The following is a 98,790-nucleotide window of genomic DNA, read 5'->3' as shown; positions in this document are numbered from 1 at the left end:
AAGTTAAGTCCGGCGGTGTCCTACTCTCCCACAGGGTCCCCCCTGCAGTACCATCGGCGCAAAGAGTCTTAGCTTCCGGGTTCGGAATGTGACCGGGCGTTTCCCTCTTGCTATGGCCGCCGAAACAATTAGTGACGTATGTCAAAACTGAATCGAACAACACATCAAGTGTGTGTGTTCGGTTCTCGACCGTACATCGAGAACCACATAGTGGACGCAAGCAGTATTTTTCACGAAACTTCGATACAAAGTTCATGCTCCCACCTCAAGGGTGGGTTTGATTATCAAGTTATCGGCTTATTAGTACCGGTCAGCTCCGAGAGTCGTTAGTCCTCTCTTCCACATCCGGCCTATCAACCCAGTAGTCTAGCTGGGAGCCTCTCGCCCGAAGGCGTGGAAATCTCATCTTGAGGCCGGCTTCCCGCTTAGATGCTTTCAGCGGTTATCCATCCCGAACGTAGCTAATCAGCGGTGCTCCTGGCGGAACAACTGACACACCAGAGGTTCGTCCAACCCGGTCCTCTCGTACTAGGGTCAGATCCTCTCAAATTTCCTGCGCGCGCAGCGGATAGGGACCGAACTGTCTCACGACGTTCTAAACCCAGCTCGCGTACCGCTTTAATGGGCGAACAGCCCAACCCTTGGGACCTACTCCAGCCCCAGGATGCGACGAGCCGACATCGAGGTGCCAAACCATGCCGTCGATATGGACTCTTGGGCAAGATCAGCCTGTTATCCCCGAGGTACCTTTTATCCGTTGAGCGACAGCGCTTCCACAAGCCACTGCCGGATCACTAGTCCCGACTTTCGTCCCTGCTCGACTTGTCAGTCTCACAGTCAAGCTCCCTTGTGCACTTACACTCGACATCTGATTGCCAACCAGATTGAGGGAACCTTTGGGCGCCTCCGTTACTTTTTAGGAGGCAACCGCCCCAGTTAAACTACCCACCAGGCACTGTCCCTGAACCGGATTACGGTTCGAAGTTAGATATCCAATATGACCAGAGTGGTATTTCAACAACGACTCCACCGACACTAGCGTGCCGGCTTCACAGTCTCCCACCTATCCTACACAAGCCACACCGAACACCAATACCAAGCTGTAGTAAAGGTCACGGGGTCTTTCCGTCCTGCTGCGCGTAACGAGCATCTTTACTCGTAGTGCAATTTCGCCGAGTTCGCGGTTGAGACAGCTGGGAAGTCGTTACGCCATTCGTGCAGGTCGGAACTTACCCGACAAGGAATTTCGCTACCTTAGGATGGTTATAGTTACCACCGCCGTTTACTGGGGCTTAAATTCTCAGCTTCGCCTTACGGCTAACCGTTCCTCTTAACCTTCCAGCACCGGGCAGGCGTCAGTCCGTATACATCGTCTTGCGACTTGGCACGGACCTGTGTTTTTAGTAAACAGTCGCTTCCCACTGGTCTCTGCGGCCCTACCACGCTTCCCGGAGTAAATCCGTTGACGTGTCAGGCCCCCCTTCTCCCGAAGTTACGGGGGCATTTTGCCGAGTTCCTTAACCACGATTCTCTCGATCTCCTTGGTATTCTCTACCTGACCACCTGAGTCGGTTTGGGGTACGGGTGACTTGAACCTCGCGTCGATGCTTTTCTTGGCAGCATAGGATCATCGGATCTTGCCCTTGCGGGCTCCCCTTAAGTTCTCAGCCTGTGTGAGAGACGGATTTGCCTATCTCTCGGCCTACAACCTTGGCCTGGGACAACCATCGCCCAGGACCGACTACCTTCCTGCGTCACACCTGTTAATACGCTAACCGCACCAGCATAGGGTCGTGCGCTAGGCCCAGAGTCTCACCCCGAAGGGATCAATCACTGGGATTCAGACACTTAGCATTACTGGATTAGCTTGGGCGGTTCTTCGTCAGTACGGGAATATCAACCCGTTGTCCATCGACTACGCCTGTCGGCCTCGCCTTAGGTCCCGACTTACCCAGGGCGGATTAACCTGGCCCTGGAACCCTTGGTCTTTCGGAGGACGGGTTTCTCACCCGTCTTTCGCTACTCATGCCTGCATTCTCACTCGTGTGGCCTCCACGGCTGGTTTACACCGCCGCTTCGCTGGCCACACGACGCTCTCCTACCCATCAACATGGCTGGACCAACACACTAAATGTGCGGCCTACCTAAAACGTCAATGCCACAACTTCGGTGGCGTGCTTGAGCCCCGTTAAATTGTCGGCGCGGAATCACTTGACCAGTGAGCTATTACGCACTCTTTCAAGGGTGGCTGCTTCTAAGCCAACCTCCTGGTTGTCTGTGCAACTCCACATCCTTTCCCACTTAGCACGCGCTTGGGGACCTTAGTTGGTGGTCTGGGTTGTTTCCCTCTCGACGATGAAGCTTATCCCCCACCGTCTCACTGCTGCGCTCTCACTTACCGGCATTCGGAGTTTGGCTGACGTCAGTAACCTTTTGGGGCCCATTAGCCATCCAGTAGCTCTACCTCCGGTAAGAAACACGCAACGCTGCACCTAAATGCATTTCGGAGAGAACCAGCTATCACGAAGTTTGATTGGCCTTTCACCCCTATCCACAGCTCATCCCCTCAGTTTTCAACCTAAGTGGGTTCGGTCCTCCACGCGCTCTTACACGCGCTTCAACCTGGCCATGGATAGATCACTTCGCTTCGGGTCTAGGACATGCGACTGAATCGCCCTATTCAGACTCGCTTTCGCTACGGCTACCCCACACGGGTTAACCTCGCCACATATCGCTAACTCGCAGGCTCATTCTTCAAAAGGCACGCTGTCACCCCTACAAGGAGGCTCCAACGGTTTGTAAGCAAACGGTTTCAGGTACTATTTCACTCCCCTCCCGGGGTACTTTTCACCTTTCCCTCACGGTACTTGTTCGCTATCGGTCATCTGGGAGTATTTAGGCTTATCAGGTGGTCCTGACAGATTCACACGGGATTTCTCGGGCCCCGTGATACTTGGGATACTTCTCGCGCCATCACGTCATTTCGACTACGGGGTTCGCACCCTCTCTGACCAGGCTTTCAATCCTGTTCGTCTATAACGCTCTGTAACGCCGTACCAGCGGCAGCCAGTACTGAGAAGTCCCACAACCCCGAACATGCAACCCCTGCCGGGTATCACACATGCTCGGTTTAGCCTGTTCCGATTTCGCTCGCCACTACTGACGGAATCACTGTTGTTTTCTCTTCCTGTGGGTACTGAGATGTTTCACTTCCCCACGTTCCCTCTACCCGCCCTATATATTCAGGCGGGAGTCACCAGGTCGACTTGCGCCGCCTGGCGGGGTTTCCCCATTCGGAAATCCTCGGATCGAAGCTTGTTTATCAGCTCCCCGAGGCTTATCGCAGATTACTACGTCCTTCTTCGGCTCCAGATGCCAAGGCATCCACCGTTTGCTCTTAGAAACTTGCAATCACATGAGTTTGAATCGAATTTATCGTTTCGGAAAAATTGACCAATGAACTCTGAACCGAAGTTCAGAGCTAATTGTTTCTGTGATTTGAACATTAGATGTTCAAATCTAAGATGCTCGCGTCCACTGTGTAGTTCTCAAAGTACGGGCGGTACCCACCCCATCCAGCCACTGATGTGTCTGCTGAACAGGAGAAGGTCCAGAGGTACAGTCCACAACCACTTCCGTGATCATGTTCCGGTCCCTCAGGACCCAACAGCGTGCAACATGCGAACCGTGCCGGCCGGTGCTTTCCTTCCCAAACCAAAGCCTGGGCGTACTCATACCGGATCGAACCGATCCGCATCAATGTCAATGTTCCACCCATGAGCGCCAGCAGGAAACATTTGCTCCTGAACTGACTTGGCACCACTACTGCGTCCTGTAAACAGGGACGCGGGTGCACATGCTCCTTAGAAAGGAGGTGATCCAGCCGCACCTTCCGGTACGGCTACCTTGTTACGACTTAGTCCTAATTACCAATCCCACCTTAGACGGCTCCCTCCCAATAAAGGGTTAGGCCACCGGCGTCGGGTGTTACCGACTTTCATGACTTGACGGGCGGTGTGTACAAGGCCCGGGAACGTATTCACCGCAGCGTTGCTGATCTGCGATTACTAGCGACTCCGACTTCATGAGGTCGAGTTGCAGACCTCAATCCGAACTGGGACCAGCTTTTTGGGATTCGCTCCACCTTACGGTATTGCAGCCCTTTGTACTGGCCATTGTAGCATGCGTGAAGCCCAAGACATAAGGGGCATGATGATTTGACGTCGTCCCCACCTTCCTCCGAGTTGACCCCGGCAGTATCCCATGAGTTCCCACCATTACGTGCTGGCAACATAGAACGAGGGTTGCGCTCGTTGCGGGACTTAACCCAACATCTCACGACACGAGCTGACGACAACCATGCACCACCTGTATACCGACCTTGCGGGGCGACGATCTCTCGCCGTTTCCGGTATATGTCAAGCCTTGGTAAGGTTCTTCGCGTTGCATCGAATTAATCCGCATGCTCCGCCGCTTGTGCGGGCCCCCGTCAATTCCTTTGAGTTTTAGCCTTGCGGCCGTACTCCCCAGGCGGGGAACTTAATGCGTTAGCTGCGACACGGAGACCGTGGAATGGTCCCCACATCTAGTTCCCAACGTTTACGGGGTGGACTACCAGGGTATCTAAGCCTGTTTGCTCCCCACCCTTTCGCTCCTCAGCGTCAGTAACGGCCCAGAGATCTGCCTTCGCCATCGGTGTTCCTCCTGATATCTGCGCATTCCACCGCTACACCAGGAATTCCAATCTCCCCTACCGCACTCTAGTCTGCCCGTACCCACTGCAGGCCCGAGGTTGAGCCTCGGGTTTTCACAGCAGACGCGACAAACCGCCTACGAGCTCTTTACGCCCAATAATTCCGGACAACGCTTGCACCCTACGTATTACCGCGGCTGCTGGCACGTAGTTAGCCGGTGCTTTTTCTGCAGGTACCGTCACTTTCGCTTCTTCCCTGCTAAAAGAGGTTTACAACCCGAAGGCCGTCGTCCCTCACGCGGCGTTGCTGCATCAGGCTTTCGCCCATTGTGCAATATTCCCCACTGCTGCCTCCCGTAGGAGTCTGGGCCGTGTCTCAGTCCCAGTGTGGCCGGTCACCCTCTCAGGCCGGCTACCCGTCGTAGGCTTGGTGAGCCATTACCTCACCAACTACCTGATAGGCCGCGAGTCCATCCTTGACCGAAATTCTTTCCACCAACACTCGATGCCGAGGCTGGTCGTATCCGGTATTAGACGTCGTTTCCAACGCTTATCCCAGAGTCAAGGGCAGGTTACTCACGTGTTACTCACCCGTTCGCCACTAATCCAGAGAGCAAGCTCTCCTTCATCGTTCGACTTGCATGTGTTAAGCACGCCGCCAGCGTTCGTCCTGAGCCAGGATCAAACTCTCCGTAAATGTTTAATCGCACGACACCCGAAAGTGCCGGCACATTATTTGCGGTAACGAACCGGAATAGGTTCAGAAACCGCGAGTTTGAAACTGACAGAACAAATCATTACTGACTTGCTTTGTTGTTTAAATGTTTTCCAAAGGAATCCGTAACCCAACCAGAAAAGGTTGAGTTGCCGGGTATTTGGCATTTGACATTGTGCACGCTGTTGAGTTCTCAAGGATCGGATGCTCCTGCTTTTCACCCTCTCGGGCTGCTCCGCAGGGCAACTTCTCTAACTTACCACTCGAAAAGTTCTTGTCAAATCGGCCGTTTTGCGCTCCGACTAAGAGTCGGCGCACCAAATCGACCGCCTGAATTGCTTCAGCTTGTTCGAGTGGAGGTTGTTAATCCTAAGGCAGTGAACGCCGACACTCAAGAGCGCCTGTTCTTTTACCTGGATTTGGTCCCGCATGAGGCCGGCGAGCTGTTCCGCTCTGCCGCACCTTTGGGGTGACAAGTAAGAACTTTACGTTCGATCCGGACGCCCCGCAAATTCGGGCTGCGGCCCGGGCGTGTCGCGCTGTGCTCGCCCGGAATTCCGCGGATCTCGCGTCGCCCGCGGCTAGCGGACGGCTTGGTCGTCGGTCGCTTCGCCGCGCAGCATCCGCACCCACGCGGCCAGATAGAGAGCCCCGGCGTCGTCGTGGATCAGGGTGCTGTGGTGCCGTACCGGGTATGGCGTCTCGGGCACACCGTCCGCTGGGCGCACATCGACGTGCACGACGTCGTGTCCCTCGCCGTGCAGCCAATCCGCCATGGCGTAGTCGGTTCGTGAATCGCCAAGTGTGCGCCACGACTGCGGCATGCCGGCGCCGTCGGCCTCGAGCAGGGCGAGGAATTTACTCGCGCCGAGGTCCTTGCCGAGTCTCACCGATTCGATGTCGGTCGAGATGATCGTGGGGTCGATCCGGAACGGCGTAGCCCCGGATGCGTCCAGGACGGTGTCGTCTCCCCACTCGTAGCCCAGACCGTGTGCGGTGAGCTGGGCGGCCGCATCGGAATCGAAAGCTTCCCGTCGAGCCGCGAACTCCTCAGCAGAAACATCCATTCGTTGTTCGACGGACACCATGGCCCGCTTGGTCTCATCGAAGAACACGAGGTCGTCATACGATGTCGAAACGAGGTCGCGGATGGCCTCCCCGTATTCCGGCGGGAGGGCCAGCGACCCATCCACGTCGATCTCCCCGAATCCGGCCGGGGTGATGCGGGCGACAACGGCGCCCTTTTCGCAAATGGCCCAGACGCGTGCGTCGCCGCTGAGCCCGCCTGCGATCAGCTGGGGCAGGACTTCGGCGCGAATGAAGGCGTCGGATCGGCCCGTATTGAACGCGATCGGTACCCCGCCGTTGGCCAGTTCGACTAGGTCGCGCGCAATGCTCGGGACCTGGATGCTCCGGGTGATCGGGCTGGCTATCGGGCCATCGACGTCGAGCAGGAGTCCGAGAACAGGAGAAGCATCAGTCACCGCGCCAGTCTACGCGTGATCTTCAGCGGCGATCCGGCCGCGCGAAAAGTGGAAAGCCCCCGCAACCTGAGGCTTCGGGGGCTCTGCGAGCTACGGGGCAGAATCGACGTTGGATTTCGTCGGCCGATAGCCGGCGAGCTCGGCGCGGATGTCGCCCTCTGCGTGTCCGCCCTTCTCCTTGCCGAACGGCAGCACTTTCAGCAGCGGGTGCAGGATCGCCAGAACGGCGAGGCCCCACGCGAGACCGAGGACGGCCGAGCACAGAGTGTTCACGAGCCACGCCAGGAAGCCACCCACTACCGGGATGCCGGCGAAAGGCGTCTCGAGGACGTGGACGATGTCATACGGCGCATGCCAGCCGAGGTCGTACGCTCCCTGCAGCATGATGTGACCACCCACCCACAGCATGGCGATCGTCCCGACAAAGGTGATCGCGGCGAGCACGGCGGGCATCCCCTTCACGAGCAGCGCGCCGAAACGCTGTGAGCCCGCGGAGTCTTTGGTCGTCAGGTGCAGGCCGATGTCGTCCATCTTGACGATGAGCGCGACGGCACCGTACACAAGAATCGTGATCGCAAACGCTACGACGACCAGGATGATCGCTCGGACCCACAGTGACTCATCCGCGACCTCGTTCATCGAGATCACCATGATCTCGCAGGAGAGGATGAAGTCGGTGGTGATGGCGCCTTTGGTCACCTTCGCCTCCGCCTGGGGGCCCCGTTCGACCGCAGGTGCCTTCTCAGCTTCGGAGTGGCCGCGAACCTTGTGCCAGACCTTCTCGGCGCCCTCGTAGCAGAGGTAGGTGCCACCGAGCATGAGGATGAACGGAATGACCGCGGGGATGAAGGCACTGATGAGCAGCAGCGCCGGAAGGATGATCAAGAGTTTGTTCCTGAGCGAGCCCCAGAAGATCCGCTTGATCATCGGCAATTCGCGCGACGGGTCCGCACCTGACACGTACTGCGGGGTGACCGCGGCGTCGTCGATGACCACACCGGCAGCTTTCGCACCCGCCTTGGCGGCTCCGGCGGCGACGTCGTCGATCGAGGCGGCCGCTATGCGGGCCAGGGCTGCGACATCGTCCAGCAGGGCGACGAGACCGCCGCTCACAGAACTCCCCCGCCCTGCTGGAGGGCGGATGGCTGACCGTTGCTGCCTCGCGGATTTGGCATGGTCCGAGTATACGGGCGGCTTCACTGTGCCCAGAACAAAGGCCCCGGCTTCCCAGCGTTACCGGGAGTCGGGGCCTTCTGTTTGGCGGTGGCGGTGGGATTTGAACCCACGGTGCGCTTTAGACGCACACAACTTTTCGAGAGTTGCACCTTCGGCCGCTCGGACACGCCACCGCGGTCGAGTGTAGTTGATCAACGCAGCCTGCGCGAATTGAGGAACTTTCCACCGGTGAAGCCCGTCAGCCCCGGTGTCGGATGCCGCGGATAAGCTCGGTCCATGGCTAAACCGACCTCGACCTTCAAGTGCACCGAGTGCGGCTGGCAGACCCTCAAATGGGCGGGCCGGTGCGGCGAATGCCAGCAGTGGGGCACTGTGGTCGATGTCTCGGTCGAAACCGGGATCGTCCAGCGGGTGACCCCGGCATCGCTCTCCGCTGACCGCTCTGCCAGGCCGATCACGGAGATCACCGAGGCGGATGTCGCGCACTGGCCCACCGGTATCGACGAATTCGACCGTGTGCTTGGCGGGGGCATCGTTCCCGGCGCAGCCATCCTGCTGTCCGGCGAACCCGGTGTCGGTAAGTCGACGCTGCTTCTCGAGGTCGCGGCAAAAGCAGCTCTGGCGAAGTCGCGCGTGCTCTATGTGAGCGCTGAAGAGTCGGTGAACCAGGTCAAGCTCCGAGCGCGACGAACCGGTGCGCTCAGCGACAACCTCTTCCTCGCCGCAGAGACGGACCTCGGCGTGGTGCTCGGCCAGATCGACTCCGTGCAACCGCAGCTTCTCATCGTCGACTCCGTCCAGACGGTGTCCAGTCCGCTGTCTGACGGCATCGCCGGGCAACCTAGCCAGGTTCGCGAAGTTGCCCAGACCCTGATCCGGGTCGCCAAAGAACGCGGCCTGCCCGTGCTTCTCGTCGGGCACGTCACGAAAGACGGCAGCATCGCCGGGCCACGGCTGCTCGAACACCTCGTCGACGTCGTGTGCCAGTTCGAAGGCGACCGGCATACCTCGCTGCGGTTCGTCCGTGCGCTGAAAAACCGCTTCGGCCCAACGGATGAGGTCGGATGCTTCGAGATGACCGGTGACGGCATCGCGGAGGTTCCCGATCCCAGTTCGCTCTTCCTCAGCCGCGGAGCAGCTGTCTCCGGAACCTGCGTCACGGTCTCGATGGAAGGCAAGCGGGCGATTCCGGTCGAAATCCAGGCGCTCGTCCTCGAGACCCCGATGCCCAATCCGCGGCGGGTGACCAACGGTGTCGATTCGTCTCGGGTGGCGATGCTGCTCGCCGTGTTGTCCCAGCGCGCCGGCATCAAACTGCACGACAAGGACGTATACGTGTCGACCGTCGGCGGGGTGAAACTCACCGAACCAGGCGCAGACCTGGCAATCGCCATCGCGATCGCCTCGGCGGCATCCGATTACCCTGTCCCCCACGATTTCGCCGCATTCGGAGAGATTTCCCTCGCGGGTGAAGTGCGCCCGGTCGCCGCCGCGAAGCAGCGCCTGGGCGAAGCCCGGCGCCTGGGGTATCAAACCATTGTCGATGCGTCGGTCGGGAGCATCCGCGAAGCACTGACGTCAGCCAGGAACGCCGCAGGGTCCGCCTTTGACAAGGAACTCGATCGGGCCTTCTGACCGGACGGTTTCTCAGAGCGCGAGCACCCGGAGCAGCTCATCCGGCGTAGCCTGCATGGGATGCGGGCCCGCGATGTCGAAGAAGACGGTCTCGATTTCGCTGCCGTGGGTGCGCAGGAATGTGTGCAGCCAGACGCCGTCCTGAAGGCCGACCGTCGGCGGAAGCGCGGCGGGTTTGTTCGCCGCGTCGGAGAAGAGCAGAAGAGCCAGCCGGCCCGATTCCGGTTGCCGGTAGGTCCAGACCTCGCCGGTGTCGGTGGGTTTGTCGCGCTGGCCGGCCTTGAGAAGCGGCACGATCACGCGGTCGTTGCGCAGCGCAAAAGCGACGGCGGCCATGTCCTGATGCTCGAGCGCCTCCGCGAGTACCTGCGAGCGGAACGACGGCTGCTTCTTTTTTGAGGACATGCTGACTATCATCTCAGCCCTGAAGGATGAACTGCTTGGACTCTTCGCTCACGAATCCACCGACGGCGGTGCTGAGGTGGTACGAGGCACCACCTGCGGGTGCCGCCGGGCGCCCCTCTTCGCACGTCGACGGAGTGGAGCGGGTCCGGTCCCACGCGATCGGCGCGGTCGAGGCGACGACCTGTCCGGCTTCGAGGGTCACCAGGGCGTCAACCGGCTCGACCTGGCAATCCGTCGACGTCCAGTACACCTCGTCGCCGCTCTTGACGGTGAAGACCTGGGCGGCTGTTCCCACGTTGACACCGCAGGCAGCGTCGCTTGTGTTCGTGATCCGCAGCGAGAGTTGCGGAAGTTCACCCGCCGCATAGCTGGGCTTATCGGTGAGCGCTTCGACAAGGATATCGCCCTCTATGCACGCTACTCCTGCACCGGGAGTCGCGGTCGGCGTCGCTGATGCCGTCGACGAAGTTTCGGTTTTGGGCTTCTCCTGCTGGGTGGCGCCGGAGGTCGAGCCGGGCTTCCAGATCACCAGGGCGATGATCGCGATGATGGCGACGAATCCGGCCAGAACCCAGAGTCGCCTGCGCACGTAGACGCTCTTCGGTTCGCGCCCGTTGCGTTCGTTGGTCGACATGGCTTCAGGATATCCAGCCGTCGGATGCCGCAACACGAAGACGCGCGGAGGGTCGCGATTGCGTCCCTCCGCGGGTCGACGTTTCGAAGCCGGGACTCGGCTCAGGAGCTCAGACTCACCTCCAGCCGAACAGCTTCGAGAGCCAGCTGATGACCTTCTTGATGATCTCAACCACTTTCTCAATCGGCGTCGGCGGAGTCGGCTGCTCTGCTGCTGTGACGGTCAGCGGCACGGTGACCGTTGTTCCGGACTCCTGCGCGGTGATCGTCACCGTCTTGGTGCCTGCGCCCTCCGGAACCGTGAACGACACAGTCGCTGCTCCGGCGGAGACTGGGGCGGTCGCCACGACGACTCCGTCGACGGCGGCGGTGACGAGGGTGTTCACCGGGCTGCCGAGCGAGGTCAGGTCGAGCTTCGAGAGGTTCAGCGTCACGGTGCTGCCCTCGGTCACTGGACCGGTCGGAATGCCGGTGACCTGAACCGAACGACGGTCGAAGCTCGGTGAGACGGGGCTGTTGGCGGTGATGTAAGCGATCCAGGCATCCCGGTCAACGAGACCCGAATCGCGGGTGTCGGTGCCCTCGGTGAAGATCCGGAAGTTATCTCCGCCCTGGAGCAGGAAGCTGAACGATCCGATCCGGTACGACGCCGCCGGGTCGATCGGAGCCCCGTTCACCGTGATGCTCGTGATCCTGTCGCCCTGCGCCCTAGCGGGGTCGAAGGTGTACGTCACGTTGTCCGAAAGACCGAGCTGGAGGTAGGAGCGGGTTGGGATGGTTCCGTCGGCGTTGGTCTGCCACTGCTGCTCGAGCATGATCTTGAACTGAGCTCCGGTGAGGGATGTCGTCCACAGGTTGTTAAGGAACGGCAGGACCGCGTTGGCCTCGGCGTAGGTGATGTCACCCGTGTCGATGTCCGCGCGCAGTCCGCCTGGGTTGACGACGCCGATCTCGGCACCGCCGCGGTCGGCTGATGAGAGCGAGTCGACGAGCGCGTTAGCGACGAAGTTGCCGAGCGTCGACTCCGATGCGCGGTCATCCCTGGCTCCGTTGGCGAATGCGGTCGTGATCGGCGCGGTGGCGCTTCCGACAACCTGCTGCCCGATCACGTTCGACTCCGCAATCGCCGCCTTGACGATTCGGTCGACCTCGGCGACGGCCGGGTACGCCGCGATGAGGTCAGCATCGGCCGTCGTGAGCCGGGGGACGTTGCGTGCTTCGTAGTTCGTGACATCGCCGGTCGTCTTGTCCACGGTCAGGACGATCTGGCCGATGTTCGCACCGTAACTGCCCGTCTGCACGATCGGACGGGTTTCGCCGGGAACTCCGGGGATAGGAGCATCCCACACGTACTCCATGTGGGTGTGGCCGGTGAAGATGGCGTCGACCTCGGCGGTCGTCTTCGACACGATGTCGGCGAAGGCGCCGCCTGCGAGGATCGCCTGTTCAAGCGTTGAGCCGTTGGGCAGGCCGGATCCCTCGTGGTACTCCGCCACGAGAACGTCCGCTTCACCGTTCGCCTCGTCGCCGTCCGTCAGCTGGGCTGCGACCCGGTTCACGGCTTCGACGGGGTCGCCGAAGTCGAGGTCCGCAACGCCTGCGGGTGAAACGAGGGTCGGGGTTTCCTGGGTTACGGCTCCGATCACGGCGACGTCGACTCCGTCGACTTCCAAGATCGCGTACTCGTCGAGGGCGGGGGTTGTCGTGCCCTTCTGGTAGACGTTAGCGCCGAGGTACTCGAGTCGGGCGTTCTGCCCCCCGTTGATCACTCGGTCGACGAGGTCGTCATAGCCCCGGTCGAATTCGTGGTTGCCGACGGCACTGGCCGCAAGGGCGAGCGCGTTCAGCACGTCGATGGTGGGCTGGTCCTGAAGGGATGACGAAGCGAACAGCGAGGCGCCGATGTTGTCACCTGCCGAGAGGAACAACGACTGGCCCGGTCCGAACTGTGCCTTAAGCGACTCGATTGTTCCGGCGAACTTCACGGTGTTGGCGTCGATCCGCCCGTGGAAGTCGTTGATGTTCAGCAGGTTGACGGTCGACGTCGTCGCAGCGGCGTCGATCCCGATGATCATCGGGTCGTGGTCGCTCGACCGGTACACGTCCTCGGAGTAGAAGTTCGTCGCGTTGTAGTTGTACCGCGAGTACTCGAGGGCGATCGATTCGACCGAGTTGATGTTCCAGATGTCTGCGCCGGTGACCGAGGCGTCTGCTTCTTCAGACGCGAACACATAGTCGAGTGAACCAACGGCCTTGCCGAACTGGTAGGTGTGCTCACCGGTCTTGGCGCCCTGGCTGACGTAGCCGGCGCTCTCGAGGACGGCGATCGGCGATTCCTTGGCGTACGAGTTGAAGTCTCCGGTGAGGAAGACTCTTTCTGTGCCCAGCTCAGTCTTGAATTGGTCGGCGAAGGCGACAAGCGCTGTGGCCTGGCGAGTGCGGTCACCGGAGTATGCGCCCTCACCGGAGTCGACGTTGTCCCCTGTCGCTCCGCCGTCGCTCTTCGACTTGAAGTGGTTGGCGATGACGAGGAAGGTCTCAGCGTTCGCTGATCCGGCTGGCTTGAACGCCTGCGCGTTGGGCTCCCGGGCGTTCGTGAAGGCCGGCGAATCGAGAAGGATCCGGCTCTCGCCGACGGTGTCGATCGTCGCCGCTTTGAAGATGAAGGCGGTGCGGATTACATCCTCGTCGGCGGGCACTGCTTCCGGTGACGGCACGAACGACCAGACGTCGCTGCCTGCGTCGGCATTGAGAGCGTCGACGAGGACACCGAGGGCGAAGTCGCGATCCTTACCGACGGCGGCGGAGTTCTCGATCTCCTCGAGGGAGACGATGTCCGCGTCAAGCGCGTTGATCGCCGTGACGATCTTCGCCTGCTGGCGGGCGAGGTTTTCGGCGTTCGCCGCACCCCGTACACCGCAACCTGCAGCATCCGAGTTGTTCACCGTGATCGGGTTGCCCGCGCGGTCTGTGTAGTACGTGCATCCGGTGCGATCTGCGCCGGTAGTGGCGAAGTAGTTGAGCACGTTGAAGGTCGCGAGCGAAATGTCGCCGCCGACGTCCTCCGGCGCGGGGGTACGGGTGTTCCCGAACGTGATCGGCTGTACGGTGCCCGCGTTCTCAGCGGTCAGATGCGTGGTGGGCTGGAACTTCCAGTTGTTGTTGCGGTAGTCGAGGATGACCGGCGCCGTGAATGCCACGGGAGCTCCGACCCGCACCGGGGCATCCTGTGACAGGTACGGGAGAGGGAACTTCTTGTTCGCTCCCCCGTTCGCTGTGCTGAGGAAGTTGATCGTGGAGCCGTCGTCGAGGGTGACAAGTTCCGTGTCGAACCGGGTCGCTGCCGCCGCGTTCTCGGGTGTGCCGGGAGCGCCGAGTACCGTCGGATTCACGAGCGGGGTCGTGGATGCGGCCAGCCCGATTTCGCCGTACTGGTTCGTGTTGAAGACGTCGGTGACCGTGAAGTCGCCGGCAGGGGCGATCAGCATTCCCTCGAGACGTTCACGTTCGGCGGCCGTTTTGGGGTAGCCGATCACGGCTGCGACGGGTGCGACGACGCTCGAGGCATCGAGTTGGCTGAGCCCGGCGGCATCGGCGACGGTGATCTGGGTGAGTCCGAAGTACTCGGAGACCGTGCCGGTCACCTGGACGTACTGACCGACTGCGACGGATGCCACGGTGCTCGGCGAGTAGACGAAGAGCGCATCGGATGCCGTCTGTCCGACGCCTGTACCGCCGGTGCCCGGAGTCTGCAGGTAGTAACCGGCGAAGCCGCCGGTTGAGTATGCCGCGGTGACGACGCCGGTTGTGGTGACGGCGGTGCCGGCCTTCGGGCTGGCGTCTCCGGTCCCCTGGATGTCCGCGATCGTCACTGCGCCGGGTCCGGCGGGCGGGTCCACCGGATCGACCGGGTCGACCGGGTCCACGGGGTCGATGGGCGCGGTTCCGGGTGAGTTCTGCGGCGTGATTGCCGCGGAGAGAGTGAAGTCGGCGGAGTTGTTGTTGGTGTCGGCGAACGCGGTGCGGGTGACGCTCTTGACGTCGGTGTTTCCTGCTGGCGATGTGGCCGCTGCCGTTTCGAAGGTGTTCGAGGTGCCGTAGCCGAGCAGGTCGACGACGGCGGGATCCGCGGTGACCGAGCCGGGGGCTGGAGCGATCGCCGCGCTGGACGAGACGAGGGCGAGGGTACCGTTCGTGCCGCTCGGGGTCACGCCGGTTGTGGCGTCCGGGGTCGGAAGGTCCGCACCGGCGGTGCCGTTGCTGTTCATTGCCACGAGGTAGTAGCCCTCAGCCGGGATCGTCCCGGTCAGGGCGCCGACGCCGGTGAACGCCGTTGATGCCCCGGCGGAACGGTACTGCAGCGACCAGCCGCTGATGTCGATGGCGGCATCGGTCGGGTTGTACAGCTCGACGAATTTGTTCTTGAAGGCTGCCCCAGCGCTTCCGCCGGAGAGATACGCCTCATTGATCACCACCCCTGTGCCGTCGACGCTGGCCGAAGCGGGAAGCACCGCGAGAGGCGCGGCCGCGAGACCGACGAGTGATGCGAAGGCGGTGGTACGCCAGAGGCGCTTGGACAGCAACATTGGTCTCCCGAAGTTCATGCGACGGTTGAACGGCGCACCGGCAGTGCGCTCCATTGCGGCACAGGCCGGGGACAGCGGCAGCAACACTCGTAACGCTAGGGCTGCTGCATGACGCCGATTCACCCGAGGGGTAAACAGTTAGTAAAAACTATCCACGCCCAAGTACCCCCACAAGAGTGACAACAAATGAGCAGATTAGAGGCGTTTCAGCATTCGAGAGTTTCCGAGCGTGTTCGGCTTTACTCGAGCGAGGTCGAGGAATTCTGCGACTCCTTCGTCGGAGGAACGCACCATCTCCGAGTAGATTTCCGGGTCGATGACGCCCTCGCCGATCTCGCCGTAGCCATTGCGGGTGAAAAAAGACACCTCGAAGGTCAGGCAGAACAGGCGCGACAGCCCGAGCTCACGGGCATCCGCTTCGAGCCGCTCAAGGAGCGCGCGACCGACTCCCGTGCCGAGCCAGGCGGGAGCGACGGCCAGGGTGCGCACCTCGCCGAGGTCCTCCCACATCACGTGCAGCGCCCCGCAGCCGATGAGCGTTCCGTCGGATGCCTCTGCCACGCGGAATTCCTGAACCGACTCGTAAAAGACGACACGTTCCTTGCCGAGCAGGATGCGCTCGGCCACGAGGGGCTCGATCAGCGTCCGGATAGCGGCGACATCGGAGGTGCGGGCGCGACGGACGGTGTATTCGGGGTGCGACATGAGCGCAAGTTTAGCGAGCGGTACCCTGTGGGTATGCGACTCGGAGTGCTCGATGTGGGCTCAAACACCGTCCACCTGCTGATCGTCGATGCTCACAGCGGAGCGCGCCCCGTTGCCGAAGCGTCGCACAAATCCGTGTTGCGGCTGATGCGATACATCGATTCCGACGGCTCGATCACGGACGAAGGGGTGTCATCGCTCGTCGGGGCGATTCGGGATGCCGCGAGGATCGCGAAGGAGAGCAACCTCGACGAACTGCTCCCCATGGCGACGTCAGCCGTCCGCGAGGCGACGAACGGCCCGGAGGTGCTCGCACTGATCAAACGCGAGACCGGCATCGACCTCCACGTTCTGAGCGGCGAGGAGGAAGCCAGGCTCACCTTCCTCGCGGTCCGCCGCTGGTACGGATGGTCCGCAGGCAACATCCTGCTGTTCGACATCGGCGGTGGTTCGCTGGAGATCGCCCTGGGGAAGGACGAGGAACCCGAGGTCGCGCTCTCGCTCCCCCTCGGCGCCGGACGCTCGACGATCGGGTTCCTGCACAACGACCCGCCGACCGAGGCGCAGCAGAACTCCCTCCGCGACCATGCCAGGAGCGTGCTGGAGGCGGCACGATCCGAGTTTTCAGGACTCGGCAAACCCGGACAGATCGTGGGCTCATCCAAGACGATTCGTTCGCTCGCCCGCCTCGCCGGTTCGGAGACCGACGGTGTCGGCGAGGAGGACCGTCTCACCCTCCGCCGGAACCGTCTCGACGACTGGGTTCCACGGCTCGCCCAGATTCCAGCGGACTCGCGGCCGGCCCTGCCGGGGATCACGACGGATCGGACGTTCCAGATCGTCGCCGGCGGGATCGTCCTGAGCGAGGCGATGGCGGCGTTCAACGTGCGCGAACTCGACGTTTCGCCGTGGGCGACGCGGGAAGGCGTGCTGCTGCGCTACCTCGACCGGCTCGCCTGACCTCTCGAGCGATCTGGTCAACCACGCAGCGTGGCCCGCGCCAGAGGCTGGTTCCCCGACACCGTGCGGATGTCAACACTGCGGATGTCGTCGGCCGGGATGCTCGTTGCCGCCGCAAGTTCGCCCGCGCGCTTTCCGGCTGCCCGCCAGGTGGCGACCGCCGTTTCGGTGCCGTCGGACCTGGTCACCACGAGTGCGTACTGGGGTGACTCGACCGGGCCGCCGGCGGGATCGGTCCAGGAGGTGCCGCCGTATCGGCATTCCCACGCCAGCAGGGTTCCCCACCGCTTCGGCGTCACCGTCAGCTCTGCCGTCAGAGTCCCTGAGGCAAGCGGCGTCATCTCGAGGACGTCCGCTGGGACGCTGCTCGACGGCGTGCTCGATGGTGCGGGGATGGCTTCGTCGACGCGGGAGGCAAAAACCGTCCCGCCCAGAACGATTCCGGCGGTCAGGAGAATTCCGGCGGCGATCACCGCGCCGGCGGCCACCAGCCGCCGCCTCTTTCGACGTTCCGCCCCGACAGCTGTTGCGAGACGCTGCACGGTTGTTGCCTGGTGGGTCCCCTCGCGGAGCGGATCCCCGTCAGAACCGACAGCACGGGCATCCGAAGCCCTCAGAAGTCCCAGGATTCCGGGCATGCCGGCGAGTTCCGCGACAGCGGTCTCACACCGCGTGCAGTCGCTGAGGTGGCGTTCGAACGCGCGTCGGTCCTCCGGGCTCAAAGCACCGAGAACGTACGCGGCGTCCCACTCGCGATACAGGTCATGCGTGCCGGTCACTGGGTCACTCCTCTTTCCTGCAGCGCGAGGCGCATCGCCCGCAACGCGTAGTGCATGCGCGACTTCACCGTTCCGGAGGGAACCCGGAGTTCGCTGGCCGTCTCAGCGACCGAACGTCCCAGATAGTAGGTCTGCACGAGGACCACCCGGTGTTCTTCCGAGAGGGAGCCGAGAGCATCCGATACCAGCCAGGCGTCCAGGACGCCGTCGATCCCGTCCGGGGTGGACCGTTCGGGAAGCGTCCCGGTCGCGAGTTCATGCCGGTGGTGCGCGCTCCGCCGGTCGTCGATGACGAGGTTTCTGGCAACGGTGAACAGCCACGCACGTGCGGAGCCCCTGCTCTGCGAGAGGATTTCCGGATGCTTCCACGCCCGGAACAGCGTCTCCTGCACCACGTCCTCCGCGAGGGCGCTGTCGCCGGTGAGGTGGTAGACGAAGCGAGTCAGCGCACCGGCGTGCTCGTCGTGCAGCGCACGAAGCAGTTCGGTGTGTTCCGTCGACATTGTCGCCTCCGTACTCAACAACGAGGCAGCCGCCCGTTCGGTTCACCGGAGGGCGGCGAGTTCGTCGCGCCACAATCTACTCGGGTTCCCTGCGCGCACCGCAGGGACCGGAAGTGAACCTTTCGCCGCCACGCATCGTGTATCTCACTGAGGGGGAACCCCGTCCCTCTTCCCGCAGATTGGAAGACGAACATGAACAGGAAATTGATCCTCGGACTTGCCGCAGTCAGCCTGAGCATCGTGGGACTGTCCGGATGCGCCTCGAACGCGCCGGCGGCCGACACCCCCGCACCAGCCGAGAGCTCCGAATCAGCGAGCGACGCAGAGCTCGCTGTCGCTGATACGACTCTCGGAGACATCGTTGTGGACGGCGAGGGGATGACGGTGTACATCTTCGACAAGGACACGGCCGACTCCGGCAAGTCCGTCTGCTCGGGCGACTGCCTGGCCGCCTGGCCCCCGGTCGCCACGACGAGCGAGAGCCCAACGGTGGACGGTGTCACCGGCACTATCGGGACGATCACTCGCGATGACGGATCGCTCCAGGTCACGCTCAACGGACTTCCGCTCTACCTGTACGCCCCCGATGAGGCCGCGGGCGATGTCACGGGACAGGGGGTCGGCGGTGTCTGGTGGGTGGTCGGTCCTGACGGCACCAAGATCGACACCGCCGCAGATTCCTCGGGGTACTGACCGGACAGTCGCACTGACTCCTCTGGGTCTGGCTCGACGGAAACCCCCCAGGACGCCGAAAGGCCGGGAGGGGAAACCCTCCCGGCCTTTCGAAACATCCGACCTTACTCGCCCGTGATGGCGAGGTCCGGGGTGACGGAACCCGTGCCGAGTGACCGGCCGGAGTTCAGCCCGGCACCGACCGTTTCACCGCGCGGCTTGGTGTCGAATACGAACTCGCCCTCGGCGAAGTCCACGTGGATGTGGTCTCCGGAGTTGAGTTCGCCGTGCAGGATCTTCTCGCTCAGACGGTCCTCGACCTCGTTCTGCATCGCGCGGCGCAGGGGACGAGCACCGAGCGCGGGGTCGAAGCCGACCTCGATGAGGCGTTCCTTTGCCGCGATGGTCAGGTCGATGGTCATGTCGCGGTCGAGCAGTCGCTGGCTCAGTCGCTTCGTGAACAGGTCGACGATCTGCAGGAGCTCGGGCTTCGACAGCTGCGGGAACACGATCGTGTCATCCACGCGGTTGAGGAACTCGGGCTTGAAGTGCTTCTTGAGCTCCTCGGTGACCTTGGCCTTCATGATCTCGTAGGTGGCTGTCGTGTCGCCTTCGATCTGGAAGCCGACCGGACCACCCGCGATGCCCTTCGAACCGAGGTTCGTGGTCATGATGATCACGGTGTTCTTGAAGTCGACGAGGCGGCCCTGGCCATCCGTCATCCGTCCCTCTTCCAGAATCTGGAGCAGGGAGTTGAAGATGTCGGGGTGTGCCTTCTCGATCTCGTCGAACAGCACGACGCTGAACGGCTTGCGGCGGACCTTCTCGGTGAGCTGCCCGCCCTCTTCGAAGCCGACAAATCCGGGAGGAGCACCGAACAGTCGCGAGACCGTGTGCTTCTCGCCGTACTCGCTCATGTCGAGCGAGATGATGGCGTCTTCGTCGTCGAACAGGAACTCGGCGAGGGCCTTGGCCAGTTCGGTCTTTCCGACACCGGTCGGACCGGCGAAGATGAACGAACCAGACGGACGCTTCGGGTCCTTGAGGCCGGCGCGGGTGCGTCGGATCGTCTTCGACAGGGCCGAAATGGCTTCTTCCTGGCCGATGACGCGCTGGTGCAGCGCCTTCTCCATGAAGACGAGCCGGCTCGACTCCTCTTCGGTGAGCTTGAACACGGGGATGCCGGTCGCCTGGGCCAGCACCTCGGCGATGAGACCTTCGTCCACCGTCGCGGTCGTCTTGACGTCACCCGAGCGCCACTGCTTCTCGAGGCGGAGCCGCTCGCCGAGGAGGTTCTTCTCCTCGTCGCGGAGCGATGCCGCCTTCTCGAAGTCCTGGTCTTCGATCGCCGTCTCCTTGGCGCCGCGGACGACGGAGATTTTCTCGTCGAATTCGCGGAGCTCGGGCGGGCTCGACAGGATCGACAGCCGCAGGCGGGCGCCTGCCTCGTCGATCAGGTCAATGGCCTTGTCCGGGAGGAACCGGTCCGCGACGTAGCGGTCGGCGAGATTCGCCGCCGCCACAAGGGCACCGTCGGTGATGGACACCTTGTGGTGGGCTTCGTAGCGGTCCCGCAGTCCCTTGAGGATGTTGATCGTGTGCGGCAGCGACGGTTCAGCGACCTGGATCGGCTGGAACCGGCGCTCGAGCGCGGCATCCTTCTCGAAGTGCTTGCGGTACTCGTCGATCGTGGTCGCGCCGACGGTCTGCAGTTCGCCACGGGCAAGCAGCGGCTTGAGGATGCTCGCGGCGTCGATCGCGCCTTCGGCGGCTCCCGCACCGACGAGGGTGTGGATCTCGTCAATGAAGACGATGATGTCGCCGCGGGTGCGGATCTCCTTGGTGACCTTCTTGAGTCGCTCTTCGAAGTCACCGCGGTAGCGGCTACCGGCGATGAGCGAGCCGAGGTCGAGGGAGTAGAGCTGCTTGTCTTTCAGCGTCTCAGGAACTTCGCCCTTGACGATCGCCTGCGCGAGCCCTTCGACGACGGCGGTCTTGCCAACGCCGGGCTCACCGATCAGGACCGGGTTGTTCTTCGACCGGCGCGAGAGGATCTGCATGACCCGCTCGATTTCTTTCTCACGACCGATGACCGGGTCGAGCTTGTTGTCACGGGCCGCCTGGGTGAGGTTGCGTCCGAACTGGTCGAGGATCTGGGATCCGCCCTGCGCGGCGGTCTCGGTGGTGTTGCCACCGACCGCGGCAGTCTCCTTGCCCTGGTAACCGCTGAGCAGCTGGATGACCTGCTGGCGGACGCGGTTGAGGTCGGCGCCGAGCTTGACGAGGACCTGCGCTGCGACTCCCTCACCCTCGCGGATGAGGCCGAGCAGGATGTGCTCGGTACCGATGTAGTTGTGGCCGAGCTGGAGTGCTTCGCGAAGCGACAGCTCGAGCACCTTCTTGGCGCGTGGCGTGAAGGGGATGTGGCCGGTCGGCTGCTGCTGGCCCTGGCCGATGATGTCCTGGACCTGCTCGCGGACGGCGTCCAGCGAAATGCCGAGCGACTCGAGAGCCTTGGCGGCAACGCCTTCACCCTCGTGGATGAGGCCGAGCAGAATGTGCTCGGTTCCGATGTAGTTGTGGTTGAGCATCTTGGCCTCTTCCTGGGCCAGGACAACGACGCGACGAGCGCGGTCGGTAAATCTCTCAAACATGTTCGCTCCTTGGGCATCCGGGCAGGGATGGGGACGCCGTTAAAAAGAGCGTAACGACCGTTGCTTCCGATTTGGCCCGTGTTCGCTGTGGGCGCGAAGCGTCGCTCAAGGCGGCGGCCCCTGCTTAGGGAATCATCCGCTTCCGGTGACGCAAAAACCCCGAATAGCGCCCCATTCGGGGCCTTAGCGTCACCGGAGAGCACAATTCGGGCCTTAGCGTCACCAGAAGGCGTCGGCGGGGGCCCTGTGGAAAACCCCGACGGAGAAAGCCGGCGCGTGCCACCATTCGCGGATGAGAACACCGAACCCACTTCTGCCAGAGCTGGGCCCCGTCTTCAAGTTCGCTGATGCCAGAGCACTCGGCGTGGGCCGTCACCGCCTCGCCGGCAACGATCTGAGGCCCCCTTCCGTGCACCCGTGAACCTTCTCGGCGGATCGCCGCTCGACGTCTCGGTGTACGGGCAATCCGGGCTGCCGCGAGGCCGCGGCGTGCGGGGTCACCGCGCTGACCCGCGAACAACGACGACGACAGAGATTGCGGGGCTGCGTGTCGCTTCGGCGGCATCCGTCTGGGCGTCGCTCGGTCTCCTTCCGGTCGAGACACTCGTGATAATCGGCGACTACTTCTGCCGGGTGTGGCGCGAGGGGTTCCTGCGACCGGATGTCGGCCGAGAGCCGCTCACGACTCGGGCGAAACTCGCGGCCGCCCTCGGGGCCGGGCGACGCGTTGGCGCAGCGAAGCTACGCGAGGCGCTCGACCTCATCCGCGAGGACGCGTGGTCACCGATGGAGTCGCTCTGCCGTCTCATCCTCGTCACTGCAGGGCTGCCCGAACCCGTGCTCAACACCGATGTCTACGGTAGAGATGGTGGGTTCCTGGCATGCGTGGATCTCGCGTACCCGCGGTATCGTATCGCCATCGAGTACCAGGGGCAGCTGCACGGGGCGCTCTACGCGAAGGACATCGAGCGACTTGAGGCTCTCCGTCGGGAAGGCTGGATAGTGATTCAGGTTTCGTCGACGCTCATCGGACGACGCGAGGTCCTTGTCGCGCGGGTTCGTGAAGCGCTCGAATCTCGCGGCTGGCGCCCCTGAAGGTTCCAGTGACGCACAAGCACCGAATAGGCCGACATTCGGAGTTCTTGCGTCACCGGAACGACGGTGGGGAAGTCTTGACAGCCGTAACGCTTATCGATAACTTATCGATTGTCATTGTTATCGATAATCGTTAGGAGAGCCGTGCAGCTCGACACCACCGTCCGCCCGACCCGGTCGGACCGCGCTGATCTGTGGACGGTAATCGTCGTGGGCGCCGTCGTCGCCGCGGCGACCATCGGGTTCGCCGTCGTCCGACTCTCGGGGATCCTGCCGAACTCCGCCGTCGAGGTTTTGGTGCCGTTCGTAGACACACCCGCCTCGGTGCCCATCGGACCGGACGGGGCCCTCGTCCCCGTAGCGATCGACCAGGGAGTTCTCACGGTCTCGAACCTGTCAGGCTTCGTCATCGCCTCCCTCGCGCTCGCCGTTCTCATCGACGCGCTCATGGTCCTCACGATCGTCGCGTGTCTGGGCCTTCTCTGCCGCAACCTGATGCGAGGGCGCGCCTTCTCCCGCACGAACAGGCGGCTGGTGATCACGACCTCCGTCGCGATCGTGGTCGGCACAGCACTCGGTGGGCTGTTCCAGACGATCGGGGTGAACGGCGCCTTCGCCGCCGTCGGCTACAGCGGTTACGACAGCGTGGTGGGGACCGCCTCGCTTGCGCCATACTTCGTCGCGACGGCCCTGGCGGCTGTGGCGCTTGCGTTCAAAGCCGGCGAACGACTGCAGCGTGAAGCGGAGGGACTCGTCTGATGGGTGGCGTACTGCTCCTCATCCTCGTCACAGTCGGATGCCTGCTTCTCGTCGGTCTTCTCCTGTTAATTGTGCGCCTGCGGGGGTCAGAGAAATCCGAGCAGGACGTGACCATCCTCCGGCTGGCCGTCGCGGCGGCCTTCCGCATCGGCGAGCGGATGCAACGCGAAACGGCAGGTCGCGTTTAGTGGGCGCCGCAGACGACGAGCCCACCGGCATCCGGTGCCGACTCGACGAGTTGCTTGCCGAACGCTCGATGACGCTGACCGAACTGAGCGAGCGGATCGGCATCAGCATCGTCAACCTGTCGGTGTTGAAGAACAACCGGGCCCGGGCGATCCGGTTCTCGACACTCGTGGCCATTTGCGACGCGCTGGGCTGCGACGTCGGGGAGCTGCTCGAGCGCGATCGCAGCTGACTCGGGCCCTCAGCCCAGCTGGTGGACGGCGAAGCTGACGAAGAACCCGATCGTGGCGATAAGCCCGGTGAACGCCTTGGCGTCGCGAAACGCTTCGGGGATCATCGTGTCGCAGATCATGGCGAGGATGGCTCCGGCGGCGATGGCGGTCACGAACGCGGTTCCTCCGGCCGAAGCATCCTGCAGGAGGACGAACCCGCCGAGCGACGACAACGCGCACGCGACAGCGATACCGATCCACAACCCGAACACGTACCTGGTGCTACGGCCGTCGGCCTTCAGCTCAGCCGTGGAAGCCAGCCCTTCCGGGACATTCGAGATGATGATCGCAAGCAGCACCGGGATGCTGAGCTGGCCGCCCCCTACCATGCTGAGGCCGAGCACAGCGGTCTCGGGAATCCCATCGAGAAGCGCGCCGATGGCGATGCCGGTTCCGGTTCCGGGCGACTGCCCCGAACCGCGCCGGTTCCGCGCGTCCACCAGGTCAAGCAGGAGGTTCGCAGCCACGTAGACGATGGCTCCGGCGAGGAATCCGGTCATCGCGGGCCAGAACCCGCCCTGCTCCGCTGCCTCTTCGACGAGGTCGAACGCGAGGGCCGAGATCAGGACACCGGATCCGAAAGCCATGATCGTTGCGACGACCCGTCGAGGGACACGAACGAACCAGGCGATGATGGCACCGACGAGCAACGCTCCCCCCGCCAGAGCTCCGGCCCCGGCCGCCAGCCATGCTTCCATGCGGCAAGACTATGCCTGCATCGCCCATCCGCCCCCGAACGGGATGCGTTTCTGCTGGCTCCTACTGAAGCGCCGAACTGAGGCGGGCAACGTTGTCGAGGATGGTCGACCGAAGCGGCTGTTTCATCCATTCATCGAGGGTGAGTTCGCGGCTCTTGAGCCGGTACTCGTCTTCGACCGCCCGCATGTCCGACACGAACGAGGCGCCACGAACCATGAGCGACACCTCGAGATTGAGGCCGAATGAGCGCATGTCCATGTTGCTGGACCCGATCACCGCCACGTCGTCATCGATGGTGAAGTGCTTGGCGTGCAGGATGTACGGGGCGGGATAGAGGTAGATACGCACGCCTGCTTTGAGCAGGGCTTCGTAGTACGAGCGTTGCGCGTGGTAGACGAGGGCCTGATCGCCGATTTCCGAGACGAAGAGGTCCACGGGCACGCCCCGCTGCACAGCGGTGGTGATCGCGTACAACATCGACTCGTCAGGCACGAAATACGGGCTGGTGATGACGATGCGCTTCTGGGCGGCGTAGAGCAGCCCGAGGAACAGCCGCAGGTTGTTCTCGCCGTCGAAGCCGGGACCGCTTGGCACGACCTGGCAATCGAGGTCACCGTCGTCGAGGTCGGGATCGGTGACGTCGATCTCTCGACTTACGAGTTCGCCGGTTTCGCTGTACCAGTCGCTGAGGAAGATCGCGTTGATCCCGCCGACCACCGGGCCCTCGACCCGGGCGACCAGTTCCTGCCACTGCAGGCCGCGACGGATGTTGCCTCGCTTGTTGTAACTGCGGTCGATGACGTTCTGGGAACCCATGAACGCAACGTCCCCGTCGACGACGAGGATCTTGCGGTGGTTTCGAAGGTCCGGTCGTTGGAACTTGCCGCGCAAGGGTTGCAGCGGAAGCAGCAGGTGCCATTCGGCACCGGTGGCGTCGAGCCTGCGCCGGGTTCTGCGGTATCCCTTGGTGCGGAGGTTCGCCATGTGATCGAGCAGGATCCTCACGGCGACGCCGCGCTGAACGGCGCGTTCGAGTGCGTCGAAGAACGGTGCGGTCGTCTGGTCACAACTGAGAATGTAGAACTCGACGTGCACGTGATGGTGTGCGGCGTCGATCGCCTCGGTCATGGCGGCGAGGCTTTTGTCGTAATCGCCGAGCAGCCGCGCCTCATTGCCACCGAGCAGCGGCAGGGAGCCAAGGTTACGGTTCAGGCGAACGAGGTTCGTGAACCACAGCGGCAGCCCCGGCTGCAGAACTTGCTTCGGAAGGTTTTCCCCGGCGATCTGGATGAACTCATTGATCTCGGTCTGGATTTCACGCCGCTTTCGCGGAAGCTTCGGGTTCCCGATGAGCAAGAACGCGATGACGCCGACGTAGGGCAAGAAGAAGATCGCGAGAAGCCATGCCATGCCTGCGGTTGGGCGGCGGTTGCGTGGAACGACGATGATCGCGATGACCCGGATGATGAAGTCGATCGTGAAGAAGAGGACGACCCACCAGTCGGCGAACATGATCGCCCAAAGAGCCGCTAGATCCACGCACGGGCTCCTGTCGTCGGGAAAGAACTCCTCCAGCCTATCGGCCTGGAACTGCTAGTTCTCGACGGGCCCGTTCGTCGGCGTGCTCGCTGCAGGCGGCAACCCGAGTCGCGACCGTTCCGCCGCTTCGAGCTCGGAGTAGGCAGCACGCTCGTGGCGATCGGCGCGGATGATGGCGCGCATGATGTACCAGAAGACCACCCCGAGGAGTGCGGTCGGAATGATCGACCAGAGCGCGTTGAGCCAGTAATTGTCCATGACCCTACAAGGATACCCCGGGGCCGCCAGCGGTCATCCCGCCGTGACGATTCCGATCACGCCGGAGATCACCATGTACATTCCCACGCCGGCGACGATCACCCAGATGATGATCCGGTTCGTCGACGGCTTGTTCGGATCCTTCGGGTTCAGTTCTTCCTTGGGCAGATAGTCGTTCATCGTTGAGTTCTCATTTCACCAGGGGGAACAGGATGGTCTCGCGGATGCCGAGTCCGGTAAGGGCCATCATCAGCCGGTCGATGCCCATCCCCATGCCACCGGTCGGGGGCATGCCGTGCTCAAGGGCGCGGAGGAATTCCTCGTCGAGGCGCATCGCTTCGACGTCTCCACCCGCGGCAAGGCGAGCCTGCTCGACGAACCGCTCCCGCTGCACGACGGGATCGACGAGCTCGGAATAGCCGGTGGCGAGTTCGAAACCGCGGATGTACAGGTCCCACTTCTCGACCACGCCGGGGATCGAACGGTGTGCACGCACGAGCGGCGACGTGTCGACCGGGAAGTCCCGCACGAAAGTGGGCCGCACCAGCCGCGATTTGACGAAGTGCTCCCAGAGTTCTTCGATGTACTTGCCGTGGAGCGGGTGCGGCACGACTATGCCCTCCCGGTCGGCCAGTTCCTTGAGCTCCTCGATCGGGGTCTCCGGCGTGATCTCGCGACCGACGGCCTCAGACAGGCTGCCGAACATGGAGATTCGGTCCCACTCTCCTCCGAGGTCGAATTCGGTGCCGTCGGCCCAGGTGACCGTGTGGGAACCAGCGACCGCGAGGGCGGCATCCTGAATCAGGGTCTGGGTGAGATCGGCGATGGAGTTGTAGTCCCCGTACCCCTCGTACGCCTCGAGCATCGCGAACTCGGGGCTGTGGGTGGAGTCTGCGCCTTCGTTGCGGAAGTTGCGGTTGATCTCGAAGACGTGGTCGATACCGCCGACGATGGCGCGCTTGAGGTAGAGCTCGGGCGCGATCCGCAGAAAGAGGTCGGTGTCGAACGCGTTGGAGTGCGTGACGAACGGGCGAGCGGATGCTCCGCCGTGCATGACCTGCAGCATCGGGGTTTCGATTTCGAGGTAGCCACGATCGGTGAAGGTCTTGCGCAGGCTGGCCATGGTCTTCGACCGCTGGATGACGTTCTGCCTCGCCTGTTCACGCGCGATCAGGTCGAGGTAGCGGCTGCGGACACGGCTTTCTTCGCTGAGCTCGTTGTGCAGGTTCGGCAGCGGCAGGATGGCCTTCGACGCAATCGTCCACTCGCGAACCATGACCGACAGTTCTCCGCGGCGGCTCGAGATCACCTCACCCGACACGAACAGGTGGTCGCCGAGGTCGACGAGTTCCTTCCAGAGCGCGAGGGACTCCTCCCCCACCTCGGCGAGAGACACCATGGCCTGGATCCGGCTTCCGTCGCCGGCCTGGAGGCTCGCGAAGCACAGCTTGCCCGTGTTGCGAAGGAACACGATACGGCCGGCGAGGCCGACGACATCGCCCGTCGTTTCGTCGGCTTCGAGCGAGCCGTATTTCTCACGGACGGCCAGAATCGTTGTGGTCACCGGGACGGCCACCGGGTACGCGCCGCCGCCGGCATCCGCGGCCATTTCGATCAGCCGCTCCCTCTTCGCCCGCCGAACGGCCTTCTGCTCGGAGATCTCTTCAGCGGTCGGCTCGGCGGCCTGGTCTGTGGTGGGGGCAGTCATGATAGAAAAACGTCTCCTTGTGGGGTCGTCCCAGCTTACGGTGCCCGGGCTGGGCGCAGGCGCTCAGCCGACCGTGACGGTGCGGTTGTCGATGAGGCGGGTGCTTCCGACCCGGGCGGCGATCAGGACGAGCGCCGTTCCGGTGTGCCCCTCGGCGACGGGGAGGAAGGTGGCAGGGTCGACAACGGCGAGGTAGTCGAGTTCGATCCCCGCTTCACCGGAGATCACCGACTGCGCTGCTGACACGAGCGCGTCGATGCCGCGTTCCCCGCTACGCGCCGCTGCATCGAGCGCGGCGGACAGGGCGAGAGCCGAGCGACGCCCGGCGTCGTCGAGGTACACGTTGCGGCTGGACAGCGCGAGCCCGTCGTCGGCACGGACGGTTGGCACTCCGTGGACCTCGACAGGGAAGTTGAGGTCCCTGGCCATCCGCTTGACGAGGAACAACTGCTGGCCGTCCTTCTCGCCGAACACCGCAGCATCCGGCCCGACGATGTGGAAGAGCTTGGCGACGACGGTGAGCATCCCGTCGAAGTGGCCTGGGCGGGTTCGCCCTTCGAGGTGGGTGCCGATCTCTCCGGCGCTGAGCCGGATGCCGGTCTGGCCGTCGGGGTACATCTCAGCAGCGGTCGGTGCGAAGACGAGCGATACGCCACGCTCGGCGAGCCGGGCGACATCCGCCTCAAGGGTGCGCGGGTAGCTCGCGAGGTCTTCCTGCGGCCCGAACTGCAGCGGGTTCACGAAGATTGAAACGACGACGATGTCGCCGAGTGTGAGGGCGTGGTCGACAAGCGCAAGGTGGCCGTCGTGCAGGGCGCCCATGGTCGGGACGAGGACCACACGTGGATTCGGGTTGCCCGCCTCGGTTGCCGCACGTCTGGCGTCAAGAATTCGAGAACGGATGTCAGCGATACTGTTCGTCACCCACCGATGGTACCGGCCTCCGGAGGCAGGTTCTCGCCCGGCAGGGGCCCAAGGGGGTCAGACGGCAGCCGCCCGGCCTGCTGGAGAGCGTTGTCGACCGACGACCGGACGAGCGATGACAGGTACGCGCCAGGATGCTCCACCCCAATGCCGGAGAGGATGCCTGTCGCCTGCGCGACGATGGACCGTGAGAAGGCTGTCGCTATGTCGATCGCCTCGGCGTATGCGGCTCTGTCCCCTTCGCGCACCAGGACAGGTTCTCCGCCCATCTCGACGACGAGGGCCTGCCCGATCGGCTGCACCGGCGTCGGAGCGGTCACAGCGAACCAGCTCTCGGTGAGCCGGGAGATGTCGATGCTCGTGCCTGTGAAGTCCATCGCCGGGTGGATGGCGAGCGGGATGGCGCCGAGGCGCTGCGCCGGGGCGAGAATGCCGGTGCCGAATCCTGCAGCAGTGTGCATCACCAGTTGCCCGGGGAGCCAGCTCGAGGTGGCGGCGAGGCCCGCAACGAGGGACTCGAGCTCGGTGTCCGGGACGGCGAGGATCACCAGTTCGCTGCGTTCGACGATGCTCGGGATGTCGAGGATCGGCACCGCGGGAAGCATCGCTTCTGCGCGGTCGCGGCTCTTCTCGGATACCGCGCTGATCCCGGTGATGGCATGCCCCGCCCCGGCGAGGGCTGCCCCAAGCACGGGTCCGACCCGACCTGCGCCGATGATGCCGACCCCGAGCCGCCCTGCGCGTGCGCTCACTGCTGGTCTCCCAGGATGGGCGCGCTGATACCGGCTTGCGTCTCAGCCCAGCGATGGCTGTGGTCGGTTCGCGAAGCGGTGACGATGCCGGCGGAGACCTGCTCGAACAGCGCGGCCGCCTCCGTGGTGCCGATGACGGGGAGCGTTGCAGTGATCGGGCCGATCACGGTGTGTGCGCGGGCAGAGGCGACGCGGAGCATCCGTTCGATCGGCCCCTGCGACACGGCGAAGCTCACCATTCGGGCCAGCGGGAGTAAGTCGAGTTTGCGCCAAACGACTCCCTTACGGAAGAAGAGCAGTCCGTCGTGGAGCGTGTAGCCGGTGCGGCGCCAGGCGAACGGGTCCAGCCAGCGGGCACGGCGGGGAGCAAGAACGAACCCGGAGCGCGACGGCTCGCGGATCGCCAGGTCCAGTTCGTCGTGGAGGGCGGCCGATGGCGCCAGTCCGAGCATCAGTTCGACGACGCGCGACACATCGACCAGGGTGCCGACGGGCAGGACCGTCGTGTTTCCTTTGCCCCCGGCGGCGGCTTCAGCCGACAATCCGGCTTTGTTAATCTTCACCTGCCACCAGCCGAACGGCCGCCAGAGGATCGACTGGGACACCTCGATGGCGTGCACTCGCCCTGGCGGGAGCGTGTCGTTGCTCGTGGAGAACAGGCCGAATCCGATTCGGACGCCCGAGGGAGTTCCGGCGATCGAGTATCTCAGCGATTTCGTGATCGTCGACCAGAAGTAGCTGGCGATACCGATCACGCTCGGCACGAACCAGAACAGCGCCCAGATCTGTCCGTTGACGAGCGACACGATCATCGCCGCAACGAGGATGACGACGAAGACGGTCCCCAGGCTGAGCAGCGTGGACCCGATCAACCGGCCGAGCGGAATGCGCACAACGGATTCCGGCGGCGCCGTTCCCGGGTCGAGTTCAGGGGCGAGGAACTCGTTGACGCGCTCGTTGACGAGGTGGCTGAGCGCAGCCTCGTTCTCGATACCGTCTGGGCCGACCGTTGGCGCCGGGGCAAGTCCCTCGCTGGCGAGACGGACGCCCGAGGCGAGTGTGAGCACGTCACGGCGAAGGTCGTCCGCGTCGCGGGAGTAGAGGTACTCCAGCTTGACGCTCGCGTCCGCGCCGGCGACGCTGACTTCCATCTTCGCCGCACCGAACAGGCGCGGCAGGAACGGCCGGGTGATTCCGACCCCCTGGATGCGGTCGAGTTTCGCGTTGCGGTGGGTGCGGAAGAGGATGCCGCTGCGCACCTCGACCGCTTCGTCGGTCACCCGGAAGGTGTGCATCCGCCAGGACAGGTAAAACGCGGCCATCACCACGACGAGGATGACGAAGACCGCGAGCAACGCCAGTCCGATGTAGCCGTGCTCCCAGACGTAGGTGAGCGGGTCGTAGTCGTCAGGGTCGTAGTCGCTCGGACGGGGCAAGAAAAGGTCGACCAGTCGTTCGCGCAGGTTTGCGATGACGAACCCCGTGATCGCGAGGAATGCGATTCCGCCGCGCAGGAGGGGGGTCGCGGCGTGCAGCCGGTGCCATTCGCCGTCGGTCAGGCTTCGCCGGTCGCGAGGCCCGGCATGCTGGCCCACCTCAGGCCGGCCTTCAGGGCCGGGATGCTGGGGCGGAACGTCGTTGCCGGGCGGGAAGGAGGCATCCGCGTGGCCGATCATAGGCCGGTCCGTCTGCTCTCGGCGACGGCGACGAGGTGGTCGCGCAGCTGCTCGGCCTCTTGCTCGGGCAGGCCGGGCAACACGATGGCGCTCGCGGCTGACGCTGTGACGAACTTGAGTTCGGCAAGGCCGAACGCGCGAGCGACCGGTCCGCGGTTGATGTCGATGAGCTGCATCCGCCCGTATGGCACGGCGACCATCCGCGTCCACATGATCCCGCGACGGAACAGCAGGTCGTCTTGCCGGAGCTGGTACCCGATCGAGCGGATGCGACGGGGTGTGAACACAGCGCCGAGAGCGATGGCGACGAGCAGTGCACCCATGACCCACCACTGCCAGGCCTGCTCGAACAACACGGCCCAGAGGATGGCGACGGCGACGACCACCAGGGCGAAGATTGCTGCGCCGATGAGGTCGACGAGGATGTACTTCGGCGACACTCCTCGCCACTGGCCCGGCACTTCGATTCGGCGGGGAATCTCAAGGGAGTCGCCCTGCTCCACCCCTGAATCCGACCCTGAGCCGGGCAGCTCAGGAATCGCGGGGGGAACCTGGTGCGTCATCGTCTTCATCCTTCGGAAGCGTGCAGAGGTGTTCGGCGATCAATCCTGCGGTCGTGAGCACCGCCGCGCCAACGCAGGATGCGATCGCGAGCCACATCGAGCCTATCGCGGGCAACACCGGGCGGGTCGTGAAATACATCACGGCACCGAGCGATGCCCCGGTGAGCAGCGCACCGACCAGGCTCGACGCCTTCGCGAGGACGACGATGCGCGTGGCACGGAAGGGGTCGATGCGGGCGTTCCGTTTGCCCGTGACTGCCCGGCGGATCGGAATTGCGACCCCCACTACGATTGCGGCGACGACCAGCAGCGTGAACGGCATCGTGAGTGGCGGGACGAGCAGGGGTCGACCATACGCCTCGAGGCCGTACTCGAGCAGGAAACCGCCGACGAATCCCAGGGCAGCGAGCCCGATCAACGGCGTTGCGTGCGTACGGTTCACCGGGTGGCCCCGGACTGGTTCTGCAGCGCTTCGAAGAGGCGGGCGACCGGCCCTGCGCCCGGCAGCACGGCACGCGGGTCGAGTTCCAGCCACGGGGCGAGCACGAAAAACCGCTCGGCTGCCCGGGGGTGCGGAAGAACGAGGTCCTCGGTGGCAAGCTCGAGGTCCCCGTATGCGACGATGTCGATGTCGAGGGTGCGGTCTCCCCAGCGTTCCGCGCGCACCCTGCCGAGCTCCGATTCGACAGCCTGGACCGTATAGAGCAATGCGCGCGGAGGAAGCGCCGTCTGCACGAGCGCGACGCCGTTGAGGTAGCGGGGCGCTGACTCGTCTTCTCCGTCAGGCTTCACGGCGACCGACTCGATGAGCGTGGATACCGCAATCACCGTGACCCCGTGACCTTCGAGGGCGGCAATCCCCGCGCGGATGTTCGCTTCACGGTCTCCGAGGTTGCTGCCGAAGGCGAGCACGGTGTCGACGGGCCGAAGCGGCCGGACTGGTGGGTGGATGGGCGGTTTCGGGATCGGGGTCATGACCGGGCGGCCCGTCGCGGGCTGGTTGCCGCGTATCGGAGAACGCTGACGGCGACGTCGTCGAATGGGACCGCGATCGGAGCATCCGGTTTATGAATCGTGACCCGCACGCTTTGCGCTGCCGGATAGGACAGCACGAGGTCGGCGACCCGTTCGGCGACCGTTTCGATGAGGCGGACCGGGTCGGATGCCACGGCGGCCGTGATCCGTTCGGCGAGCTCCCCGTAGTGGATCGTCTGCGTGACGTCGTCGCTGGCCGATGCCTTCTGCAGATCCAAGCCGACGGTCACGTCCACGAGGAAGTCCTGCCCGTTTTCACGTTCGAATTCGTAGACCCCGTGATGGGCCCGCACGCGGAGCCCGGTCAGGGTGATGCTGTCGCCGGTGGTCATAGTGCCCACTCTACGGTTCGCAGCACGCGGCGGCGACGGGAGCCGACGTTCGACCGACTAGACCGCAGAGGCGTCACGCTTGTCGTCGATGTTCTTCACGAGGCGCCAGGCGAGCGGAACGATTGATGCCGCGAGGAGCCACTTCACAACGCCGCCGAGGATGAACGGGTAGAAGCCGAAGGCAAGAAGCGAACCGATGTCGGTCGGCAGGCCCATGGTGCCGAGGATCATGCCCATGTACGGAATTCCGAACAGGAAGGGCACGACGCTTGCGCCGAGGAAGGCGAAGAGCGACAGCACCGGGCGCTTGTCCCAGTTACGCTCAGCCAGCCAGCCGATGAAGGCGGCGGCGGCGATGAATCCGATGATGAAACCGAAGGAGGGCTTGGCGAGGGCGATGAGACCACCGGTGCCACCAGCGAAGATCGGCAGGCCGGCGAGGCCCAGGAGCATGTAGGTGGCGAGCGAAACGGCACCGCGCCAGGCTCCGAGTGAGGCGCCGACGAGCATCACACCGAGCGTCTGCCCCGAGACGGGAACCGGCCACATCGGGATCTCGATGAGGGCTGTTGCGCTCACAACGGCGACACCGGCCAGCATGAGGGCGATGTTGTTGGTGACGCTGCGGGGAACAACCCGGTCGGCCAGGGTCAGTCGTGAAGGGGCAAGCGTTGCGGTCGTCATTCGTTCTCCCGTGTCCGGCACTCGGCCCGCGATTGCGGCACCGCACAACACACTATCCGGAAAAACAGCGCCGCGATGTGTGGCCTCCGCTCAACGCCCGGCGATGAACTGTGAAGGTTTCCTCTAAGCGCAGCGGGGACGTGACGTGCCGCTGAGGCGACCGTGAACCGCGAGCGCAACGGCGGTTGCCCGCACATTGTGCACTCGCAAACCCCAGATACCGGTATCAGCGAGCAGCGCGCTGATCACGGCGGTGGGCAGGTCCCGGTCCGTCATGCTGGCGCCATCCTCGAGGAGGGCTCCGACGAATCGCTTGCGGGACGCGCCAATGAGGAGCGGCAGCCCGATCGACTGCAGTTCGTCCAACCGCGAGAGAATCTCCCAGTTGTGGTCGGATGTCTTGGCGAATCCGAGGCCTGGGTCGAGGATGATCCGCTCGCGGGCAACCCCTGCGGCTTCGACGGCGGCGAGTCGAGCAACCAGCTCGGCGCGGACGTCAGAGACGACATCGTCGTAGTCCGACCGGGAATCCATTTCTGTGCTGTGGCCGCGCCAGTGGCTGAGCAAAAAAAGTGCGCCTGACTCGGCGGCGACCGACGCCATGAGCGGGTCTGCGAGGCCGCCAGACACGTCGTTAATGATCTCCGCCCCCGCCTTGACCGAAGCCCTGGCTGTGTCGGCGTTCATCGTGTCGACGGACAGGCGGATGCCGTCGGCCGAGAGCGCCCGCAGCACCGGAAGGATGCGACGCTGTTCCTCGGCGCTCCCGATGCGCTCGGCTCCCGGCCGGGTCGACTCGCCGCCGACGTCGATGAGATCGGCGCCGTCTGCAACCAGACTCCGGCCGTGGGCGATCGCCGCCGCATGGTCGAGGTATTGACCGCCGTCGCTGAAGGAGTTGGGGGTGACGTTGAGGATGCCCATCACGAGCATCGGGGCTGGAATGCTCTCAGTCATCGACCGGGCCGCCACGGCCGAGCAGCGAAATGATCTCAGCGCGTCGAACCGGATCGGCCAGTTCGCCACGGCTCGCGAGTGTAAGCGTTGACGCCGCCTCCTGGCGCGAACCACGGGCCGAGACACAGCCGTGAACGGCGTCGAGGACGACGAGAACGCCGCGGGCGTCGAGTCCGTGTTCGAGGGTGTTTGCGATCTCCTCGGTGAGCCGCTCCTGGAGCTGTGGCCGGGATGCGAGCGTATCGACGACCCGCGGGATCCGGCCGAGCCCGACGATGCGGTTCCTCGGCAGGTAGGCGACATGGGCGACGCCGAGGAAGGGGAGCAGGTGGTGCTCGCAGATGGAACGGAACGTGATGTCCCGGACGACGACGGCTTCACCCGGTCCGTTGTCGTCGACCGGGACGGCATCCGCCAGGAGGGCGAGCGGGTCCTCGGTGAGCCCGCCGAAGAACTCCTCGTAGGCTTCAGCCACGCGCTCGGGCGTGCGTACGAGCCCGGCCCGGGCCGGATCTTCCCCGATCGCGAGCAGCAATTCCGTGACGGCCCGTTGAATCCTTTTACTGTCCATCCGGGCCCCTTCGGTCTCGCCCAAGGGGCTTATGCCGTTGCCGGTCGCGGGTTCACCTGTGGTGTGCGGGCAACCTTGGAGTCGCTCTCGACGCCGCCGTCTGTGGCTCCTGGGTCGATCGGCGCCTTCGCGAGCGGGACCGCGATCGGGGGATGCTCAGACACGGGGCGTTTGGTGCTCGAGAGCCACTGTGGACGGGGCGGCAGCTTCTTGATGTCGGCGAAGATCTCGGCCAGCTGGTTGTGGTCGAGCGTCTCCTTCTCGAGCAGTTCTGCTGCCAGGCGGTCGAGGATGCTTCGGTTGTCGTTGAGTACCTGCCAGGCCTCGTCGTGGGCCTGTTCGATCAGCACGCGGACCTCGGCGTCGACGGTCTCGGCGATCTGCTCCGAGTAGTCACGCTGGTGACCCATGTCGCGCCCGAGGAAGACCTCTCCGCTCGACTGCCCGAGTTTAATTGCTCCGACATTGGCGCTCATGCCGTACTCGGTGACCATCTTGCGGGCGATGCCCGTTGCCTTCTCGATGTCATTGGAGGCGCCGGTGGTGGGGTCGTGGAAGACCATTTCCTCGGCGACGCGACCACCCATCGCATAGGTCAGCTGGTCGAGCAGTTCGTTCCGCGTGACGGAGTACTTGTCTTCGAGCGGGAGCACCATCGTGTAGCCGAGAGCCCGTCCACGCGGGAGGATGGTGACTTTGGTCACCGGGTCGGTGTTGCGCATCGCCGCTGCGGCGAGGGCGTGGCCACCCTCGTGATACGCGGTGATCAGCTTTTCCTGGTCCTTCATCACCCGACTGCGGCGCTGCGGACCGGCCATCACGCGGTCGACGGCCTCGTCGAGAGCCCTGTTGTCGATGATCTGCGCGTTCGATCGCGCGGTGAGAAGCGCGGCCTCGTTGAGCACGTTGGCCAGGTCGGCGCCTGTGAAGCCCGGGGTTTTGCGGGCGAGCACGTCGAGGTCGACGCTCTCGGCCATCGGCTTGCCCTTGGCGTGTACCTCGAGGATGCGGGTGCGACCCTTGAGGTCTGGGGCGTCGACTCCGATCTGGCGGTCGAAGCGACCGGGACGGAGCAGTGCAGGGTCAAGAATGTCCGGGCGGTTGGTCGCGGCGATCATGATTACGTTCGCCTTGGGGTCGAAGCCGTCCATCTCGACGAGCAGCTGGTTGAGCGTCTGCTCGCGCTCGTCGTGCCCGCCACCCATACCGGCGCCGCGGTGACGCCCGACGGCGTCGATCTCGTCGACGAAGATGATGGCTGGCGAGTTCTCCTTGGCCTGGGTGAACAGGTCACGGACGCGGCTCGCGCCGACACCGACGAACATCTCAACGAAGTCCGAACCGGAGATCGAGTAGAACGGGACGCCGGCTTCACCGGCGACGGCACGGGCGAGGAGCGTCTTTCCTGTCCCGGGAGGGCCGTACAGCAGGACGCCCTTCGGAATGCGTGCGCCGACCGCCTGGAACCGTGCGGGCTCCTTGAGGAAGTCCTTGATCTCTTCAAGTTCTTCGATCGCCTCGTCGCTACCGGCGACATCCGCGAAGGTGACCTTCGGCGACTCCTTGGAGACGAGCTTCGCCTTCGACTTGCCGAACTGCATGACCTTCGATCCGCCGCCCTGCATGCTCGACAGCATGATCCAGAAGAAGACACCGATGAGCAGGAGCGGAAGGAGCAGCCCGAGCGCCGACAACCACCAGCTGGGCTGCGGCACCTTGTCGGTGAACCCGTCGCTCGGCGCGGCCGCATCCACGGCGGCGACGACATCGTCGGCCCGCGCGGTGAGGTAGTAGAACTGCACGGCGGTGCCGTTCTCGCCGTCCGCTTTCGCGAGGGTGAGGTCGGCGCGGTTGTCGCCTTCAGTGAGCGTCACCTCGGTGACCTTGCCGTCCTTGAGGAGCTCGAGACCATGATCGGTCGAGACCTCTCGCATACCGTTCACGTTGAGCAGGCTTGACCCGACCCAGAAAACGATGATGGCGATCAGGATGTAAGGCAGCGGGCCTTTGAAGATGCGCTTAAAGTTCATAGTTCGGATGAGCGGATGCCCAACACCTTTCTGAAGGTACGGCGAAGCGTCTGACGCCCCGTGAAGTCAAGGGTATCGCCAGAACGCTGGACGCGGCCTCTATGTTCGCCGAAGGGGGAACGGGGACGGCTCAGGCGTAAACGTGCGGCGCCAGAACGGCGACGTCGCGCAGGTTGCGGTAACGCTCGTTGAAGTCCAGGCCGTAGCCGACGACGAAGTCGGTCGGGATGTCGAAGCCGACATACTTGCAGTCGATCTCGACCTTCGCGGCCTCCGGTTTGCGGAGCAACGCGCAGACCTCGATGGATGCCGCACCGCGCGAGGCGAAGTTCTCGAGGAGCCAGGACAGCGTGAGTCCCGAGTCGATGATGTCTTCCACGATGAGGACGTGGCGGTCAGTGAGGTCGGAGTCGAGGTCCTTACGGATCTGCACGACACCGCTGGACTTGGTGCCGGCGCCATAGGACGAGACGGCCATCCAGTCGATCGACACATGGCTGGTCAGTGCACGGGAGAGGTCGGCCATGACCATGACCGCGCCCTTGAGAACTCCGACGAGCAGAAGGTCCTTGCCGACGTAGTCGGCGTCGATGCGGGCGGCGAGCTCAACCAGCTTCTCCTGGATCTGCTCCTCTGTGACGAGGACGGTCGTGAGGTCGCGTGAGATTTCGCTCGATTCCATGCGCTTATCTTATCCGCGAGCGGTGAACACCAGCAGCGCGCCCTGGCGCGAGACACGGATGCCTGGGACGTCGATCGGGCCCTGCCCGCGCCAGTCGGTGACCAGTCGCGCGACCTCGAGCGTGTGCCCTCGATCAAGGGACCTGCCGAACTCACTGAACGCCACAAGCCGGATGATCCGGTTGCGGAGCGCAGCCGGATTCGCCGCCAGGGCGCCGACATCCACCGCGATGCCCGCCTCCGCCGGTTCGCAGATCTCCTCGATGATCTCCAGCACCATGTGGTCGAGCGCCTCGGAGTCCTCCCGCAACTGCTCGGCCGTTCGTGCCAGAGCTTCTGCCACACCCGGGCCGAGTTCCCGTTCGAGAACCGGAAGCACCGCATTGCGCACCCGAACCCGGGTGAATCGCGGGTCCGCGTTGTGCGGGTCGGCCCACGCCCGGAGGCCTTCGGCCGCACACGCAGCATGCGTTACCTCCCGGCGGACCTCCAGCAACGGCCGAAGGTACAGACCCGCCACCGGGGACATCCCCCGCAGGCTCGTTGCTCCCGATCCCCTCGCCAGCCCGAGCAGCACGGTCTCGGCCTGGTCGTCAAGGGTGTGCCCGAGGAGGACCCGGCGGGCATCCGTCGACTCGGCTACCTGCGCAATCGCGCCGTACCGGGCGTCGCGAGCTGCGGCTTCAGGGCCGCTCCCCGGAGCGACGTCCACTCTCCTGACTACGACGGGGTCCAGCCCGAGCTGCTCGGCGGCCGCCTTCGCCTGCGCCGCGATGGTCTCGGAGCCTGGCTGGAGGCCGTGGTCGATAATCACGGCGCCGGCCCGGATGCCCATGCGTGGTGCCTCGAAAGCTGTCGCCGCCGCCAGAGCGAGCGAATCGGGCCCGCCGCTCAGGGCAACGAGCACAAGATCGTCCTCGCGCAGGCCCGAGTCTCGGGCAGCCGTGAGCGCGCGGCGCACAGCGACCCGCACGTCTGCGACGGCCGGGGAGAGCGGCGGACGGGCAATCGAACTGTTGTCAGGCATCAAGTAACGTTATTGCAGACTTTCAGACAAAAGAGGAGTACACCTTCATGGCCGGATATGACGTCGTCGTAGAAATCCCCAAGGGCAGCCGCAACAAGTACGAGGTCGACCACGAAACAGGTCGGGTCTACCTGGACCGCGTCCTGTTCACCGCCTTCAGCTACCCCGTGGATTACGGGTACTTCGAAAACACGCTCGGCCTCGACGGTGACCCCGTCGACGCGCTTGTGCTTCTCGAGTACCCCGTTTTCCCGGGCGTCGGAATCAAGGTGCGCCCCGTCGGCGTGCTAAACATGAGCGACGAAGCCGGCTCTGACGCGAAGGTCCTCTGCGTCCAGGAGAAGGACCCGCGCTGGGCGCACATCCAGGACATCACCGACGTTCCGGAGCAGACTCGCCAGGAGTTCGAGCACTTCTTCGCCCGCTACAAGGACCTCGAGCCCAACAAATGGGTGAAGATCGAGGGCTGGGGCGACGCGGCAGAAGCCACAGCGATCGTCGAAGCCGGCATCGTGAAGCTCCGCGAAGAAGGCAGCCACTAGGCATCCGACCGGCATCCGAAAACCCCGCGGCTCTTCGAAGAGCTGCGGGGTTTTCGAGTTCCGGTCAGATCAGAACAGGGAAGGTAGCGAGGATCACCATCCCGGCGACGGCTACAACGATGCCGAGGCCGAGCAGGAACCACCCGGCGCAGGGCGACGTGCTCCGCTGCGACATCGCCGTGAAGAACAAAACCATGGCGAAGAGCACGGTGAGGATTGAGTAGTTGTCGCCGCGATGATTGCTTTGAAGCGCTGCGTCGAACTTCGCGTCGGCGCGATCGGAGGCCGCTGCCGCCTCCTCGGTGCCGGCTGGAACGTACGACGGGTCGCGAAACGGCGATGCCAGTTCCTGCCCGCCGGCTTGCGAGTGGTCGAAAGCGACGGCCAAGTCGGGCGAGAATCGATCGCTGACGTAGTCGGCGAGTGCACTGTCTCCGCGCGCTGTCGCGAGGACCCACTCCGTGTAGATGGCGAGGTCGACCGCCCGGGCGTCCCGCGACGCGCTCGCGAAGTCGACCGACTGGATCCTCGCACCAGAGGCCTGACTGAACTGAATCGACATCTGTCCGCCCCATTTCGAGGACTCGAACCCGCACCATGCGGTGAGTATGGCGGTGACCGCGAGAAGAAACACGATCAGGATTTCTCGCGCCTCGCCCCAGCGCCGCCGTGTCGGTGTGTCGTGGTCAGCCCTTGCCGCCATCGCGCGTCCATTCGTCACGGATTACCACTGCAAACAGGCACACGCTATCGATCCACCACGCCTCGCGAATCATCCGGCCGGGGTGAGCGAAACACCGTCTGCGAGCTCGTTTTGGCAAATCGCGCTCGGACCCGTATGCTTCTTCTCGGTAGTTACGGAGCCTTCACCGGCTCTCGGCCCCATCGTTTAGTGGCCTAGGACGCCGCCCTTTCACGGCGGTAGCACGGGTTCGAATCCCGTTGGGGTCACATAGCTACTACACTCAGTACAAGTAAAAAAGTAAGGCCCTGTAGCGCAGTTGGTTAGCGTGCCGCCCTGTCACGGCGGAGGTCGCGGGTTCAAGTCCCGTCAGGGTCGCTGAGGAGAAGAGCCCTTCCGAAAGGAAGGGTTTTTCACCTTTCGGCGGCGAAAGTTGCCTGGCTCTGTAGCTCAGTTGGTAGAGCGTTCGACTGAAAATCGAAAGGTCACCGGATCGATGCCGGTCGGAGCCACTGGCCCTTTCCCTAGGCTTCTACTGGGGAGAGGGCCTTTTTCTTTGCCCTCAAATGTAGGCCAAAAATGGGCTTAGTCCACTCGTAACTGCACCCCATCGCTAAAAAGCGCCCCCACTCCCCCACTTCGGGCGGCAACCAGGAGCCTTCTAATCTCTTGGTCGCAGGTTCCAATCCTGCCGGGGGCACATATAAACACTGGGAAGTAGCTCCACTGGACAGCTCACGCATAGCAACCCTCACAGCAACGTCACCCGAAAACTGTACATTCGGCCTGTTTAAAGGGAACCCTAAACCCAGTACATGTTTAGGGTTTCCTGTTCACCCAGAAAAGGCCCCGCCCGATCCGAAGATCAGGCGGGGCTAGTCGTAGCTCTCTGACGCTGGTTCCGGGGATGTAGTCCTGCTCGCTCACTCCTTCACCTGCTTACGCAGGTGTTCCATGCCGAGCTCACGGGCCTCGTCGCCAGTAATGTCGCCGGCGATCTGCTTGCGCATGAGATCTCGCAGGTACGGATCCTCGAGGCGGTGCCCGGCGGAACCGTTGATGCCGTCGATGCGGGCCATTTCCGCGTCGATTTCGGCCTCGGTGGGCCGCTTGGGTGGGGTGCTGTTTTCAGCCATGCTGAACCTTTCGTTCGGGGTGTGCGTACGCTGCGTTCCTGCCAAGAACCGTCCGCAGACGAGGAAGAGAATCCCCCGAGGAGCGGATGCTCCCCGGGGGATTCAGTGTTACCGGCACAGGCTCGGGAGCCTGTAGCTCGGGCTAGGCGCGCCGCCCGTTGGCGACGTGGCCCGTACCTCCATCCACCGTTGGTGGACGAGGGGGTTGTTGCGGGGCAGGACGGTTACGGGCAGGGAACCTGTATCCCGACACCATTGCTGTTGACGCCCCAGCAGACGCCGTTGTTGCCGCCACCAGGACCGACCTGGCCTCCGCCGCTTGGCCGCTTGGGTGGGGTGTAACTGCCACCGCCACCGCTGCTGGGGGGTTTGCTGTATCCGCCGCCGCTGCTCTTCTTGGTGCCTCCGCCGGAGGATCCGGAGCTTACGCCACCGGAGTTCTGGCGAGCAGCTTTCTGGCGCGCTGCTTCTTCGGCAGCTTTCCGAGCAGCCTCAGCCTCCGCGGCAACCCGCGCGGCTTCCTTCTCAGCTGCGATGCGTGCGGCTTCGCGTTCGGCCGCGATGCGGGTGGCCTCTTCGGTCTGGAACACGGCGAAGTCGTCAGTCAGCGCGGTGACACTCGCGTCGAGCGTCTTGGCAGCAGTCTTGACCTTCGCCGTCGCGGCCGTGATGGACGCGACGTCCTCACGCGAGGTGCACTCGGTGAGGATCGTGTTGGCCTTGCCGAGGGCAGAACCGCTGTCAGTCACGCCGGCGATGAATTCAGCACCGCTCGGTCGAGCAGGAACGGCTTCGACGGCAGCCACGGCGGTGACGCCTTCGCTTGCCTCAACAGCAGGCACAGCCTCGACGGCTTCGGTTCCGGGATGCTCCGCGTACTTGCGGCTCTTCTCGGCTTCAGCCGGGAGAGTTGTGCTTTCCACGGCCTCGAGCGCGTCGGATGCCGACGCGAAAGATGCCTTCGCGGCCTTGGCCGCCTTGCTGCCGTCCTTCAGGACAGCGACGCACTGGCGGTCGGTCTCTTTGGCGTACGCACTGACCGCGCCCACGGAGACGAGTCCGCCGGCGAGGATCAGCACCGCCGCGATGAGGAAGGCAAGGTGCTTCTTGCCGTACTTCGGCGACGTCGTGTTCTTGGTACTGATCTCGTCAGTCATGGTCATCATCTCCTTCTGGGGATAGTTGGTGGGTGGTTGAGGGGACGTGCTCGTGTTGCTGACTATCGGCCGTTGCCGAAGTCAGGGCAGGTGGACGAGAGGTCAGTGCCGACGCCTTGGGCGCCGGTTTGCCATTCGTAGAACTCACCCGAGTCATCGGCCATGTAGGCGAAGCCGGCTTCGAGCAGACGCGGGTAATAGTGGAGGGTCAGGAAGACTCCGTTCTCGATGCCTGCGTCGTCCGGGTTCTCAGCAAAAAACCGCTTCGCAAAAGCGAGAGTCTGTGCGTATCCGCACTCGTTCTCGGTGGGAGTGACGAGCTTTGTGGTGGCGCTGAGCTCGGCGGTGATCTCACCCGAGTAACCCCTGGTCTCCCGCTCGAATGCTCGGGGTTCGACGAGGAAGGCCCTGGGGTCAATGACCTCGGTGACGGTGACGGCGACGCTGACCTTGGTCGCTCCCCGGAAGGCTTCCTCGGGCGACGAGGTTTGCGTGGGCGCGGTCTCTTCGACGGTCGAACTCGGCGTGAGGCCAGCCTTGGCGCTCGGCTCGGATGCGGCGCAGCCGGCGAGCAGGGTGGTCGCAAGGACCACGATGGTGGCGACGCGCGCCTTCTGTGCAATGTGCATGAGTGTTCAACCGTTCGTGTCTCGGAATGTGCGCGCGTTTTCGAGCGCATTCTCAGTGTTTCGTTGGGCACGCTCGTGCTCGCACACGAGAGGAGGCTCCAAGGGAGCGGATGCTCCCCGGTGGATTCAGCGTTCTGCATCAGTGAAGGGCTCGTGTTGACTATCGGCTATCCACCGAAGCCGGACAGGTGGCCCACAGGCCTGACGAAGCCACCCTCGCCCATGTAGACGACTTCGGGTCGCGATGCGGGCACCTCGTCGTACCCGCGTACCGGCAGCGTTCTCGAGCGGAAGCGGCACGACACGAAGCATCCGGACGGTTGCCCGATGAGTGAGCGGAGAGGCTCAGCCTCCGAAGGCATCAGAGAGCAGCGTCTCCGCGACACTTTGCAGGTCATGGCGCTCTTGGCTACTGCGGATTTCGCATCGGTCACCAGGACATGGTTTATGGGCATGAACCGTCAATTGAATGGTGCCTTCGTCGATGCCGGGTACAGCTAGAGTGCGGCGCACGCTGCTCCTGCGATCACTCAGCGGAAAGATCATCACGTGAGTTCCGGGGACCCGGACGAGCCCCCACGTTTTCCCCACTGGGTGGGGTTGTATGCCCTGCGACCCCACCCTCCCTCCGCCGCGTGACGATTCCTCCGGCACCCTGAGCATCCGGATCACGCAGCCGGCGCTGCCCGGACCCCCTCACCAGCGAGCGCGCGTTTGGAATTCGGTTGCTGCGTTCGCATATCGGGTTGCAGGGTCCCCTTCGTGCAGGGAGCCCGCGACGTGCGCACCGATGCGGCGGCCCCACAGCGCGTACGTGCGAGAAGTGAGGTCTGAGGCGGCATCCAACGAAATCATGGGCGTGTTTGACTGTGCGCAAATGTGACTGGTCTCGATATCGAGCATTCGCGCGTGACTACCCGTGAGAAAGCGCGCAAATGGGGAGAGCGACCGTGCCACATGGAGATTGGCGGCGCTGGTCACGGACACGGATGCGGTGCTCCCTGAGTTCAAGGCGTGCACCAGAGCGGTCATGTCGCGCTGCCAACTGCGGCGAGGGGTCAGGCAGAAAGCATCGGTTGTGGCGAGCATGAGGACGATGGCGTCGTAGCCGTCGAGATTTAGGCCGTCGAGTCGTCTGAGGATCGAGCGAGCCGACGCGGCCGGCTGCGCCGCCACCGTCACCACAACACCGCGCTCAAGGCGTCCGGCAATGTTCCTGGCCAGGTGTCCAGCGAATCCCAGCTGGTGGGTCCGCACGCCGCAACCCGCCGCTGGTCCGTCGCCAATGACAAGGATTCGGACGGGGTGGTTTCCGGCGATGCTGACCTCGGAGGGCCCGGTGGGGTAACGCCACTCGCGTTGGTCCTCCGTTCTGGCTCTGAACCATCCCCAGAAGAGTGGTCCCAGCATTGCCTGCGGATACCGCCGCACCCGATCGGGATCTGACGGATCCCTCCACACTCGTGTTCGCCAGCCAATGGCGGCTCGACAGCCGTCCCTCAACAACCCGGTCACGAAGATTCACTGCAGCCCGCTGCGTCTTCACGGGCAGTGGGCTTCGCAAAATCGTGATCGCGTTTCTTCGCACAGTCGCACTGGACGCGGAAGGTGTGCCCCGAGCCGGCGAGCACGAACACTTCGGCGCGGTGGGTATTTCGGTGGAAACTCATTGTTGCTGGCTTTCAGGCAGGCACCACTTGTGGCGGTGCCGAGTGCTGCGGAACGGCACACTGTGGCCCCGCTCGAAGGGGCCACAGTGCATCGTCGAAGCGGGGCACTTCGACAGCGCTTACTGTATGCGGGGGCACGGCCTGCCCGATATCCGCCCAGCGCCGCGGAGCATCCGATTTGCGGGCGCGATCTCCGCGTTCATTCGCAACAGGTACAACCCCCGCATGCAATCGGACACGGTCGAAATGTTCAGGAGCCGCCGTGTCGCCTCCTCCCGGGATGTCGAACACGCCCGGCAGGTGCTCGGCGAGGTCTTCCTGCCCGTCGACTTCCCGTCGGCGCGGAAATCCGGCAACTTCGACATGCGGCTCAACGCCCTGACGGAGGGCAGGCTCACGTGCGGGCACATGCTGTTTGGGGATGCCCTGCACATCGAGACCGTGCCAGCGCGGTCCTGACGGCTGCCGTCATCGCCGCAGTGTGGTGGACCGTGCTGCTCGCGGTACTCGGCACCGTAGTCCTAGCCGCTAGGACCGCAGTGTTTCGTGCGGGTTCGTCCCGTAGATCTCGCGGTAGTACGACGCGAACTTCGGCATGTGGGCAAATCCCCACCGGTTGGCGATCTCGGCCACGGTGGTGTCTGCCGTGTCCGAGGAGATCAACTCCTGGTGCGCTCCGTCGAGCCTCGCCCTTCTCAGATAGGTCAGCGGCGTCGTCCCCAGTTCCTTCTGGAAGATGTTCTGCAGCCCGCGAGGGCTCAGGCGCGCGGCTGTTGCGATGTCGACGACGGTGATGGCCTCGGGCGCGTGGTCTTCGATGAACTGCAATGCGCGCCGCAGCGACGCGGGTCCGCTATTCAGGCGGCCATCAGCATCCTGCGTTGTTAGACCGAACGCCTCCAGAGCACACGCCAAGAGCACGTCGGTCGCTGACCGCCGGATCACGTCGTTGCGGAACAGTTCATCGTCCGCGATGGCCGTGTCAAGGAATCTTGCCGCAACTGCCCAGTGTTTGGCCGCGTCCGCGGACACCGGCGCGACGAGATCGAACCGGAGCCGAGCGGTTGGGCTGCCCTCCCCGAACGCGATCGCGGCAAGCGCGTCAAGGTCGAGGTATGCCATCGTGAGGTCGAGTCCGACAGAGCTCGACTGCGCGGCCCCAGGCCGCAGCAGGAAGGGACGGGAGGCGTCGATCTCACGGCCGTTGGTTTGTGCCGAGTAGGTTCCCCCGGAGAGCATGCCCACGGCGAGAATGCCGTCGATGTCGACCGCGAAATCCGTCCGAGAACTGATCTGGTAATGGGCGACGCTCGCTCGCTCATCACCGCGGACCTGCTGGCGGAACTGGAACGGCCGATGGCCTTCCACGAGGCGGCCGCGGCGGTAGAAATGCTCGATCAGCGCCTCGGCTTCCGCCGTGTCACTGGTGTGGAAGTCCTCGTCGATTAGCATCCGACTCACCTTTCGGCCACAGGCGGCCCCGGGCCAGCCGCTCCTGAACGCCACGTTTACCAATACGTTACCGGCTCCTCAAACAGCCCCGCGTGGCCTCCAGCCCATGCACAGCCGAATTGCCCCGGTTTTGGGGGTCGTGCGGAATCAGGCTATTTCGTGCGGACGAATGTAGTTTCGAAACAGGCCCTGCTTCGGTGCGGTTGCCGTTCTTCTTCTTCGGGTGAAGACGGGCGGAATGCGGTGGTCCGCGATTATCGGGACCACCCCGAAAGTGTGCCCCTCTTCTTCGGGTAGAGAGGGGCGCGGAAGGAGCGTCATGTATACGCTGACTGGCGAACGCGAACGCTTGCAGTCGGGTGCGCACGAGATGTTTAAGAGCCGGCGCATCGCGTCGGCACAAGGGGTCGAGGAGACCCGACAAGTCCTGTCCGACGTCTTCCTGCCGGTGGAACTCCCCTCCGCCCGCTCAACGAGCACGATCGGCATGGCCCTGAACGGACTGACGGTGGGCGGGACCACGTGCGCCTTTCTGCAGTTTCGGGATGCTGTGCACATCGAGACCGAGCAGGCCGCAAGCTTTCACGTCAACATCCCCACCGCCGGCCGCGCGAGGATGCGGGCGGCCGGTCAGCATCCGGTATTCGGCACATCGCGGACAGCCGCGGTCTTCACGCCGGGAAAACCTGCGGAGCTCCACTTCGGTGAGCGCTTCGCCCTGATCGCACTCATGATCTCGAAAGACCAGCTGCAGCTGGAATTGGGCAACCTGCTCGGTGACCGCGCCGCCCGCCCTCTCGAATTCGAAGGCGAACTGGATCTCACCAGCCGCGGAGGACAGTCGATCCTCCACACCGTCCACCTCATTGACGGCGCAGCATCACGGGCAGACGGCCCGCTCACCCATCCCTTGGCTGCGCAGCAGTTGGAGCGCAGCCTGTTTCAGGCTCTGCTGTTCGCGCAGCCGCACAACTACACGCAGGCGCTGGCTGTGCCGTCACCCGCTGCAGGAAGACTGCCGGTCGCAATGGCGGTGGAGTTGCTGCGCAGTGGCCCCGCTCATCCGTGGACTGTTGCTGAGCTGGCGAGAGAGGTATCAGTCAGTGTCCGCGGCCTGCAGGAAGGATTCCGCCGGACGCTAGATACGACGCCGACGGCATATCTGCGCCGGCTCAGGCTCGAAGCGGTGCGCCGAGACCTGAGCGCGGCTCAGCCAGGCGCGACCAGTGTGACGGATGTCGCTACACGCTGGGGGTTCGTGCACCTGGGCAGATTCTCCGCGGTGTACGCACAAGCTTTCGGGGAGCATCCCTCGACGACCCTGCGTCGCTAGGCGTTGCTCCTGGTCAGATACCCGCGGCTGTCGAAAATCTCCTCGGCCTCCGGCTGCGTATGAACGCAGATAAGCAAGTGTGTGGGCGAGAGGCGGACAGTCAGTTCGTCGAGTTGGCGGTCGAGGTCTTCTCCATGCTCGCCGATGCAACTCGGGTTCGGCTCATTCTTGCGCTTCGCGATGAAGAGCTGTCAGTGAACCACTTGGCGGACATTGTCGACAAATCCCCGGCGGCGGTATCCCAGCACCTGGCGAAACTGCGATTGGCGCGGATCGTCGCGACGCGGCAGGACGGCCAGCGGGTCTTCTATCGGCTCGAGAACGAGCATGCGAGCCGACTTGTCTCTGACGCCATTTTCCAAGCAGAGCACACCCTCGGCGGCACACCACGGCACCACCACCCCACGCGAGAGGTAAGCAAGTGAGCACCCACACCGAGCGGCGCGGTCCGCGCGACCACGACCACGACCACGACTCCGACCCGGGAAGTCACTCCCACCCGACCGGGATCAAGGGGTTCTTCTATGGCCTGTTCGTGCCGCACAGCCACGACGCTGCGAACTCCATCGACGACGCCCTCGAGGCGAGCAAGGAGGGCGTACGGGCGCTGAAGATCAGCCTGGTCATCCTTCTCGCCACCACGGTTCTTCAACTCGGCGTGGTTCTGATCAGCGGCTCCGTTGCACTGCTAGCCGACACTATCCACAACTTCTCCGACGCCCTCACCGCGGTCCCGCTGTGGATTGCGTTCATCCTCGGCCGCCGCGTCGCCACCCGCCGGTACACGTTCGGCTACGGGCGCGCCGAAGATCTGGCCGGCCTTTTCATCGTCGCCGTTATCGCCCTGTCCGCGATTTTGGCGGCATGGCAGTCCATCGACCGCCTCTTCAACCCTCAAGCCCTGCAGAACCTGTGGTGGTTACTCGCCGCCGGGGTGATCGGCTTCATCGGGAACGAGGCCGTCGCGATCTACCGCATTCGCGTCGGGCAGAAGATCGGGTCGGCCGCACTCGTCGCGGACGGCGTCCACGCCCGCACTGACGGATTCACCTCCCTCGCCGTGGTGCTCGGCGCGATCGGCGTCATGCTCGGCTTCCCGCTCGCCGACACGATCATCGGCCTGATCATTTCCGCAGCGATCATCGTCCTCCTGTGGGGCACCGTTCGCAGTATCGGCCGTCGCCTCATGGACGGAATCGAACCGCAACTCGTTGACCGCGCCCAAGCCGCCATCACCGCTTCCGTGGATGTTCTCGCCGTCCAGAAACTGCAACTGCGCTGGGTTGGCCACCGGCTCCAGGGTGCAGCCGTCGTGAAGGTCGCCGACACCACGTTGTCGAACGTTGAGCAGGTGTTACACGAAGCCGAGCACCGACTCACGAAGGCGCTCCCCAACCTGGACGACATGATCATCCGTGCGGTAACCACCGACAGAGTGTCGGTGCCTCATTCACACTGACCCTAGATCGAACCGTTCATTTCGTACACCACAAGCCGCTCGCAAGCCGGACGCCCCAACGCATCAGAACCGAAGTGCGCTACGGTCCCAACCAATAGGAAGTGACTCCCTTGGATAGTGAATGCAGAAGCAGTTGGGAGGCCGATGTCACAACATCACGGCCTCTCAGCTTCCCCTACGCCAGGAGAAGAGAATCAGTCCTAGGAGTTGCGCGCCACTGAGACTGTCGACGAACTCCGCATCTATTCCGCAGATTCAATGGCAGTCCCCGAAAGCGAATGACATCAAAAAGCAGGTTTGATCGGGGGCGATTGAAGCCAGTAGTAGCACGCAGAAACCCTTAGCAGAGCCCTACTCTTACTCGAACAGTCACCGGATCGATGCCGGCCGGAGCCACTGAAACCCCCGTCTAGCTTCTACATGATGGGGGTTGTTTCGTTGCCCCTCCCCGCCTTCGCGGGCCTAAGCACACGTCGACAAGCCGCCTGATTGGGCGGCTTTTTTCATGCCCGAATACGGATGCCAGGATCCGCCCCTTCGGGAATCTGAGGATTTCTCACCCCTCTATCTGGGGGAGGTTTACACCGTTGCGCGCCGTTACTGTCGGTAGTGCACGAAACGTGAGACACCCTCGCCTTTGACGGTACAGATTATCCGACAGGCACTCGCGCGTCCCGGCACACCGTCGGGGCGGCCTGAGGTGTGCTCAGACAGAGACGGAGCCGCCATGCAGCAGGACACACGGGCCCGTGCATCCGTCAGCTTTTCGCATTCGACCGGACGTGGGGTCTCATGACTGAAGTGAAATCGAGAACCCTGTTCCCGGGATTCTTCCGTCAGCACATCAGCGCCGGGCTTGCCCCCGACGTCCGTGAACACACGATGCGGCAGGCATCCGAACGCGTCTGGGCTCGCAACTATCGCATCCGCCTGCGGTTGACGGACGTCGCAACGATCATGTTCGCGGTGACCATCGCCTTTTCCATGAGGTTCGGTATCGAAGCCATCCCGGCGAGCACCCGCATCGAGGACGCTTCGTATCTCCTCATCTCAGCAACCATCGTCGTCGCCTGGCTGGTGGCGCTGATCGCGTTCGGGGTCCACGATTCGCGTGTGATCGGCGTCGGTGCGAGCGAATACAAACGCATCGTCAACGCAAGCGCGACAGCGTTCGGGCTGCTCGCCATCGTCTTCCTCCTCCTCAACGTGGACATCGCCCGCGGTTATTTCCTGCTTGCCCTCCCCCTCGGCACCGTCAGCCTTCTGACGGCGCACTGGCTCTGGCGTCGGTGGCTGGTGTCGCAGCGAACCCTCGACCACTACCTCTGCCGGGCGCTCGTCGTCGGCGAACTCGACGACGTCGGGTACGTCATCCGTCAGATCCAGCAGAAATCCGGCGCGGCATACAACGTCGTGGGGGCAGTCGTCTCCGACAGCGACACCCACACCGTCACAACAGGGCAGAAGCCCGTCCCCGTCCTCGGCTCACGCGACGTTCCCCAGATCGCACGTAACGTCGGAGCCGACACGGTCATCATCGCCGGCAAGCCCAAGGGGGGCGCGAACTTCATCCGCAACCTCGGCTGGCAGCTGGAGGGCACGGCGACGGACCTCGTTCTGGCATCCCAGCTGACGGATGTCGCCGGGCCGCGAATCCACTTCCGCCCGGTTGAGGGACTCCCGCTGATCCACGTGGAGATTCCCCAGTTCGAAGGCGGCAAGCATGTCCTCAAGCGCGCGTTCGACGTCGTCGCCTCTGGCGTCGGCCTTATCGTGCTCGCTCCGATGTTCCTCGCCATCGCGGTGTTCATCAAACTCGAGGATGGCGGCCCCGTCTTCTTCAGGCAGGAACGCGTCGGCCGCAACCAGCGCACGTTCACCATGCTGAAGTTCCGTTCGATGGTGACCACCGCCGAGAGGGACCTGGCGAAGCTTGTCGAGAAGAACCAGGGCAACGGACTGCTCTTCAAAATCAAGGATGACCCACGAGTCACGGCGGTTGGGAGGGTGATTCGCAAATACTCGCTCGACGAGTTCCCCCAGTTGTGGAATGTGCTCATCGGCGAGATGAGCCTCGTCGGGCCACGGCCGCCGCTCCCCCGGGAAGTCGAATCCTACGAGAGCCACGTGCACCGCCGGCTCTACATCAAGCCCGGACTGACGGGCATGTGGCAGGTCAACGGACGGAGCGACCTCAGCTGGGACGAAAGCGTCCGCCTCGACCTCTATTACGTGGAGAACTGGTCGCTGACCGGTGACCTCATGATCGTCTGGCGCACCCTCAGAGTCCTGTTGAAACCCGTGGGAGCGTACTGACATGTCCAACCAGTTTCACCCGCACACCGCACCCGACCGTCCCGGTCGACCGCCGCACATCGCCGACACCGCCGATGTCGACAGCCTCGCCCGCATCGGCGACGGCGCACTGATCTGGCACCTCGCCCAGGTGCGCGAGCATGCCAGGGTCGGCGCCGGTTGCATCCTGGGGCGCGGCTCGTACATCGGCCCCGGTGTCATCCTCGGCGAAAACTGCAAGGTGCAGAACTACGCACTCGTCTACGAGCCCGCCGTCCTCGAAGACGGCGTGTTCATCGGGCCGGCCGCTGTGCTCACCAACGACATGTTCCCGCGGGCGATCACCGCCGATGGCAAACGCAAGGACGCTGACGATTGGGATGCCGTCGGGGTGACGATCCGCACAGGCGCGTCGATCGGGGCGAGAGCCGTCTGCATCGCCCCGGTGACGATCGGCGCCTGGGCTCTCATCGCGGCGGGGGCAGTGGTCACCAGCGACGTTCCCGATTACGCGCTCGTCGTCGGAGTCCCCGCCCGCCGGATCGGCTGGGTCGGCCGCGCGGGCGTTCCCCTCGAGCGCGTCGGCGACGAGCTCTTCCGGTGCCCATCGACCGGGGAGGAATACCATGAACACAACGGCGTGCTCACGGCGGTCCTTCCCGCGTCGGGGGCGCCGGCTCGCTTCCGGTCGGCAGAGAACGTTCCCGAACTGAGAATTCCGTCAGAGGCACGACGATGACGGCGCCTTCCTCGCGTCGCTCAATGGTTGCCATTCTGGCGACGCTCGGACTCGCCCTTGTCATCATCATCGTGGCTTCGGTGCTCAACATACTGCCAGGCGCCGACACCGCCTCGCCGAACCCGGTCTCCGTGTCGCCTCCGGCACCGTCCAATCCGGATGCCGCAACGGGCTCAGAGGCGGGGTCGGGGTCTGAGACGAACGACGACGTAAAGGAGGGCACCGCCCCGGCTCCTGACGCCACGGAGCAGGCCACCGAGGTTCTGCCAGCCCCCGAAGAGACATCACCACTCGGGCTTCCCCCGTCACCCCCGCTGCCCGATCTGGTCACCCTTCCGCTGCCTCCGACGGCGAGCGAAACCGGGGCCCTCGTGGCCGGGTATCCCGCGAACCTCATCCCGCCGACCACGGATGCGACCGTGACCTCCAGCTCTGTGGCATCCGCTGACAACCGGCTCCAGGTGACTCTCGCGGCCAGCACGCCCATGACATCGGACGCTGTGCTCGAGTTCTACAGGGTGGCCTTCGCGGCAAATGACTTCGTCGACAGCGTGGCCCCTGCAGCGAGCGGTTCGAGCGCACTCCTCTTCACCCGAGGGACCGACACCCTGATGCTCACCGTCACGCCGACACCAGGTGGCGGAACCGACTACAGCGTTTTCGGCGCGTTCACGGCGACGAAGTAAGACAGGCGAGGGGGCCAATGTACATTTCGCTGTCCGACCGTAAGCCGGTTGACAAGAACAAGGCGACAAGGCCGACCCGGACGGCGACGACGCGGGTATCTTCCGTCGTCATCGCCCTCGGCATCGTCAGCATGTTCACCGACATCTCTACAGAGTCGGTCTCTGCCATCCTTCCGCTCTACATCACCGGTGTGATCGGGCTGTCGACGGTCGCGTACGGCGTCATTGACGGGTTGTACCAGGGCATCAGCGCCGTCGTGAGAATCGCCGGCGGGTATGCAGCCGACAGGGCGGACCAGCCCAAGTGGGTGGCCTTCTTCGGCTACGGTGTTTCAGCACTGGCCAGGGTCGGGCTGCTTTTCGCAAGCGGTTTTGCCGCACTGAGCGCGGTCATCGCCGTGGACCGGCTGGGTAAAGGGGTACGAACCGCTCCCCGTGACGCCCTCATCACTGCATCCTCGGAACCCGACAACCTGGCCAGGTCGTTCGGCGTCCACCGCATGCTCGATACGATCGGAGCCGCGATCGGCCCGCTCCTCGCCTTCGCCATCCTCTTTTTCATCCCGGACGGCTACAGCACGATCTTCGTTGTTTCGCTCGCGTTCGCGATTCTCGGGGTTCTTCTGCTCGGCATCGTTGTGCCCAATAAGCGACCTCGGGCCGAGCGCGCGACCGCCCATTCCACCCCACGGGCGCGATTCCGCTGGCGCGATCTCAACGACCGCCGGCTGCGCCGGCTCCTGCTCGCGGCAGGCCTGCTCGGACTTGTTACCGTCGGCGACGGATTCATCTACCTCGTCCTGCAGAGTAAGAGCGGTTTCGCGGCCGAATACTTCCCCCTGCTGTATGTCGGAACGAACGTCGCGTTCCTCGCACTCGCCATACCCCTCGGACGCCTGGCAGACCGGTTCGGCCGTGCGCGGATCTTCATCCTCGGTCATATCGCGCTTCTCGCCGCCTACGTCTGCGCAGCGCTTCCGGCAGCGGGCTGGCAGCTGACCGTCGCCTGCCTGGTCCTTCTCGGTACGTTCTACGCCGCGACAGACGGCATCCTTGCCGCGCTCGCGTCGCAGGCCACATCGATCGACACTCTCGCGAGCGGTATCGCTGCCGCGCAGACTTCCGTAGCAGCCGCACGGCTCCTCGCGTCGGTCGGTTTCGGCCTCCTCTGGTATTCAATCGGGCGGGACAGCGCCATGACCGTCGTCGCCGTGGCCCTCGCCGTGCTGATTCCGGTCACCGCGGTCATCCTCGGCGGTCTTATCCGGGCGGGGAAGCCGACATGAACCGGTCGAAGAAATGGCTGGCGCTCGCGCTCATCTCCGTACTCGTACTGGGGGCGGCGATCGCGTACGGCATCACCGCGTACACGAGCTACCAGGCCAGGTCAGCCGAGCCGAGCGAAGTCCGAACGACGACAACGTCGGTGACCAGCACAGACCCGCACATCACCTTCCGCAACACCGCGACGGGGGAGGGCTACGGCAAAGTCGCCACCGTGCCGCTCGATACACCGTCCGCTGCGCGCGCGCTCTCCGACCAGGCGTGCGATCGCGTCTACGCGACCGGTGCCGTGCTGTCCTGCCTTCAAATCAAGCGGGGCGTACCGACCACATTCGCCGCCAGTGTCTTCGACCGAGCGGGGTCGGAACTGGCGTCGTGGCCGCTTCCCGGTATCCCAAGCCGCACACGGCTCTCTGCAGACAGTTCGCTCGTTGCCACCACCTCATTCGTCACCGGTCACTCGTACGCGATCACCGGCTTCTCCACCGAAACCGTGGTCTCACACGTCGACGGCGAAAGCTACGGCAACCTCGAGGATTTCGCCCTGTGGATCGACGGCGAGCGCCTCACCACAGCCGACCGGAACATCTGGGGCGTCACCTTCGGCTCTGACGACAGGACGTTCTATGCGACAGCCGCGTCCGGTGGCCGCACCTGGCTCGTCCTCGGGGATCTTGCCGAGCGCACGCTGACGGCGATCGCCGATAACGCCGAATGTCCATCCCTGTCCCCCGATGGAACACGGGTCGCCTACAAGAAGCGATCCGGCGCTGCGGAAACTCCGCACTGGGGAATCGCCGTCCTGACCCTGGCGACCCACGAGGAAGTCGTGCTCCCGGAACCGAAGAATGTCGACGACCAGGTCGAATGGATGAACGATGAGACAGTACTGTACGGCCTGGCACGCGACGGCGCAGCGGGCGACAGCGATGTGTGGTCGATAGCGGCAGACGGGGCGAGCGCACCTTCTCTTCTCATCGAGCACGCGTGGTCCCCTTCGGTGGTGAACGAATGACGCGCGCGGTGCACGAGGACTCATCGGTGACGCAGCTGGCGTCCCGGGCGTTCCGCTGGAGCTTTCTGAACACCGTCGCTTCGCGCCTCGGCCCGCTGTTCATCGGGATCGCCCTCGCCAGGCTGCTGGGGCCCGAACAGTTTGGAGTCTTCGCGATCGCCATGGTGACGTTGATGGCCGTCCTCAGCTTCAACGAACTCGGTGTAAGCCTTGCGATCATCCGGTGGCGCGACGACCCGGCATCCATCGCGCCGACCACCAACACGATTTCGGTACTCAGCAGTGCCCTGCTGACCGCGGCCGTCGTGATCGGGGCGCCGTGGATCTCCACCACACTCGGTGACGTCCGGGCCACCCCCGTTGTGCAGGTGATGGCCCTGTCGATCGTCATCAACGGCCTAGTTGCAACGCCCGCGGCAATATTGCAGCGCGAGTTCATGCAGAAACAGCGAACCATCGCCGACCAGGTCAAGACCTGGCTCGGAGCCGGTATTTCGTTGACCCTGGCTCTTTTCGGCTGGGGTGCAATGAGCCTCGCGATCGGCCATCTGGTTGCGAGCGTCGTGTTCGCGGTGATGCTGTTGCGCTGGTCGCCGCTGCCCTACCGCTTCGGCTGGAACAAGGCGATCCTCGGCAAACTGTTCCGGTTCGGCATTCCACTCGCCCTGTCGAGCATCGTGCTGTGCGCCTCAGGCTATGCCGACCAGATGATCGTGGGATCGGTTCTCGGCGCACACGCGCTCGGCCTGTACGTGCTGGCGTTCAACCTCGCGAGCTGGCCGGTTTCGATCTTCTCTCATCCCCTCCGAGCGGTTGCCCCGGCTGCGTTCTCGGCGTTGAAGGACGACCCACCACGGATGTCTCGGAACTTCTCCCGAGTGCTCGCGCTCCTCTCCTGTGTCGCCGTACCCGTGTGCCTGGCGCTGAGCGGCGCTGCGGAACCGGTCGTCGGATTCGTGTACGGCGACGCCTGGCAGGCTTCCGCTGACGTACTGCTCTGGCTCGCGGCCCTCGCCGCCCTGCGGATCTGGTTCGAGCTCGCATACGACTACCTGGTCGTCATCGGTAAGTCGGGAAGCGTGCTGGTCATCCAGGCGTGCTCGTTCGCCGTAAGTCTTCCCGTCATGCTGCTCGCGGTTCACCCATTCGGAGAGGCGGGTGTTGCGGCTGCTCAGTTTGCTGTCTCCCTGGCCGTCGTCCTGCCGCTCTATGCAATATCCCTTCACCGGTCCGGTGTCCGAATCAGCGACTCGGCGAAGGCCGTGGCCATCCCCGTCGGCGCCGCGATCCTCGTGTGGCCAGCAGCCTGGGCGTTCGCGCAGTTCATCGCCATCCCCTTCCTGGCAGCCGCGGCAGCAGGACTGCTGGCGGCAGCCATCATCGGCGCGCTGGTCTATCGGCTGCGCGACGACGTCAAGGCCCTCCGCCTATCAGGTCGGGCGAAAGGTGTGACATGAGAATCCTCGTATATCCCCACGATTTGAACATGGGCGGCAGCCAGACGAATGCGATCGAGCTGGCTGCAGCCGTCAAGAGCCTCGGCCACGAGTGCATCATTTTCGGCAGGCCCGGAACACTCCTCGCCCGGATCGAGGAGCTGGGACTCGAGTTCATCGAATCCCCGCCCGTACGGCGCAGACCGTCGATCCGGGTGGCACGCACGATGCGGGACCTGGTTATCGAACGCGGCATCGACGTGATCCACGGCTACGAGTGGCCGCCGGGGCTCGAGGCGCTGATGGCCACATCCCGGCTCCCCCAGGTGGCCGCCGTCTGCACGGTGATGTCGATGGCGGTGGCACCGTTCCTGCCCCGTACACTCCCCCTCGTCGTCGGCACCCCACAAATCTCAGCGAGCGAGCAGGTTGCAGGGAGGCAGCGCCTTCACGTGATCGAGCCCCCGGTCGATCTGGTCCACAATCAAGCGCCTTCTCCCGCCGAACTCGCCTCTTTTCGTTCCCGCTGGAACTTGGATGAGCGGCCGCTCGTGGTCTGTGTCAGCCGACTGGCCAACGAGTTGAAGTCCGAGGGCATCCTCACGGCGATCGACGTCGCTGGAGACTTCGCCGACGTCCAGCCATTTCAACTCCTCATTGTCGGCGACGGGGCCGCTCGAGGAGCGATCCAGGCGGCGGCTGACGAGGTGAACCGCCGGACCCGGGCAAACACAGTCATCGTGACAGGAGAACTGGCCGACCCGCGCGCGGCGTACGCGGCAGCGGACGTCACGCTCGGAATGGGCAGTTCCGCTCTGCGCTCGCTTGCCTTCGGCAAACCGCTTGTCGTGCAAGGAGAGAAAGGTTTCTTTGCCACGCTCGGACCGCAGACCGTCGACACCTTCCGGTGGCAGGGATGGTACGGAGTCGGGCAAAGCTCTCGCGAGGGACGTTCCCGCCTGGCCGCGGAATTGGAACCGCTCCTGGCGGATCCCGCGATGCGACGGGAATTAGGCGCCTTCGGCAGAAACGTGGTGGAGGCGTATTCGCTTGATTCGGCGGCCCGACGACAGGTCGCCGTGTACCGCGACGCCCTGGCAGGTGTGGCTGGTGTGGGCAGGGACGTCCCCGAGGTGGTTCGTTCGGGAGCGTCGTTCAGTCGCTACTACCTCGGTCGACGTATTTCGCGGGTCCTCGGCCGTCAACTATCAGAAGACTTCAACGCGAACCCTGTCGCAGCGACGACGGCCGTGAGTGCCGCAAGCGCCGACGTGTTCCGGTCCGCCGCTCCCGGTTGCCCCGGCCCCCTGGTTTACTTCTCCGGCGCGGACTGGGACGCGATGGCGGGCTCGGACCGACTGCTGGTGGGTGCATTGGCTCGCTCGCACCCGGTCATCTGGATCGACTCTCCACGGTCGATTCGACGATCGCGCGATCAACTCCAGCCTGTGATCATCGCAAAGCCCCACCCGAACATCACGCGCCTCAGCGTTCTCGGTCCGCCCGGCCTCTCCCGCCCAGTGATCCGAGCGGTGGCGCACTGGTGGGCATTGGCTGTCCTGCGCTGGTACCTGAGTCGCGAGCAACTGCAGCCATCGGCTGTCATCGTGTCGTCGCCCGCACCCGTCCTGCCCGCACTGAGAAAGGTTCCGGGAAGGAAGGTGTACTTCGCTACCGACGATTTCGTCGAGGCGGCATCTATCTGGGGTGTCCGTCCGCACTATCTCCGACGGTCACGTGAAGCCAACCTCGGTGCCGCGGATCTCGTGCTCGCGGTGACCCCGGCGCTCGCCCGGCACCTGCAACGTGGCCCCGTCGAGCCATTCTGGTTCCCCAACGGAACCGATGTGGACCACTATCGGGGCATCGACGACGCTGACAGGGCGAAGGACATCCGGCTGGTGTCGCCCATAGCCGGCGTCGTGGGGCAATTCAACGAGCGAACGGACTTCGAGGCGCTCCGGGCTGTCCAGTCGGCCGGCATCAGCCTGCTCCTGGTCGGGCCCGACCGGTTCAGGTCGAAACAAGCCCGTACGAGGTTCCTGAGCCTCGCCGCTCTGCCCGGCGTGCAATGGGTCGGCAAGGTGCCGCGCGACGCCCTGCCCGGGTATCTCCGGTCGATCGATGTCGGACTCACTCCGTACGCTGACACGGCGTTCAACCGGCGGAGCTACCCCCTGAAGACGGTCGAGTATCTCGCGGCGGGTGTTCCTGTGGTGTCAACGGATGTCGCGCCGCTCGACGGCTTCGACCCCCGGTTCGTTTCGGGCGCGTCGACCCCGGAGGGGTTCGTCGAAGCCATCTCGGAGATGCTCGACCGGGCACCTGCCCGTTCTGAAATCCAACAATCGATCGAAGGAAACGGCTGGGACGCACGGGCGTCCCGGTTGCTTGAGTGGCTAGGCGAAACGAGGACGACCGTATGAGCAAGCGAGCACGCAGTTCGAACCCCCATGTTCTGATCATCGTGCAGAACCTGCCAGTGCCGTTGGACCGGAGGGTATGGCTGGAGTGCCAGGCGTTGATCGCCCGCGGCTACCGGGTCAGCGTGATCTGCCCGAAAGGACCAGGCGATCCGTCGCGAGAGCACATCGACGGCGTCGACATCTACAAGTACGCTCCAGCGCGCGAAGCCAAGGGGCTCCTCGGCTTCATCTGGGAATTCGCTTACAGCTGGGTCCGCACCGCCTTGCTCTCCCTGGCGGTGAGGCGGAACGCACGGTTCGACATCCTGCAGGCGTGCAATCCCCCAGACACGTATTGGCTGTTGGCGTTGCTGTGGCGCCCATCAGGGGTTCGGTTTGTTTTCGACCACCACGACCTGAACCCCGAGCTTTTCATCTCACGGTTCGGACAGCCGAGGGGGTTGCTGAAGTCGCTCGAGTATCGCGGTCTGCTCTGGCTCGAACGTCGCACATTCCAAGCCGCGGATCGGATCATCTCGACGAATGAGTCCTACCGGGCCATCGCAATCCGCCGCGGCCACCGTAAGCCAGAGGAGGTGACGGTGGTGCGCAGCGGGCCGGATACGACATCGATGCGCCCGATCTACCCAGAGACCCCCCGAGCCGCCAACGGCATAAACCTGGTTTATCTCGGCATCATGGGCCCACAGGACGGAGTCGACCAGGTCCTTCTCGTCGTCGACGAACTCGTGCATCGCCGCGGACGCACCAACGTGACCGCGACCCTCCTCGGGTTCGGGGACTGCCTGGAGGATTTGAAGAGGCAGTCCACCGAACGTGGCCTCGACAAGCACGTCACATTCACCGGCCGAGTCGACCGGGTGCAGATCGCTGAGCACCTCAGCCGCGCCGACATCGGCCTGTGCCCCGACCTGAAGACCCCGCTCAATGACCTGTCGACCATGAACAAGACGATGGAGTACATGGCGTATGGGCTCCCCGCTGTATCGTTCGACCTGCAGGAGACCCTCGTGTCAGGCGGGGACACCATGCTCTACGTGCCCTCTGGCGACATCACGGCTTTCGCCGATGCGGTGGAGACCCTGATCGACAACCCACAGCTGCGAATGCGGCTTGGGAAGGACGCCCGCACCCGAGTGTCCACCCTCCTGGACTGGCGGCCGCAATCGGCGGCTTACGTCTCGGTCTTCGACGACCTGACCGGTTTACCCACGGTCGCCCCTGAGCTGGCGGCCGCTGACACACGCCCGGTCGCAGACGTCGACCCGCAGGGCCGACGTTACGTCAACGTTGACGACCCAGAGGAGTTCGACCGCTACCTGGTGGAACGCAGCACGAGCGCAGAGCGGAGTACCCGATGATCCCGTACGAACCCACGTCAGACGCCCGCCAGCCGACCCCGTCAATGCCGGCCTCGCCGCTGGCAGACCGCCACGGTCCGCGCGGTGCCCTGCCCGGCTTTCTCGCCATGCACCGCGACGTCCCGGCGCTTGGTGAGGTGCTCGGTTCCCACGCGGGCGTCACGACGACCGCGTGTGGTGACATGAGCCTCGCCTCATGGGGCCTGACCTCGCTGACCATGCAGGATCCGACCTTCGCGCTCTCCCGCGTTGCACGGACCGAACGCGGCGATGTCTCGGGCGCCCGGATCGCGGACGCGATGCGTTCCGACCCTGCCTGGCTGAAAGCTCTGCTCCCTCCATTCGCCGCCGTCCGTGGAGCGGAGACCGGCGTGACGATGGTTGCCGACTCGATGGGCTTCCGGCAGCTCTATCACAGCTCGCCGAACGCGACCGGCCGGCCGGCGCTCTCCACGTCCGCGCTGTTGGCAGGCTGGGCACGCTCCGCCGAACTCGACCATACGGCCGTGGCTGTGCAGTCGCTGCTCGGATGGCAGCTTGGACAGCGGACCCTGTTTCAGGGAATCGACAAACTCGCCCCGGACGCCATCGCGCATCTGGACGCCCGCGGCATCCGCCTCGACATACCGGCGGTCGAACGTGAACCGGAGATCACGCTCGATGAAGCTGTCCCCCTCGTTGCGGCGATGCTGCGTACGTCGCTGAACGCGCTTCTGGACGATCACCCCGACGCAGTCCTGCAGCTGACCGGCGGGCAGGATTCGCGACTCCTTCTCAGCGCCATCCCGATTGCTCGTCGGCGCGGCCTCCGGGCCATGACGCTGGGCGTGCCAGGGAGCGGTGACGTCCTCGTCGCCAGCCAGCTCGCTGAGCGATTCGGGTTGCTGCACGAGGTTCACGGGTTCTCGACCCTCGAGGACTTGAGCAGCGAAGACGCCTGGGGGCTTGTACGGAAGGCGGCCATGCGGCTGGACGGGATGGCTGACCCTGTCGCCCTTGCCGCCCTCGACACAGCCGAGGCCAGTTTTGACCAGGGCGTCAGGATCTCGGGACTCGGTGGGGAGGTAGCGCGTGGCTTCTATTACGTCGGGGCGGTGCGCGAACGCTCCTTCACCCATAAGCATGCCGAACGGCTCGCAGCCTGGCGCATGTTCGCGAACGAGTCAGTGGAACCGGACCTGCTCGACCCGGACTTTTCCGCGTGGGGGCGAGCGGCGGCCAATAGCGAGGTGGCCGCGGTCATGGCCGCGGCAAGCGAGGAGTGGTTCCACGCCACTGATCAGTTGTACCTGCGGCACAGGATGCAACGATGGGCAGGACTTACCGACACGGCAGTCCATGATCGTCGAATCGTCATCAATCCGATGCTTTGCCAGCAGTTTCTCAGTATCGCGTCCCGACTTGCCCCATCGGCGAAGGCGCATTCGCAATTTCTCGCCAGGCTGCAGATGGAACTCGACCCCGAATTAGGACGAATTCCCCTCGAGGGCCGGGGCGCCCCGGCCGCGGCGGCACACCCAGGTCCCTGGCGATCGACAACCGCGGCGTTCGGAACCACCCGCCGCCTCGGCCGAAAAGTGACCCAACGTATCCGGCGACACAACCGCGCCCCGGCCGGGGGTTATCCGCTCGCCCACAAAGTGGTGCAGCATTGGCGCAACCACCCGGAGCTGCTGTCATCGTCGCAGCTCGAGAGCTTCGTCCGGGCGGAGTGGATCGACGGCGTGCTCGCCGGCTCGATCGAACCGCGCCCAAGCTCGGTGGCGTTCCTCGCGAACCTTCTTGTCGCCACCCAGGTCGATGTGCACTGATGTGACGAATGGGGTTGGTGAGAAAAGACGGAGAGCACCGCAATTTGACTTGGCTCGAAGCGTTCGTTCTAATGGGATGGCAACAAGGGTCCCCCTAATGGGGGCCTTCTTCCCGAGGACGGGTGCCTATCCGCCGGATACCCGGCGCGGATCACGAGTGCACACCTCGAAATCACTACGAGTCAGGTTAGCTTTGAATTTATCGAATATTTTGGCGCGCTCATCGGCGCGCAAGAACAGCACACCCGCCCCCGTGCGCTTCGGCACGGTAGGCGCTGCCACCGCGATGCTGGTCGCCGCGTTCCTGGCAGTCGGCCCGCTCTCCGCCTCACCCGCACAGGCGGCCGAAAGCACCATGCTGGGTAGCTCCGCCCCGACCGGCCTGGTTTCGCACTCAGACACCGCCGGTGTCGAGGTCGGCACCAAGTTCAGCGCCGTCAAGGACAGCACGGCCACCGGAATGCGCTTCTTCAAGAACGGCGACACCCTGGGGTCACACAACGGGACCCTATGGTCAGGTTCGGGAACGAAGCTCGCTGGAGCGTCGTTCACGGGCGAGACGTCCACCGGTTGGCAGACGGCCCAGTTTGACCGGCCGGTCGCTTTGAAGGCTGGCCAGAACTACGTTGTCTCGTACTACGCGCCGCGCGGCAAGTACGCGGTGACCTACGGCTCCACGGGAGTGTCGCAAAACGCGAACCTCAAGCTTGCCTCCGGGTCCGGCGTCTACAAGTACGGCAAGTCGTCGACGTTCCCGACCACCAGCTTCCGCAACAGCAACTACTGGGTTGACGTGACCCTTGGTGCGACGACAGCACCTGCGCCAGCACCAGCACCGAGCACTGCCCCGGCTCCCGCCCCGGCTCCCGCTCCGAGCACCGGATTCCCTTCCGCTGACTCGACCGGCGTCCCCGCAGGAACGGCGCTCTCCACGTACACCGGCCCGAGCCGGATCACCACGCCGAACACGGTCATCAACGGCAAGATCGTGAACAGCGACCTGCAGATCGCGACCACCGGCGTCAAGATCACCAATTCGAAGATCAACGGAAGCATCTTCAACAGCGGCTCCGGATCGTTCACCATCAGCGACAGCCAGGTGCACGTCGCGGCTGAAGTTGGAACCGGTATCGGCGACGCACGCTTCACCGCGAGCCGTGTCGAGGTCACCGGCGGTAACCGCTCGATCAACTGCTCGCTCGACTGCATCGTTGAGAACTCGTATCTCCACGGTCAGAACAGTGACTCCAGAGGTCTGGCACACGCATCCGCCGTTCGCATGGGCGCCAACTCCATCATCCGTGGCAACACAATCGCGTGCGATGCAAACCCTGTGGGTGCTGAAGCAGGATGTTCCGCAGCCCTCACCGGCTACGGCGACTTCGCTGCCGTGAAGAACAACACCATCGACGGCAACAAGTTCCTCTCCGAGTCGGGCGGCTTCTGCGCCTACGGCGGATCCTCCACCGGCAAGCCATATTCGGGTCAGACCCGCGACATCCGCTTCACCAACAACGTGTGGGAGCGCGGAGATTCCGGCAAGTGCGGCATCTGGGGACCGATCGTGTCCTTCGATTCCAACGCCCCGGGCAACGTCTGGACCAACAACACCTATGAAGACGGCGCCTCCATCCGGGCCGCAAACTAACGTTGGCTGACTAAGCAACGCGAACAAGCACAGTGCGTCGTGACCGCCCCAGGCGGAAGCGGCGCACTGTGCTTTTCCAGTTAAATAACGTTCTGTCACAGCCGTGGCGGATGTCGTTTCGGGGCCAGCCGCCGACCGGTATCGTGCTTGACACGGGTACTTTTGATCACGTGACCGCACCGGAAGGAACGCCAGGATGCCGAGCGTCATAATCGCCGCGCACAACGAAGAGAATGTGATCGGACAGGCCCTCGACGCGCTCCTCGCCCAGACAACGATCGCACCATTCGAAGTCGTCGTCAGCGCCAACGGCTGCACGGACCGAACCGTGGCCGTCGCCACGCGTCCGGGCGTGACCGTGATCGACCGCAAAGAACCCGGAAAGGCCGGAGCCCTCAACGCGGGCGACCAGGCGGCTGCCACATACCCCAGGATCTACCTCGATGCGGATATCCTCGTACCGCCCGGCGGCGTTGCAGCAATCCTCGAGCCATTCACCCGCTCCCCCGCCCCGCTCGCGGTGGTGCCACGGCGCCGGCTGGACAGAGCTGGCCGGCCCTGGGCCGTCCGAGCGTACCTAGCCATCAACGAACAATTGCCTGCGTTCCAAAACGGCTTGTTCGGCCGTGGGATGATCGCGCTGTCCGAGCAGGGCCGCGGGAGATTCGATACGTTCCCCGCCATGATCGCCGACGACCTGTTCATCGACTCCCTGTTCTCGGACGCCGAGAAAGTGGTGGTGAGCGAGGTCGAGATCGTCGTCGATGCGCCCTTCACGACACGGGACCTGCTTCGACGTCTTGTGCGGGTTCGCCGCGGCAACTCCGAAATGCGCGCGGCCGCCTCTGCCGGGCTGCTCGACGCGCGCGTGCGACCGGCGGACCGGTGGGCTTGGCTTCGCGACGTCGTTATACCGAATCCCCGGCTGCTGCCTGCCGCCATCCCCTACCTGTCGATCACCGTGCTCGCTGCGCTGCTGGCACGGCGTGGAGCGCCTGCGGGCAAAACCTGGGGCCGTGATGAAAGCACGCGTGGGAAGCGACCTTCCGCGGAGAACGAGGCCGCGGCCTGACTTCCTGCGATTTAGGAACTCTGGTTCTCACCTCGGCAGGATGGCTGTGCTCGCGCCCAGCTGTGGCGGACGAAGGGACGGCCGGAACAGAGCCTTCAACGTCCACCACGATCTGCGCTGTCCGAGGATCGCGCGCCGGAGTTCGACCAGCACTGTCAGACCGAAATACAGCCACGCGCGCGCATCGCCCGCTCTTCGGCGATACAGCCGGACCCGGTTGAGCATCAGCATCGTGTGGGTGGCTGCGCTCTCTCCAGAGCCTCCCCCGATATGCATGGCGCCAGCTTTTGGCGTGTACACCGTGGCCCAGCCGAGGTCCCGTGCCCTCAGGCTGAAGTCGGTCTCTTCCGAGTACAGGAAGAAAGATTCGTCAAGGCCGCCGAGTTCATCGAAACACCGGCGGTCGACAAGCAGAATGGCGCCGGTGGCCCAGTCGACCTCGTGCTCACTGACATACCGGCTCGCGTCATCGATGCGCTCCGCAAACAGCGAGAGACCTGTGAAGCTCAGCCCGCCCACCCGCCCGAGCGTTGGTCTTCTCCGCAGGGTCCTCGCAAGCCTGCCATGCTGATCGCGCACGCGCGGGGCGACCACTCCTACCCCTGGTCGACGCAGCGTATGGAACATCTGGGGCACTGACTCAGGGTCGAGTGTGGCGTCGGGGTTCAGGATGAGGATCGCGGATGCCTCGGGTGAGGCGCGGACCGCGCGATTGATTCCAGCCGCATAGCCATCGTTGATTGACCTCACCACCGTGACATCGGATCGGCGCTCCAACAGGTCCACGGTCCCGTCGGTCGAGGCGTTGTCGACGACAACGACGGAGTAGCCGAGGTCGCCCATCGCCTCGGGCAGGCTGTCCAGCAGGGCTGCGATGTGACGGCTGCTGTTGTAGGTGACGACTACAGCGGCGACGTCAAGGGGCGTTGGTGTCATGCGGTGCCTCCGTGGGGCGCGAGATCGGGACTGTCGTGGGTGTGGCGTTGGCGGCGACAGTGCGAACGCTCGCACACAGCCCAAGCAGCAGGAAGAGGATGCCGCCGGCGATCGGGAACGAGAGCCCGTCGAAGAAGGCGAAGAGGACGGCCACGTTGAACATCGATGCGGCGAGCGCGTGGCCGATCAAACGGGAATCCGGGTCGTTAGGGAACTTCGCTCGACCTGCGCTCCATATGGCCGCGACGAACATGCTGCCGAAGGCGAGAACGCCGAGGATACCCAGTTCGATCGCGACGAGGACCCACTGGTTGTCAAAAATGTAATACCGGGGCAGGAAGATGCCGAAGCCCGAGCCGATCAGCGGAGAGGGCTCCATGAAGCCGGGAACCTGCGCGAGCGCATGCGTCCGCGACTGGGTGCTCGGATCGCTGCCTGCGCCGGTGAACAGTGCGACGGTCGTGGAAAGGAGTCCGGGCATCGCCGCGACGATGGAGAAGGCGATGGCGCCGACAACAGCGAGCGCAGCGGGAATGTAGCGCCGGGGAATCACCGGAAGCATGGAGATCACGGCGACGACGAACCCGATGATTGCTGAGCGGGATACGGCAAGTAACGACGAGAAGGCGATCAAGGCGACTGGCAGCCACCACCAGAGTCCCGCGCGTGACCCTTGCGGCCGGAACCCGCGGGAGACCGCTGCGGCGATGACGAGCGGAAGCGCCGCGTTGAGGGCCGTTGCATACTCGAGCGGGTGAACCGCGGTTCCGGATGAGCGAAGCACGCCGGCACGCTGGCCGGGGCCCCCGGTCATGCTCAGCCCGGGGAGCGTCTGGAAGAAGTCGACAATGGCCTGACCAGTGAGGAATTGCAGTAGGCCGAGAGCGGCGAGCAGCCCTGCGCCGATACCGATCCGGCGAACCATGGTCGAGAGCTCGTCCTTCGTGCGGATGCCGTGTACCGCGACGAGGAGCACTCCCGCCCACGAGAGCAGTCGGATGATTGCGGTCACCGCCGGGCTCACCTGATCGTCCGGCTGACCGCGCAGCAGTGCAGCCGCAAAGCTGATGAGGGCAATCACAAGGAACGCCCCGAAAGCGAGCAACACCGGCTGGGAAACGCGCAGCGCCTGGGCGGGGCTCGCCTGAAGCCGGGATACCGCCCACCACACCAGGAGGATCAGTCCCCAGATCAACGACGGCCGCCCCACGCTGCCAAGAGCCGTGATGGTCATCCCCGAAGGGAGCACCAGCAGAAGCACGAGGTACACGGTGAGCATGGTCACCGCGTCGACCTCGCGTCGACCCCGCACGGCGGCGCGCTGGAGCGGGGCTTCAGCGTGCCTGGGGGACGAACTCTTGAGCGTCATGCCGACTCACACCTTGACGGGGGACGGTGTGGCTGGCGCCGATTCTTCGGCCTCCGACGCCTCCGCCAGCGAGGAGTCGTTTGGCTGCCGTGGGCGTTTGCGCCGGGCAGGCGGAGCAGTTTCGGTCCCGTCTGTGCCGGTCGTGTCTGGGTCCGGGGATCCGGGCACAACATTGGAGTCGTCCTGCCCGATCGACGCCTCATCACGCTCCCGCCTGCGCTGGCTGGAGCCGTCGACGATGCTCGCGACGAGCAGGGCCAGTACGGCGACGATGAACCCGACACCGGTGGCCGCCAGGGCTCGGTTGCGCGAGCGCTCGGTGCTTTGTTCGTCGACTGTCACGGGGATCACAGTCATCCGGTTCGCTTCGGGAATGTTCTCCACTTCCTGGAACTCACCGAGTACCGTCGCCGTTCGATCGACGAGCATCGTGAGGACATCCTCCGCGGCGGCGTCGGTGCTCGCTGTCACCGTGATCAGGATGATCGGGCCTGCGGTTGTAGTGTCCCGCACGATACGGACGTCGACTCCTGGGTACTCATCGACCACTTCGTTCAACACGTTCTCGGACCCGATGGCGCGCACGAGCACGTCGGCCGCAGGCGCCAGCCCTCCGAGGTACAGGTACGGGTTCCCGCCCTCTGGAACGCTCGTTTCACCGGGCACCAGCAACTGCGTCGCCGAGCGATCATACTCGGGCGGGACCGCGGCCCACACGCCCGCGGCAATCAATCCAGCGAGGAGAAGCCCGGGGAGCACGATGTACCAGCGCCTCACCAAGCCTAGAACTGTATCGGAAAACTTCATGATTATTACCCCTCATTACGGTGTTTGAACTGTTCCTGATTGCTCCGGCCGGTGTCCGATCGTCTTCTGGGGTCCGATCGTCGCTTCGCGAGTGCGCCGTCGACGGTGACCGATGCCCACGCGGCGACGATGAGCGCCGCGGCGAGCATCGCAACCGCTGCCGCGAGCTGAGCCCTGCGGGATGGCGCGACGTATTCGATCTGGGTAGTGAGCGGAACGACGTACGCAGAAACCCGGTTCTCCGGCGGCACGCCGACGGCGTCCTGCAGGGAGTCGGCTGTCGCCAGCGCCCTGGCCACCAACTTCTCCTGCCGCGACGCGACCCAGTCGGATGTCCGGCCGACGATGTCGATCTGGATCTCCGCTTTGTTGACCGTCGATACCCACTGATTGCCGATGTTCGCCAGCTCCACAAGCGTTCCCTCACGGACGCCGGCGCCGTAGTAGGGAGCATCCGCCTTCGAATAACCTTCGGCCAGTTCGCCGCCATTGGTGTTGAGAGCGACCGCCGCGGCGAACGCGATGACGCTTCGGTCGGTCGTTCCGTTGTCTGGAGAGAGGCTCGTCGTCGTGGGGCGCAGGAGCGAGATGACCGTCTTGGTGGTGTAGATCCCGCCGTCCTGAGCCAGCATCACGGTGGCGATGGCAACACAGACAAGGGCTGCGAACGAGATGTACCAGCGCCGGAGGATGGCGGACCCGATCTCACGGACCGACATCTCACAACACCCGCTCGAGGTTCTCCACGACGTATTCCTGCTGGTCGAGCGTGATGTGCGGGTAGAGGGGAAGAGAAAGCATTGTGTCCGCGGCTTTCTCCGCCACGGGGAAGCTCCCCGCCGAATATCCGAGGTGGGCGAAAGCAGCGGTGAGGTGGACAGGGACGGGGTAATGCACCCCGACGCCGATTCCGGCATCCGTCAATGCTCGCAGGACGCGATCCCTCTCGGCGATGCGGATGACGTAGAGATGCCAGACGTCGATGTTCCCCTCGGCGGTTCTGGGCAACTCGACACCGGGAACGTTCGCCAACAACTCGGCGTAGTTCGCCGCGGCCGCCCTGCGCCGCTGGTTCCAGCGTTCGAGCCGGGACAACTTGGCGTTGAGGACGACGGCCTGCACGGTGTCCAGTCGCGAGTTCATGCCGATGACCTCATGCTGGTATTTGACCGCGCTTCCGTGGGCTCCAAGTAGCCGCACGCGAGCGGCGATCTCAGCACTGTCGGTGGTCACGGCTCCGGCGTCGCCCGCTGCCCCAAGGTTCTTCCCCGGGTAGAAGCTCGTCCCAGCTGCGAGGCCCCATGACCCTGCCGCCCTGGAATGACGCGATGCGCCCTGGGATTGCGCCGCGTCCTCGATGATCACCGCGCCGCTCGAGCGAGCGAGCGGTTCCAGAAGCTCGACCGGCGCCACCTGTCCGAAAAGATGCACGGGAACGATTGCCTGGGTGGCTTCCGTCATGGCCTCAGCCACCCGGGACGGATCGATCAGCAGGTGGGTGGGATCCACGTCGACGAGAACAGGTCGCGCACCGATCCGCGACACGGCTTCAGCCGTCGCTATGAAGGTGTTGGCCGGCAGGATGACCTCCCCGCCCGGGGTCACACCCGATGCGCGGAGAGCGAGTTCAAGAGCATCGGTGCCGTTCGCCACGCCGACGCAGTGCCGGGCACCGACGAGCCGCGCGTAGCCTTCTTCGAACTGTGCGACATCCGGACCGCCGATGAAGGCGGTACTCGCAAAGACCGCTTTGAGCCCAGCCTGCACCTCGTCATCGACCTCGGCTTGTTGGGCCGCCAGGTCGACCAGTGGAATTCTCTGCAGTACTTTCATGATGACCTTTCAGGAGTCGGCGCCGTCGGGGCCACCTGCTGTGCAACCTCGACCTCGGGGGTGGGGTTGGGGGAAGGGAGGCGGCCCGCAGGCACTCCGGCCCAGACCTCGCGTTCGGGAAGCGGGCTGAGAAGGGCCGCCCCCATGCCCAGGACGGCATAAGCTCCGACAGCCACGCGCTGGCGGACAGACGCATTCATGCCGATGTAGGCGCCTCTCCCGATCCGAACATCTCCACCGAGGGCGACGCCGCTCGCGATCGTTGCAAAGTCCTCAATGACATTGCCGTGCGTCAACGTGACGTTGGGCATGACCACGACGTGACTTCCGACGGTGACGTCGGCCGTGAGCACGGTGTTAGCCAGGATGATGGTGCCAGGACCGATAAGGGAGTTGCCGTGATCGCTGACGCTTGGGTCGATAACCGTCGCGTACGAGTCCGTCCCCACGCCGAGGGCCGCGAGGCGCCCAACGATCCTTTCACGGGCAACCCCTGAGCCAACACACACGAGAAGCTTGACGTCTACGTATTCGATCGCCCTTTCGACGCACCCGAGCACTGGCACACCGGTGAAGGAATCAGCGATATCTGCCCAGCCGTCGTCGAGGACGCCGAAGACCGTGTGGGATGTGCCGCTCCGAGTCAGTGTGAGCACCTCACGTGCCAGGCCGCTCGCGCCGATAATCAAGACCTTTTCCATCGGTCAGATCCTGACGGCGGTCGAGAAGCGGCGAATGCGCGTCCCGGCCGCCTCGCGAATGGAGTCGATGACTTGGTCGATTTCGCTGGCCGTCATCTGGTGGAAAACCGGCAGAATGAGCGTGCTGTCGGTGAGCAGTTCGGTCACTGCCAGGTCGGCGTTCCCCGTATCGCGATCCCGGTATGCGGGTTGACGGTGGGATGCCATGATTCCCCGCCGGGCGGAGACCTCGTTCGCCGCGAGGTGCTCAAGCAGTTGTTCGCGCGTGAGCGGGAACTCCAGCGTGACCTCCAGCCAGAGCGACTGGAAATTGCTCGCTCCCCAGGCCGGGTCGCTCACGAGCCGGATCCCGTCGATGTCGCTCAGAGCTTCCGCGTAAGTCGCCGCGATCTCCCGTCGCCGCGCGACGATCTCGGACAGCCGGCCGAGCTGGACGATGCCTACGGCAGCCTGCAGGTCCGTCATCCGGTAGTTGAAGCCGATTTCGTGATACTCCTCCGGTGGCGCGAGCACGGATTCGTGACGGGCACTGGCCGACACGCTCATCGAGTGTTCACGAAGCCTACGGGCCCGGTCCGCCCAGTACTGGTGCGAGCTCGTGAGCATTCCGCCTTCGCCGGTAGTGAGAATCTTGCGAGGATGAAACGACCACGCCGTCAACTCGGCGCCTGCGCCAACGGGAGCCCCGTGGTAGGTGGACCCTGCACCGCACGCGGAGTCTTCGATGACGACGATCCCGCGCGGGTCGCACAGTGCCCGGATCGGGTCGAGGTCGACCGGCATTCCGCCCTGGTCGACCGCGATCACGGCTGTCGTGCGCTCGGTCAGGGCCGCGGCGATGGTGTCGACGGTCACATTTCCCGTTGCGCGATCGACGTCTGCGAACACCGGTCGCGCGCCGACGTAGGTCGGCGCGTTCGCGGTGGCGATGAACGAGAACGAGGGGACCACGACATCGTCCCCGGGGCGGATTCCCGCGACGACGAGCGCCAGGTGCAACGCCGTCGTGCAGTTTGACGTGGCCACGGCGAAGGACGCGTCCATGGCCTCGGCGAACCGCGTTTCGAACTGCGCCACCTGGGGGCCCTGCGCAACCCAGCCGGACTCGATCACTTTTTCGAGGGCAGCTATTTCTTCGGCCCCGAACCAGGGCTTCATCACGTTGATCCTGGACATCAGACCGGCACCTCGGTGGCTTCCCAGTTGCGTTCTTTCACCCGGGTCACCATGTCGTCGAGCGGAGTGGGGCCGTTCTTGAACCACTCCACCAGGTCATCAACGCCGTCGGCGAAGCTCACACGGGGTCTGAACCCGGTCAGCGAGGCCATGAGAGACGGGTCGCCCAACAGCCGGCGTACGTCTCCCGGCCTGGCATCGTCATGGATCGGTTCCAGGTCAGGCCTGCCCGCGGCCCGTGCGACGTCGGCGCACAGGGTGTTCATGCTCACTTCTTCGCCTGAACCAAGGTTGAGCGTTTCACCGGCGATTCCCTCTGCGGATCCGAGAAGCACCAGGGCGGCGGCGGTGTCTGACACGTGCATGAAGTCACGGGTTTGCTCGCCATCACCGAACACGATCGGACGCAGCCCCGCGAGCACTCGAACGATGGTCCGGGGCAGGACTTCGCCGCTGTCGCCCTCGAAGTGACTGCGCGGGCCATACGTGTTGAACGGACGGACGACGACAGTGTCCATCCCGTACGTGCGGAAATGAGCACGCGCGTACGCTTCACCCGCGAGCTTGCTGGCCCCATAGACCGTCTCAGGCCAGGTCGGGTGTCGCTCGTCCATGGGCGCGTACTGGGCGGTGCCGAAGACCTCGCTCGTGCTGACGTAGATGAATCGGTTGACCCCTCGTCCCTTAGCACCCTGAAGCAATTGGAGTGTCCCTTCGGCGTTGACGCTGTGGTTTTCCATCGGCTCGTGAAGACTGTGTCGAACACCGAGGCACGCCAGGTGATAGACGACATCAACATCGCCCAGTGCCGCGTTTCTGGCATCCTCGTCGCGGATGTCGCCCTCGACGAGACGGACACGCGGATCGTCGTCGAGGTGCACGAGATTGGCTCGCGTGCCATTCACGAGGTTGTCGAGCACGACAACGGAATCGGCGCCCGCGGTGAGGAGCTGGTCGACCAGGTGGCTCCCGATGAAGCCCGCTCCCCCGGTGACGAGGACTTTCGCTTCCTGCAGTGTGCTCATCGTGCTGGCTCCATCTGTCGTTCGCTGGGCGAGGGGGATACTGAACTGCCCGACTGGGCCAGGCTCCTGGTTGCTGCTTCGAGGACGGCCAGGACGCGGAGCCCCGCCTCACCGTCGGTGCGTGGCGCACGCCTAGACCGGATGCTCGATGCGAACTCGGCGGCCATGGTCGCCAGGGCTTCACGCTCCGGAAGCGCCGGGGACCAGGTGTCCCCGAGCCGGTAGGAGATGTTCGCGTCGCGTCGGTCTGTGCGGCCTGCGGACTGTTTGCCGAGGTCCACACCCCGGTCATAAACGCTCAGCCGTTGTTGTGGGTTGAGGTCATCCCAAACGAGCGTGCGTTTGCTTCCGCCGATCACCATCTGCCGGATCTTCGTCGGACTGAGCCAGTTGACGTGCACGTGGGCGATCGCCCCGCTCGCCAGGGGAAGCGTCAGGTAGCCGATGCAGGATCTGCCCGCACCGAGCGGGTCGGCTCCCTGGGCCGCAACGGCGGTCGGTCGGAGCCCTCCGGGGAGCACGAAATCGAGGATGGACAAGTCGTGGGGAGCGAGGTCCCAGAACACGTCGACGTCGGGTTGGATGAGGCCGAGGTTGATGCGAACCGAGTCGACGAAGAGGATCTCTCCGAGCGCTCCTTCTGCGATGAGCTCGCGGATTTTGAGAACGGCTGGCGTGTAGCAGTAAGTGTGGTCAGCCATCAGGACTAGACCGCGGGTGGCCGCCTCGAGAACCATGGCGCGGCCGTTGCTCCCGGATTCCGCCAAAGGCTTTTCGACCACCACATGCTTGCCAGCGGCGAGCGCCTGCATCGCGATCGGATAGTGCGTGCGCGCCGGGGTCGCGATCGCGATCGCGTCGAGGTCGTCGGCTGCCAGCAGTTCGGTGAGCGAGGTGATCACCGGAACGTGACCGACCTGGTCGGCCACCCGCTGAGCCCGCTCGAGATCGAGGTCGCAAATCGCGACGAGCTCCCAATCGGGACTGGTCGAGAAGTTGCGCGCCAGGTTGGGTCCCCAGTAGCCGGCGCCGACGACGGCAATACGTAGTCTCTCCAATGTCATGTCGTTTCCCTCGCGGTCGTTGATGATGGGCAGGTCGTCGTGGTCGGAGGAACGTGCATGCGCTCACTGATTTGCTTTGAACAACACGTCGACCCAGTAGTTGGTGTTCACAACGGATGTGGGCGCACCGGTCCCGTAGGTGTAACGACCGCCGACTGCTGTCGTGCTGAGCGGCTGATTGACGATCGGGTCGCGGAGTCCGTTGGCCGTCACCGAGTAGCGACCGACAGGGGCGCGATAGCTCACGACATACGTGGTGCCGGGCTGGATGGCGACGGGATTCGCAAAGACCGCGAACTGCCAGCCGCTTGCACTCTCATTGGTGAAAGTCACCGTGGCCAGGGCCACTCCGTTCGGTCCCCACAGTGTTCCGGTGTGTTGGCCGACGTCCTGGGTTCCCTTGTAGAACCGCACCCCGAGAACGTTGCCTGCGGTCGCGGTGGTGAAGGCCATCCCGAGCTGCACCGGCTTTGAGTCAGCCCAGTTCGTGTTGGCCGGAGTACCCGACGGCCCGAAGACAGACGTCACTCCTGGTTGGGTCAGCGGGTCGACCGGCTGTTCCGGTGTCGGTGTCGGCGTCGGTGTCGGCGTCGGCGTCGGCGTCGGCGTCGGGGTTGGGGTTGGAGTCGGGGTTGGTGTCGGTGTCGGGGTTGGGGTTGGGGTTGGAGTCGGGGTTGGTGTCGAACCAGCTGTCGCGAACTCGATGTCGACGAAGTAGTTCGATGCCTTCGATGAATAGATCGGCAAGCCGCCGCCGCTCTTATACAGATATCGTCCAGCGGTCGCGGTCAGCGGTCCCGACGTCTTCGGCGACTGGAAGTAGGACGTCGTGTACGCGTAGCGACCCTGCGGCGCATAATACGAAACCACGTACTGCGCACCCGCGGTCAGCGACACGGGCGCCGAGAGCGGAGCTGTCTGCCAGCCGGTGGCAGACTCCCCCGTGAAGGTCACGGTCGCCAGTCGAGTACCGGCCGCGTTCCACAGAGACCCTGTGTGAACGCCCCCGTTGCCTGTCCCCTTGAAGAATCGGATCGCTGTCACCGACCCTGCCTGGCTCGCCGTGAAGGCCATGCCCAGTTCGACCGGGGCCGCGTCATTCGTCGCTGCGGGAACAGCCGGCGTCTCGTTGCCGAGCACCGTGTATGTCGTGCTTGTCGAACCGGACTGGGCCGTACGGAACGACCACTGCTGGGTGGGCAGGGTGGCCCCACTCGTCGATTGGATCCCAGACACGGTGACGTCTACGAGTGCGCCGGATGGTAGGTCGCCAGCGGGAGTCAGAATGATCGTCTTGCGGTCGCCGCTGATGGAGACAGCACCGTTGATCGCTGTACTGCCGACGGCCGCTCGTATCTGATACCCCGGAGCGATCGCCGTCGAGAACGTGATCGAGATCCCCGTGTTCCTGGCGACGTCGAGCGCCCCGTCTGCGGGCTGTGTGCTCACGACGGTCAGGGGATCTGGGGTGGTCTCAAACACGACGTCGACGGAGTACCCGGTCGTCGTCCGCGATGCCGGGAACGCGTTGGAGTAGTTGTACACACCGGAGTTCGCTGCGACGCGCAGGGGACCTTTACTGTAACCGGCACTGCCATATGCGCCTGGCGTCGCGGAGTAGCGACCGGCTGGTGCCCGGTACGACGCCACGTATTCCGTTCCAGCAGTGATCGTCACTGGCTGCGCGAAGTACACGGTCTGCCACCCCGATGTACTTTCGTCACTGAAGATTGCCGTTGCGAGTGACTCCCCTGTCGAGGACCACAGGGTTCCGACGTGCGTTCCGGTGTTTCCCGCCGCTTTGTAGAAACGGACGCCCTTGATGATGCCGTTCGCTGTGGACGAGAACCGCACGCCCAGGGTGACGGCGGCCGGGTCACCGACCTCGATGATGCCAGGAACGTCTCCATCGTCGTAAAGGCTGCACGGGCACACCCCGCCCTCCGCCGGCGGTTTCACCGTGGTGAACGACCAGGCACCGCCCGACAATGGTTCGGGTCCTGCTGCACCCTGGACGGTCATCGAAACCGAGTACTTCACGAAGCCCGCGAGCGGTGTAGCGGGCGTGAAGGTCACCGTTCGGGTGCCAGCGTCATAGGTCGTCTGTCCGCTGACGGTCGCGTTGAGGCTGTCGCGGACCGTGACGGCGACAGAGCCGGCTGGCACATCCCTGGACAGGACCGCGCGAATGGTGGTCGATGTCGGAACGCTGGATGAGCCAGGCAACGGCCATTGCTGCGTGGCGGCGAGGGGTACTGTGTTCGCCGTGTCGAAGACGGCATCGACGAAGTAATGCCCGCGCTGGTAGCTGCTCGTCGGGTAGGTCCCGTTTGTGCTGTACACACCGGCTGGCTGCGATCCGAACCCGCCATCGACCTTGAGGGGATGGCGATCGATCGGCCCGTAGTCCGCGAAGTTGGACTCAACGGCGTAACGGCCGTTCGGGGCGCGATAGGAGATCACATACGTGCGACCGGCGGTGACCGGAACGGCGCTGCTGAATTGAGCGGTCTGCCAGCCGGAGGACGTTTCGTCGGTGAACGTGGTTGTCGCCAGCCGGACGCCGTCATCGCGCCACAGTGAGCCGGTGTGGGTTCCCGTGTTCGCGCTGCTCTTGTAGAAACGGACGCCCGAAACGAAACCGTTCACGGCCGCGGTGAACCGCAGGCCAAGTTCCACAGCCGCAGCGTCGCCGCTGTCGGCTATCTTCGGTACCGAAGCGCCGAAGAAGGAGTATGGTCCTGTGACGGTGAGGGGAAGAACCTTGGGTGTCGCCGGGTAGTTGGCGCTGTCGTCGATCGCTCGAACCTGAATCGGCGTTGTGCCCATGCCGTTCTGTACGTACTGGTAGGTCCAGACGGTGGTACCAGAGGCAGCGTGCCAGGATTTCCCGCTGTCGGTTGAGACTTCGACCCCGGCCACCCGGCCTCCGACGTCGCTCGCCGTGCCGGACAGCGTCACGAGTGTTCCGTTGGCAATGGACGCGTTCTGAGCTGGAGCATCGATCGTCACGGTCGGTGCGGTCGTGTCGGTGCTTGCCGTTGCCCGCACGAGCGCAGGATCGAGCGACGCGGGCTGGGCTCCCATGTCAGCGAGGAGGTTCACCTGGGCTTGCTGCATCCGCGGATCGGCTGGGGCACCATTACCGTCGTGTCTCTGGTCGAGTCCCCACGCCCACTGCACGCTGCCCGCTGAAAAGACCAGGGCTCCGCTTGGTGCCCGGTAGAGAGTGAGATGGTGGGTTGTCGTTCCTGGCTTGACGACGTTGCCGTAATCCTGGAGGTATTCCGAAACGGTGCCCGTCGTTGTCGACAGGTGGATGAGCCCGCCTGGGCGGAAGCCGTTGTCCACGTCTTCGTTCGACTCATACCCCACTGTGTGCGGGGCGAGGGCTGCGGTTGATCCCTGCGCGAGGTTCGTGAGGCTGGTGTTTCGCCACAGCCGCATCTTGCCTTCGGACGACGAGACCGACACCGGAAGGTCGACGGAGTTCACCTGGTAGATGGTGCCGATGAGCTTGTTCTCGGGCTGGGCCGCTCCTGCTGAAGCCGGAGCGAATCGTGGGTCACGAAAGGTACCCGTCCACTCGGAACTGGGATCGATCTTGGCGCGTGACCACGTCTCCTTATAGCTGACCAGCGTGCGATAAGGGGTCGCACCCGCGCCCGCGGATGGTTCGTAACGGGTTCGCCAGTATCCGTCGTTCCCGCCGAGGAACTGCAGGTTCACACCGGCATCCCTGGCGGCCTCGATGTTCGACCGCTGCGCTCCCGACCAGTATTCGTCGTGGCCGACCGAGAGGAAAGTCTTGTGGTTCTTGAGCAGTGCTCCGAGCCGGTCGGTGTCGACGCCGCTGAAGTAACTGACGTCGTAGCCGTTCTTCTCCAGGAATCGGACCTGCGCGTATTCGCTGGAGAAGTAGAAGTCGCGGCCGTTCCCGGTGGCGCGGGTGTCGAATGGGCGGTTGTAGCTGAGTTTGTATGCTCGGCCATTGTCTCCGCCCCGGTAGAAGCTGCTTCCGCCGTAGGCGTTGTACGCGTGCCAGGTCGGGTCGGAGGTCTGGAAGAGGACGTCTGAGCGGCTGGCCTCATCGCGGACGACGAAGATGATGTGGCTGCTTCCGTTGGTGTCCGCGCGGGTGAGTACCGCGAGGTAGACGCCGGAGACCGCGTCTGCGGGGACGTCCCAGGACGCAGACACGCCCCAGGTTCCGCAGTCGTAGAGTTCGGTCGCCGCGTCAGTGATGCACTGCGGCTGGGTGAGGGGACGGTTCGGTGCGAGGTCCGCGGTACCGACGAGCCGGGCCCCGAGGCCCTGGTACCAACCGGTGCGGTAGATGTCGACCTTGTAATTCGGCACGGCAGAGTCGATCTTGAAATCGATTCGTGATCCGACATTCACGCTGATGTCCGTGGCGAATCCCTGAATAGTTCGATCACCGGCCCCAACGATGTCCCAGACCGCCGGGTTCGTTCCTGGCTTCGAGTTCTCGCACACGATCGCGTTCGACCCCGTGTCGCACGGGCCGGCAGCGTGTGCGGCCCCTGTGCCAAGAGGAACGGCTATCGTGACAAGCAGGACCGCTGCTGCCACAAGCGCGGTGAAGCGTCGGGTCAGACCTGCGCTGAATCGGGAGGTCAGCCTGCTCGATTGGTGCACGTTGTTCTCTTCTCGCCCTGTATGTTGCCGCGTGAAGTCATTCCCCGTCGGATTCGGAAGAAGGAGAAACGACGACCGACTCTGATCGCACAATCCATGAACGTGACGTAACTTCACGTTCTGTGCTGAAAGAGTAACCTGCGATGGGCAGAGGCCGATCCCCCCTTTTCGGGTGAGGAACGCTCAGCTTTTCGAGAAAACGGCGCAAACGAGACCTTCACGGTGCGCCACGATCACGGCCTGGACCCGGTCGCGGAGCTCGAGCTTGAAGAGGATGCGTCCGACGTGGGTCTTCACGGGGGACTCCGACAGGAAGAGCCAGCCGGCGATTTCGGTGTTCGACACGGCTGTTTGGGGCCGTAGGTCTTGGTGAGGTTCTGTAATTCGATCATGATGCGAGGCTACGAACCCGACCCACCGTGCCGCGTCGGCCGCCGGAATGGGGTTTGACCGTTCCACCTCATACCCTGTACCGTTTTTGCGGTACCCGCCCGTTCGGAGACAGTCTTAGAGCTGCGAGCCCTGCACCGAGAAGGTGTCGCAGGCCGCCGCGCCGTTCTCGTAACCGGTGGTGAACCAGCGCTGCCGCTGCTCGCTCGACCCGTGCGTCCAGGCTTCGGAGTTCACTTCCTGGCCCGAGCCCTGCTGGATGCGGTCGTCACCGACGGCTGCTGCGGCGTCGAGGGCATCCGTCACCTGCGTCTGGGTCGGCGGCTCGAGGAACTTCGTGCCGCTCACATCGTCCGTCTGGGATGCGCCGGCGACCCAGGCCCCGGCGAAGCAGTCGGCCTGAAGTTCGATCCGCACGGAGTCGGAGTCCGGGCCGGTACCTGTGCGGTCGGCCGAGTCCATGATCCCTGTGATGTTCTGGATGTGGTGTCCCCACTCGTGCGCAGCGATGTACATCTGCGCGAGGGTGCCACCCGTCGTGTCGAACGGAGGCTGGCGGAGTTGCTGGAAAAAGCTCGTGTCGATGTAGATCGTCGCATCTGGCGGGCAGTAGAACGGGCCGGTCGCACTGGACGCCGCTCCGCAGCCGGTCGTCGTCGACTGGTCGAAGAGCACGAAGGACGGCGTCACGTATTCGTTGCTCGCAATCGAGGGGTAGGTGGCGACCCAGAAGTCGTCGATCGACGCGCTCGCGCCCTGCATCAGGCAGTCGACGTTCTCGTTGGCGTCCTCGCCGGTCTTGCACTCGGTGATCGCTTGGTCAGGCCCGGCTGGCGCGCCCTGCCCGCCACCACCGATCAACCCGCCGATGTCGACGCCGGTCAGCTGAGAGACGACGAACACGACGATGACGCCGACGATGCCGACGCCGCCGCCGACGGCAGCACCACGACCCCGACGCTTGACGTTGCCACCGGAAATGTCCGAATCGGGATTGAAAGTCACGACGCCAACCTATCCCTCAGGTCCTGCACCAAACAGCACATTGCGCTTGGGCGCCCCGACGGCTATGACGCGAAACGGTCGGTCGCCTCGAGCAAAGCGTCGAGGATTCCGGGCTCGTCGAAGGCATGCCCGGCGTCAGCGATCATGCGGAGTTCTGCGTGGGGCATCGCCTTGGCGAGCGCCCACGCCGTCATCGCCGGGGTGCAGATGTCGTAGCGGCCCTGCACGATCACGGTCGGAATGTCCGCCAGCCTGCCGGCATCTCGAATCAGCTGCCCTTCTTCCCACCAGCCTCCATGGATGAAGTAATGGTTCTCGATGCGGGCGAAGGCCACGGCATAGCTCGGCTCGGTGAACCGGGCGATCACATCGGCGCGCGGCAGCAAGGTGATCGTGGAGGACTCCCAGCGTGACCAGGCGATCGCGGCCGGGCCGTGAACGGCAGGGTCGGGGTTATTGAGCAGCCTGGAGTAGGCGCGGATGAGGTGCCCGCGCTCCTCGACTGGGACGGGGGCGAGGAATTCCTGCCACAGGTCGGGGAAGATCGCGGATGCGCCACCCTCGTAGAACCAGTCGAGCTCGACCTGACGGAGGGTGAAGATGCCGCGGAGCACGAGTTCGCGCACCCGGTCGGGGTGGGTTTCGGCGTAGGCCAGGGCGAGGGCACTGCCCCACGAACCGCCGAAAACCTGCCAGGTGTCCACTGCAAGGTGATCGCGCAGTTTCTCAATGTCGGACACGAGGTGCCAGCTGGTGTTCGCCGCGAGGTCCGCCTCAGGAGCGCTCGCGTGCGGCGTGCTCCTGCCGCAGCCCCGCTGGTCGAATAGGACGATCCGGTACCTGGCCGGGTCAAACAGCCGACGGTGGTCAGCACTGGATCCGCCCCCCGGGCCACCGTGGAGAAAGACAACGGGCTTGCCGTCCGGGTTCCCGCAGGTCTCCCAGTAGATGGCGTTGCCGTCGCCGACGTCGAGGAGGCCGGCGTCGTATGGTTCGATCTCTGGGTACAGTGTCCGCATCCTTCGACCGTACCCCTCCCGTTCCGTCGGGGCAGCCCCGCGCGTAGGCTGTCCGCACCGAGACCGAGGGAGTTCCCATGACCGCGACCACCCTGGCGACCGTGACAGTGACCGGAGCGGGGGGCCAGATCGGCTACGCGCTGCTGTTTCGCATCGCCTCAGGGCAGCTGCTCGGGCCGAACATCCGGGTGCGCCTGAACCTGCTTGAAATCCCCGCCGGGCTGGCCGGGGCCGAGGGTGCTGCGCTCGAACTGCAGGACGCCGCCTTCCCCCTCCTCGACGCCGTCACCGTCACCGACAGCGCGGCGACCGCGTTCGACGGAGCAAACGTGGCGCTGCTCGTCGGCTCCCGCCCCCGTGGCCCCGGAATGGAACGCGCGGACCTGCTGGCGGCGAACGGTGCCATTTTCGGGCCGCAGGGCGCCGCGCTGAACGCGGGCGCGGCATCCGACATCCGCGTGGTCGTTGTCGGCAACCCGGCCAACACGAATGCCCTGATCGCGGCGGCACATGCGCCGGACATCCCGCGGGAGCGGTTCACGGCGCTCACCCGGTTGGACCACAACCGAGCGGTCGGGCTGCTCGCCGCGAAGCTCGGGGTGCCGGCCGGAGACATCGACGGCGTCACCATCTGGGGCAACCACTCGGCAACTCAGTATCCGGACCTGTCTTATGCCACCGCGGCGGGGCGAGAAGTTCGCGAGCTCGTGGACGACGAATGGGTTCGCGAGGAGTTCATTCCCCGCGTCGCCAACCGTGGTGCGGAGATCATCGAGGTCCGCGGCTCGAGTTCGGTCGGCTCAGCGGCGAGCGCCACGATCGATCACATGTACGACTGGGTGAACGGAAACCGCGGCCGGTGGACCAGCGTCGCTCTGCCCTCTGACGGCAGCTACGGGGTGCCGGAGGGCTTGATCTCGTCGTTCCCCGCGACGAGCGTCGACGGCGCCTGGCGGATCGTTCCCGGACTCGACATCGACGCGTTCGCCCGCCAGCGGATCGACGCCTCGGTGCGGGAACTTGCCACAGAACGGGAGCAGGTGCAAGCGCTCGGACTGATTTAGCGCACGGGCGAGGATCAGGCGTACCGTGGCGGCATGGACTATCGTTACCTTGGCAATTCAGGCCTGAAGATCACCGAAATCACGTACGGCAACTGGCTCACCCATGGTTCGCAGGTCGAGAACGACGCCGCCCGCGCCTGCGTGGCCGCAGCGCTCGAGAGCGGGATCACTTCGTTCGACACGGCGGATGCCTACGCCAACACCGCGGCGGAGACCGTGCTCGGCGAGGCACTCAAATCGGAACGGCGCGAGTCGCTCGAGATCTTCACCAAGGTGTACTGGCCCACAGGGCCGAAGGGGCCCAACGACTCCGGGCTCAGCCGCAAACACATCCTCGAGTCGATCGACGGGTCACTGTCACGACTGGGCACTGACTACGTCGACCTGTACCAGGCTCACCGCTACGACGCGGAAACACCGCTTGAGGAGACCATGCAGGCGTTCGCCGACGTGGTGCGCCAGGGCAAAGCGCTGTACATCGGTGTCTCCGAGTGGAACGCCGACCAGCTCCGCCGCGGCAGCGCGCTGGCGAAGGACCTCGGCATCTCGCTCATCTCGAATCAGCCTCAGTACTCGATGCTCTGGCGAGTGATCGAAGCAGAAGTGGTGCCGACATCCAGGGAGCTCGGCATTTCGCAGATCGTCTGGTCGCCTGTCGCCCAGGGCATCCTCACCGGCAAATACCTGCCGGGGAAGCCCCTGCCGGAGGGCAGCAGGGCCACCGATGAGAAGGGCGGGGCGGATGCCGTGTCGCGCTTCCTCCGGGACGACGTCCTCACCGCCGTGCAGGATCTCAAGCCGGTCGCCGACGAGCAGGGGCTCACCCTCGCGCAGCTCGCGATCGCGTGGGTGCTCGCGAATGACAACGTGGCATCAGCGATCATCGGGGCATCCCGCCCTGAGCAGGTCCGCGACAATGTGAAAGCTTCAGGCGTCACCCTGTCGGCTGACGTTCTCTCCCGCATCGACGAGGTGCTCGACTCGCTTCCTGAGACCGATCCGCGCAAGACGGTGTCGCCCGAGAAACGCCCGTCGTGACCGTTCACGTCGCCAAGCGAAAGGTAATTCCATGAGTCGCATCGTTCTCATCGGTGGACACGGAAAGATCAGCCGCCACCTCACGTCCCTGCTCGTGGCGAACGGCGACGAGGTCGTCAGTGTGTTCCGCAACCCGGACCACCGGGGCGACATCGAAGCGCTCGGCGCCGAGGCGTTCGTCTGTGACGTGGAGACGGCATCGGTTTCTGACCTGCAAAAGGCGATGGTCGGGGCGGATGCGGTCGTGTTCGCCGCAGGGGCCGGGCCTGGTTCCGGCGCCGCCCGTAAGCGCACGGTGGACTTCGAGGGCTCGACGAAGTCGGCCGCTGCTGCGGAACAGGCAGGGGTGACCCGGTTCGTGCAGGTCTCCGCGATCGGCGTCGATGAAGGCCCAGAACCCGGAGCCGACGAGGTGTGGACCGCGTATGTCGAGGCGAAGCGTGACGCGGATGCCGCGCTGCGGCGAAGCGGGCTCGACTGGACGATCCTTCGCCCCGGGGCGCTCACCGACGACGAACCGACCGGACTGGTGTCTCTTGCTGAGCACACCGAACGGGGCTCGATTCCGCGGGCGGACGTTGCCGCTGTGATCGCGGCGGTGCTCACCTTCCCTGAGACGGCCGGGCACACCTGGGACCTGATCTCGGGCGAGACACCGATCCCCGCTGCTGTCGCAGCTGCGGTTTCGGCCGGCTGAGCGGTTCGTCCGGCGCTGAAGCCGGCGCCGCCCAGCGCATTACTCAGCCCATCCTTCGGCGTACCCCCGGCGACCTGCGCAGTCGGGCGGGTGCTGCTGGGCCGACGGTGAAATGGGCGGAGTTATGAACCGCAGAACGCGGGCACGGGAACAACGACGGCGGCGGTTGTCGGGTACAACCGCCGCCGCCGGGCTACTGCTTCTTGCTCTTCTTGGGGTGGTTCAGCGCGTCGAACGACGACTTCGCCGCCTTCTCATCCACCGGGGCCTTGCCTGAGGCGCGAAGCTCGGCTACGTACGCCGCGGCTTCCTCCTGCCGCTCCGCCTCGATGCCCGACGCGATCGGCGCCCGCAGGTGCTCCTGGGTGTAACCGAACGCATCGGCCAGGTCGACGGCATGCGGGCGTAGGCGAGAAAGCAGGCGATCGATGTACGCGGTCACCGACTGGGCGCGCTGCCCGGACAACCGGCCGTGGATGAGGTACCAGGCGAGGTGCTTCTCGACCAGGCCGAAGCCGAACAGGTCACGCAGCCAGGTCAGGACCTTCTTCGTGTCCGGGTCGGAGATCGTCGCGAGGGCCTCCGTGAACGCCTCCCACTGCAGCAACTCGGCGTGGGCGATTGCCGCTTCGATCAGTTCGTTCTGGTTCTCGTTGAACAGCGCAGCCGCTTCGGCCCTCGAGAGTTTGCTTGCCGCGCGAAGCCGTCCTGCGATCGTGGCGATCATGGCCTCAACCCGGTCGGTCAGCAGCTCGCGCTGCGCCTGCTCGTCCTGGAGGCGACCGACGGATCGTGCCGTTGAGCCGAAGTCGGCAACGGTCTGGGCGAGCGACCGCAGCCCCGTGCCGTTCACGACCTTGCCTCGAGCCTGCTCCGCTGCGAACCGCGCGAGCGTTGTGGCATCCGCGTCCTTGAACCGCTTGCCGTAGTCGCCGAGCAGTCGCTTACCGACGAGCTGGAGCAGCACGTTGTTGTCGCCCTCGAAGGTGACATAGACGTCGAGGTCGGCGCGGAGGCTCGTGAGCCGGTTCTGCGCCATGAATCCGGCGCCGCCGCAGGCTTCGCGCGCCTCTTGAAGCGTTTCGAGGGCGTGCCATGTGGAGAGCGATTTGAGCGCGGCGGCGAGGGTTTCGAGGTCCTGCCGGTCGTCCTCGGTGTCTCTCTTGCCGCTGAACACACCGTCGAACTTAACGAGCAGCTGGTCGTGTGCGAAGTTCTGCGCATACGTAGTGGCGAGTTTCGTCAGCAGCCGACGCTGGTGGCGCTGGTAGTCGAGGATCACCTCTTCGTGCACGTCACTCGCCGCGTTGAACTGGCGACGCTGGCTGCCGTAGGTGATCGCGATCTGAAGGGCGACAGCGGATGCCGCGACGGCGGCTCCGTCCAGCGACACGCGTCCCTGGACGAGGGTGCCGAGCATGGTGAAGAAGCGACGCCCCGGGCTTTTGATCGGTGACGAATAGGTGCCGTCGGCGGCGACATCCCCGTACCGGTTGAGCAAGTTGGTGCGCGGGATGCGGACGTTCGTGAAGTGGAGCCTGCCGTTGTCGATGCCGTTGAGGCCGCCCTTGATGCCGTCGTCCTCCCCGCCGACGCCCGGGAGGAAGCTGCCTTCGTCGTCGCGGATGGGCACGTAGAAGCAGTGCACTCCGTGGTTCACGCCGTTGGTGATGAGCTGGGCGAAGAGTGTCGCTGCTTTGCCGTGCACGGCGGCGTTGCCGAGGTAGTCCTTCCACGCTGCGCGGAACGGGGTGTGGATGACGAACTCTTCGGTCTCAGCGTCGTAGGTCGCTGTGGTGGCAATTGATGCGACGTCCGAGCCGTGCCCGATCTCGGTCATCGCGAACGCACCGGGGGTCTCAAGGCTCATGATCGCCGGGAGGAACCGATCGTGGTGTTCTTTCGTGCCGAGGTGAAGCACGGCCGCTCCGAACAGGCCCCATTGGACGCCGGACTTGATCTGCAGCGACGGGTCGGCGGTGACGAGCTCCTCGAAGCCGGCGATGTTTCCTCCGTGGTCGTCCATGCCGCCGAGCTGCTTCGGGAATGCGCGGTGGACCTGGCCGTTCTCCACGAGCAACTTCAGCTGGCCGAAGACGGTCTCGCGGTGATCAGCCATCGACTGGCCTTCGATGCGATGGAATTCGGGTCGCGCCGTCAGACGTCGTGCGGCTTGGCGCTGCTCCGGCCACGAGCCGAGAAGCTTCTCGCCGAGTTCCCCACGGGAGATCCGGATTGCGTCGGTGGCCTGGCTGCCGTCCTCGTCGAGAGAGCTGTCGTCGACGGCGGTGCCGGAAGAGAGGGAGGTGTCGACCATGGGAGTTCCTTTGTCTTTCATCGCTGAAGTACGTGTCATTCCACGGTACGAGCGAGCGAAGAACTGGCGAAATAGCCCGTCCCCTGGCTACAAATGACGTCACGAGCACGCAGCGCACGCTTGAGGAAAGCTACAGAAGCACGGCTGCTTTTACTGCCAGAGTCAACAACGCCAGCCGAGTCGCGACTCCCTCTCGCATGAGGTCCGGCGCCCCTTAACACTCCCGCGGATAACAGCGTATGGTCGAGGGAACACAGCCGGCATGGCTGGCAGGCCAAAGGAGTACGGATGCCTAACAAGTCACCCCAGAAGAATTCTGCGAAGAAGGAACCCGCGAAGTCCCTGAAGGAGAAGCGGCTCGACAAGAAGGCGAAGGGCGAGGACAAGGCCCGCAAGGGATAGACCTCGCGTCAGACACGGCGCTGCGTCGACCTCACGGTCGGCGCAGCGCCTTTCATTTGAGTCTCGGAACGCGCCCTAAGCCGCGGAACCCGCCCTGACGACCTCGAGGATCGCTGCGCCGTAGCTCGCACGTTTCTTCTCTCCGATGCCGCTGATGCCGGCGAGGTCCTCCGACGAGCCCGGCCGCGCCGTCGCGATCGCCCGCAGGGTAGCGTCGCCGAAGACGATGTAGGCGGGAACGCCCTGCTCTTTGGCCTCGGTCGCACGCCACGCACGGAGGGCGTCGAAGAGTTCCGCGTCTGCCGGGTTAAGGTCAGCGACGGCGGCCTTTCTCGCTGCTCCGGCCGAGGCACGACGCTCAGGTTCATTTCGCATCGCCACCGTGAGCCCGCCTGACAGTACCTCGGCGCTGCCGTCGGTCAGGCCGAGGGTTCCATATTCGCCGCGTGTGGCGAGCAGACGTTTGGCCAGCAACTGACGAACAACGCCTCGCCACTGCTGCTCGGTGAGGTCGGCCCCGATCCCCCACGTGGCGATGGTCTCGTGCGACCACTGGCTGGTGCGCGCCGTGGTCTTGCCGCGGAGGATATCGATGAGGTGGCCTGCACCAAACTCCTGGTTGCGTTCCCGTTTCAGCCGGACGATCGTCGAGAGAAGCTTCTGCGCCGGAATTGTGCCGTCCCAGACCTCGGGCGGATCAAGGCAGGTATCGCAGTTGCCGCAGGGCTGGGAGGGCTGGCCGAAGTAACCGAGGAGGTTACGGCGGCGGCACTCGACGGTCTCACAGAGGCCGAGCATGGCGTCGAGGTGCGCTGACATGCGCCTCCGGTGTGCCAGGTCACCTCGAGAGTCGTCGATCATGCGCCGGAGCTGGACGACATCCTGCAATCCGTAGGCGAGCCAGGCAACGGATGGTTCGCCGTCGCGCCCTGCGCGCCCCGTCTCCTGGTAGTAGCCCTCGACGCTCTTGGGCAGGTCGATGTGGGCCACAAACCGCACGTCGGGTTTGTCGATCCCCATGCCGAAGGCGATGGTCGCGACAATGACGATGCCGTCTTCGCGGAGAAACCGGGCCTGGGTTCGCTGGCGCAGTGAGGCGTCGAGTCCTGCATGGTACGGCAGCGCCGCGATTCCGTTCGCCTGCAGGTGCGCCGCCGTTTTCTCTACGGTGTTGCGGCTGAGGGCGTAAACGATGCCCGCCTGCCCGGCTCCCTCTTTACGGATGAAGTCCACGAGCTGTTTGCGCGGCTCGTTCTTGGGAACGATCCGGTACTGGATGTTCGGGCGATCGAAGCTGGCAACGAAATGCCTGGCGTTGTGAAGGTGCAGCCGGTCTGTGATCTCGCGATGGGTGGCCTCCGTCGCCGTCGCGGTGAGGGCGATCCGGGGAACGTCTGGCCAGCGCTCGGCGAGGTCACCGAGGGTGAGATAGTCGGGGCGGAAGTCGTGTCCCCATTGCGAGACACAGTGCGCCTCGTCGATCGCGAAGAGGGCGATCCGGCCGTTCGCGAGGAATCGTTTGGTGGCTTCGGAACCGAGCCGCTCGGGCGCGACATAGAGGAGGTCGAGTTCGCCGGCGAGGTACGCCCGTTCGACCCGGTCGCGTTCCTCCGGGGACTGCGTCGAGTTGAGGAAGGCTGCGTTGACGCCGACGGCCAGGAGTGCATCGACCTGGTCCTGCATGAGGGCGATCAGCGGCGAGATGACAACACCGGTTCCCTCGCGGACGATGGATGGCACCTGGTAGCAGAGGCTTTTTCCGCCACCGGTCGGCATCAGTACGACGGCATCGCCGCCTGCCACGACCTGGTCGACGATGGCTTGCTGTTCGCCACGGAACGAGTCGAAGCCGAACACGCGGGACAGCACCTCGGCCGCGCTGGGACGGACCGGTGCGTGCGGGCTGGATGGCGGGGCGGTTGTCACCTGACGAACGATAGCCTGAGCAGCTGACAACGGCGAATTTTGCCCGCCATCCTCTTTGCGCGGTCGAAAAAGGTCGAGTTCCGCCGAAAACTTCCAGCCAGTTCTGACCGAGCAACGACCCAATAGCCATAGCCGCACGTACGCGCGTGGGCGCGCACGTGCGGCTCCGGTCAGACTGCGGCGGGCGGGCCTCCGGGTTCGGATGCCGCCTCGGCGGGTTCGGCGGACGGCGCACGCCTCCGAACGACAACGAGCACGACGATCGCTGCCACGACGAGAACGCCGAGGCCGAGGCCGATCCACAGGATCGTCGTTGCCGCGGTCGAGGCGTCGTCGGGTTCAGCGACCGGGGCGGCCGTTGCGGTGTCCGGCGGAACGACCGGAGCGGCCTCCGTCTCTTCGGGGGCTGCTGTCTCCGACGCAGCGGGCGCCTGGCCGCAGGTCGGCGGGGCGGAGAATCCGCTTCCGATCTCCTGGCCGCCGGCAGGCTGCCAGGTGAAGACGATGTCGCCGCCGCTGGCAGCGCTCGTGATCGGGTGCCCGTCCGCCGACACAACACCCCACGCGACGCGGTACTCGCCCGCTTCGCCGAGCAGGACAGGCATCGTGATACTCGCCCCGGCGACGGTCACGCATCCGTCACCGTAATAGAGCGGAGTGTCGCCTGGGCCGCTCACCTGGAGGAAGGTCGTCGGGCTGTCGGGGCCCGAGTCGAGCAGGGCGTCGCTCGTGGTGATCACGAACGTGCCGGGCTGCTCGGTCACGACCGACCCCGTGGCAGGAGTAGAGGAAACGAGTGAGTTGTGGGCCTGCGCAGGGGTAACCCCCACGAGAGCCGCGAGCGCTATGCCCGCGAGGATGCCGGCCATGACGGGACGGGAACGGAATGAAGCCATAAGGGTGGTCCTCAGAAAGATGTAACTTGAGAAATAAACGGGGGGAACGGGTGCGCCGAATGACCACCCGAACCGAAAGCGCGACCAACCGACCGAAAACAATTGGACGCGACCGATACGGCCGCTACGCGAAGGAGCGCGCGGTAACGAGCAGCGGTGGCCCCCGCCGGTTCGCCGAGAACGGCAGCAGCGCAGTGGATCCCCGGAGAACCGGCAACCACCCGGGCACCGTGGTGGCGGGGGTGGAGGGCGAAACGGCTCCGAGCGCAGCGATGACCGCGCGGAACGCCAGCCCGAGCGTGTTCCCGAACGCTCTCAGCACACGTTCGCCGTGCTGAAGGGCGGCGATCGTTACGGCTGCAGCAGCAGCGTGACCGAGCCACATGACGACGTCGGCCGACTGGTGCACGTGGGGAACGACATCCGCTGTGAGCACGACCATGCCGTGGTGCCCGGACTGCGTCGCCGTGCCGGACGTATCAGGGAGCGCGCCGAAAAGACCGTGGAATGCGGCCTGGCTCGCGGCGACGGCGACGGTGAGTCGCGCCGGAGTCGCCCGACCGGCGAGAGCGACGCAGACCGCGACGGCGAGGACGGATGCCACGGCGAGCGCCACGATGCTCGGTGCCTCACCCGAGGCGACGCCGTGCGAGAACGCGGCCGTAAACGTCGATACGGCCGCCGCGAGGACACCGCGTGTCACCCGTGTTCGTCGTGCCTGCATTTGTCCTCCTGCTGCTTCCACTGTACTTCGGAGCGGCCGGGAGGACGGATCGGTCAACGCCGCTACGCTGAGCCCCATGCTCACCGCCATCGTCGGACTCACCGGCGCGCTCATCTTCGGCGCAGCCGACTTTCTCGGCGGCCTCGCGTCCAAACGGATCAGTCCGATCCGGGTGACGGCCGTCGCCGCCGCGGCTGGACTTGTCGGGCTTCTTGTCGTGCTCGCGCTCGGTTTCGGCACCTGGTCGGCCGAGGCCGTCCTGTGGGGCGCGCTGTCGGGGGTGACCGGCGCTATCGCCATCTCACTCCTGTACGCCTGCCTCGCCATCGGGCCGATGAGCATCCTCTCTCCCCTCACCGCCGTCGTCTCCGCGATCGTTCCGATGACATGGGGGCTGCTCGGCGGTGAGCGACTGGGCCTGGCCGGCTACCTGGCCCTCGGACTCGCGCCCGTCGCCGTGGTCCTGGTCGGCTTCGTACCCGAGAAGGGGGCAGTGCGGCCGAGCCTCAAGGGAATCCTCATGGCGGTGGGCTCGGGGGCCATGATCGGGACCTTCATGATCCTCATCGACCAGACCCCGGAGGACTCTGGGGTGGTGCCGCTCGTGATGAACCGGGCGGTCAACGCCGCGCTCATGTTCGTCACGGTCGGCGTCCTGTGGTTCATCAGCCGTCGGGCCGCACGGACGCGGGTTGCGGAATCCGTGCACGAGGATGCGGCGCAGGTCCTGCATCAGGCCACCCCGCACGACCCTGCACCGATCAGCGCAGGTTGGAGACCGGGCCTTGCGCTCGCGGTCGCGTGCGGCATCGTCGACGCTGTCGCGAACACTCTCCTGTTGATCGGCATCCGGATCGGTGATCTCAGCGTGATGAGCGTGCTCACGGCGATGTACCCGGCCGGCACCATCCTCCTCGCAGCGGTCGTACTCCGGGAGCGCATCGCGCCCGTGCAGTGGGTCGGCCTCGCCCTTGCGCTCCTCGCGGCCGGGATGCTCGCACTCGCCTGAAATCCATGCATGCGAATAAACTCGGCGGGACTAGGTTGAGAAGAAGAGACTCGCCGTAGTCGAGACGGAGCGGACATGGATACCTCGAACGCGCAGGTGCGCCTGCTGCGCAACGACGCAGGACATCGCTATGAGATCTGGGTCGGGGATGCCCTGGCGGGCGTCGCCACGTACCGGGAAAGCCACGATCGCGTGACGTTCCTGCACACCATCGTCGACGAGGCGTTCGGCGGCAGGGGTTTCGGCAGCCGACTCGCCGCGTTCGCACTGCAGGACACCGTCGATCGCGGCAAGCGGATCGTCCCGGTGTGCCCGTTCATCGCCGAGTACCTTCAGAGCCACCACGAGTTCGACGAGCACATCGACCTGCCGAAGGCCGCGCAGTCATGACCCGGCTCGATGCCCCGGTCGACGAAAGCAGCTGCCACCGGATCGACCAGGACGGACCGGCCACTCGTCTGCTGGAGGCCCGCGAGGTGCCGCTCGGTGGCATCCGGGGAATCCTCGTGCGCCGTTCGCTCCCACAACGCGAATTGCCGATGGTCGGCGCGTGGTGCTTCCTCGACCGTTTCGATGACGCGCAGTCGCACATGCGCGTGCTTCCGCACCCGCACACCGGCCTGCAGACGGTGACCTGGCCGATCGAAGGCAGCATCCGTCACCGTGACAGCGTCGGATCCGACGTGGCTGTTCAGCCTGGCGAGCTCAACATCATGACGAGTGGCTACGGCATCTCGCACTCCGAGTTCTCTCTCGGTCAGGTTGAGTCCGCGCTGCGAGGGTTGCAGCTCTGGGTTGCCTTGCCGCGTGAGATGGCGGCCGTCGACCCGTTCTTTGAGCGCCACACCCGGCTTCCCGTCTACGAAACGGACGGCCTGGTTGCGACGGTGCTCGTCGGGCGCCTCGGGGACCTCGAGTCCGACGCAACGATCTTCACTCCCCTGATGGGAGCGGATGCGATCGTCGACGCCGGCGCGCAGGCATCGCTTCCTCTCGCTCCGTCCTTCGAATACGCCGTGATGGTGATCTCCGGTTCGCTCGATGTCGCCGGGCACCGGCTCACCAGCGGACCCCTGCTGTACCTGGGACTCGGGCGTAAGAACCTCGACGTGTCCAGCGCCGACGGCGCCCGCTTCGTTCTCCTCGGCGGCGTCCCGTTCGGGGAGGAACTCATCATGTGGTGGAACTTCGTCGGCCGTAGCCACGACGAGATCGTCACCGCACGCGACGACTGGGAGCGAGGCGCCGACCGGTTCGGTCGCGTCGACGGCCACGGCGGCGAACGCATCCCCGCCCCTCCGCTCCCCACCGTGCGACTGACCCCGCGCAAGCGACGTGTCTGACTCCGGTCGCTCTTTGGAATGAGGCAAGCCTCAGCTAAATTGAGAGGCGCGGCTCTGCCCGCAACGACCCGACTGATCGGTAGAGAGCACCCATGCGAAACAGCAGCACACGGCTCCTCCTGACGTGCGCCGCAATCGGCGTCGGCGGCGGGCTCGTCTTCGTTGCGAGCGGGTATCTCCAGGGCATCATCGCCGCGACGCTCCCGATTCTCTACGGGCTTCTCATCGGGGTCTACTTTCTGCCGGGAGTTCTCGCACAATCGTTACTGCGGCGGGGCGGCGCTGCCCTCCTCACCGGCCTTTTCGCGGGACTTGTGGCGGCGGCGTTCAGCCCGCAATGGTTCTTTCGCTACCTCGGGGCCGGTCTCGCCATCGGCGCGCTTCAGGAACTGCCGTTCCTCGTGACCCGGTATCGCTACTGGAAGGCGTGGGTGTTCTACCTGGCCGCGACGATCGCTGGGCTGGTTTTCGGCTTCGGGGTGTTCGTGGTGATCGGATTGAGCAACTTCACCGGCTGGGCGAACCTGGTGTACTTCGTTCTCTTTGTCGTGAGCCCCGTGCTTGCCACCTGGATCGGACGGATTCTCGCGGACCGGCTCGACAAAACAGGGGTCGCTCGTGGTCTGCAGCAGGAAATCGACCGTCGCGCGGGCCGCAGGCAAGACACGAATGCACTGATGGTCGCGGCGTGAGCCGTTGACTGGCATGGACGATCGGGATGTCCTGCCCCTTCGAGTGCGCGACCTGGCTATCCGCCATGACGGTCGCACCGGGAACACCCCGGCCGGCGTCTCGTTCGACATAGCACCCGGTGAGGTCGTGCTGCTGCTGGGTCCGTCCGGCTGCGGCAAGTCCACCCTCGCACTCGCCCTCAACGGGCTCGTCCCGCACGCCGTCCCAGCGCGCCTGGCCGGCGCTGTCATTGCAGGCGGCATCGACACGATGGACGCCACGGTGGCGCAGCTGTCGGAAAAAGTCGCGATGGTCTTCCAAGACCCCGACGCTCAGATTGTCACCGGATCCGTGCTCGACGAGGTGTGTTTCGGCCCGGAGAACCTGGGGCTCCCGGTAGAGGTCGGCCTCGCGCGCGCCGAAGCGTCACTGCGCGCTGTCGGGCTGTGGGAGCGCCGGGCAGAAAACCCTGACCTTCTCTCCGGCGGAGGACGCCAGCGCCTGAGCATCGCGTGCGCACTGGCGATGGGAGCGCCCTTGCTGGTGCTCGACGAGCCAACGGCGAACCTCGACCCGGTCGGTATCGATGAGGTTTACGCCGTGCTGCGGGACCTGGTGACACAGGGCGATAAGTCAATCCTCCTGATCGAGCACAACCTCGACGCGGCGATCGAGCTCATCGACCGCGTGATCGTCCTCGACAGCGGCGGCCGGGTGGCGCTGAACGGCACGCCGGGCGCTGTACTCGCCGCGCGGGCGGAGGACGTCGCGGCACTGGGAGTCTGGCTGCCCGTCGCGACGCTCGCAGCTTTGCGCCTGCGCCGAGCGGGCGTGGAGATCGACCCTCTTCCGCTCACCGGGGCACAGCTCGCGGCCGCGCTCGACGGCATCCGTGTGCTGCCGGAACCTGCCGCTCGGGCGAGGTTGCAGCGACGTGGCGACGAGGCTGCGGTGCGGGTTCGCGATCTGACGGTTGTCCGAAGCGGCAGCACGCTGCTGGATTCCGTGTCGCTCGACATTGCGGCCGGGGACTTCACCGCCGTCATCGGGACAAATGGGGCGGGCAAGACGACCCTTGTTCAGGCGATCGCCGGTGTCGTGCCGCCGCCGCGGGGCCGGATCACCGTCGCGGGCCTCGACCCGACCACAAGTGACGTTCGGGCGCTTGCCGCTCACATCGGTTTCGTGTTCCAGAACCCGGAGCACCAGTTCCTCGAGAACACCGTCTGGGATGAACTCGCGTATGGCCTGCGGCTGGCCGGCGGTTCGATGGATGCTGCGGGCGTGGAGTCCACGGTGACCGGAATGCTCGAGCGATTCGGGCTCGAGGAGCTGCGCGATGCGCATCCTTTCCTGCTGTCCGGTGGGCAGAAACGGCGCCTGTCGGTTGGCACGGCGCTCGTCACCGGGGCACCGGTGCTCGTTCTCGATGAGCCGACCTTCGGGCAGGACCGGGAGCGCGCTGACGAGTTGCTGGCTCTTCTCACCGTCCTCAACCGGGGCGGCCGCACCATCATCGCCGCCACCCACGACCTGCAGCTTGTCGCCGAGTACGCGCACTCCGTCGCGGTGCTGAGTTCGGGCAAGCTGCTCGCGTTTGGCCCGACGGCGGAGATCCTCGGCGATGCGGAGCTGATCGCACGCGCCGGGCTGCGGCTGCCGCCACTGGCGACGGCGATGGGAGCCGTTGAGAAGCATCCGTCGTGGAGGTCCGTCACCCGCCTCGCCGACCTACCGGGGTCACCGTCATGACGACCGACCCGTACGCATCGGTCACAGCGCCGCCGCGATTCTTCCTGCACCGGCTCAATCCGCTGTCGAAGCTCGCCGCCCCGCTGCCGTTCATGGCCTGGCTGCTCGTCGTCCGCGACGTGTGGACTCCGCTGCTCTTTCTTCTCTTCGCCGTGATCACGATCCTGATCGGTGCGCGGCTGACTCTCCGCCGGGCAGTAGCGCTCGTCATCGGCCTGCCGCTGCTCATCCTTCTGCTGTCGTTCAGTTTCGGGTTGTGGACGGATGCCGCCCGCGTCGACACGACGCCCCTCCTGTTCCAGATCGGCGAGTACCGGTTCTACCTGGGCGCCTGGCTGATCGGGTTGGCCACCGCGCTCAGGCTCGGCGCGGTGCTTGCGCTCGCACTCATTCCGGGCCTGACGACCACTGGCCCCGAACTGGTCCGCGCCTCGGTGGAGCACCTGCGTGTTCCGTACCGGGTCGGCTACACGGCGCTCGCTGCCTACCGGTTCGTCCCCCGGTTCCGGCACGATCTGGATCTCATCCGGCAGGCCCATCGCGTTCGGGGCGTTGCCGGCGGACGCGGGCCGATCGCCGGCATCCGTCGCGGCCTCGGTTATGTCGTTCCGCTGCTCGCTGGAGCCATCCGGCACGCCGAGCGGGTGTCGTTCGCGATGGACTCGCGCGCTTTCGGTGCGCATCCGACCCGGACCGAGCGCTACCTCATGCCTTTACGGGTTCGCGATGCCGTGTTCACCGCCCTGTTCTGGCTTATCGGGGCAGGGCTTCTCGTCGTTGCTGCGCGGCTGGGCGGGGCTCTGCCCTAAGACGCATCCCGCACGGTCGTCAAGGCGCGCTCGAGCCCCTTCAGTACGCGCACATGGCTCTCAGGATGACCCTTACGGTGTTTTTGCGCATCCTCAGCCCTCGGAGCGACCGCTCGCGGTTTCATCCACACGCCCGAGCCGGCGTCGGCAATCCATCGAATCTATGTTCTAATACTTCTATGCGGTGGGACGGACAACAACTGGGCACGGAGGAGCCGTCGGCGCTGCCCGGGCTCGCGAAGCTCAACAACCTTGTGCGCAGTGTGCAGACGCCGGAGTTCGCCGGTGTTACCTTTCACGAAGTGCTGGCCAAGTCGGCGCTTAATCGGGTGCCGCGGCAATCGCAGATGCCGTTCGGCTGGACGATCAATCCGTACCGTGGATGCAGTCATGCGTGTGTTTATTGCTTTGCCCGCCCCACCCACACCTACCTCGACTTCAACGCCGGCGCTGACTTCGACAACCAGGTCGTCGTCAAGATCAACGTCGCTGACGTGCTCGCCAAGGAGGTCGCGAAACCGAGCTGGGGGCAGTTCCCGGTCGCCCTCGGCACCAACACTGACCCGTACCAGCGCGCCGAAGGGCGGTATGCGCTCATGCCCGGGATCATCGAGGCACTCGCCCGGTCGGGCACTCCCCTGTCCATCCTCACCAAGGGCACGCTTCTCCGGCGCGACCTGCCCCTGCTGGCGGAGGTGGCACAATCAGTGCCGGTAGACCTGGCCATGTCCATCGCGATCTACGATGACGAGCTCCAGAAGTCGATCGAACCGGGCACACCGTCGGCAAAAGCACGACTGGCAACGGTGACCGCCGTGCGCGACGCCGGGCTCGACTGCAGCGTCTTCCTGATGCCGATCCTGCCGTACCTGACCGACACGAAGGCACACCTCGACGAAGCACTTCGCCGCGTGAAAGAGGCGGGCGGCACGAGCGTGCTCTTCTCCTCGCTCTACCTCAAACCCGGAGTGAAGCCGTGGTTCATGCACTGGCTCCAGAGGGAACATCCGGAACTCGTCCCCAAATACACGGAGCTCTACTCCCGCGGTCAGTACGCGCCAAAGGAATACCGAAAGTGGCTGGCAGCCCGGATCTCTCCGCTCATTCGCTCGCATGGCCTGGAGCGAGGCCTCGAGGACCCGTCGACAGGCGGCATCCGATCAAAAGCGCTCGGGATGCTCCGGAACGACGCGGGTGAGCGCGTCGCGTTCGCAAGCGACGACGGATCGACCGGTGCACGCATCCTGCCGGCGACCGAGCAGCCGACGCTGTTTTGACAGCCACGTAGATACGAAAACACCCGCCCCGGGCGGAACCATCCGGCAGAGCGGGCGCTTCCGTCCGGAACGGGTGTTCCGGTGAACCTCGGTGCTAGCGGGTGAGCTTCTCGTTGGTCATGCGACCGGCGAGCTCCTCGATGATCTCGTCGCCGGGGCGCGCGTTCACGTAGTCGGCCTCGATCTCGGCACGGCCGAGGAGGTCGGTCATACGACGCTGGCGCGCCTTCGGGATGAGCGTGACGACGATGCCCTCCTTGCCGGCCCGGCCGGTGCGGCCCGAGCGGTGCAGGTACGTCTTGTACTCATCCGGCGCGTCGGCCTGGATGACCAGGGTGATGTCGTCGACGTGGATGCCGCGGGCGGCAACGTCGGTCGCGACCAGCACGTTGACGCGCCCTGAGGTGAGCTGGGCGAGGTTGCGGGTACGGCGAGCCTGGTTCAGATCACCGTGCAGGGCGACGGCACGGATGCCGGCGTCCTCCAGCTGGTCGGTCAGCCGCTCGGCGTATGCGCGAGTCCGCGAGAAGATCAGGGTCTTCTCGTTGCGGTCGGCGAGCTGCTCGATGAGGAGGTCCTTATCGCGGTGCTCGACGACGAGGACGCGGTGATCGATCGTCGCTGAGGCCTGGTCTTCACCGGCGACCTCGTGCACGGACGGCTTCGGGAGGAACTCCTTGACGAGCGACGCAACGCCCTTGTCAAGGGTTGCCGAGAAGAGGAGCTTCTGGCCACCGGGAGCGGTCAGGCGGAGGATCCGCTGCACCGGCTCGAGGAATCCGAGGTCGCACATGTGGTCGGCCTCGTCGAGGACGGTGATGGTCACCTCGGAGAGGTCAAGGCGACCCTGCTCGATGAGGTCTTCGATGCGCCCAGGGGTGCCGACGATGATATCGACTCCGCGCTGGAGGGCGCCGACCTGGCGTGCCTGCGGCACACCGCCGTAGATCTGCGTGGTGAACAGGCCGACGCTGCGGGCAATCGGCTGGACGGTGCGGTCGATCTGCAGCGCCAGCTCGCGGGTCGGGGCCAGGATGAGGGCGCGGGGCTTGCGGCCCATGGCGCGCTTTTTGCCTCCGCCGTTTTCCATCAGCTTCTCGACCAGCGGTGCGCCGAAGGCAATGGTCTTGCCCGATCCGGTGCGGCCGCGGCCGAGAACGTCCCGGCCGGCGAGAACGTCTGGAATGGTTGCCGCCTGGATCGGGAACGGGCTCGGAGCGCCGAGTTCGGCGAGCGCGGCGACGATGTTGCCGCCGAGGCCGAGGTCGGAGAAGCTCACACCTTCGACGTCGGTCGCCAGCGTGGCCTGGGCCTCGAGGCGTTCAAGCACGACGTCGTCTTCAGGCGTGAAGTGGCCCTTGGCGTCACGGTTCGGGTAGAAGTTCTTCTCACCGGCGTCACGGCGGGGACGGTCGTTGCCGAAGTCGCGGCGGGGGCCGCGGTCATCGCGGTTGTACGAACCGCGCTCGGGGCGGTCGCTGGAGGAACGCTGCGGGCGGTCGTCGCGGTTGTACGACGGGCGCTGTGGGCGGTCATCGCGGTTGTAAGCGGGGCGCTCGGTACGCTCGCCGCGGTTGAAGGCGGGACGCTCGGTGCGCTCGCCGCGGTTGTACGCAGGACGCTCGGTCCGGCTCTCACCGCGGTTGTACGCGGGACGCTCGGTCCGGCTCTCACCGCGGTTGTACGCAGGACGCTCGGT

83 protein-coding genes, 4 tRNA genes, 3 rRNA genes and 1 pseudogene are annotated in these 98,790 nt (G+C 64.7%); 36 read left to right on the top strand and 55 right to left on the bottom strand.

Going from position 1 to position 98,790, the window contains the following annotated elements; all coding sequences use genetic code 11:
* Positions 1-7: 7 nt before the first annotated feature.
* From rrf to BM197_RS09055, 6 genes are all read right to left on the bottom strand, one after another.
* Positions 8-124 (bottom strand): 5S ribosomal RNA (gene rrf / locus BM197_RS09080).
* A gap of 156 nt (positions 125-280) precedes the next feature.
* A 23S ribosomal RNA gene (locus BM197_RS09075) occupies positions 281-3,411 on the bottom strand.
* A 456-nt stretch (positions 3,412-3,867) separates the two neighbouring features.
* Positions 3,868-5,390, bottom strand: a 16S ribosomal RNA gene (locus BM197_RS09070).
* The 16S, 23S and 5S rRNA genes sit together here, the layout of an rRNA operon.
* 599 nt (positions 5,391-5,989) lie before the next feature.
* Positions 5,990-6,892, bottom strand: coding sequence for a hypothetical protein (locus BM197_RS09065; RefSeq protein ID WP_090710743.1), 903 nt, complete (start codon positions 6,890-6,892; stop codon positions 5,990-5,992).
* Between the two features lie 90 nt (positions 6,893-6,982).
* Positions 6,983-8,005: a DUF808 domain-containing protein gene (locus BM197_RS09060; protein WP_090710742.1), complete on the bottom strand. Its 1,023-nt coding sequence runs from the start codon at positions 8,003-8,005 to the stop codon at positions 6,983-6,985.
* 145 nt (positions 8,006-8,150) lie between these two features.
* A tRNA-Ser gene (locus BM197_RS09055) sits at positions 8,151-8,241 on the bottom strand.
* Between the two features lie 103 nt (positions 8,242-8,344).
* On the opposite strand from BM197_RS09055, the gene radA reads away from it, so the two are divergent.
* A complete protein-coding gene (gene radA, locus BM197_RS09050; protein WP_090710740.1) occupies positions 8,345-9,703 on the top strand; it encodes a DNA repair protein RadA in 1,359 nt (452 codons plus the stop codon).
* 12 nt (positions 9,704-9,715) lie between these two features.
* Here radA and BM197_RS09045 read toward each other — a convergent pair whose 3' ends face one another.
* From BM197_RS09045 to BM197_RS09030, 4 genes are all read right to left on the bottom strand, one after another.
* Complete coding sequence (locus BM197_RS09045; RefSeq protein WP_090710785.1) at positions 9,716-10,108, bottom strand: SseB family protein; 393 nt, start codon at positions 10,106-10,108, stop codon at positions 9,716-9,718.
* A gap of 13 nt (positions 10,109-10,121) precedes the next feature.
* Positions 10,122-10,742, bottom strand: a complete 621-nt coding sequence (locus tag BM197_RS09040; protein ID WP_090710739.1) for a hypothetical protein — start codon at positions 10,740-10,742, stop codon at positions 10,122-10,124.
* Positions 10,743-10,857: 115 nt separating this feature from the next.
* Positions 10,858-15,327 (bottom strand): ExeM/NucH family extracellular endonuclease, encoded by a 4,470-nt coding sequence (locus BM197_RS09035; RefSeq protein ID WP_090710737.1) that lies wholly within the window; start codon positions 15,325-15,327, stop codon positions 10,858-10,860.
* A 195-nt stretch (positions 15,328-15,522) separates the two neighbouring features.
* Positions 15,523-16,032 (bottom strand): amino-acid N-acetyltransferase, encoded by a 510-nt coding sequence (locus BM197_RS09030; protein ID WP_090710736.1) that lies wholly within the window; start codon positions 16,030-16,032, stop codon positions 15,523-15,525.
* A 33-nt stretch (positions 16,033-16,065) separates the two neighbouring features.
* On the opposite strand from BM197_RS09030, the gene BM197_RS09025 reads away from it, so the two are divergent.
* Positions 16,066-16,992, top strand: coding sequence for a Ppx/GppA phosphatase family protein (locus tag BM197_RS09025; RefSeq protein ID WP_090710734.1), 927 nt, complete (start codon positions 16,066-16,068; stop codon positions 16,990-16,992).
* Positions 16,993-17,009: 17 nt separating this feature from the next.
* Here BM197_RS09025 and BM197_RS09020 read toward each other — a convergent pair whose 3' ends face one another.
* Both BM197_RS09020 and BM197_RS09015 read right to left on the bottom strand, forming a co-directional pair.
* A complete protein-coding gene (locus tag BM197_RS09020; protein WP_090710732.1) occupies positions 17,010-17,771 on the bottom strand; it encodes an anti-sigma factor family protein in 762 nt (253 codons plus the stop codon).
* Entirely contained in the window at positions 17,768-18,274 is a 507-nt protein-coding gene (locus tag BM197_RS09015) for a sigma-70 family RNA polymerase sigma factor (RefSeq protein WP_090710731.1), read from the bottom strand. The genes BM197_RS09020 and BM197_RS09015 overlap by 4 nt, the downstream gene beginning before the upstream one ends.
* 192 nt (positions 18,275-18,466) lie before the next feature.
* On the opposite strand from BM197_RS09015, the gene BM197_RS09010 reads away from it, so the two are divergent.
* Complete coding sequence (locus tag BM197_RS09010; RefSeq protein WP_090710729.1) at positions 18,467-18,967, top strand: COG4315 family predicted lipoprotein; 501 nt, start codon at positions 18,467-18,469, stop codon at positions 18,965-18,967.
* Positions 18,968-19,071: 104 nt separating this feature from the next.
* Here BM197_RS09010 and BM197_RS09005 read toward each other — a convergent pair whose 3' ends face one another.
* Complete coding sequence (locus BM197_RS09005) at positions 19,072-21,600, bottom strand: ATP-dependent Clp protease ATP-binding subunit (protein ID WP_090710727.1); 2,529 nt, start codon at positions 21,598-21,600, stop codon at positions 19,072-19,074.
* 417 nt (positions 21,601-22,017) lie between these two features.
* Between BM197_RS09005 and BM197_RS09000 the strand changes: the two genes are divergently transcribed.
* The 4 genes from BM197_RS09000 to BM197_RS16630 all read left to right on the top strand — a co-directional run bounded on the left by BM197_RS09000 (position 22,018) and on the right by BM197_RS16630 (position 23,872).
* Positions 22,018-22,695 (top strand): hypothetical protein, encoded by a 678-nt coding sequence (locus tag BM197_RS09000; protein ID WP_090710725.1) that lies wholly within the window; start codon positions 22,018-22,020, stop codon positions 22,693-22,695.
* 144 nt (positions 22,696-22,839) lie between these two features.
* Complete coding sequence (locus BM197_RS08995; RefSeq protein WP_090710724.1) at positions 22,840-23,454, top strand: hypothetical protein; 615 nt, start codon at positions 22,840-22,842, stop codon at positions 23,452-23,454.
* Positions 23,454-23,642, top strand: a complete 189-nt coding sequence (locus BM197_RS16635; protein WP_245762472.1) for a hypothetical protein — start codon at positions 23,454-23,456, stop codon at positions 23,640-23,642. Before BM197_RS08995 ends, BM197_RS16635 begins: the two co-directional genes overlap by 1 nt.
* Entirely contained in the window at positions 23,642-23,872 is a 231-nt protein-coding gene (locus BM197_RS16630) for a helix-turn-helix domain-containing protein (protein WP_245762471.1), read from the top strand. The genes BM197_RS16635 and BM197_RS16630 overlap by 1 nt, the downstream gene beginning before the upstream one ends.
* A gap of 9 nt (positions 23,873-23,881) precedes the next feature.
* On the opposite strand, the gene BM197_RS08985 is transcribed toward BM197_RS16630, so the two are convergent.
* From BM197_RS08985 to tilS, 18 genes are all read right to left on the bottom strand, one after another.
* Positions 23,882-24,610 (bottom strand): ZIP family metal transporter, encoded by a 729-nt coding sequence (locus BM197_RS08985; protein WP_090710721.1) that lies wholly within the window; start codon positions 24,608-24,610, stop codon positions 23,882-23,884.
* Between the two features lie 61 nt (positions 24,611-24,671).
* Positions 24,672-26,123 carry a cardiolipin synthase gene (cls, locus tag BM197_RS08980; RefSeq protein ID WP_090710719.1) on the bottom strand — a complete coding sequence of 484 codons (1,452 nt, stop codon included), beginning with the start codon at positions 26,121-26,123 and terminating at the stop codon, positions 24,672-24,674.
* A gap of 81 nt (positions 26,124-26,204) precedes the next feature.
* Positions 26,205-26,408, bottom strand: a complete 204-nt coding sequence (locus tag BM197_RS08975; protein ID WP_090710718.1) for a hypothetical protein — start codon at positions 26,406-26,408, stop codon at positions 26,205-26,207.
* Between the two features lie 33 nt (positions 26,409-26,441).
* A complete protein-coding gene (locus tag BM197_RS16300) occupies positions 26,442-26,588 on the bottom strand; it encodes a hypothetical protein (protein WP_177216790.1) in 147 nt (48 codons plus the stop codon).
* A gap of 10 nt (positions 26,589-26,598) precedes the next feature.
* Complete coding sequence (gene lysS, locus BM197_RS08970) at positions 26,599-28,116, bottom strand: lysine--tRNA ligase (protein ID WP_090710716.1); 1,518 nt, start codon at positions 28,114-28,116, stop codon at positions 26,599-26,601.
* Between the two features lie 63 nt (positions 28,117-28,179).
* Positions 28,180-29,040 (bottom strand): pantoate--beta-alanine ligase, encoded by an 861-nt coding sequence (gene panC / locus BM197_RS08965; RefSeq protein ID WP_090710714.1) that lies wholly within the window; start codon positions 29,038-29,040, stop codon positions 28,180-28,182.
* Positions 29,037-29,792 carry a Rossmann-like and DUF2520 domain-containing protein gene (locus BM197_RS08960; protein ID WP_090710713.1) on the bottom strand — a complete coding sequence of 252 codons (756 nt, stop codon included), beginning with the start codon at positions 29,790-29,792 and terminating at the stop codon, positions 29,037-29,039. Before BM197_RS08960 ends, panC begins: the two co-directional genes overlap by 4 nt.
* Positions 29,789-31,468 carry a PH domain-containing protein gene (locus BM197_RS08955; RefSeq protein WP_090710711.1) on the bottom strand — a complete coding sequence of 560 codons (1,680 nt, stop codon included), beginning with the start codon at positions 31,466-31,468 and terminating at the stop codon, positions 29,789-29,791. Before BM197_RS08955 ends, BM197_RS08960 begins: the two co-directional genes overlap by 4 nt.
* Complete coding sequence (locus tag BM197_RS08950) at positions 31,465-32,031, bottom strand: PH domain-containing protein (RefSeq protein WP_090710709.1); 567 nt, start codon at positions 32,029-32,031, stop codon at positions 31,465-31,467. Before BM197_RS08950 ends, BM197_RS08955 begins: the two co-directional genes overlap by 4 nt.
* Positions 32,000-32,473, bottom strand: coding sequence for a DUF3180 domain-containing protein (locus BM197_RS08945; RefSeq protein WP_090710708.1), 474 nt, complete (start codon positions 32,471-32,473; stop codon positions 32,000-32,002). Before BM197_RS08945 ends, BM197_RS08950 begins: the two co-directional genes overlap by 32 nt.
* A complete protein-coding gene (gene folK, locus BM197_RS08940; RefSeq protein ID WP_090710706.1) occupies positions 32,470-33,006 on the bottom strand; it encodes a 2-amino-4-hydroxy-6-hydroxymethyldihydropteridine diphosphokinase in 537 nt (178 codons plus the stop codon). The genes BM197_RS08945 and folK overlap by 4 nt, the downstream gene beginning before the upstream one ends.
* Positions 33,003-33,398 (bottom strand): dihydroneopterin aldolase, encoded by a 396-nt coding sequence (gene folB, locus BM197_RS08935; RefSeq protein WP_090710705.1) that lies wholly within the window; start codon positions 33,396-33,398, stop codon positions 33,003-33,005. Before folB ends, folK begins: the two co-directional genes overlap by 4 nt.
* A gap of 57 nt (positions 33,399-33,455) precedes the next feature.
* Positions 33,456-34,082, bottom strand: a complete 627-nt coding sequence (locus tag BM197_RS08930; RefSeq protein WP_090710703.1) for a biotin transporter BioY — start codon at positions 34,080-34,082, stop codon at positions 33,456-33,458.
* Positions 34,083-34,205: 123 nt separating this feature from the next.
* Positions 34,206-35,039: a dihydropteroate synthase gene (gene folP / locus BM197_RS08925; RefSeq protein WP_245762470.1), complete on the bottom strand. Its 834-nt coding sequence runs from the start codon at positions 35,037-35,039 to the stop codon at positions 34,206-34,208.
* Complete coding sequence (folE, locus tag BM197_RS08920) at positions 35,032-35,610, bottom strand: GTP cyclohydrolase I (RefSeq protein WP_090710701.1); 579 nt, start codon at positions 35,608-35,610, stop codon at positions 35,032-35,034. The genes folP and folE overlap by 8 nt, the downstream gene beginning before the upstream one ends.
* 29 nt (positions 35,611-35,639) lie before the next feature.
* Positions 35,640-37,640 carry an ATP-dependent zinc metalloprotease FtsH gene (gene ftsH, locus BM197_RS08915; protein WP_090710699.1) on the bottom strand — a complete coding sequence of 667 codons (2,001 nt, stop codon included), beginning with the start codon at positions 37,638-37,640 and terminating at the stop codon, positions 35,640-35,642.
* Positions 37,641-37,770: 130 nt separating this feature from the next.
* Positions 37,771-38,322 (bottom strand): hypoxanthine phosphoribosyltransferase, encoded by a 552-nt coding sequence (gene hpt, locus BM197_RS08910; protein WP_090710697.1) that lies wholly within the window; start codon positions 38,320-38,322, stop codon positions 37,771-37,773.
* Positions 38,323-38,331: 9 nt separating this feature from the next.
* A complete protein-coding gene (tilS, locus tag BM197_RS08905; protein WP_090710696.1) occupies positions 38,332-39,348 on the bottom strand; it encodes a tRNA lysidine(34) synthetase TilS in 1,017 nt (338 codons plus the stop codon).
* Positions 39,349-39,395: 47 nt separating this feature from the next.
* Between tilS and BM197_RS08900 the strand changes: the two genes are divergently transcribed.
* Positions 39,396-39,890 carry an inorganic diphosphatase gene (locus BM197_RS08900; RefSeq protein ID WP_090710695.1) on the top strand — a complete coding sequence of 165 codons (495 nt, stop codon included), beginning with the start codon at positions 39,396-39,398 and terminating at the stop codon, positions 39,888-39,890.
* 64 nt (positions 39,891-39,954) lie between these two features.
* On the opposite strand, the gene BM197_RS08895 is transcribed toward BM197_RS08900, so the two are convergent.
* Positions 39,955-40,611, bottom strand: coding sequence for a hypothetical protein (locus tag BM197_RS08895; protein ID WP_245762469.1), 657 nt, complete (start codon positions 40,609-40,611; stop codon positions 39,955-39,957).
* Between the two features lie 157 nt (positions 40,612-40,768).
* Here BM197_RS08895 and BM197_RS08890 point away from each other — a divergent pair.
* From BM197_RS08890 to BM197_RS08880, 3 genes are all read left to right on the top strand, one after another.
* Positions 40,769-40,841, top strand: a tRNA-Glu gene (locus tag BM197_RS08890).
* Between the two features lie 35 nt (positions 40,842-40,876).
* Positions 40,877-40,950: transfer RNA gene (locus BM197_RS08885), tRNA-Asp, on the top strand.
* A gap of 61 nt (positions 40,951-41,011) precedes the next feature.
* A tRNA-Phe gene (locus tag BM197_RS08880) sits at positions 41,012-41,084 on the top strand.
* A 411-nt stretch (positions 41,085-41,495) separates the two neighbouring features.
* Here the strand turns inward: BM197_RS08880 and BM197_RS08875 are convergent.
* The 4 genes from BM197_RS08875 to BM197_RS08860 form a co-directional block, all read right to left on the bottom strand.
* On the bottom strand, positions 41,496-41,708 hold the full coding sequence (locus BM197_RS08875) for a hypothetical protein (RefSeq protein ID WP_090710691.1): 213 nt from the start codon (positions 41,706-41,708) through the stop codon (positions 41,496-41,498).
* 224 nt (positions 41,709-41,932) lie between these two features.
* Entirely contained in the window at positions 41,933-42,865 is a 933-nt protein-coding gene (locus BM197_RS08870; RefSeq protein ID WP_143095044.1) for a hypothetical protein, read from the bottom strand.
* Between the two features lie 62 nt (positions 42,866-42,927).
* On the bottom strand, positions 42,928-43,494 hold the full coding sequence (locus BM197_RS08865) for a hypothetical protein (protein WP_090710688.1): 567 nt from the start codon (positions 43,492-43,494) through the stop codon (positions 42,928-42,930).
* A 696-nt stretch (positions 43,495-44,190) separates the two neighbouring features.
* A complete protein-coding gene (locus tag BM197_RS08860) occupies positions 44,191-44,904 on the bottom strand; it encodes an SGNH/GDSL hydrolase family protein (protein WP_090710687.1) in 714 nt (237 codons plus the stop codon).
* A gap of 485 nt (positions 44,905-45,389) precedes the next feature.
* Here BM197_RS08860 and BM197_RS08855 point away from each other — a divergent pair, with 485 nt between their 5' ends.
* Positions 45,390-45,623 carry a hypothetical protein gene (locus BM197_RS08855; RefSeq protein WP_143095042.1) on the top strand — a complete coding sequence of 78 codons (234 nt, stop codon included), beginning with the start codon at positions 45,390-45,392 and terminating at the stop codon, positions 45,621-45,623.
* Between the two features lie 69 nt (positions 45,624-45,692).
* Here the strand turns inward: BM197_RS08855 and BM197_RS08850 are convergent, their stop codons facing one another.
* Positions 45,693-46,616 carry a helix-turn-helix transcriptional regulator gene (locus BM197_RS08850; protein ID WP_090710683.1) on the bottom strand — a complete coding sequence of 308 codons (924 nt, stop codon included), beginning with the start codon at positions 46,614-46,616 and terminating at the stop codon, positions 45,693-45,695.
* Between the two features lie 319 nt (positions 46,617-46,935).
* Here BM197_RS08850 and BM197_RS08845 point away from each other — a divergent pair, with 319 nt between their 5' ends.
* From BM197_RS08845 to BM197_RS08780, 14 genes are all read left to right on the top strand, one after another.
* Positions 46,936-47,949 carry an AraC-like ligand-binding domain-containing protein gene (locus BM197_RS08845; RefSeq protein ID WP_245762468.1) on the top strand — a complete coding sequence of 338 codons (1,014 nt, stop codon included), beginning with the start codon at positions 46,936-46,938 and terminating at the stop codon, positions 47,947-47,949.
* A 59-nt stretch (positions 47,950-48,008) separates the two neighbouring features.
* Entirely contained in the window at positions 48,009-48,374 is a 366-nt protein-coding gene (locus BM197_RS08840; protein WP_090710682.1) for an ArsR/SmtB family transcription factor, read from the top strand.
* A complete protein-coding gene (locus BM197_RS08835; RefSeq protein WP_245762467.1) occupies positions 48,371-49,408 on the top strand; it encodes a cation diffusion facilitator family transporter in 1,038 nt (345 codons plus the stop codon). The genes BM197_RS08840 and BM197_RS08835 overlap by 4 nt, the downstream gene beginning before the upstream one ends.
* Positions 49,409-50,200: 792 nt before the next feature.
* Positions 50,201-51,724 (top strand): sugar transferase, encoded by a 1,524-nt coding sequence (locus tag BM197_RS08830; RefSeq protein WP_245762466.1) that lies wholly within the window; start codon positions 50,201-50,203, stop codon positions 51,722-51,724.
* 1 nt (position 51,725) lies between these two features.
* On the top strand, positions 51,726-52,442 hold the full coding sequence (locus BM197_RS08825; RefSeq protein ID WP_090710679.1) for an acyltransferase: 717 nt from the start codon (positions 51,726-51,728) through the stop codon (positions 52,440-52,442).
* 23 nt (positions 52,443-52,465) lie between these two features.
* The gene (locus BM197_RS08820; protein WP_090710677.1) at positions 52,466-53,128 is read left to right on the top strand and encodes a hypothetical protein; all 663 of its coding nucleotides are present in this window, start codon (positions 52,466-52,468) and stop codon (positions 53,126-53,128) included.
* 17 nt (positions 53,129-53,145) lie between these two features.
* Positions 53,146-54,414 carry an MFS transporter gene (locus tag BM197_RS08815; RefSeq protein WP_090710675.1) on the top strand — a complete coding sequence of 423 codons (1,269 nt, stop codon included), beginning with the start codon at positions 53,146-53,148 and terminating at the stop codon, positions 54,412-54,414.
* A complete protein-coding gene (locus tag BM197_RS08810; RefSeq protein WP_090710674.1) occupies positions 54,411-55,427 on the top strand; it encodes a TolB family protein in 1,017 nt (338 codons plus the stop codon). The genes BM197_RS08815 and BM197_RS08810 overlap by 4 nt, the downstream gene beginning before the upstream one ends.
* Positions 55,424-56,884, top strand: a complete 1,461-nt coding sequence (locus tag BM197_RS08805) for a lipopolysaccharide biosynthesis protein (protein WP_090710672.1) — start codon at positions 55,424-55,426, stop codon at positions 56,882-56,884. The genes BM197_RS08810 and BM197_RS08805 overlap by 4 nt, the downstream gene beginning before the upstream one ends.
* Positions 56,881-59,289: a glycosyltransferase gene (locus BM197_RS08800; protein WP_090710671.1), complete on the top strand. Its 2,409-nt coding sequence runs from the start codon at positions 56,881-56,883 to the stop codon at positions 59,287-59,289. Before BM197_RS08805 ends, BM197_RS08800 begins: the two co-directional genes overlap by 4 nt.
* A complete protein-coding gene (locus BM197_RS08795) occupies positions 59,286-60,650 on the top strand; it encodes a glycosyltransferase family 4 protein (RefSeq protein ID WP_090710669.1) in 1,365 nt (454 codons plus the stop codon). Before BM197_RS08800 ends, BM197_RS08795 begins: the two co-directional genes overlap by 4 nt.
* Positions 60,647-62,461, top strand: coding sequence for an adenine nucleotide alpha hydrolase family protein (locus BM197_RS08790; protein ID WP_090710667.1), 1,815 nt, complete (start codon positions 60,647-60,649; stop codon positions 62,459-62,461). Before BM197_RS08795 ends, BM197_RS08790 begins: the two co-directional genes overlap by 4 nt.
* 211 nt (positions 62,462-62,672) lie before the next feature.
* Entirely contained in the window at positions 62,673-64,109 is a 1,437-nt protein-coding gene (locus BM197_RS08785; RefSeq protein ID WP_177216789.1) for a DUF4082 domain-containing protein, read from the top strand.
* Between the two features lie 196 nt (positions 64,110-64,305).
* Positions 64,306-65,181 carry a glycosyltransferase family 2 protein gene (locus BM197_RS08780; RefSeq protein WP_090710664.1) on the top strand — a complete coding sequence of 292 codons (876 nt, stop codon included), beginning with the start codon at positions 64,306-64,308 and terminating at the stop codon, positions 65,179-65,181.
* A 27-nt stretch (positions 65,182-65,208) separates the two neighbouring features.
* Here BM197_RS08780 and BM197_RS08775 read toward each other — a convergent pair whose 3' ends face one another.
* The 13 genes and pseudogenes from BM197_RS08775 to pip all read right to left on the bottom strand — a co-directional run bounded on the left by BM197_RS08775 (position 65,209) and on the right by pip (position 81,165).
* The gene (locus BM197_RS08775) at positions 65,209-66,117 is read right to left on the bottom strand and encodes a glycosyltransferase family 2 protein (RefSeq protein ID WP_090710662.1); all 909 of its coding nucleotides are present in this window, start codon (positions 66,115-66,117) and stop codon (positions 65,209-65,211) included.
* A complete protein-coding gene (locus BM197_RS08770; protein WP_090710660.1) occupies positions 66,098-67,486 on the bottom strand; it encodes an O-antigen ligase family protein in 1,389 nt (462 codons plus the stop codon). Before BM197_RS08770 ends, BM197_RS08775 begins: the two co-directional genes overlap by 20 nt.
* Positions 67,487-67,492: 6 nt before the next feature.
* Positions 67,493-68,293, bottom strand: a complete 801-nt coding sequence (locus BM197_RS08765) for a YveK family protein (RefSeq protein ID WP_143095041.1) — start codon at positions 68,291-68,293, stop codon at positions 67,493-67,495.
* Positions 68,294-68,298: 5 nt separating this feature from the next.
* Positions 68,299-69,012: a hypothetical protein gene (locus tag BM197_RS08760; protein WP_090710656.1), complete on the bottom strand. Its 714-nt coding sequence runs from the start codon at positions 69,010-69,012 to the stop codon at positions 68,299-68,301.
* Between the two features lies 1 nt (position 69,013).
* Complete coding sequence (locus BM197_RS08755) at positions 69,014-70,126, bottom strand: DegT/DnrJ/EryC1/StrS family aminotransferase (protein WP_090710654.1); 1,113 nt, start codon at positions 70,124-70,126, stop codon at positions 69,014-69,016.
* Positions 70,123-70,827: a NeuD/PglB/VioB family sugar acetyltransferase gene (locus tag BM197_RS08750; protein ID WP_090710652.1), complete on the bottom strand. Its 705-nt coding sequence runs from the start codon at positions 70,825-70,827 to the stop codon at positions 70,123-70,125. Before BM197_RS08750 ends, BM197_RS08755 begins: the two co-directional genes overlap by 4 nt.
* 3 nt (positions 70,828-70,830) lie before the next feature.
* On the bottom strand, positions 70,831-72,003 hold the full coding sequence (locus BM197_RS08745) for a DegT/DnrJ/EryC1/StrS family aminotransferase (protein ID WP_245762465.1): 1,173 nt from the start codon (positions 72,001-72,003) through the stop codon (positions 70,831-70,833).
* Complete coding sequence (locus BM197_RS08740; protein ID WP_090710650.1) at positions 72,003-73,028, bottom strand: dTDP-glucose 4,6-dehydratase; 1,026 nt, start codon at positions 73,026-73,028, stop codon at positions 72,003-72,005. Before BM197_RS08740 ends, BM197_RS08745 begins: the two co-directional genes overlap by 1 nt.
* Complete coding sequence (locus tag BM197_RS08735; RefSeq protein ID WP_090710648.1) at positions 73,025-74,092, bottom strand: Gfo/Idh/MocA family protein; 1,068 nt, start codon at positions 74,090-74,092, stop codon at positions 73,025-73,027. The genes BM197_RS08740 and BM197_RS08735 overlap by 4 nt, the downstream gene beginning before the upstream one ends.
* A 63-nt stretch (positions 74,093-74,155) precedes the next feature.
* Positions 74,156-78,751 (bottom strand): DUF4082 domain-containing protein, encoded by a 4,596-nt coding sequence (locus BM197_RS08730; protein ID WP_090710646.1) that lies wholly within the window; start codon positions 78,749-78,751, stop codon positions 74,156-74,158.
* Positions 78,752-78,934: 183 nt separating this feature from the next.
* Positions 78,935-79,096: pseudogene (locus BM197_RS16625) on the bottom strand (LuxR C-terminal-related transcriptional regulator); the annotation flags it as partial.
* A gap of 162 nt (positions 79,097-79,258) precedes the next feature.
* Positions 79,259-80,146 (bottom strand): KPN_02809 family neutral zinc metallopeptidase, encoded by an 888-nt coding sequence (ypfJ, locus tag BM197_RS08720; RefSeq protein ID WP_090710643.1) that lies wholly within the window; start codon positions 80,144-80,146, stop codon positions 79,259-79,261.
* Positions 80,147-80,208: 62 nt separating this feature from the next.
* The gene (gene pip, locus BM197_RS08715) at positions 80,209-81,165 is read right to left on the bottom strand and encodes a prolyl aminopeptidase (protein ID WP_090710641.1); all 957 of its coding nucleotides are present in this window, start codon (positions 81,163-81,165) and stop codon (positions 80,209-80,211) included.
* 77 nt (positions 81,166-81,242) lie between these two features.
* On the opposite strand from pip, the gene BM197_RS08710 reads away from it, so the two are divergent.
* The 3 genes from BM197_RS08710 to BM197_RS08700 are packed head-to-tail and all read left to right on the top strand — an operon-like array spanning position 81,243 to position 83,964.
* Positions 81,243-82,229 carry a malate dehydrogenase gene (locus BM197_RS08710; RefSeq protein WP_090710640.1) on the top strand — a complete coding sequence of 329 codons (987 nt, stop codon included), beginning with the start codon at positions 81,243-81,245 and terminating at the stop codon, positions 82,227-82,229.
* Positions 82,230-82,262: 33 nt separating this feature from the next.
* Complete coding sequence (locus tag BM197_RS08705) at positions 82,263-83,267, top strand: aldo/keto reductase family protein (protein WP_090710638.1); 1,005 nt, start codon at positions 82,263-82,265, stop codon at positions 83,265-83,267.
* A gap of 31 nt (positions 83,268-83,298) precedes the next feature.
* Entirely contained in the window at positions 83,299-83,964 is a 666-nt protein-coding gene (locus tag BM197_RS08700; protein WP_090710637.1) for an SDR family oxidoreductase, read from the top strand.
* A gap of 193 nt (positions 83,965-84,157) precedes the next feature.
* Here BM197_RS08700 and BM197_RS08695 read toward each other — a convergent pair whose 3' ends face one another.
* The 4 genes from BM197_RS08695 to BM197_RS08680 all read right to left on the bottom strand — a co-directional run bounded on the left by BM197_RS08695 (position 84,158) and on the right by BM197_RS08680 (position 90,229).
* A complete protein-coding gene (locus BM197_RS08695; protein ID WP_177216788.1) occupies positions 84,158-86,281 on the bottom strand; it encodes an acyl-CoA dehydrogenase family protein in 2,124 nt (707 codons plus the stop codon).
* A gap of 477 nt (positions 86,282-86,758) precedes the next feature.
* Entirely contained in the window at positions 86,759-88,609 is a 1,851-nt protein-coding gene (recQ, locus tag BM197_RS08690) for a DNA helicase RecQ (RefSeq protein ID WP_245762464.1), read from the bottom strand.
* Positions 88,610-88,779: 170 nt separating this feature from the next.
* Entirely contained in the window at positions 88,780-89,505 is a 726-nt protein-coding gene (locus BM197_RS08685; RefSeq protein WP_090710634.1) for a copper resistance CopC family protein, read from the bottom strand.
* Positions 89,506-89,629: 124 nt separating this feature from the next.
* Entirely contained in the window at positions 89,630-90,229 is a 600-nt protein-coding gene (locus tag BM197_RS08680; protein WP_090710632.1) for a hypothetical protein, read from the bottom strand.
* A 76-nt stretch (positions 90,230-90,305) separates the two neighbouring features.
* On the opposite strand from BM197_RS08680, the gene BM197_RS08675 reads away from it, so the two are divergent.
* The 7 genes from BM197_RS08675 (at position 90,306) to BM197_RS08645 (ending at position 97,091) form a co-directional block, all read left to right on the top strand.
* Positions 90,306-91,238 carry an EamA family transporter gene (locus BM197_RS08675; RefSeq protein ID WP_090710630.1) on the top strand — a complete coding sequence of 311 codons (933 nt, stop codon included), beginning with the start codon at positions 90,306-90,308 and terminating at the stop codon, positions 91,236-91,238.
* 75 nt (positions 91,239-91,313) lie between these two features.
* Positions 91,314-91,628 carry a GNAT family N-acetyltransferase gene (locus BM197_RS08670; protein WP_090710629.1) on the top strand — a complete coding sequence of 105 codons (315 nt, stop codon included), beginning with the start codon at positions 91,314-91,316 and terminating at the stop codon, positions 91,626-91,628.
* Entirely contained in the window at positions 91,625-92,581 is a 957-nt protein-coding gene (locus BM197_RS08665) for a pirin family protein (protein WP_090710627.1), read from the top strand. Before BM197_RS08670 ends, BM197_RS08665 begins: the two co-directional genes overlap by 4 nt.
* A 92-nt stretch (positions 92,582-92,673) precedes the next feature.
* Positions 92,674-93,273 (top strand): ECF transporter S component, encoded by a 600-nt coding sequence (locus BM197_RS08660; protein ID WP_090710625.1) that lies wholly within the window; start codon positions 92,674-92,676, stop codon positions 93,271-93,273.
* Between the two features lie 13 nt (positions 93,274-93,286).
* On the top strand, positions 93,287-95,005 hold the full coding sequence (locus BM197_RS08655; RefSeq protein ID WP_090710623.1) for an ABC transporter ATP-binding protein: 1,719 nt from the start codon (positions 93,287-93,289) through the stop codon (positions 95,003-95,005).
* A complete protein-coding gene (locus BM197_RS08650) occupies positions 95,002-95,814 on the top strand; it encodes an energy-coupling factor transporter transmembrane component T family protein (protein WP_090710772.1) in 813 nt (270 codons plus the stop codon). The genes BM197_RS08655 and BM197_RS08650 overlap by 4 nt, the downstream gene beginning before the upstream one ends.
* 179 nt (positions 95,815-95,993) lie before the next feature.
* Complete coding sequence (locus BM197_RS08645; protein WP_090710621.1) at positions 95,994-97,091, top strand: Rv2578c family radical SAM protein; 1,098 nt, start codon at positions 95,994-95,996, stop codon at positions 97,089-97,091.
* Positions 97,092-97,185: 94 nt separating this feature from the next.
* Here BM197_RS08645 and BM197_RS08640 read toward each other — a convergent pair.
* A partial coding sequence (locus BM197_RS08640; RefSeq protein WP_090710619.1) for a DEAD/DEAH box helicase occupies positions 97,186-98,790 on the bottom strand: 1,605 nt, incomplete at its 5' end.

It is taken from the genome of Mycetocola miduiensis (genome assembly GCF_900115155.1).
GTDB classification, from domain to species: Bacteria; Actinomycetota; Actinomycetes; order Actinomycetales; family Microbacteriaceae; genus Mycetocola_A; species Mycetocola_A miduiensis.
The sequence above is the reverse complement of the archived record's forward strand: the minus strand, read 5'-3'. Positions and strand labels throughout refer to the sequence as shown.

Coding starts and splice junctions, on each gene's coding strand:
- radA (WP_090710740.1), top strand. CDS start 8,345: ATGGCTAAACCGACCTCGACCTTCAAGTGCACCGAGTGCGGCTGGCAG.
- BM197_RS09045 (WP_090710785.1), bottom strand. CDS start 10,108: ATGTCCTCAAAAAAGAAGCAGCCGTCGTTCCGCTCGCAGGTACTCGCG.
- BM197_RS09040 (WP_090710739.1), bottom strand. CDS start 10,742: ATGTCGACCAACGAACGCAACGGGCGCGAACCGAAGAGCGTCTACGTG.
- BM197_RS09035 (WP_090710737.1), bottom strand. CDS start 15,327: ATGTTGCTGTCCAAGCGCCTCTGGCGTACCACCGCCTTCGCATCACTC.
- BM197_RS09030 (WP_090710736.1), bottom strand. CDS start 16,032: ATGTCGCACCCCGAATACACCGTCCGTCGCGCCCGCACCTCCGATGTC.
- BM197_RS09025 (WP_090710734.1), top strand. CDS start 16,066: ATGCGACTCGGAGTGCTCGATGTGGGCTCAAACACCGTCCACCTGCTG.
- BM197_RS09015 (WP_090710731.1), bottom strand. CDS start 18,274: ATGTCGACGGAACACACCGAACTGCTTCGTGCGCTGCACGACGAGCAC.
- BM197_RS09010 (WP_090710729.1), top strand. CDS start 18,467: ATGAACAGGAAATTGATCCTCGGACTTGCCGCAGTCAGCCTGAGCATC.
- BM197_RS09005 (WP_090710727.1), bottom strand. CDS start 21,600: ATGTTTGAGAGATTTACCGACCGCGCTCGTCGCGTCGTTGTCCTGGCC.
- BM197_RS16635 (WP_245762472.1), top strand. CDS start 23,454: ATGGGTGGCGTACTGCTCCTCATCCTCGTCACAGTCGGATGCCTGCTT.
- BM197_RS08985 (WP_090710721.1), bottom strand. CDS start 24,610: ATGGAAGCATGGCTGGCGGCCGGGGCCGGAGCTCTGGCGGGGGGAGCG.
- cls (WP_090710719.1), bottom strand. CDS start 26,123: ATGTTCGCCGACTGGTGGGTCGTCCTCTTCTTCACGATCGACTTCATC.
- BM197_RS08975 (WP_090710718.1), bottom strand. CDS start 26,408: ATGGACAATTACTGGCTCAACGCGCTCTGGTCGATCATTCCGACCGCA.
- BM197_RS16300 (WP_177216790.1), bottom strand. CDS start 26,588: ATGAACGACTATCTGCCCAAGGAAGAACTGAACCCGAAGGATCCGAAC.
- lysS (WP_090710716.1), bottom strand. CDS start 28,116: ATGACTGCCCCCACCACAGACCAGGCCGCCGAGCCGACCGCTGAAGAG.
- BM197_RS08955 (WP_090710711.1), bottom strand. CDS start 31,468: ATGATCGGCCACGCGGATGCCTCCTTCCCGCCCGGCAACGACGTTCCG.
- BM197_RS08950 (WP_090710709.1), bottom strand. CDS start 32,031: ATGACGCACCAGGTTCCCCCCGCGATTCCTGAGCTGCCCGGCTCAGGG.
- folK (WP_090710706.1), bottom strand. CDS start 33,006: ATGACCCCGATCCCGAAACCGCCCATCCACCCACCAGTCCGGCCGCTT.
- folB (WP_090710705.1), bottom strand. CDS start 33,398: ATGACCACCGGCGACAGCATCACCCTGACCGGGCTCCGCGTGCGGGCC.
- BM197_RS08930 (WP_090710703.1), bottom strand. CDS start 34,082: ATGACGACCGCAACGCTTGCCCCTTCACGACTGACCCTGGCCGACCGG.
- folP (WP_245762470.1), bottom strand. CDS start 35,039: ATGACTGAGAGCATTCCAGCCCCGATGCTCGTGATGGGCATCCTCAAC.
- folE (WP_090710701.1), bottom strand. CDS start 35,610: ATGGACAGTAAAAGGATTCAACGGGCCGTCACGGAATTGCTGCTCGCG.
- ftsH (WP_090710699.1), bottom strand. CDS start 37,640: ATGAACTTTAAGCGCATCTTCAAAGGCCCGCTGCCTTACATCCTGATC.
- hpt (WP_090710697.1), bottom strand. CDS start 38,322: ATGGAATCGAGCGAAATCTCACGCGACCTCACGACCGTCCTCGTCACA.
- tilS (WP_090710696.1), bottom strand. CDS start 39,348: ATGCCTGACAACAGTTCGATTGCCCGTCCGCCGCTCTCCCCGGCCGTC.
- BM197_RS08900 (WP_090710695.1), top strand. CDS start 39,396: ATGGCCGGATATGACGTCGTCGTAGAAATCCCCAAGGGCAGCCGCAAC.
- BM197_RS08875 (WP_090710691.1), bottom strand. CDS start 41,708: ATGGCTGAAAACAGCACCCCACCCAAGCGGCCCACCGAGGCCGAAATC.
- BM197_RS08870 (WP_143095044.1), bottom strand. CDS start 42,865: ATGACTGACGAGATCAGTACCAAGAACACGACGTCGCCGAAGTACGGC.
- BM197_RS08865 (WP_090710688.1), bottom strand. CDS start 43,494: ATGCACATTGCACAGAAGGCGCGCGTCGCCACCATCGTGGTCCTTGCG.
- BM197_RS08860 (WP_090710687.1), bottom strand. CDS start 44,904: ATGCTGGGACCACTCTTCTGGGGATGGTTCAGAGCCAGAACGGAGGAC.
- BM197_RS08855 (WP_143095042.1), top strand. CDS start 45,390: ATGCAATCGGACACGGTCGAAATGTTCAGGAGCCGCCGTGTCGCCTCC.
- BM197_RS08850 (WP_090710683.1), bottom strand. CDS start 46,616: ATGCTAATCGACGAGGACTTCCACACCAGTGACACGGCGGAAGCCGAG.
- BM197_RS08845 (WP_245762468.1), top strand. CDS start 46,936: ATGTATACGCTGACTGGCGAACGCGAACGCTTGCAGTCGGGTGCGCAC.
- BM197_RS08840 (WP_090710682.1), top strand. CDS start 48,009: ATGAACGCAGATAAGCAAGTGTGTGGGCGAGAGGCGGACAGTCAGTTC.
- BM197_RS08830 (WP_245762466.1), top strand. CDS start 50,201: ATGACTGAAGTGAAATCGAGAACCCTGTTCCCGGGATTCTTCCGTCAG.
- BM197_RS08825 (WP_090710679.1), top strand. CDS start 51,726: ATGTCCAACCAGTTTCACCCGCACACCGCACCCGACCGTCCCGGTCGA.
- BM197_RS08820 (WP_090710677.1), top strand. CDS start 52,466: ATGGTTGCCATTCTGGCGACGCTCGGACTCGCCCTTGTCATCATCATC.
- BM197_RS08815 (WP_090710675.1), top strand. CDS start 53,146: ATGTACATTTCGCTGTCCGACCGTAAGCCGGTTGACAAGAACAAGGCG.
- BM197_RS08810 (WP_090710674.1), top strand. CDS start 54,411: ATGAACCGGTCGAAGAAATGGCTGGCGCTCGCGCTCATCTCCGTACTC.
- BM197_RS08805 (WP_090710672.1), top strand. CDS start 55,424: ATGACGCGCGCGGTGCACGAGGACTCATCGGTGACGCAGCTGGCGTCC.
- BM197_RS08800 (WP_090710671.1), top strand. CDS start 56,881: ATGAGAATCCTCGTATATCCCCACGATTTGAACATGGGCGGCAGCCAG.
- BM197_RS08795 (WP_090710669.1), top strand. CDS start 59,286: ATGAGCAAGCGAGCACGCAGTTCGAACCCCCATGTTCTGATCATCGTG.
- BM197_RS08790 (WP_090710667.1), top strand. CDS start 60,647: ATGATCCCGTACGAACCCACGTCAGACGCCCGCCAGCCGACCCCGTCA.
- BM197_RS08780 (WP_090710664.1), top strand. CDS start 64,306: ATGCCGAGCGTCATAATCGCCGCGCACAACGAAGAGAATGTGATCGGA.
- BM197_RS08775 (WP_090710662.1), bottom strand. CDS start 66,117: ATGACACCAACGCCCCTTGACGTCGCCGCTGTAGTCGTCACCTACAAC.
- BM197_RS08770 (WP_090710660.1), bottom strand. CDS start 67,486: ATGACGCTCAAGAGTTCGTCCCCCAGGCACGCTGAAGCCCCGCTCCAG.
- BM197_RS08765 (WP_143095041.1), bottom strand. CDS start 68,293: ATGAAGTTTTCCGATACAGTTCTAGGCTTGGTGAGGCGCTGGTACATC.
- BM197_RS08760 (WP_090710656.1), bottom strand. CDS start 69,012: ATGTCGGTCCGTGAGATCGGGTCCGCCATCCTCCGGCGCTGGTACATC.
- BM197_RS08755 (WP_090710654.1), bottom strand. CDS start 70,126: ATGAAAGTACTGCAGAGAATTCCACTGGTCGACCTGGCGGCCCAACAA.
- BM197_RS08750 (WP_090710652.1), bottom strand. CDS start 70,827: ATGGAAAAGGTCTTGATTATCGGCGCGAGCGGCCTGGCACGTGAGGTG.
- BM197_RS08745 (WP_245762465.1), bottom strand. CDS start 72,003: ATGTCCAGGATCAACGTGATGAAGCCCTGGTTCGGGGCCGAAGAAATA.
- BM197_RS08740 (WP_090710650.1), bottom strand. CDS start 73,028: ATGAGCACACTGCAGGAAGCGAAAGTCCTCGTCACCGGGGGAGCGGGC.
- BM197_RS08735 (WP_090710648.1), bottom strand. CDS start 74,092: ATGACATTGGAGAGACTACGTATTGCCGTCGTCGGCGCCGGCTACTGG.
- pip (WP_090710641.1), bottom strand. CDS start 81,165: ATGCGGACACTGTACCCAGAGATCGAACCATACGACGCCGGCCTCCTC.
- BM197_RS08710 (WP_090710640.1), top strand. CDS start 81,243: ATGACCGCGACCACCCTGGCGACCGTGACAGTGACCGGAGCGGGGGGC.
- BM197_RS08705 (WP_090710638.1), top strand. CDS start 82,263: ATGGACTATCGTTACCTTGGCAATTCAGGCCTGAAGATCACCGAAATC.
- BM197_RS08700 (WP_090710637.1), top strand. CDS start 83,299: ATGAGTCGCATCGTTCTCATCGGTGGACACGGAAAGATCAGCCGCCAC.
- BM197_RS08695 (WP_177216788.1), bottom strand. CDS start 86,281: ATGGTCGACACCTCCCTCTCTTCCGGCACCGCCGTCGACGACAGCTCT.
- BM197_RS08685 (WP_090710634.1), bottom strand. CDS start 89,505: ATGGCTTCATTCCGTTCCCGTCCCGTCATGGCCGGCATCCTCGCGGGC.
- BM197_RS08680 (WP_090710632.1), bottom strand. CDS start 90,229: ATGCAGGCACGACGAACACGGGTGACACGCGGTGTCCTCGCGGCGGCC.
- BM197_RS08675 (WP_090710630.1), top strand. CDS start 90,306: ATGCTCACCGCCATCGTCGGACTCACCGGCGCGCTCATCTTCGGCGCA.
- BM197_RS08670 (WP_090710629.1), top strand. CDS start 91,314: ATGGATACCTCGAACGCGCAGGTGCGCCTGCTGCGCAACGACGCAGGA.
- BM197_RS08665 (WP_090710627.1), top strand. CDS start 91,625: ATGACCCGGCTCGATGCCCCGGTCGACGAAAGCAGCTGCCACCGGATC.
- BM197_RS08660 (WP_090710625.1), top strand. CDS start 92,674: ATGCGAAACAGCAGCACACGGCTCCTCCTGACGTGCGCCGCAATCGGC.
- BM197_RS08655 (WP_090710623.1), top strand. CDS start 93,287: ATGGACGATCGGGATGTCCTGCCCCTTCGAGTGCGCGACCTGGCTATC.
- BM197_RS08650 (WP_090710772.1), top strand. CDS start 95,002: ATGACGACCGACCCGTACGCATCGGTCACAGCGCCGCCGCGATTCTTC.
- BM197_RS08645 (WP_090710621.1), top strand. CDS start 95,994: ATGCGGTGGGACGGACAACAACTGGGCACGGAGGAGCCGTCGGCGCTG.